At 69.5% G+C, this 103690-nt stretch carries 91 protein-coding genes and 1 pseudogene (1 of these 92 cut by a window edge); 50 read left to right on the top strand and 42 right to left on the bottom strand.

From position 1 onward, the window contains the following. The 18 genes from TY25_RS12980 to ileS all read left to right on the top strand — a co-directional run. Positions 1-1774 (top strand): peptidoglycan D,D-transpeptidase FtsI family protein (locus tag TY25_RS12980; protein ID WP_042256195.1); only part of this gene is annotated, 1774 nt, incomplete at its 5' end. An 85-nt stretch (positions 1775-1859) separates the two neighbouring features. Beyond that, positions 1860-3503 carry a UDP-N-acetylmuramoyl-L-alanyl-D-glutamate--2,6-diaminopimelate ligase gene (locus tag TY25_RS12975; RefSeq protein WP_042256137.1) on the top strand — a complete coding sequence of 548 codons (1644 nt, stop codon included), beginning with the start codon at positions 1860-1862 and terminating at the stop codon, positions 3501-3503. Further along, positions 3500-5005, top strand: coding sequence for a UDP-N-acetylmuramoyl-tripeptide--D-alanyl-D-alanine ligase (locus tag TY25_RS12970; RefSeq protein WP_042256136.1), 1506 nt, complete (start codon positions 3500-3502; stop codon positions 5003-5005). Before TY25_RS12975 ends, TY25_RS12970 begins: the two co-directional genes overlap by 4 nt. A gap of 76 nt (positions 5006-5081) precedes the next feature. Then, entirely contained in the window at positions 5082-6158 is a 1077-nt protein-coding gene (gene mraY, locus TY25_RS12965; protein ID WP_029893591.1) for a phospho-N-acetylmuramoyl-pentapeptide-transferase, read from the top strand. 49 nt (positions 6159-6207) lie between these two features. Beyond that, on the top strand, positions 6208-7650 hold the full coding sequence (gene murD, locus TY25_RS12960; protein ID WP_042256135.1) for a UDP-N-acetylmuramoyl-L-alanine--D-glutamate ligase: 1443 nt from the start codon (positions 6208-6210) through the stop codon (positions 7648-7650). Positions 7651-7708: 58 nt separating this feature from the next. Further along, positions 7709-9172 carry a putative lipid II flippase FtsW gene (ftsW, locus tag TY25_RS12955; RefSeq protein WP_370466230.1) on the top strand — a complete coding sequence of 488 codons (1464 nt, stop codon included), beginning with the start codon at positions 7709-7711 and terminating at the stop codon, positions 9170-9172. Continuing rightward, positions 9169-10266, top strand: coding sequence for an undecaprenyldiphospho-muramoylpentapeptide beta-N-acetylglucosaminyltransferase (gene murG / locus TY25_RS12950; protein ID WP_042256134.1), 1098 nt, complete (start codon positions 9169-9171; stop codon positions 10264-10266). The genes ftsW and murG overlap by 4 nt, the downstream gene beginning before the upstream one ends. Continuing rightward, positions 10263-11753 carry a UDP-N-acetylmuramate--L-alanine ligase gene (murC, locus tag TY25_RS12945; protein ID WP_042256133.1) on the top strand — a complete coding sequence of 497 codons (1491 nt, stop codon included), beginning with the start codon at positions 10263-10265 and terminating at the stop codon, positions 11751-11753. Before murG ends, murC begins: the two co-directional genes overlap by 4 nt. A gap of 55 nt (positions 11754-11808) precedes the next feature. Further along, a complete protein-coding gene (locus TY25_RS12940; RefSeq protein WP_081868840.1) occupies positions 11809-12555 on the top strand; it encodes a cell division protein FtsQ/DivIB in 747 nt (248 codons plus the stop codon). Positions 12556-12966: 411 nt separating this feature from the next. Continuing rightward, positions 12967-14193 carry a cell division protein FtsZ gene (gene ftsZ, locus TY25_RS12935; RefSeq protein WP_042256132.1) on the top strand — a complete coding sequence of 409 codons (1227 nt, stop codon included), beginning with the start codon at positions 12967-12969 and terminating at the stop codon, positions 14191-14193. A 320-nt stretch (positions 14194-14513) separates the two neighbouring features. Further along, the gene (gene pgeF / locus TY25_RS12930; RefSeq protein ID WP_042256131.1) at positions 14514-15239 is read left to right on the top strand and encodes a peptidoglycan editing factor PgeF; all 726 of its coding nucleotides are present in this window, start codon (positions 14514-14516) and stop codon (positions 15237-15239) included. Continuing rightward, the gene (locus TY25_RS12925; protein WP_042256130.1) at positions 15239-16003 is read left to right on the top strand and encodes a YggS family pyridoxal phosphate-dependent enzyme; all 765 of its coding nucleotides are present in this window, start codon (positions 15239-15241) and stop codon (positions 16001-16003) included. Before pgeF ends, TY25_RS12925 begins: the two co-directional genes overlap by 1 nt. 106 nt (positions 16004-16109) lie before the next feature. Then, positions 16110-16268: a hypothetical protein gene (locus tag TY25_RS42595; RefSeq protein ID WP_156055084.1), complete on the top strand. Its 159-nt coding sequence runs from the start codon at positions 16110-16112 to the stop codon at positions 16266-16268. After that, a complete protein-coding gene (locus TY25_RS12920) occupies positions 16265-17074 on the top strand; it encodes a cell division protein SepF (RefSeq protein ID WP_014983167.1) in 810 nt (269 codons plus the stop codon). The genes TY25_RS42595 and TY25_RS12920 overlap by 4 nt, the downstream gene beginning before the upstream one ends. Before the next feature lie 89 nt (positions 17075-17163). After that, positions 17164-17466 carry a YggT family protein gene (locus tag TY25_RS12915; protein WP_014983168.1) on the top strand — a complete coding sequence of 101 codons (303 nt, stop codon included), beginning with the start codon at positions 17164-17166 and terminating at the stop codon, positions 17464-17466. A gap of 68 nt (positions 17467-17534) precedes the next feature. After that, positions 17535-18389: a DivIVA-like cell division protein Wag31 gene (gene wag31, locus TY25_RS12910; protein WP_014983169.1), complete on the top strand. Its 855-nt coding sequence runs from the start codon at positions 17535-17537 to the stop codon at positions 18387-18389. 47 nt (positions 18390-18436) lie between these two features. After that, complete coding sequence (locus tag TY25_RS12905; protein ID WP_014983170.1) at positions 18437-18637, top strand: hypothetical protein; 201 nt, start codon at positions 18437-18439, stop codon at positions 18635-18637. A gap of 270 nt (positions 18638-18907) precedes the next feature. Further along, a complete protein-coding gene (ileS, locus tag TY25_RS12900; RefSeq protein WP_042256129.1) occupies positions 18908-22063 on the top strand; it encodes an isoleucine--tRNA ligase in 3156 nt (1051 codons plus the stop codon). A 51-nt stretch (positions 22064-22114) separates the two neighbouring features. On the opposite strand, the gene TY25_RS42590 is transcribed toward ileS, so the two are convergent. Further along, on the bottom strand, positions 22115-22276 hold the full coding sequence (locus tag TY25_RS42590) for a hypothetical protein (protein WP_156055083.1): 162 nt from the start codon (positions 22274-22276) through the stop codon (positions 22115-22117). Continuing rightward, complete coding sequence (locus TY25_RS12895) at positions 22276-22692, bottom strand: ester cyclase (protein WP_042256128.1); 417 nt, start codon at positions 22690-22692, stop codon at positions 22276-22278. The genes TY25_RS42590 and TY25_RS12895 overlap by 1 nt, the downstream gene beginning before the upstream one ends. Positions 22693-22734: 42 nt before the next feature. Here TY25_RS12895 and TY25_RS12890 point away from each other — a divergent pair, with 42 nt between their 5' ends. Together TY25_RS12890 and TY25_RS12885 are read left to right on the top strand one after the other, a co-directional pair. After that, a complete protein-coding gene (locus TY25_RS12890; RefSeq protein ID WP_042256127.1) occupies positions 22735-23385 on the top strand; it encodes a TetR/AcrR family transcriptional regulator in 651 nt (216 codons plus the stop codon). A gap of 291 nt (positions 23386-23676) precedes the next feature. After that, positions 23677-24165, top strand: a complete 489-nt coding sequence (locus tag TY25_RS12885) for an NlpC/P60 family protein (protein WP_042256192.1) — start codon at positions 23677-23679, stop codon at positions 24163-24165. Between the two features lie 61 nt (positions 24166-24226). On the opposite strand, the gene TY25_RS12880 is transcribed toward TY25_RS12885, so the two are convergent. Then, a complete protein-coding gene (locus TY25_RS12880) occupies positions 24227-25114 on the bottom strand; it encodes a UTP--glucose-1-phosphate uridylyltransferase (protein ID WP_081593965.1) in 888 nt (295 codons plus the stop codon). Positions 25115-25370: 256 nt separating this feature from the next. Here TY25_RS12880 and TY25_RS42585 point away from each other — a divergent pair, with 256 nt between their 5' ends. From TY25_RS42585 to TY25_RS12865, 4 genes are all read left to right on the top strand, one after another. Further along, entirely contained in the window at positions 25371-25508 is a 138-nt protein-coding gene (locus TY25_RS42585) for a hypothetical protein (RefSeq protein WP_156055080.1), read from the top strand. Between the two features lie 68 nt (positions 25509-25576). After that, positions 25577-26938, top strand: coding sequence for a DNA polymerase IV (locus TY25_RS12875; protein WP_236639112.1), 1362 nt, complete (start codon positions 25577-25579; stop codon positions 26936-26938). A gap of 197 nt (positions 26939-27135) precedes the next feature. Continuing rightward, positions 27136-27633 carry a WKL family lipoprotein gene (locus TY25_RS12870; protein ID WP_042256190.1) on the top strand — a complete coding sequence of 166 codons (498 nt, stop codon included), beginning with the start codon at positions 27136-27138 and terminating at the stop codon, positions 27631-27633. 133 nt (positions 27634-27766) lie between these two features. Next, the gene (locus tag TY25_RS12865) at positions 27767-31072 is read left to right on the top strand and encodes an arabinosyltransferase domain-containing protein (RefSeq protein ID WP_226887436.1); all 3306 of its coding nucleotides are present in this window, start codon (positions 27767-27769) and stop codon (positions 31070-31072) included. A 48-nt stretch (positions 31073-31120) separates the two neighbouring features. Here TY25_RS12865 and rarD read toward each other — a convergent pair whose 3' ends face one another. Beyond that, entirely contained in the window at positions 31121-32053 is a 933-nt protein-coding gene (gene rarD / locus TY25_RS12860; protein WP_042256124.1) for an EamA family transporter RarD, read from the bottom strand. Positions 32054-32088: 35 nt separating this feature from the next. Between rarD and TY25_RS12855 the strand changes: the two genes are divergently transcribed. Together TY25_RS12855 and TY25_RS12850 are read left to right on the top strand one after the other, a co-directional pair. Beyond that, on the top strand, positions 32089-34512 hold the full coding sequence (locus tag TY25_RS12855) for an HAD-IC family P-type ATPase (RefSeq protein ID WP_042256123.1): 2424 nt from the start codon (positions 32089-32091) through the stop codon (positions 34510-34512). A gap of 80 nt (positions 34513-34592) precedes the next feature. Next, positions 34593-35411 carry a PhzF family phenazine biosynthesis protein gene (locus TY25_RS12850; RefSeq protein WP_042256122.1) on the top strand — a complete coding sequence of 273 codons (819 nt, stop codon included), beginning with the start codon at positions 34593-34595 and terminating at the stop codon, positions 35409-35411. Positions 35412-35569: 158 nt separating this feature from the next. Here the strand turns inward: TY25_RS12850 and TY25_RS12845 are convergent, their stop codons facing one another. Then, positions 35570-36109: a helix-turn-helix domain-containing protein gene (locus TY25_RS12845; RefSeq protein ID WP_042256121.1), complete on the bottom strand. Its 540-nt coding sequence runs from the start codon at positions 36107-36109 to the stop codon at positions 35570-35572. A gap of 37 nt (positions 36110-36146) precedes the next feature. Between TY25_RS12845 and TY25_RS12840 the strand changes: the two genes are divergently transcribed. After that, on the top strand, positions 36147-37103 hold the full coding sequence (locus TY25_RS12840) for an alpha/beta hydrolase family protein (RefSeq protein ID WP_052382946.1): 957 nt from the start codon (positions 36147-36149) through the stop codon (positions 37101-37103). A gap of 12 nt (positions 37104-37115) precedes the next feature. Here the strand turns inward: TY25_RS12840 and TY25_RS12835 are convergent, their stop codons facing one another. The 3 genes from TY25_RS12835 to lspA all read right to left on the bottom strand — a co-directional run bounded on the left by TY25_RS12835 (position 37116) and on the right by lspA (position 39461). After that, positions 37116-37763 carry a hypothetical protein gene (locus TY25_RS12835; protein ID WP_042256188.1) on the bottom strand — a complete coding sequence of 216 codons (648 nt, stop codon included), beginning with the start codon at positions 37761-37763 and terminating at the stop codon, positions 37116-37118. Between the two features lie 91 nt (positions 37764-37854). Beyond that, positions 37855-38781, bottom strand: a complete 927-nt coding sequence (locus TY25_RS12830) for an RluA family pseudouridine synthase (protein ID WP_029903332.1) — start codon at positions 38779-38781, stop codon at positions 37855-37857. Beyond that, positions 38778-39461, bottom strand: a complete 684-nt coding sequence (gene lspA, locus TY25_RS12825; protein ID WP_081868848.1) for a signal peptidase II — start codon at positions 39459-39461, stop codon at positions 38778-38780. The genes TY25_RS12830 and lspA overlap by 4 nt, the downstream gene beginning before the upstream one ends. An 88-nt stretch (positions 39462-39549) precedes the next feature. Between lspA and TY25_RS12820 the strand changes: the two genes are divergently transcribed. The 3 genes from TY25_RS12820 (at position 39550) to TY25_RS12810 (ending at position 41762) form a co-directional block, all read left to right on the top strand. Beyond that, positions 39550-40503 carry a hypothetical protein gene (locus TY25_RS12820; protein WP_014983187.1) on the top strand — a complete coding sequence of 318 codons (954 nt, stop codon included), beginning with the start codon at positions 39550-39552 and terminating at the stop codon, positions 40501-40503. Further along, on the top strand, positions 40500-41219 hold the full coding sequence (locus tag TY25_RS12815; protein ID WP_042256119.1) for a hypothetical protein: 720 nt from the start codon (positions 40500-40502) through the stop codon (positions 41217-41219). The genes TY25_RS12820 and TY25_RS12815 overlap by 4 nt, the downstream gene beginning before the upstream one ends. Before the next feature lie 81 nt (positions 41220-41300). Then, on the top strand, positions 41301-41762 hold the full coding sequence (locus TY25_RS12810) for a VOC family protein (protein ID WP_042256118.1): 462 nt from the start codon (positions 41301-41303) through the stop codon (positions 41760-41762). Here the strand turns inward: TY25_RS12810 and TY25_RS12805 are convergent. The 5 genes from TY25_RS12805 to TY25_RS12785 form a co-directional block, all read right to left on the bottom strand. Beyond that, entirely contained in the window at positions 41759-42193 is a 435-nt protein-coding gene (locus tag TY25_RS12805) for a QcrA and Rieske domain-containing protein (RefSeq protein WP_042256117.1), read from the bottom strand. The two genes, TY25_RS12810 and TY25_RS12805, sit on opposite strands and share 4 nt — an antisense overlap. Before the next feature lie 15 nt (positions 42194-42208). Next, positions 42209-42778 (bottom strand): DUF6529 family protein, encoded by a 570-nt coding sequence (locus TY25_RS12800; RefSeq protein WP_042256116.1) that lies wholly within the window; start codon positions 42776-42778, stop codon positions 42209-42211. Further along, the gene (locus TY25_RS12795) at positions 42768-43388 is read right to left on the bottom strand and encodes a hypothetical protein (protein WP_342448141.1); all 621 of its coding nucleotides are present in this window, start codon (positions 43386-43388) and stop codon (positions 42768-42770) included. Before TY25_RS12795 ends, TY25_RS12800 begins: the two co-directional genes overlap by 11 nt. Before the next feature lie 354 nt (positions 43389-43742). Further along, on the bottom strand, positions 43743-44342 hold the full coding sequence (locus tag TY25_RS12790) for an NADPH-dependent FMN reductase (protein WP_042256114.1): 600 nt from the start codon (positions 44340-44342) through the stop codon (positions 43743-43745). After that, positions 44339-45238 carry an alpha/beta fold hydrolase gene (locus TY25_RS12785; protein ID WP_042256113.1) on the bottom strand — a complete coding sequence of 300 codons (900 nt, stop codon included), beginning with the start codon at positions 45236-45238 and terminating at the stop codon, positions 44339-44341. The genes TY25_RS12790 and TY25_RS12785 overlap by 4 nt, the downstream gene beginning before the upstream one ends. Positions 45239-45354: 116 nt before the next feature. Here TY25_RS12785 and TY25_RS12780 point away from each other — a divergent pair, with 116 nt between their 5' ends. Further along, on the top strand, positions 45355-48642 hold the full coding sequence (locus tag TY25_RS12780) for an AfsR/SARP family transcriptional regulator (RefSeq protein WP_042256112.1): 3288 nt from the start codon (positions 45355-45357) through the stop codon (positions 48640-48642). A 160-nt stretch (positions 48643-48802) separates the two neighbouring features. Here the strand turns inward: TY25_RS12780 and acs are convergent, their stop codons facing one another. The 11 genes and pseudogenes from acs to TY25_RS12725 form a co-directional block, all read right to left on the bottom strand. Then, positions 48803-50740, bottom strand: a complete 1938-nt coding sequence (gene acs, locus TY25_RS12775; RefSeq protein ID WP_042256111.1) for an acetate--CoA ligase — start codon at positions 50738-50740, stop codon at positions 48803-48805. 52 nt (positions 50741-50792) lie between these two features. Next, entirely contained in the window at positions 50793-52430 is a 1638-nt protein-coding gene (locus TY25_RS12770) for a monocarboxylic acid transporter (RefSeq protein WP_042256110.1), read from the bottom strand. Then, complete coding sequence (locus TY25_RS12765; protein WP_029892250.1) at positions 52427-52783, bottom strand: DUF485 domain-containing protein; 357 nt, start codon at positions 52781-52783, stop codon at positions 52427-52429. Before TY25_RS12765 ends, TY25_RS12770 begins: the two co-directional genes overlap by 4 nt. A gap of 145 nt (positions 52784-52928) precedes the next feature. Next, a pseudogene (locus TY25_RS12760) lies at positions 52929-54684 on the bottom strand (sodium/solute symporter). Positions 54685-54781: 97 nt separating this feature from the next. Then, positions 54782-55159 carry a hypothetical protein gene (locus tag TY25_RS12755; RefSeq protein ID WP_029892252.1) on the bottom strand — a complete coding sequence of 126 codons (378 nt, stop codon included), beginning with the start codon at positions 55157-55159 and terminating at the stop codon, positions 54782-54784. Then, complete coding sequence (locus TY25_RS12750) at positions 55144-55941, bottom strand: LytR/AlgR family response regulator transcription factor (RefSeq protein WP_042256109.1); 798 nt, start codon at positions 55939-55941, stop codon at positions 55144-55146. Before TY25_RS12750 ends, TY25_RS12755 begins: the two co-directional genes overlap by 16 nt. Beyond that, on the bottom strand, positions 55925-57889 hold the full coding sequence (locus tag TY25_RS12745; protein ID WP_042256108.1) for a glycosyltransferase: 1965 nt from the start codon (positions 57887-57889) through the stop codon (positions 55925-55927). Before TY25_RS12745 ends, TY25_RS12750 begins: the two co-directional genes overlap by 17 nt. 1 nt (position 57890) lies before the next feature. Then, positions 57891-60932: a trypsin-like peptidase domain-containing protein gene (locus TY25_RS40475; protein ID WP_052382945.1), complete on the bottom strand. Its 3042-nt coding sequence runs from the start codon at positions 60930-60932 to the stop codon at positions 57891-57893. Next, a complete protein-coding gene (locus TY25_RS12735) occupies positions 60929-61945 on the bottom strand; it encodes a glycosyltransferase family protein (protein ID WP_042256107.1) in 1017 nt (338 codons plus the stop codon). The genes TY25_RS40475 and TY25_RS12735 overlap by 4 nt, the downstream gene beginning before the upstream one ends. 47 nt (positions 61946-61992) lie before the next feature. Continuing rightward, the gene (locus TY25_RS12730) at positions 61993-63192 is read right to left on the bottom strand and encodes a sensor histidine kinase (protein ID WP_042256186.1); all 1200 of its coding nucleotides are present in this window, start codon (positions 63190-63192) and stop codon (positions 61993-61995) included. Positions 63193-63318: 126 nt separating this feature from the next. Continuing rightward, on the bottom strand, positions 63319-63759 hold the full coding sequence (locus TY25_RS12725) for a hypothetical protein (protein ID WP_042256106.1): 441 nt from the start codon (positions 63757-63759) through the stop codon (positions 63319-63321). A 358-nt stretch (positions 63760-64117) separates the two neighbouring features. On the opposite strand from TY25_RS12725, the gene dnaE reads away from it, so the two are divergent. Beyond that, positions 64118-67666 (top strand): DNA polymerase III subunit alpha, encoded by a 3549-nt coding sequence (gene dnaE / locus TY25_RS12720; RefSeq protein ID WP_081868838.1) that lies wholly within the window; start codon positions 64118-64120, stop codon positions 67664-67666. A gap of 488 nt (positions 67667-68154) precedes the next feature. Here the strand turns inward: dnaE and TY25_RS12715 are convergent, their stop codons facing one another. The 3 genes from TY25_RS12715 to TY25_RS12705 all read right to left on the bottom strand — a co-directional run bounded on the left by TY25_RS12715 (position 68155) and on the right by TY25_RS12705 (position 70690). Beyond that, positions 68155-69345, bottom strand: a complete 1191-nt coding sequence (locus TY25_RS12715; protein WP_042256105.1) for a Cmx/CmrA family chloramphenicol efflux MFS transporter — start codon at positions 69343-69345, stop codon at positions 68155-68157. A gap of 76 nt (positions 69346-69421) precedes the next feature. Continuing rightward, a complete protein-coding gene (locus TY25_RS12710) occupies positions 69422-69994 on the bottom strand; it encodes a TetR/AcrR family transcriptional regulator (RefSeq protein ID WP_042256184.1) in 573 nt (190 codons plus the stop codon). A gap of 78 nt (positions 69995-70072) precedes the next feature. Then, positions 70073-70690, bottom strand: a complete 618-nt coding sequence (locus tag TY25_RS12705) for a class I SAM-dependent methyltransferase (RefSeq protein WP_042256104.1) — start codon at positions 70688-70690, stop codon at positions 70073-70075. A 271-nt stretch (positions 70691-70961) separates the two neighbouring features. Between TY25_RS12705 and TY25_RS12700 the strand changes: the two genes are divergently transcribed. After that, a complete protein-coding gene (locus TY25_RS12700; protein ID WP_052382944.1) occupies positions 70962-72212 on the top strand; it encodes a serine hydrolase domain-containing protein in 1251 nt (416 codons plus the stop codon). 45 nt (positions 72213-72257) lie between these two features. On the opposite strand, the gene ilvA is transcribed toward TY25_RS12700, so the two are convergent. Together ilvA and TY25_RS12690 are read right to left on the bottom strand one after the other, a co-directional pair. Then, positions 72258-73613: a threonine ammonia-lyase IlvA gene (ilvA, locus tag TY25_RS12695; protein WP_042256103.1), complete on the bottom strand. Its 1356-nt coding sequence runs from the start codon at positions 73611-73613 to the stop codon at positions 72258-72260. A 78-nt stretch (positions 73614-73691) separates the two neighbouring features. Next, positions 73692-74126, bottom strand: coding sequence for a nitroreductase family deazaflavin-dependent oxidoreductase (locus TY25_RS12690; protein WP_042256102.1), 435 nt, complete (start codon positions 74124-74126; stop codon positions 73692-73694). A gap of 108 nt (positions 74127-74234) precedes the next feature. Between TY25_RS12690 and TY25_RS12685 the strand changes: the two genes are divergently transcribed. Then, positions 74235-74477 carry a hypothetical protein gene (locus TY25_RS12685; RefSeq protein WP_042256101.1) on the top strand — a complete coding sequence of 81 codons (243 nt, stop codon included), beginning with the start codon at positions 74235-74237 and terminating at the stop codon, positions 74475-74477. On the opposite strand, the gene TY25_RS12680 is transcribed toward TY25_RS12685, so the two are convergent. Then, positions 74457-77144 (bottom strand): helix-turn-helix transcriptional regulator, encoded by a 2688-nt coding sequence (locus tag TY25_RS12680; protein ID WP_042256100.1) that lies wholly within the window; start codon positions 77142-77144, stop codon positions 74457-74459. The two genes, TY25_RS12685 and TY25_RS12680, sit on opposite strands and share 21 nt — an antisense overlap. Before the next feature lie 121 nt (positions 77145-77265). Between TY25_RS12680 and TY25_RS12675 the strand changes: the two genes are divergently transcribed. Both TY25_RS12675 and TY25_RS12670 read left to right on the top strand, forming a co-directional pair. Next, entirely contained in the window at positions 77266-77877 is a 612-nt protein-coding gene (locus tag TY25_RS12675) for an MspA family porin (RefSeq protein WP_226887434.1), read from the top strand. A gap of 125 nt (positions 77878-78002) precedes the next feature. Then, a complete protein-coding gene (locus tag TY25_RS12670) occupies positions 78003-79187 on the top strand; it encodes a T6SS phospholipase effector Tle1-like catalytic domain-containing protein (protein ID WP_042256099.1) in 1185 nt (394 codons plus the stop codon). On the opposite strand, the gene treY is transcribed toward TY25_RS12670, so the two are convergent. From treY to TY25_RS12655, 3 genes are read right to left on the bottom strand one after another with little or no spacing between them, the layout of a single operon-like run. Next, positions 79184-81616 carry a malto-oligosyltrehalose synthase gene (gene treY / locus TY25_RS12665; RefSeq protein ID WP_226887433.1) on the bottom strand — a complete coding sequence of 811 codons (2433 nt, stop codon included), beginning with the start codon at positions 81614-81616 and terminating at the stop codon, positions 79184-79186. The two genes, TY25_RS12670 and treY, sit on opposite strands and share 4 nt — an antisense overlap. Before the next feature lie 11 nt (positions 81617-81627). Further along, positions 81628-83748, bottom strand: a complete 2121-nt coding sequence (gene glgX / locus TY25_RS12660; RefSeq protein WP_042256098.1) for a glycogen debranching protein GlgX — start codon at positions 83746-83748, stop codon at positions 81628-81630. A gap of 58 nt (positions 83749-83806) precedes the next feature. Next, a complete protein-coding gene (locus TY25_RS12655) occupies positions 83807-84355 on the bottom strand; it encodes a cupin domain-containing protein (RefSeq protein WP_042256097.1) in 549 nt (182 codons plus the stop codon). Positions 84356-84385: 30 nt separating this feature from the next. Between TY25_RS12655 and TY25_RS12650 the strand changes: the two genes are divergently transcribed. Next, on the top strand, positions 84386-84844 hold the full coding sequence (locus tag TY25_RS12650) for a MarR family winged helix-turn-helix transcriptional regulator (protein ID WP_042256096.1): 459 nt from the start codon (positions 84386-84388) through the stop codon (positions 84842-84844). Positions 84845-84860: 16 nt separating this feature from the next. Here the strand turns inward: TY25_RS12650 and TY25_RS12645 are convergent, their stop codons facing one another. After that, entirely contained in the window at positions 84861-85805 is a 945-nt protein-coding gene (locus tag TY25_RS12645; RefSeq protein ID WP_042256095.1) for a bifunctional helix-turn-helix transcriptional regulator/GNAT family N-acetyltransferase, read from the bottom strand. Between the two features lie 178 nt (positions 85806-85983). On the opposite strand from TY25_RS12645, the gene TY25_RS12640 reads away from it, so the two are divergent. The 3 genes from TY25_RS12640 (at position 85984) to bioD (ending at position 89491) form a co-directional block, all read left to right on the top strand. Next, the gene (locus tag TY25_RS12640; RefSeq protein WP_042256094.1) at positions 85984-87261 is read left to right on the top strand and encodes an adenosylmethionine--8-amino-7-oxononanoate transaminase; all 1278 of its coding nucleotides are present in this window, start codon (positions 85984-85986) and stop codon (positions 87259-87261) included. 40 nt (positions 87262-87301) lie between these two features. Next, positions 87302-88456, top strand: coding sequence for an 8-amino-7-oxononanoate synthase (locus tag TY25_RS12635; RefSeq protein ID WP_042256093.1), 1155 nt, complete (start codon positions 87302-87304; stop codon positions 88454-88456). Positions 88457-88816: 360 nt separating this feature from the next. Continuing rightward, positions 88817-89491: a dethiobiotin synthase gene (gene bioD, locus TY25_RS12630; RefSeq protein WP_042256092.1), complete on the top strand. Its 675-nt coding sequence runs from the start codon at positions 88817-88819 to the stop codon at positions 89489-89491. A 105-nt stretch (positions 89492-89596) separates the two neighbouring features. Here the strand turns inward: bioD and TY25_RS12625 are convergent, their stop codons facing one another. The 4 genes from TY25_RS12625 to TY25_RS12610 form a co-directional block, all read right to left on the bottom strand. Further along, positions 89597-90622, bottom strand: coding sequence for an ABC transporter substrate-binding protein (locus tag TY25_RS12625; RefSeq protein WP_042256091.1), 1026 nt, complete (start codon positions 90620-90622; stop codon positions 89597-89599). Between the two features lie 136 nt (positions 90623-90758). Then, a complete protein-coding gene (locus TY25_RS12620) occupies positions 90759-91634 on the bottom strand; it encodes an ABC transporter ATP-binding protein (protein ID WP_201773661.1) in 876 nt (291 codons plus the stop codon). Beyond that, on the bottom strand, positions 91631-91969 hold the full coding sequence (locus TY25_RS12615) for a hypothetical protein (protein WP_042256090.1): 339 nt from the start codon (positions 91967-91969) through the stop codon (positions 91631-91633). Before TY25_RS12615 ends, TY25_RS12620 begins: the two co-directional genes overlap by 4 nt. Then, complete coding sequence (locus TY25_RS12610) at positions 91966-92997, bottom strand: FecCD family ABC transporter permease (RefSeq protein WP_042256089.1); 1032 nt, start codon at positions 92995-92997, stop codon at positions 91966-91968. Before TY25_RS12610 ends, TY25_RS12615 begins: the two co-directional genes overlap by 4 nt. A 227-nt stretch (positions 92998-93224) precedes the next feature. Here TY25_RS12610 and TY25_RS12605 point away from each other — a divergent pair, with 227 nt between their 5' ends. Beyond that, positions 93225-94394 (top strand): alpha/beta fold hydrolase, encoded by a 1170-nt coding sequence (locus TY25_RS12605; protein WP_042256088.1) that lies wholly within the window; start codon positions 93225-93227, stop codon positions 94392-94394. Positions 94395-94484: 90 nt separating this feature from the next. Here TY25_RS12605 and TY25_RS12600 read toward each other — a convergent pair whose 3' ends face one another. Continuing rightward, complete coding sequence (locus TY25_RS12600) at positions 94485-95069, bottom strand: TetR/AcrR family transcriptional regulator C-terminal domain-containing protein (RefSeq protein ID WP_042256087.1); 585 nt, start codon at positions 95067-95069, stop codon at positions 94485-94487. Between the two features lie 192 nt (positions 95070-95261). On the opposite strand from TY25_RS12600, the gene bioB reads away from it, so the two are divergent. The 5 genes from bioB to TY25_RS12575 all read left to right on the top strand — a co-directional run bounded on the left by bioB (position 95262) and on the right by TY25_RS12575 (position 98383). Continuing rightward, on the top strand, positions 95262-96302 hold the full coding sequence (bioB, locus tag TY25_RS12595) for a biotin synthase BioB (RefSeq protein WP_081868835.1): 1041 nt from the start codon (positions 95262-95264) through the stop codon (positions 96300-96302). Positions 96303-96328: 26 nt separating this feature from the next. After that, entirely contained in the window at positions 96329-96538 is a 210-nt protein-coding gene (bsaP, locus tag TY25_RS12590; RefSeq protein ID WP_088607237.1) for a biotin synthase auxiliary protein BsaP, read from the top strand. Beyond that, the gene (locus TY25_RS12585) at positions 96538-97215 is read left to right on the top strand and encodes a DUF2567 domain-containing protein (RefSeq protein ID WP_042256085.1); all 678 of its coding nucleotides are present in this window, start codon (positions 96538-96540) and stop codon (positions 97213-97215) included. Before bsaP ends, TY25_RS12585 begins: the two co-directional genes overlap by 1 nt. A 95-nt stretch (positions 97216-97310) precedes the next feature. Next, positions 97311-97844 carry a DUF1353 domain-containing protein gene (locus TY25_RS12580; RefSeq protein WP_042256084.1) on the top strand — a complete coding sequence of 178 codons (534 nt, stop codon included), beginning with the start codon at positions 97311-97313 and terminating at the stop codon, positions 97842-97844. An 8-nt stretch (positions 97845-97852) separates the two neighbouring features. Further along, on the top strand, positions 97853-98383 hold the full coding sequence (locus TY25_RS12575; RefSeq protein ID WP_042256083.1) for a P-loop nucleotide/nucleoside kinase family protein: 531 nt from the start codon (positions 97853-97855) through the stop codon (positions 98381-98383). On the opposite strand, the gene TY25_RS12570 is transcribed toward TY25_RS12575, so the two are convergent. Further along, positions 98338-98760, bottom strand: coding sequence for a TetR/AcrR family transcriptional regulator C-terminal domain-containing protein (locus tag TY25_RS12570; protein WP_146154028.1), 423 nt, complete (start codon positions 98758-98760; stop codon positions 98338-98340). The two genes, TY25_RS12575 and TY25_RS12570, sit on opposite strands and share 46 nt — an antisense overlap. 205 nt (positions 98761-98965) lie before the next feature. On the opposite strand from TY25_RS12570, the gene TY25_RS43390 reads away from it, so the two are divergent. After that, a complete protein-coding gene (locus tag TY25_RS43390; RefSeq protein WP_169744338.1) occupies positions 98966-99142 on the top strand; it encodes a hypothetical protein in 177 nt (58 codons plus the stop codon). A 53-nt stretch (positions 99143-99195) separates the two neighbouring features. Here the strand turns inward: TY25_RS43390 and TY25_RS40470 are convergent, their stop codons facing one another. Then, positions 99196-99807 (bottom strand): DUF6506 family protein, encoded by a 612-nt coding sequence (locus TY25_RS40470; protein WP_052382942.1) that lies wholly within the window; start codon positions 99805-99807, stop codon positions 99196-99198. Between the two features lie 82 nt (positions 99808-99889). Next, entirely contained in the window at positions 99890-100648 is a 759-nt protein-coding gene (locus tag TY25_RS12560) for an NUDIX hydrolase (protein WP_042256082.1), read from the bottom strand. 76 nt (positions 100649-100724) lie between these two features. Here TY25_RS12560 and nadA point away from each other — a divergent pair, with 76 nt between their 5' ends. From nadA to nadC, 3 genes are all read left to right on the top strand, one after another. Beyond that, positions 100725-101789 (top strand): quinolinate synthase NadA, encoded by a 1065-nt coding sequence (gene nadA, locus TY25_RS12555; RefSeq protein ID WP_042256081.1) that lies wholly within the window; start codon positions 100725-100727, stop codon positions 101787-101789. After that, positions 101786-103387 (top strand): L-aspartate oxidase, encoded by a 1602-nt coding sequence (locus TY25_RS12550; RefSeq protein WP_042256080.1) that lies wholly within the window; start codon positions 101786-101788, stop codon positions 103385-103387. Before nadA ends, TY25_RS12550 begins: the two co-directional genes overlap by 4 nt. 81 nt (positions 103388-103468) lie before the next feature. Then, a protein-coding gene (nadC, locus tag TY25_RS12545) for a carboxylating nicotinate-nucleotide diphosphorylase (RefSeq protein WP_042256079.1) crosses the window boundary here: on the top strand, positions 103469-103690 show its 5' end (the start). Its footprint extends 639 nt past the window's final position; 222 of the gene's 861 nt are visible here — the first part of the coding sequence; its start codon is at positions 103469-103471; the stop codon falls past the right edge of the window.

Here is a 103690-nt window from a genome sequence, read left to right as displayed (position 1 = left end):
CCGGATCGCGATGCTGCTCGCCCTCGGCGTAGTCGCGTTGCAGCTCCTGCAGATCCAAACCATCAAGGCCCCGGGCCTTTCCGCGCAGGCGTCGAATCAGCGCGTCATGCACGAACTCGATTACGCGGTGCGCGGCCCGATCACCGATCGCAACGGCAAATCGCTCGCCTTCACCGTCGCGGCGAAACAGCTGAGCTTCCGGCCGGTTCCGGTGCGCAAGCAGCTGGCCGACGCGAAAGCCAAGAGCGACAAGGCTCCTGACCCGGACGAGCGGTTGAAGGCGATCGCCAAGACGGTGCACGAGAAGCTCGGCAAGGCCGGGCCATCGGAGGCGGATCTGCTGGCCAAGCTGCGCAGTGACGAGAATTTCGTCTACCTGGCGCGCGGGGTGGACCCGCGGATCGCCGCGGATATCCGCACCCAATTCCCCGAGGTGGGCGCGGACGCGCAGTATCCGCGCGAGTATCCCGGTGGGTCGTTGGCGGCCAACGTGATCGGCGCCACCGGCTGGGACGGACACGGTCAAATCGGCCTCGAATCGTCGCTGGACTCGGTGCTCGCGGGCACCGACGGTTCGCACACCTACGACCGCGGTTCCGACGGCGCGGTCATTCCGGGCAGCTGGCGTGACGAGCAGAATGCCGTGAACGGCAACGGCGTCGAGCTGACCATCGACTCGGATCTGCAGTACTACGTGCAGCAGCAGGTGCAGCAGGCCAGGGACATGTCCGGCGCGCAGGGCGCCTCCGCGGTGGTGCTCGACGCCAAGACGGGTCAGGTGCTCGCCATGGCCAACGACAACACCTTCAATCCGCAATTGCCGGCCTCCACCTGGGATTCGGCCGGGATGAGCAATCCCTCGGTCACCGCCCCGTTCGAGCCCGGCTCGGTGAACAAGATCGTCACCGCGTCCGCCGCGATCGAGTACGGGTTGACCACTCCCGATGAGGTGCACCAGGTTCCGGGCAGCATCCGGATGGCCGGTGTCACCGTCAACGACGCGTGGGAGCACGGGGTCGCGCCGTACACCACCACCGGCATCTTCGGCCGCTCGTCCAACGTGGGCACGCTGATGCTGGCCCAGCGGGTCGGCGAGGACCGGTACGCGGACATGCTCAGCCGCTTCGGCCTCGGCCAGCGCACCGGTGTCGGCCTGCCCGGCGAGAGCAGCGGGCGGGTGCCCGCCCGGGACCAGTGGTCCGGCGGCACCTTCGCGAACCTGCCCATCGGGCAGGGACTTTCGATGACCACGCTGCAGATGACCGGCATGTACCAGACCATCGCGAACGACGGCGTGCGGATTCCGCCGCGCATCGTCAAGGCCAAGATCGGGCCGGACGGCAAACGCAGCGACGAGCCGCAGCCCGACGGCGTCCGGGTGGTGAGCCCGCAGACCGCGGCGACGCTGCGCACCATGTTCCAGGCCGTGACCCAGCGTGACCCGATGAACGCCAACCAGAACGGCACCGGCGCGTCGGCGGCGGTCGAGGGCTACCAGATCGCGGGCAAGACCGGCACGGCGCAGAAGACGGACCCGCGCTGCCACTGCTATTCCAGCGACAGCTACTACATCACCTTCGCGGGCATCGCCCCGGCGGACAATCCGCGCTACGTCGTCGGCCTCATGCTCGACGACCCGGTGCGCAGTTCGGACGGCAGCGGCGGGCAGTCGGCGGCGCCGCTGTTCCACAGCATCGCCTCCTGGGCGTTGCAGCGCGACCGCATTCCGCCGTCGCCGGAACCGTCCAAGAAGTTTGTCCTGCAAGCCGGGTAATGCCTCCGGTAAAGACCGTGCTTGTCGCGCTGTGATCGGTCGCCGGTAACCTGACACGTCGATCGTCGCCGCCGAGAGGAGCCTGATTTCTGTGCAGTCCGGTGAACCGCGTACGTTGCGGCCCGCCCAGCCCCCTGTGACGCCGCTGGCCGCGTTGGCATCCGCCGCCGGGGCACAGCCGAGCGGCGCGGGGCCGGTGGACGCGGTGTCTGTGACCGGCATCGAACAGCGCTCCGGGGCGGTGCTGCCCGGTGACCTGTTCGTCGCGTTACCGGGAGCACGGGCGCACGGCGCCCGGTTCGCCCGCGACGCGGTCGAGCGGGGCGCGGTGGCGGTGTTCACCGACGCGGCAGGCGCCGAGCTGGCCGGGGCGCTGGAGGTGCCCGTGCTGGTGCGCGAGAACCCGCGCGCGGTGCTCGGCGAGTTGTCCGCGGCCGTCTACGGCAATCCGTGCGAGCGGCTGCGCATCGTCGGCATCACCGGTACCTCGGGCAAGACGACCACCTCGTATCTGGTGGAGGCGGGCTTGGCCGCCGCGGGCTGGTCCACCGCGCTGATCGGTACCATCGAGACCCGGATCGGCGGCCGGCGCGTGCCGAGCGCGTTGACCACGCCCGAGGCGCCGCAGCTGCACGCGATGTTCGCGCTGATGGTGGAGCAGGGCGTGGACGCGGTGGTGATGGAGGTGTCCAGCCACGCGCTCGCGCTGGGCCGGGTGGACGGCGTGCGGTTCGCCGTGGGCGCGTTCACCAATCTGTCCCAGGATCATCTGGACTTCCACGCCGATTTCGAGGACTACTTCGCGGCCAAGCGCAGGCTGTTCGAGCCGAGTTCGCCGATCGCCGCGCGCACCGCGGTGGTCTGCGTCGACGACCAGTGGGGGCGCCGGCTCGCGGACGGACTCGACGCGCCGATCACGGTGTCCACCATCGAGCTGCGCGCGTCCGGTCCGGACGCGCCCGCCGAGCCGGAGCACGTCGCGGCCAGCGATTGGTCGCTCGACGGTGCGATCAACGCGCACGGCGGCGAGCAGGAGTTCACCGCGGCCGGGCCGGACGGCACCGTCGATGTGCGGCTGCGCCTGCCCGGCCGCTACAACGTGGCCAACGGCCTGCTCGCGGTGGCGATCTGCGCGGCGGCGGGTGTGGACGCCGCGGTGGCCGCGCCCGCGCTGGCGACCGTCGACGTGCCGGGCCGGATGCAGCGGGTGGAGCGCGGCCAGGACTTCCTCGCGATCGTCGACTACGCGCACAAGCCCGCCGCGCTGGAATCGGTGATCGCCACGCTGCGTGGTTATCTCGCGGACGACGCGCCCGACGCGCCGGGGCGGCTCGCCGTGGTGGTCGGCGCCGGCGGCGACCGCGACGCGGGCAAGCGCGCGATGATGGGCGCGGTGGGCGCACACGCCGACCTGCTGATCATCACCGACGACAACCCGCGCAGCGAGGACCCGGCGAGCATCCGCGCGGCGCTGCGGGCGGGTGCGCTGGAACTGCCCGAAGCCGCGCGCGGTACCGTGCTCGAGCTCGGTGATCGCGCCGAAGCCATTGCGGCGGCAGTGAATTGGGCGCAGCCCGGCGACGTGGTGCTGGTCGCGGGCAAGGGTCACGAGACAGGGCAGGAGATCCAGGGCGTGAAGTACCCCTTCGACGATCGCGACGTGCTCGCGGCCGCACTGGACAGGCGAAGTCCGCAGCACGCGGACGCGGAGGACTTGACGGTTTCATGATCGAGATGACACTGCGGGAGATCGCGGAGGTCGTGGGCGGCACGCTGCACGACGTACCCGACCCGGAGGTGCGGGTGACCGGTTCGGTCGAATTCGATTCGCGCCGAATCGGTTCCGGCGATCTGTTCCTGGCCCTGCCGGGGGAGCACGTGGACGGGCACGACTACGCGGCCGTGGCGATCGCCGCGGGCGCGACCGCCGTGCTCGCCGCGCGCCCGGTGGGGGTGCCCGCCATCGTGGTCGCGCCGAACCCCGGCTCGGTGCCGTCGAGTTCGGTTGCGCTGAGCGGTGATTCCGACGGATCGGGCGCCGCGGTGCTGGCCGCGCTGGCCGACCTGGCGCGCGCGAGCGTGCAACGCCTCACCGCGGCAGGCAGTCTCACGGTGATCGGGGTGACCGGGTCGTCCGGCAAGACCTCCACCAAGGATCTGCTCGCGGCGGTGCTCGCGCCGCTCGGCCCCGTGGTCGCCCCGCCCGGATCGTTCAACAACGAGCTGGGGCATCCGTGGACGGCGTTGCGCGCCAACGCCGAGACCCGGTTCCTGGTGCTCGAGCTGTCGGCCCGCGGACCGGGGCATATCGCCGCGCTCGCCGAGGTCGCGCCGCCGCAGATCGGCGTCGTGCTCAACGTCGGCACCGCCCATCTCGGGGAATTCGGCAGCCGCGAGGCCATCGCCAAGACCAAAGGCGAACTGGTGCAGGCGCTTCCGCCGACCGGCCTGGCCGTGCTCAACGCCGACGACCCGCAGGTCGCCGCCATGGCCACGCGCACGACCGCGCGTGTGGTGACGGTCGGGCTCTCCGAGGGGGCCGATATCCGGGCCACCGACGTTCGCCTCGACGACGAAGCGCGCGCCGGTTTCACCCTGCACACCGCCGCGGGCAGCGCGGCGGTCCGATTGGCGGTGCACGGCGAACATCAGGTCGGCAACGCGCTTTCCGCGACCGCGGTCGCGCTGGAATGCGGTGCGGAGCTGGATGCGATCGCCGCCGCCCTGTCCGGTGCGCACGCCGCGTCGGCCCGGCGCATGGACGTGCGCACCACCACCGACGGGGTCACCGTCGTCAACGACTCCTACAACGCCAACCCCGACTCGGTGCGTGCCGCGCTCAAGGCGCTGGTCACCATGTCGCGGTCCGGCGAAACCCCGCGGCGCAGCTGGGCGGTGCTCGGCGAAATGGGTGAGCTGGGCGAGGAATCCGTGCTCGAGCACGACCGGATCGGGCGGCTCGCGGTGCGCCTGGACGTGGACCGGCTCGTCGTCGTCGGGTCCGGAAGGCCGTCCCGCGCGATGCACCAGGGAGCCGTGATGGAAGGCTCATGGGGTGAGGAGTCGATCCTGGTGCCCGACATCGGTGCCGCCATCGCGTTGCTCGACGACGAAATCGAGCCCGGCGACGTGGTGCTCGTGAAAGCGTCGAAGTCGGTGGGCCTCTGGGAGGTCGCCGAACACCTGATCAACACCGAGCGCGACCACAATAAGGCGGAGGCGTTGGAGTGAGGGAGCGTAGCGAGCGAACCATGGGCGCAGCGACCCTTTGTCTGACGACGGAGCCGAGCGTCAGCGAGGCACAGTCGTGAGACAGATATTGTTCGCGGCGGCGATCGCGCTCGCCGTCTCGATTCTGCTGACCCCACTGCTGATCAAGATGTTCGCCAAGCAGGGTTTCGGCCAGGAGATCCGGGTCGACGGCCCGGCCAGTCATCAGGCGAAGCGGGGCACGCCCACGATGGGCGGTGTCGCGATCATCGTCGGCATGTGGGCCGGTTATCTGGGCTCGCACCTGATCGGTATCGGCTACAACGCCGACGGCCCGTCGGCGTCCGGTCTGCTGGTGCTCGGCTTGGCCACCGCGCTGGGCGGCGTCGGCTTCGTCGACGATTTCATCAAGATTCGTAAGCAGCGCAATCTCGGTCTCACCGCCGCGGGCAAGTATCTCGGTCAGTTGACCTCCGCCGTCGTCTTCGGCGTGCTGGCGTTGCAGTTCCGCGGGGCGAGCGGGCTCACCCCGGCCAGCAGGCACCTGTCCTATGTGCGCGACATCAGCACGGTGACCATGGGTGTCGTCGTGTTCCTGGTGTTCGTCTGCCTGGTCGTGGTCGCCTGGTCCAACGCGGTGAATCTCACCGACGGACTGGACGGCCTCGCGGCCGGCTCGATGAGCCTGGTACTCGGCGGCTACGTGGTGATCACGTTCTGGCAGTACTACCACGCGTGCGAGACCAAGCCCGAGACCGGTTGCTACAACGTGCGCGACCCGCTCGATCTGGCGCTGGTGTGCGCCGCGGGCGCCGCGGCCTGCGTCGGCTTCCTGTGGTGGAATGCCGCGCCCGCCAAGATCTTCATGGGCGACACCGGTTCGCTGGCGCTCGGCGGCCTGCTGGCCGGGCTGTCCATCACCACCCGCACCGAACTGCTGATGATCGTGATCGGCGCGCTGTTCGTCGCCGAGACGCTGTCGGTGGTGCTGCAGGTGGCGGTGTACCGCACCACGCGCAACCGGTTGTTCAAGATGGCGCCGTTCCATCATCACTTCGAACTCAGTAAATGGGCCGAGACTACGGTGATCATCAGGTTCTGGCTATTGGCCGCGATAGCTTCCGCGGTCGGACTCGGTTTGTTCTACAGCGAATATCTCTCTGCGGTCGGGTGAACTAGCGATGGTCGAACATTCTCCTCGGGCCCTGCGTACACCAGGGCCCATGCTCGAATTCCTGCGTGGCCGGGACGTTCTCGTCGCGGGCTGGGGTGTGTCGGGGCGCTCGCTGGTCGAGCCGCTGCGCGATATCGGCGCGCGCCCGGTGGTCACCGACGGCGGCGCCGCGGCGCTGGCCGAGGCGGCCGGACTCGGCCTGGACATCGCCACCTGCGTCGAACTCGAATCCACCGACTGGAGCCGGTTCGCGCTGGTGATCACCAGTCCGGGCTGGCGGCCCGATTCGCCGGTGCTGGCCGCGGCGGTCGCCGAGGGCACGCCGGTCTGGGGTGACGTCGAATTCGCCTGGTGGGTAGATCAAGCCAGGATCTACGGGCCGGTGCGCAAGTGGCTGGTGATCACCGGGACCAACGGCAAGACCACCACCACGCAGATGACGCACGCCATCCTGCGCGCCGCGGGCATCCCCAGCGTCGCGTGCGGGAATATCGGCCTGCCGATCCTGGATGCCTTGCGGCGCAACCCTGGTCCGCAGGTGCTCGCCGTCGAGCTGTCCTCGTTCCAGCTGCACTGGGCGCCCTCGGTGCGCCCGGAGGCGGGCGTGGTGCTCAATGTGGCCGAGGATCATCTGGATTGGCACGGCGGCCTCGACGCCTACGCCGCGGCCAAGGCACGCGCGCTGTTCGGCCGGGTCGGCGTGGTCGGGCTCGACGACCCGGTGGCAGCCTCGCTGGCCCGGCGCAGCAAGGCACGCCGGACCGTCGGCTTCCGCATCGGCGTACCCGCGGACGGTGAGCTCGGCGTGGTCGACGGCAAGCTGCTGGACCGCGCGTTCACCAAGGCCGCGATCCTGGCCGAGGTCGGCGACATCAGCCCGCCGGGACCGGCGGGCGTCGCGGACGCGCTCGCGGCCGCCGCGCTCACCCGTGCCATCGATGTTGCCCCGCAGTTCATCCGGGAAGGTCTGATCGAGCACAAGGTCGGCCCGCATCGCTCGGCGTTCGTCGCCGAGGTGGGCGGCGTCGACTTCATCGATGACTCCAAGGCCACCAACCCGCATGCCGCGCGCACCGCGATCCTGGCGCACCCGCAGGTGGTCTGGCTCGCGGGCGGGCAGCTCAAGGGCGCCCAGATCGAGGATCTCGTGGAGGAGGTCGCCGATCGGCTGGTCGCCGTGGTGCTGATCGGGGCCGACGCGCCGGTTTTCGCCGCCGCATTGGCGCGACACGCGCCCGAGGTCCCGGTCGTCGAGCTGATCGCGGGAGACGATGCAGGGATGGGTGCGGACGCGTCGAGAACCGATAAGGCCGACGCCGTGATGGCGCGGGCGGTACGGGCCGCGGCCGGGTACGCCCGTCGCGGGGACACCGTGCTGCTCGCCCCCGCCGCGGCGTCGTTGGACATGTTCACCGACTACACGCATCGGGGCCGCAGTTTCGCGGCGTCGGTGCACGCACTGGAAGACGGTGACGTCGGGCGGCAACTATGACCTCGCGCCGTGCGCTCCGGCCCCGGAGACGGCAGGGCGGCGAAACCGTGGAGGGCTCGTGAGCGGCGCAGATCAGACGCACACCGCACGGCGGGTCGACCCGCGGGCCGGTGCCCGGTTCGTGGCCTGGCTCGCGCGGCCGCTCGCGTCCTTCCATCTGGTGGTCACCATCGCCACGCTGCTCACGGTGCTGGGCCTAGTGATGGTGCTCTCGGCGTCGAGCGTCGAGGCGTATGTCGATGGGGGCTCGGCGTATTCGCTGTTCATCCAGCAGGCGATGTTCGCGGCGATCGGTGCCGTGCTGTTCTATCTGGCGCTGCGGATTCCGTTGCGCAGGCTGCGCCAGTGGTCGTTCCCGCTGTTCGTGGTGTCGGTGCTCGGACTGGTGCTGGTACTGGTCCCCGGCATCGGTTCCAAGGTGCAGGGCGCCCGGCGCTGGATCGACCTCGGCTTCTTCTCGGTGCAGCCGTCGGAGATCGTGAAGGTCACGCTGGTCGTCTGGGGTGCGCACCTGCTGGCGTCGCGGCGTTCGGAGCACGCGTCGCTCAAGGACATCCTGATGCCGCTGGTGCCCGCGGGCCTGCTGGTGTGCCTGCTCGTCGTGGTGGAACCGAACCTGTCCACCACGATCGCGCTCGGCATCGTGCTGGCGGCGCTGCTCTGGTTCGGCGGGCTGCCGCTGCGCTTGTTCGTCACGATCGCGGTGTCCGGCATGATCGCCGCCGCGGTGCTCGCGCTCTCGGCCGGCTACCGCTCCGATCGGATGCGCGCGTTCTTCAATCCCGGTGACGACCCGCAGGGCATCAATTACCAAGCGCGCCAAGCGCTGTACTCGCTGGCCGACGGCGGTATCTGGGGCAGGGGCCTCGGGCAGAGCCGGGCCAAGTGGAGCTATCTGCCCAACTCGCACAACGACTTCATCTTCGCCATCATCGGCGAGGAACTCGGCTTCTTCGGCTGTGCCCTGGTGCTCGGACTGTTCGCGCTGTTCGTCTACACCGGGCTGCGCATCGCGAGCCGCTCGGTGGATCCGTTCCTGCGACTGCTCACCGCGACCGCGACGACCTGGATCACCGGCCAGGCCCTGATCAACATCGGTTACGTGGTCGGGCTGCTGCCGGTGACCGGTCTGCAGCTGCCGCTGGTGTCGGCGGGCGGTTCGTCGCTGGCGATCACCCTGTTCATGTTCGGCATCATCGCCAACGCGGCCCGGCACGAGCCCGAGGCGGTTTCGGCGCTGCACGCCGGGCAGGACGGTAGATTCAGCAGGCTGCTACGTCTGCCCAAACCCGAGGTGTACTCGCCGGCCCGGGCCAGTGCCGCCAGAGCGAAGTCGGCACAGCGGGGCAAGGCGCCGCGGTCGGGCAGACAGGCGGCGTTGCCGCCCGGTCGTCGCGGCCAGAGCGAACTGGGCAGGCGCCGCTCGCCGGAGAGCCGCGGCACCAGCTCGCTGCGGGCCACCAGGGCATGGGAACCCAGCTATCCGGTCAACCACGCAAGAGAACGGGGAAGATCTAGGTGATCTCGGTAATCGTCGCCGGCGGCGGCACGGCGGGCCACATCGAGCCGGCGCTGGCGGTGGCGGACGCGCTGCGACGGCTCGACGATTCGATCCGGGTGACGGCGCTCGGTACCGAACGCGGCCTGGAAACCCGCCTGATCCCCGAACGCGGTTATCCGCTCGAGCTGATCCCGCCGGTTCCGTTGCCCCGCAAGCCGACCACCGATCTGCTGCGGTTGCCCGGCCGGGTGCGCGCCTCGGTGGCGCAGGCCCGAGCGGTGATCGATCGGGTCGAGGCGGATGTGATCGTCGGGTTCGGCGGCTACGTCGCGCTGCCCGCGTACCTGGCCGCCGGACCGGGGCTGTTGCGCCGCCGGCGTGCGGTGCCGGTGGTGGTGCACGAGGCCAACGCCAAGGCCGGTATCGCGAACAAGGTCGGCGCGCGGCGCGCGCGCCGCGTGCTCGCGGCCGTGCCGGATTCCGGGCTGGCCGGGGCACAGGTCGTCGGCATCCCGGTGCGCGCGGCCATCACCACGCTGGATCGCGCCGCGTTGCGCGCCGAGGCCCGGGCGCATTTCGGGCTGCCCGCCGAGGGACCGGTGCTGCTGGTGTTCGGCGGCTCGCAGGGCGCGGTGAGCCTGAACGACGCGGTGTCCGGCGCCGCGACGCAACTGGCCGCGGCCGGTATCTCGGTACTGCACGCGCACGGCCCCAAGAACACGCTCGAGGTCGCGGCCGGCGACGGTGCGGCGCGCTATGTCGCGGTGCCGTATCTTTCCCGGATGGACCTCGCCTACGCCGCCGCCGACGCGGTGGTCTGCCGGTCGGGCGCGATGACCGTCGCCGAGGTGTCGGCGGTCGGGCTGCCCGCGTTCTATGTGCCACTGCCGCACGGCAACGGTGAGCAGGAGCTCAACGCCGGACCGGTGGTCCGGCAGGGCGGTGGCAGAGTTGTCCCCGATTCGGAGCTGACGCCGAAATACGTGATCGACGAGGTGATTCCGCTGCTCATGGACCCCGCACGGCTGATCGAGATGGGCCGTGCCGCCGCCGGTGCCGGGCACCGCGACGCCGCCGACGAGGTGGCGCGCATCGTGCTGGGGGTCGCCGGATGACCGACGAGGACCTTTCGGCCTTGCCGCCCGCGCTCGAACGGGTGCACATGGTCGGCATCGGCGGTGCCGGGATGTCCGGTATCGCGCGGATCCTGTTGTCCCGCGGCGGCGCGGTGTCCGGGTCGGACGCCAAGGAGAGCCGCGGGGTGCTCGCGCTGCGGGCACGCGGCGCGCAGGTGCGCATCGGGCACGACGCCAGCGCGCTGGACCTGCTGCCCGGCGGCCCGACCGTGGTGGTCACCACCTATGCGGCCATCCCGAAGACCAATCCCGAATTGGTGGAAGCCAATCGGCGCGAGATCCCGGTGCTGCTGCGCCCGGCCGTGCTCGCCTCGCTGATGCAGGGGCATCGCACGCTGCTGGTGTCGGGTACCCACGGCAAGACCTCCACCACCTCGATGCTCATCGTGTCGCTGCAGCACTGCGGCTTCGATCCGTCCTTCGCGGTGGGCGGGGAGTTGAACGAGGCGGGCACCAACGCCCACCACGGCACCGGGGACATCTTCGTCGCCGAGGCCGACGAGAGCGACGGGTCGCTGCTGCAATACGAGCCGGACGTCGCGGTGGTCACCAACATCGAATCCGATCACCTGGACTTCTTCGGCACCGACGAGGCCTACGTACAGGTCTTCGACGACTTCGCCGACCGGCTGAGCGCGGGCGGGTTGCTCGTCGTCTGCCTGGACGATCCCGGTTCGTTCGCGCTGGCCGAGCGGGTCGGCGCGCGCCTGGCCGAGAAGAACGTGCAGGTACTCGGTTACGGCTCCGGCGAACTCGCCGACGCGCCGGTGCCGGTCGGGGTGCGGCTGCACAGCTGGGAGCCGCGCGACGTCGGCGGTATCGCCCAGTTCCAGCTCGCCGACGAGGCCGCGCCGCGCACCCTGCGGTTGTCGGTGCCGGGCAGGCATATGGCCTTGAACGCGCTCGCCGCGCTGCTCGCGGCCCGCGCCGCGGGGGCCGACGTGGACGAGATCGTCCAGGGCCTGGAGGGTTTCGGCGGTGTGCACCGGCGATTCCAGTTCGCGGGCCGGGAGAACGGCGTGCGCGTCTTCGACGATTACGCCCACCACCCGACCGAGGTGCGCGCGGTGCTCGGCGCCGCCGCCGAACTGGTCCAGCAGGAGGCCCGCGACGGCGCCCGGTCGCGGCAGGGGCGCGTCATCGTGGTGTTCCAGCCGCATCTGTACAGCCGCACCGCGACGTTCGCCGCGGAGTTCGGCACCGCGCTCAGCCTCGCCGACGAGGTGGTCGTGCTCGATGTGTACGGCGCGCGCGAGAAACCGCTGCCCGGGGTGAACGGCGCGCTGGTGGCCCAGTCGGTCACCAAACCCGTGCACTACCAACCCGATATGTCGCGGGTGGGCAGGCAGGTCGCCCGGCTCGCGCTGCCCGGCGACGTGGTGATCACCATGGGCGCGGGTGATGTGACGATGCTCGGCAGTCAGATCCTGGACGGTTTACGGGCGCGGCCCCAGTACGGGCGATGAGCGCCGAGACGAAGCGGCCGCGCACGCACCGGCGGCCCGGCGGAGCGGAGTCGTGATGGCCAGGCGTGGTAGCAGGCGCGACGGCGAGCCCCGGCGCGGATTCGCCGCGGCGCGTTCGGCCGGTGCGCTGTTCGGTGCGGACGGGGTCCGGCGCTTGTGGTGGTGGGGATTGCTGGGCGTGTGCGTCCTTGCGATCGTCGCGGCCGTCGCGTGGTTCACCCCGGTGCTCTCGGTGCGCACCGTCAAGATCGACGGCGCGGTCGCGGTGCCCGAACAACAGGTGCGCGAACTTCTCGAAATTCCGTCGGGGCGCTCGATGTTGCGCATCGATACCACCGAGATCGCGCGGCGGGTGGCCGGTATTCCCAAGGTGCGCACGGCCCGGGTGCAGCGGGTTTTTCCGTCGACGGTGAAAGTGACCGTCGTCGAGCGGGTTCCGGTGTTGTTTTTCGAGAGTCCGCAGGGCGCGCACCTGTTGGACGCGGAGAGCGTGGAATTCGCGATCGAACCGGCGCCGATCGGGGTGCCCGAGTTGATCACCGATCATCCCGCGAGCGACGACCCGGTCACCGAGGCCGCGGTCGCGGTACTCACCGTGTTGCCGCCTGCGCTGGGCATTCAGGTGGACCAGGTTGTGGCACGGTCCATTTCAGATATTTCCCTGAATCTGAAGGATGGGCGCACGGTACTCTGGGGCGGGATGAACGACGCCGAGCGCAAGTCGGCGGTCGTACTGCCGCTGCTGACCCGCCCCGGAACGGTGTTCGATGTTTCGAGTCCTAATCTGGTCACGGTAAAGTGATCGATACCCATTGCGCCCGCGTCGAATTGCCGTATTCGACGGGCGGCGCTCGCGGTCCCCTGGTGGATCTGCGAGCTGCTGCCTCCGGGCCGGGCGCTCACGCCGCCGCGCTTGTACAGGCCGGCGGGCGGGGCGCCGGGGGGCAACCGTTCACCATACTTCGTGTGGGTCGGCGAAACGAGAGGGATCACACAAGATTCTGTGTCTCGTTTCGGCGCGCCTGCGCGCGGTTTGCGGCGGCGGCGAATAGCGTTCCGCAGCAGTCGGATACTTGACATAACGCTAACCCTATGGTTCAGCTTTAGGGTTTGCCCGAGCGGCGGTTCGCGGAGTACAGCCGCTCAGGCGAAACCGGCGGAGTGTCTCGAATCCGAAAACGACAGGCTTTAGATCGAAGGAAGGCGAGAGCCCATGACGCCCCCGCACAACTACCTTGCCGTGATCAAGGTCGTCGGTATCGGCGGCGGCGGTGTGAATGCCGTCAACCGGATGATCGAACAGGGTCTCAAAGGTGTCGAGTTCATCGCGGTCAATACCGACGCGCAGGCTCTGCTGATGAGTGATGCCGACGTCAAGCTCGACGTCGGCCGGGAACTCACCCGCGGTCTCGGGGCAGGCGCCGACCCCGAGGTCGGTCGCAAGGCGGCCGAGGACCACAAGGACGAGATCGAAGAGGTGCTCAAGGGCGCCGACATGGTCTTCGTGACGGCGGGTGAGGGCGGTGGCACCGGCACCGGCGGTGCGCCGGTCGTCGCCCAGATCGCCCGCAAGCTCGGCGCGCTGACCATCGGCGTGGTCACCCGCCCGTTCTCGTTCGAGGGCAAGCGGCGCGGCAACCAGGCCGAGGTCGGCATCAACCAGCTGCGCGAATCCTGCGACACGCTCATCGTGATCCCGAACGACCGGCTGCTCCAGCTCGGCGACGCCGCGGTCAGCCTGATGGACGCGTTCCGCTCGGCCGACGAGGTGCTGCTCAACGGTGTGCAGGGCATCACCGACCTGATCACCACGCCGGGCCTGATCAACGTCGACTTCGCCGACGTCAAGAGCGTGATGTCGGGGGCGGGCAGCGCACTGATGGGCATCGGCTCCGCCCGCGGTGAGGGCCGTTCGGTGAAAGCGGCCGAGTCCGCGATCAATTCGCCGCTGCTCGAGGCGTCGATGGACGGCGCGCACGGCGTGCTGCTGTCGATCGCGGGCGGCTCGGACCTCGGCCTGTTCGAGATCAACGAGGCGGCCTCGCTGGTGCAGGAAGCCGCGCACATCGAGGCCAACATCATCTTCGGCACGGTGATCGACGATTCGCTCGGCGACGAGGTGCGCGTCACCGTGATCGCCGCGGGCTTCGACGGCGGCGGACCGGCCCGGCGGACCTTCGACACCACCGGACGCAGCACCATCGGCTCGGCCCGCTCCGGCGAGATCGGCCAGAACCGCAGCACCGAGGTCGCCGCCCGCAGCACCGACACCGCGGCCGCCGGCGCGAGCGCCTCGACCCGCGGCGCCGTGCCGAGCTACCGCGACTCCGAACGCGCCCGGCTGGCCGAACCCACGGTCGCCAACAACCCGCGCGCGCACATCGAGCCCCCCGACGATGACGACGACGATGTCGACGTCCCGTCCTTCATGCGCCGCTAGCCCAACCGCTTACGCCACCGCGCGGCACAGAGCGTCCGCACATCGCATAACAGACACCCTGTGCGATGTGCGGACGCTCTGTGGTTCGCGCGACCGCAGCCTGATCGGCGCGCGCGTGTTCGCGCGATGCGCGCGTGTTCGCGGGATGCGCGCCTTTTCGCGGGCCGCGCGCCTTCTCTTGTGATGCGCGCGTGTTCGTCGGCGATTTCGCGCGCGGCGTGGCGGTCTGCGCGCGGCGTGCGGGTTCGGGCGTGACAGTGGGCCTGCTCCCTTAGAAAGCATTCGGGAGTCGTTAAGGGGTGACGACTAGGCTCGAGTGCATGACTTCTGCGCCGACACTGACTGTTCGACGGGTGACCACGACTCGGGCCGGTGGCTTTTCCGCGCCGCCGTACGAGTCGTTCAATCTCGGCGATCACGTCGGGGACGATCCGGCGACGGTGCGGCGGAACCGGGATCGGCTCGCCGCGGGCATCGGGCTCACGCCGGATCGGCTGGTCTGGATGGAGCAGATCCACAGCCGCAATGTCGAAATCATCGATGGCCCACGGGCCGAGCCGGTGCCCGCGACCGACGCGCTCGTGACGAACGTGCCCGGGCTCGCCCTGGTGGTGCTCACCGCCGACTGCGTGCCCATCCTGCTGTCCGACGACGAGGCCGGTGTGCTCGCTGCCGTGCACGCGGGGCGGATCGGCGCGCGGATCGGCATCGTGCCGAGGGTGCTCGACGCAATGCTGTCACTGGGTGCGCAGGTGGAGCGGATCGGCGCGTTCCTGGGGCCGGCGGCCTCGGGGCGGCAGTACGAGGTGCCCGCCGCGATGCGCGCCGATGTCGAGGCGCATCTGCCCGGCAGCGCCACCACCACGGTGCGCGGCACGCCGGCGCTCGACCTGCGCGCCGGAATCCGCAGGCAGCTCACCGAAGCCGGGGTCGGCGCGGTCGCGGTCGACCCGCGCTGCACCATCGAGGACCACACCCTGTTCAGCCACCGGCGCGGCGCCCCCACCGGGCGGCTGGGCAGCGTGATCTGGTCGGAGGTGCACTGATGTCCGCGGAATCCGTTGCGGCGCAAGTGGACGAGCGCACCGCGGAACTGGCGACGAACCTGGCCGGGCTGCTGCAGCGCATCGACGCCGCCTGTCTCGCGACGGGGCGCGCGCCGGACTCGGTGCGTCTACTCCCCGTGACGAAATTCTTTCCGGTCGCCGATATCGCGATCCTGCACCGGCTCGGCCGCCGCGAGTTCGGCGAGTCGCGCGAACAGGAGGCCACCGCCAAGGTTTCGGCACTCCGCGAGCACATAGGTGACGAAGACCTCTCGGATGTGCAGTGGCACATGATAGGACGCCTGCAACGCAACAAGGCGCGGGTCGTGGCGCGCTGGGCACATACCGTGCACTCGGTGGACAGCGAACGCCTGGCAACCGCTCTGGATACCGGCGCGCGGGCCGCGCTGGACGCGGGGGAGCGCAGCGCGCCGGTACGCGTCCTACTGCAGGTGAGCCTGGACGAAGACCCGTCGCGCGGTGGTGTCGCGCCGGCGGAATTGACCCGCCTGGCCGCGCACATCGCGGCCTCTCCCGGATTACGACTGTCCGGTCTGATGGCCATTCCGCCATTGGGGGCGGAGTCTGATGCGGCATTTGCACGCCTTGCGACTTTGCACACCCTGCTACTCGCCGAGCATCCCGGCGCGACAGAACTTTCCGCCGGAATGTCCGGCGATCTGGAATCCGCTATCGAACACGGCTCGACGGTTGTGCGTGTCGGTACCGCCTTGATGGGCGCTCGACCGATAACCTCGGCGTAGCAAAGAAACCTCATCAGTCACATTCGACACATATGCTGGGACCGACGAGGGCTGAGCAAGACTTCAACACCCGGCCGCCACCGGGGCCGAAGGAAGGTCGACCAAAATGAGCGAGCGCAGCGAGCGAGTAATCGACGCAGCCATCGTGGTCACGACGCCGCCGCGCCTGCGCGGGGACGTCCTGCGGGAGCGCAGCGAGCGCTCGATGACCGCAGCCACGAGCGTGCTCGTGACGGAGCCGAGCGTCAGCGAGGCGCAGTCATGAGCACGCTGCACAAGTTCAAGGCTTACTTCGGCATGGTTCCACTCGAGGATTACGAAGACGACTATGTCGACGATCGTGCTCCCCGGGTCGCCGACGACCGCGGTGCGCGCAGGCCCCGGCCCCGTGACTACGCCGACCGCGGTGCCTACGGCGCTGATCGCTATGCCGAAGACCGTTACGGCGCAGAGCATTACGGTGCCGACGGATTCGATCGGGACGAGCCCGGCTATCCGGAGCCCGCCTACAAGTCGCCGTACAAGGCCGGATACCCGGTATCCCGGCGCGACGACTACGCCGACGAGCCCTACGGCGAGGACCGTTACGAGGCGCCGCGGCGTCCCACCCGGATCGAGACCGCGCCGTCGTCCGGCCGGTTCCGCGCGGGCGGTAGCGCGCCGTCGCTGCGCGGTGCCACCCGTGGTGCGCTCGCCGTCGATCCCGAGGCCGAAGAGCGGCGGCTGGAGGAGCGCGTGCGCCCCGAGCCGGCTCCCGCGCGCAGGCCGGGGATCTTCGAGGACGGAGGTCCCTTGTCCAAGATCACGACGCTGCGCCCGCGCGACTACAGCGAGGCCCGCATCATCGGTGAGCGCTTCCGTGAGGGCAACCCGGTGATCATGGACCTGGTGGACCTCAGCAACGCCGACGCCAAGCGACTGGTGGACTTCGCCGCCGGACTCGCGTTCGCGCTGCGTGGCTCATTCGACAAGGTCGCGACCAAGGTGTTCCTCCTCTCACCGGCGGACGTGGACGTATCAGCCGAAGAACGCCGTCGCATCGCCGAAACCGGCTTCTACAACCAGAAATAAGGTCGTGATCTGGGGGGTGATGCAGACCGGTCGCATGCGGTGCGGCGCGGTCATTTTGCGCAAAGCGGATTTTGCGGCAGAGTGAAGTCGTGGCCTTGTTCGCGGTGCTGTACTTCGTACTGTTCATCTTCTGGCTGTTGCTGATCAGCCGGGTGATCGTGGAGTTCATCCGTAGCTTCGCTCGGGACTGGCGTCCGACCGGTGTCGTGGTCATCATCCTCGAGGTGATCTTCACGATCACCGACCCTCCGGTGAAACTCCTGAGGCGGTTGATACCACCGGTGTCACTGGGAGGAATTCGCCTGGATCTGTCGATTATGGTCCTGCTTTTCATCGTCTTCATCTTGATGTCGATCGTGGGCAGGCTCGGGCAACCGGTAGCCCCGGTGTGACAGAATGGGCCGTGAAGTAGCTTGCTAGATCTGCTAGATCTCCAAAAGACGCGTGAAGGGATCCTTCCATGCCGCTGACTCCAGCCGATGTGCACAACGTCGCGTTCAGCAAACCGCCGATCGGGAAGCGCGGCTACAACGAGGATGAGGTCGACGCCTTCCTGGATCTCGTCGAGCAGGAACTCTCGCGTCTGATCGAGGAGAACGCCGATCTGCGCCAGCGGGTCGCCGAACTCGACGCAGAACTGGCTGATGCCAAGAAGAATCGCGGCCCCGCGGTTCCGGCCAACGTGAAAGCGCCTGTGCAGCAGGCCCCGCCGCCGCCCGAGCCGATCAAACCGCCGGTGCAGGTGGCGCCGCCCGCGCCGATGCCCGCGCCCGCCCCGCCGAAGGACGCGCCCGGTGCGGACGCGAACCTGCAGGCCGCCAAGGTGCTCAGCCTCGCGCAGGAAATGGCCGACCGGCTCACCAGTGACGCCAAGGTGGAGGCGGAGAACCTCCTGTCGAACGCCCGGGCAAACTCCGAGCGTCTCGTCGGTGACGCCCGCACCCGCTCCGAGGGCATGATCGCCGATGCCCGCCAGAAGGCCGACGCGATGCTGTCGGACGCGCAGTCGCGCTCGGACAACCAGCTGCGCCAGGCCAAGGAGAAGGCCGACGCCCTGCAGGCCGACGCCGAGCGCAAGCACACCGAGATCATGGCGACCATCACCCAGCAGCGCAGCGTGCTGGAGAGCCGGATCGAACAGCTCAAGACCTTCGAGCGGGAGTACCGGGTGCGGCTGAAGTCCTACCTGGAATCGCAGCTCGAGGAGCTGGAGAACCGCGGTTCGGCGGTGCCGGTCGACGGTGGTGAGGCGTTCGCGGACGCCAACACCGCCAACAACCTGCAGCCGGCCACGTTTGCCAAGGGTGGCAAGTAAGCCGCTCATACTGAGCACGCGCCACCCGGCATGCCTTGGGGGTCACCATGCTCGTCTTGACGCTTGTCCTTGCCGCTGTCGGATTCGCACTACTGGTCACCGCGCTGACCACCGGATCGGTGATCTGGGCGTGGGGCTGCATCCTGGTGTGTGTACTCGGCGCGGTGCTGCTGCTGGTCAGTGCCCTGTCTATGCGGCGGCCGGACGGAGATTCGCCTCCGCCTCCCGGGCGCCACGCCAAACGGTGAGGGAGCGCCGTCCAAGGGTTTGACCGTACTGGCTAGAATCAAACATGAATATGGTGTGGATCCGGTCATCACCGGGGAGCCTTCGGAAGAACAGCGCACGCCGCCGCGGCAGCCGCGCTCAGTAGAACCGAACGGGTGAGCCCGTCACAGCTCACAACGAGAGGTCCGGCAGTTCGCCGCCGGGCAAGCGGGGTGGTACCGCGGTATCGACGCACCTGGCGTCGGCATCGTCCCCGTGCCAACGACAAGGCACGAGGAGACGTATCCGCGATGGCGGACCAAACTTCCAGCAACAGTGCGTACCCCCGCGTCGACCTCGGTGTCGCCGGGTCTTCGTTCCCCGAGATGGAACGCCGCGTGCTAGACGCATGGGCGGCCGCCGACACCTTCCGCGCGAGCATCGAAAACCGTTCCGGGGCAGCGACTTCGGGTTCCGCGCCGGCCGCGGAGTTCGTCTTCTACGATGGCCCGCCCTTTGCCAACGGTCTGCCACATTACGGGCATTTGCTCACCGGATACGTCAAAGACTTGATCCCGCGTTTCCAGACGATGCGCGGCAAGCGCGTCGATCGCCGTTTCGGCTGGGACTGTCACGGATTGCCCGCGGAAATCGAGGCGGAAAAGCAGCTCGGTATCACGGACAAATCACAGATCGACGCAATGAGTCTGGCCGAATTCAACGCCGCCTGCAAATCGTCGGTGCTGCGCTACACCGGTGAATGGCGCGACTACGTCACCCGCCAGGCGCGCTGGGTCGACTTCGACAACGACTACAAGACCCTCGATCTCGACTTCATGGAGTCGGTCATGTGGGCGTTCCGGTCATTGCACGAGAAGGGCCTGATCTACCAGGGCTTCCGGGTGCTGCCCTACAGCTGGTACGAGCAGACGCCGCTGTCGAATCAGGAGACCCGCCTCGACGACGCGTACAAGATGCGCCAGGATCCGGCGGTCACCGTCGACATGGTGCTGCGCGTGCCCGCCGACCATCCGCTGCACGCGCTCGACGGCGTGAACGCGTTGATCTGGACCACGACGCCGTGGACGCTGCCGTCGAACCTCGCGATCGCGGTGCACCCCGACGTCCGCTACGTGCACCTGCGCGCCGCCGACGGCAAGCGCTATCTGCTGGCGGCCGAACGCGTGTCGCACTACAGCCGCGAATTCGGCGATGCGCCCGAGGTACTCGGCGAGTACGACGGCGCCGCGCTGGTCGGCCTGTCCTACGCGCCGCCGTTCGACTTCTTCCTCGGCCACCCGCACGCGCACCGGGTGCTCAGCGCGGACTACGTGACCACCGACTCCGGCACCGGAATCGTGCACCTCGCACCGGCTTTCGGTGAGGAGGACATGGATGTCGCCACCGCCAACGGCATCGAGATCGTGCAACCGCTCGACCCGGGCGGCAAGTTCACCTCGATGGTGCCGCCGTACGAGGGCCTGATGGTGTTCGACGCCAACCCGGTGATCATCAAGGACCTCAAGGCCGCCGGAAAGCTGTTGCGGCACGAGACCATCGAGCACTCCTACCCGCACAGCTGGCGCTCCGGGCAGCCGCTGATCTACATGGCGGTGCCGTCCTGGTTCGTCGCGGTCACCAAGTTCCGTGACCGGATGGTCGAGCTGAACAAGCAGATCACCTGGGTGCCCGAGCACATCAGGGACGGCCAGTTCGGTAAGTGGCTCGAGGGCGCGCGGGACTGGAACATCAGCCGCAATCGCTACTGGGGCAGCCCGATTCCGGTCTGGATGTCCGACGACCCGGCCTATCCGCGGATGGACGTCTACGGCTCGCTGGACGAGCTGGAGCGCGACTTCGGCGTGCGCCCGGCCGACCTGCACCGGCCGATGATCGACGAGCTCACCCGGCCGAATCCCGATGACCCGACCGGTAAGTCGACCATGCGCCGGGTGCCGGAGGTACTCGACTGCTGGTTCGAGTCGGGCTCGATGCCGTTCGCCCAGGTGCACTATCCGTTCGAGAACAAGGAGTGGTTCGACAGCCACTTCCCGGGTGACTTCATCGTCGAGTACAACGGGCAGACCCGCGGCTGGTTCTACACGCTGCACGTGCTCGCCACCGCGCTCTTCGACAGCCACGCCTTCAAAACCGTTGCCGCGCACGGCATCGTGCTCGGTGACGACGGCTTGAAGATGAGCAAGTCGAAGGGCAACTACCCGAACGTCAACGAGGTGTTCGACCGCGACGGCTCGGACGCGATGCGCTGGTTCCTGATGAGCTCGCCGATCCTGCGCGGCGGCAACCTCATCGTCACCGAACGCGGCATCCGCGAGGGCGTCAGCCATGCGCTGCGGCCGCTGTGGAACGCGTGGACCTTCCTGCAGCTCTACGCCTCGAAGCCGGGCATGTGGCGCACCGATTCCCCGCATGTGCTGGATCGCTACATCCTGGCGAAGCTGGCACAGACCCGCGACGTGATGACCGAGGCGCTCGAGGCCTACGACATCGCGGGCGCCTGCGAGGAGTTGCGCGGCTTTGCCGACGCGCTCACCAATTGGTATGTGCGCCGGTCGCGTTCGCGGTTCTGGAGCGAGGACGCGGATGCGGTGGACACCCTGCACACGGTGCTGGAGGTGGTCACCCGGCTGGCCGCGCCGCTGCTGCCGCTGATCAGCGAGGTGATCTGGCGTGGGCTCACCGGCGGCGAGTCGGTGCACCTGGCGGACTGGCCGAAGGAAGGCGAGCTGGCGAGCGACCCCGAGCTGGTCGCCGCGATGGACGAGGTGCGGGTGGTGTGCTCCACCGTGCTGAGTCTGCGCAAGGCGCAGAACCTGCGGGTGCGGCTGCCGCTGGCCGAGGTGACCATCGCGGCCGCCGACGCCGAGCGGCTGACGCCGTACGCGGACATCATCGCCGACGAGGTCAACGTGAAGAAGGTGGATCTGACCACCGACGTCGCTGTGCACGGTCGCTTCGAACTGGTCGTGAACGCCCGGGCCGCGGGCCCGCGGCTGGGCAAGGACGTGCAGACGGTGATCAAGGCGGTGAAGGCGGGCGAATGGTCCGAGTCCGCCGACGGTGTCGTCACCGCCGCCGGAATCGCGCTGCTCCCGGAGGAATACACGCAACGACTGGTCGCCGCCGAGCCCGAGTCCACCGCCGCGCTGCCCGGCAACGCGGGCCTGGTGGTGCTGAACTCGGTGGTCACCGAGGAGCTGGAGGCCGAGGGCTGGGCCCGCGACCTCATCCGCGACCTGCAGGAGACCAGGAAGTCGGCCGGCCTGGACGTGTACGACCGGATCACGGTGGTGCTCGAGGTCCCGGCCGAGCGCAAGGCCTGGGCGCAAACCCATCGCGACCTGATCGCCGGTGAAATCCTTGCCACCACACTGGCTTTCGGTGACGCGGGCGCCACGGCCGCCGACCTCGTCGGCGGCGTACGCGCTCAGGTCGCCAAGGCCTGAGCCGGTCATCGCGGCAGGACAGGACCGGCACCGTCCTGTCCTGCCGTGCAGTCAGCTCGTCCGGTGCTGTCCGGCGCGGCCCTTCGCGCCGCGGCCCGGGCGGCGCAGTGGCACGGGGGCGTGGTTGTCGAGCGGGGAGACCGGGTAGGTCTGCTCGTCGTGGCGCTCGTCGCGACGTTCGTAGTGGGTCGTGACCGCCTTGTACGCGCCCATCAGGCGGGCGCCATCAGCTGCTGCATGATCGCGGCCATGTCCAGCCAGACGTTCTCCCGGCTGATCTTGTCGCCGCGGATCTCGCAGACGTGCAGGATCCGGAAATCGATGGCCCGGTTGCCGCCGGGGATGCCCATGAACTCACCGGTGGCCCTGCCGTACCAATGGGATTCGTCGACGAAGAAGTCCTCGCCGTAGTAGCGGTGGACGCTTTCCATCTTGTCTTCCTTGATCGCGGCGAACAGCGCCCGGTAGCGCTCGGCGATCGCCGCCGGTTCGCGCAGGATGCCCTGCGGATCGCCGACCGCGTCGTGCTCGACGTCCGCGGCGAGCGTGTCCATGATCGCGTCGACGTCGTTCGCGGCCTCGGCCGCGCAATGCCGCTCGAACAGCTCATCCATCTCTTCACGTGTCATGCCCGTGCCCTCCAGAAAGTGAGAATCTGCTATCGTAGTGAGATGACTTTCTCACGGCGAGATGAGATTCTCAAGAGCGACCGCGCGAAGAATCAGAAGATGCGCACCCGCGAGGCGCTGCTCGAGGCCGCGCTGGAACTCGCGCGCAACGGCCACTCGCCCTCGATCGCCGAGGTCGCCGAGGCGGCGAAGGTATCGACCGCGACTGCGTATCGGTATTTCCCGAATCCGCAGTCGCTGTGGTCGGACATGGCCACCCGGCAGGCCGGCTTCCTCGGGCGCTACCCGGACTTCTTCGAGGAGCTGCCCGACGACGCCGAGGCCCGCATCGAGCGGGTGGTGCGCGAGGTCAGCGGGTTCCAGTTCGAGAACGAGGTGGTGTGGCGCGGGGTGCTGCGCGCGACCCTGGATCGCTGGTTCAACCAGGTGGATGTGCCTGAGGCGGAACGGGTTCCGGTCCGCGGCGTGACCCGGCTGGAGATGGCGCGCACGGCATTGGCCCCGCTGTCGGACCGGCTCTCGCCCGAGCGGATGGAGCGGCTGGTGCACGCGGTGACGCTGGTGTTCGGTGTCGAGGCGCTCGTCTCCACCCGCGACACCTGTGGCCTGGATCCGGCAGCGGCCACCGAGACGATGTGCTGGGCGGCGACGGGGTTGGTGCGGGCGGCTCTGGCCGAGTCGGAGGACCGGTAAGGCGTGTCGCTACAGCGTGATGTAGATCACATACTGTAGATTTGCTGAACTGTCATCGCAGGTCCAGGCCTCGCGGCAGAATCGATGATGGTGCTGCTGTTGCGGAGAGCTACTTCTGGGACGGCAGTGAGTTCGTGGATTGTCCTACCTGAAACGCGCTGCGCCGGGGTCCGGTGCGGCGGCTGCGGCTCCTGCTGGATGGCGCTGCTCGACCTGGCGTCGACCGGGACCGCCGGATGGTGGCCCGCCCGCCGGGTCGCCGGAAGGGACGAGCACGTGAACAGAAAACCCTTGCGCCGCATCGCTGTCGGATTTCTCCTGGCGACCGCCGCGACCCTGATCCTGGCCGGCCCCGGCTGGTCGGACACCGGTAGCGCCACCGGTAGCGCCGAATCCCTCTCGGCTTCCGGCTCCGCGGCGATCCCGCTGCCCAGCTCGCACGGGGTAGGTGCGCTGGCCGCCGCGGTCTCGCAGACCGGCAAGCCCTACGAATGGGGTGGCACCGGCCCGTTCACCTGGGACTGCTCCGGCCTCGTGCAGTGGGCGTTCCGCCAGGTCGGCGTCAACATCCCCCGGACCACCTGGGAGCAGGCCCGAGCCGGCGCACCCGTCCCGTTCTTCGCCCTCTCGCCGGGCGACGTGGTCGTCCTCAACACCGACGGCTCCCACGTCGGCATCTACGCCGGCTTCGGCCAGATCTTCAACGCCTACGACTGGGGCGTGCCCGTAGGCCTCAGCCCGCTGCGCCAATTCGACATCTACGCCATCCGCCGCTTCTGACCCGGCTCGGCGCTGCCCGGTGTGCGCATCCGCGAACCGCGGATGCGCACGGCCGCGGGGACTAGCTCGCGGTGTCCTCGGCGAGGGTGCGCAGTAGGGGTCCGTACTGGGGGTTGGCCAGTGCGGAGGCGAACTGGGCGACGAGATAGTCGGCCGGGTTGCCGGTGTCGTACCAGCGGCCGCGGATGACCTGGCCGTAGACGGGGTTGTCGGCGGCGTGCACGTTGATCGCGTCGGTGAGATAGACCTCGCCGGTGCGGTGTTCGTACCAGGCGCGGGTCTGGGTGCGCAGTTCCTCGATGACGCCGGGGGTCACCACGTAGCCGCCGATCGCGGCGTAGTTGGACGGCGCGTCCTCGGGCTTGGGCTTCTCGCGCAGGCCGGTGATGCGCAGCAACCCGTGACCCTGGTCGTCGGCGACCACCGGGACGCCGTAGCGCTGCGATTCGGTCGGGTCCATCGGCATCAGGGCGAGCACCGGCGCGCCGGTCTGCTCGTAGGCGTTGATCAGCTGCTGGGCGCGCGGCACATCGGCGACGAACACGTCGTCCGGCCACAGCACCAGCATCGGCTCGTCGCCGAGATTGCGGGCCGCGTTGAGCACCGGGGTGCCGTTGCCGTACGGACCGTGCTGATCCAGGTAGGTGATATGGCCGAGCCGGGACAGCTCGCCGACCTCTTCGACCGCGTCCGCGTAGGCGGTCTTGCCGTCCGCGCGTAGCTGCGCCACCAGGGCCGGGTTCGGCCGGAAGTGGTCCTGGATCAGCGACTTTCCGCTGCTGACCACGATGGTGATGTCGGTGATGCCGGAGGAGACCAGCTCGCGGACCGTGTGCTCGATGACCGGCTTGTCGCCGACCGGCAGCATCTCCTTCGGGATGGCCTTGGTCAGCGGGAGGAGCCGGGAACCGATACCGGCGGCCGGGATGACGGCCTTGCGGATCTTCATGGGTCCGATCATCACACATCACGCGGTGTGGCAACGGCGGTCCCCGCGCTTCGCCGAATGTTCACCGAGACCGTGTAGTGCCCCGAACTCGGCGGCATATGTGCAGGTCACAGGCTCGAGAATCGGTTGCCGCGCGTCCGGGAGCGGTCCGGGTCCGCACACGGATCTCTACAGGAAACTAATGGCTAGCGCACAGTGACCCCACAGCGTCGGCGCCTGCCCGGAGTTGTCGGTGGGCGCGCGTAGATTCCGAGTCGTGAGTACGGACAAGGCGACGGCCACACAGATTCCCGAGCAACTCGAGCCGCTGGCCCTGCGCGCCAGGGCGATGTGCGCGGCGGTGCTGGCCGCCGGGATACCCGAGGCGAGGAAACCTTCGGCGAAACCCCGGTGAGCGCACAGCATCCGCCCGAGCGCGCCGACGCGCTCAGTACCGCTCGGCGGTGGGTGCTGCACATCGATATGGACGCGTTCTTCGCCTCGGTCGAGCAGCTGACCCGTCCCACGTTGCGCGGCAGGCCGGTGCTCGTCGGCGGCACGGGCGGGCGCGGCGTGGTCGCGGGCGCCAGCTACGAGGCACGGGTCTACGGCGCGCGCTCCGCGATGCCGATGCATCAGGCGCGCAGGCTGGTCGGCGTCACCGCGGTGGTGGTGCCGCCGCGCGGCGCGGTGTACGGCGTGCTGAGCGGGCAGGTGTTCGACACCCTGCGCAGTCGCATCCCGGTGCTGGAGACGCTCTCGTTCGACGAGGCCTTCGGGGAGCCCGCCGAACTGACCGGCGCCACGGTGGCGCAGGTGCACGAGTTCTGCGAGCAGTTGCGCGCGGCGGTGCGCGAACGCACCGGGCTCACCGCGTCGGTGGGCGCGGGCACCGGCAAACAGCTCGCCAAGATCGCCTCCGGCCTCGCCAAACCCGATGGGATCCGGGTGGTTTCGCCGGACGAGCAGCAGCAGATGCTGGCCGCGCTGCCGGTCCGCAAACTGTGGGGGATCGGCCCGGTCGCCGAGCACAAGCTGCGTTCGCTCGGTATCGAGACGGTCGGCGCGTTCGCCGCGCTGCCGGAATCGGAGGCGGTGTCGATCCTCGGCGGCAGCGTCGGCGCGGCGCTGCACCGGCTGGCCCGCGGGGTCGACGACCGGCCGGTCGCGGAGCGGGCCGAGGCCAAACAGATCAGCGCCGAGACCACCTACGAGACCGATATCGTCACGCTCGCCCAGCTGCGCCCCGCGATCGAGGCGATGGCGGCGGCCGCGCACCGCAGGCTGGGCAAGGACGGGCGGGCGGCCCGCACCGTGGTGCTCAAGCTGAAGAAGTCCGATATGAGCATCGTGACCCGCTCGTTCACCCTGCCGTATGCCACCGAGGATCTCACCACGCTGTCCACCGCGGCACAGCGCTCGGCGATCGATCCGGCCGAACTCGGCCCGATCCGGCTGGTCGGGGTGGGCTACGGCGGGCTGTCCACGGTGCGGCAGGAATCGTTGTTCCCCGAACTGGATCAGGCGCCCATCGCCGAGCACAGCACGGCCGCCGAGGACGAGGGCTGGACCGCGGACGGCCCGGCGCCCGCGGCGACCGGACTCGTCCCGGCGCAGCTGCTGCCCGATATCGCGACCGCCGAGCCCACGCTGTCGGTGCCGATCTGGCATCGCGGCATGGACGTCGAGCATCCCGAGTACGGTCACGGCTGGGTGCAGGGCGGCGGCTACGGCGTGGTGACCGTGCGGTTCGAGACCCGGTCCACCGGTCCCGGTCCGGCCCGCACCTTCGCCGCGGATGACGCGGATCTGACCAGAGCCGATCCGTTGCGCAGTCTGCAGTGAGATCGGCGGTGAACGGCTCGACATCGCCGAGCGTGACGCGTACGTTCGCTGCCGACGACATCAGTCCGTCCCGTGTGGATCCACGCGGTGCTCCGCGGTGCCGGTAGCCTGGGAGCTCGTGCAGCGCCGCCGGTTCGGGTGGAGGCTGCCATCGGTGGAACATGACACGGACCTACTCGAACGCAAAGGACGAGCAGTTGAAGCTTCGTAAGACTGGACGCATCGCGATCGCCGGTTTGGCTGTCGTCGCGGCGCTCGGCATGACCGCGTGCAGCGACGACAAGGACAGCAAGCCGGCCGCCAAGACCTCGACCAGCGCCAAGGCGTCGGCGACGGCGAGCGCGAACCTGCCGCCGGTCCCGACGCCAGTCGAGTTGAACGCCCAGTTGCAGCGGGCGCTCGACCCGTCGGTGCCGAACGCGGAGAAGCTGGACGGCGTGCAGGGCGCGGAGGCCGACCCGGAACTGCCGAACCGTCTCGCCGAGGCGGCCAAGGGCGCCAATGTCAATGTCGAGGTAACCGATGTGACAGCCTTCGGCGACAGCGTCAACGCCAAGGCCAAGGTCGTCCTCAATGGCCAGGAGAATATTGTCGACGTGCCATTTGTCGCGGAGAACGGCAAGTGGAAAATCCAGAAGGCGTGGGCCTGCGCCATGCTGACCAACCTCGGTCAGCAGTCCGTGGCCTGCAGCTAGTACCGCGGCCGTCGCGGTCGGCTCCGCATGGCCGGCCGCGGCGCGGTGGGATGCCAACCGCCGCGCACGCGATTCGGACGCATGTACCTGGCACTCTGTGTCGTCCGATGTTTTCGCGCTAGCATGCACCGTCGTGACTGTCTCTGACGCTGTGCGCGAATCTCCTCGACCCCCGGCACAGCATGGAGACCAGCAAGAACCGCGCAGCACGAACGGCGCCCGGCGCCTGCGGTTGCTCGCGATCGTCAGCGGTCTCATCGCGGTGCTCGCCGCGGTGTCGCTGCCTTTTCTTCCGGTGCAACAGGATCAGGCGAGTGTGTCGTGGCCGCAGGCCGCGGCGGTGACCTCGGTGACCGCGCCGCTGATCACCTACGCGCCGATGGACCTGTCCGCCGAGATCCCGTGCGCCGCCTTCGACGCGCTCGCCGACACGGGCGGCGTTGTGCTGTCGACGATTCCGCGGCAGTCCCCGGATCTGGAACGCTACGGCTTCGTCGTCAAGGTCGTCGCGGACACCGCGGACCGGCCGGGCCGGGTGGACGTGGTCTCGCGCAACATGCTGCTGTGGTCGTCGTCGCTGAGCGCGGTCCGCAACGGGTCCTGTGCGCTCGCGATCGAGATGAACACGCAGCGGACCACCGTGTCGGTGCAGGGCCTCGCCGATGCGGGCAAGGAGTTCGGCGGCGATATCCGCCCGCAGGTGGTGGGCGTGTTCAGCGAGCTGACCGGTGCGGCGCCGGCCGGCCTGCACGTGAATGTCCAAGTGGATTCCCGGTTTTCGTCCTCGCCGACCGTCGTGAAGCGCATCGCGATCGGGCTGGCGGCGTTGGCCACGGTGGTTGCCCTGATCGCGCTGTACCGCTTGGACAGCAACGACGGCCGCGCGTCGCGACGCTTCCTGCCCACCCGGTGGTGGCGGCTGCGGCCGCCGGACTACCTGGTGTTCGCCACGCTGCTGGTGTGGCACTTCATCGGCGCCAACACTTCCGACGACGGCTACATCCTCGGCATGGCCCGCGCCTCGCAGAGTTCGGGCTTCATGTCGAACTACTACCGCTGGTTCAGCGTCGACGAGGGGCCGTTCTATACGCCCTACACCGACATGATCTCGCTGCTGGCCCGGGTGTCGTCGGTGAGTCCCTGGGTTCGGTTGCCCACCTTGCTCGTCGGTGTCCTCGCCTGGTGGGTGATCAGCCGCGAGATCCTGCCGCGCCTGGGCGTCGCGCTGCGCGACAACCGAATCGTGGTCTGGACCAGCGCGCTGGTGTTCCTCGCGTTCTGGATGCCCTACAACAACGGCTTGCGCGCGGAACCCTTTGTGGCCCTTGGCGTGATCCTCACCTGGGCGTCGGTCGAGCGGGCCGTCGCGACCCGCAGGCTGCTGCCGTACGCCCTGGCGATCATCGTCGCGGCGTTCACCCTGACCGCCGCGCCGTCCGGATTGATCTGCCTCGGCGCGCTCGCGGCCGGCGCGCGCACGATGACCGCGGTGCTGGTGCAGCGGGCGAAGAAGTCCGGTTATCTCGCGCTGCTGCTGCCCGGGCTGGCGGCCGGCGTGGTGGTGCTGACCGTCGTCTTCGCGGACCGGACACTGGCCGGTGCCCGCGAGATGTTCTACGTGCACGGCCGGATCGGCCCCGGCGAGTCCTGGTTCTTCGAGTTCCTGCGCTACCAGTACCTGCTGCAGATCAATGCCGACGGCTGGCTGACCCGGCGGTTCGGCATGTTCGTGCTGCTGCTCGGTCTGGTCGCGTGCGTGGTCACGATGCTGCGCCGGGGCGGGCACATCCCGGGCACCGCGGTCGGTCCGTCGCGCAGGCTCATCGGCATCACCTTCGCGGCGATGGTGTTCCTGATGTTCTCGCCGACGAAGTGGACCCACCAGTTCGGCGTCTTCGCCGGCCTGGCCGCCTGCGTCGCGGCGCTCACCGCGGTCGCGATCAGCCCGCGGGTCATGCGTCCGCTACGGAACCGGGCGCTGTTCGCCGCCGCGATCTTCTTCGCGCTGGCGCTGACTTTCGTCGGTGCGAACGGCTATTGGTATGTCTCGGCGTGGGGCATCCCGTGGTGGGACAAGCCGCCGACTCTCGCGGGCTTCGGCCTGTCGAGCTTTGCCGCGGGGCTTTCGGTGCTCGCGCTGGTGCTCGCGGCGTGGTTCCACATTCGCCCGGAAACCGCGCCGCGCCCGGGCTCGCTGCCCGGGCGGATCGCACGCGTGCCCCTGCTCGCCGTGATCGCGGCGGCCATGGTGCTGTTCGAGGTGCTGTCGTTCGCGAAAGCCGCTGTTGCGCAATATCCGTCGTATTCGCTCGCGCAATCGAACCTGTCCTCGGCGGTTTCCGGCGGCTGCGGCCTGGCCGATCAGGTGCTGATCGAGACCGATCCCAACGCATCGGTGCTCAGCCCGCTGACCGGTTCGGCCGCGACGGCGCTGGCCAGCCCGCAGACCACCGGTTTCACCCCGAACGGGGTGGCGACCGACCTCACCTCCGACGAGGTCGAATCCACCACGGGCAAAGCGAATTCCGTCACCAGCGCCGATTCCGGCGATACCGCCGATCCGAAGGCGGGGTCGAAATCGCCGGGCTCGGAGACCGGTACCTCGGGCGCCGGGATCAACGGCAGCAATGTCCCGCTGCCGTTCGGTCTGGATCCGGCGGCCATTCCGGTGCTGGGCAGCTACCGCGACGGCGCGCAGGTGCCCGCCGAGCTGACCAGCGGCTGGTATCGACTTCCGCAGGACAGCAGCGGAAGTCGCGGTCCGATCATCGCGATCTCGGTGGCGGGCCGGATCCGGCACGTGGACAGCGACGGCATCGTGCACCCCGGTCAGGAGCTGCGCGTCGAGTACGGGCGGTCCGCGGCCGACGGCACGGCGGTCACCCTGGGCAGTGTCGATCCGATCGATATCGGGCCGTCCCCGTCGTGGCGCAATGTGCGGGTCCCGTTCGACCGGCTGCCCGCGGACGCCGACGTCGTCCGGATCGTCGCCAGTGACAAGGATCTCGGCAAGGACCAGTGGCTGGCGGTGACCCCGCCGCGGGTGCCGCAGCTGAAAACCATGACGGCCGTGGTGGGTTCGCAGACGCCGGTCCTGCTGGACTGGGAGGTCGGCATGAACTTCCCCTGCCAGAACCTGGCGCCCACCTATGCGGGCGTCGCCGAACTCCCGGTGTATCGGATCCTGCCGGACCGCAACGGCGCCACCATCACCAACCTCTGGCAGGCGCACGACGGTGGCGGTCCGCTCGGCTGGACCCAGCTCCTCTTCTCCGCCCGCGCCCTGCCCACCTACCTGAACAACGACTGGGATCGTGACTGGGGCTCGATCGAGCAGTACCTCCCCTTGGACGCCAACGCCCAGCCCGCGAAGGTGACGGTCGACGAGACCCGCCGCTGGGGCACCTGGACCCCAGGCCACATCAACACCGCCTGGTAACCGGCGGTCAGGACGTCTTCGTCACCCACCGGGACGTGGATTCACGCCTCAGGCTTCGGAGTCGGCCTTGCTGCTGGGGGCAGGGTCGTCTCGGCGGGCGGCGTGCCGGGTGCGGCGGGCGCGGAGCAGGGCGTGGGTGGTGAAGACGGCCAGGGCGGTCCAGATGAGGGCGAAACCGGCCCAGCGGGAGGCGGGCATCGGCTCGTGCGCGACGGCGACGCCCCAGGCCATCTGCAGGGCGGGCGTGAGGTATTGGAGCAGGCCCATGGTGGACAGCGGAACTCGCTGCGCGGCAACCGAAAACAGCAGTAGCGGCACCAGGGTGACCGGTCCGGTGGCCAGCATCAGTGCGGTATGCCCGGGGCCGGAGGCGAATTCGCTGCGGCCGAGCATCGCGAGCACGATCACGAAGGCCAGCGCGAACGGCGCGGCCACCACCCCCTCGGCGGCGATCCCGCGTAGCGCGTCCAACGGGATCACCTTCTTGACCAGACCGTACGTCGCGAACGAACAGGCCAGGATGAGCGCGATCACCGGCGGCCTGCCGTAGTCGACGGTCAGCACGGCCACCGCTGTGGCCCCGAGCCCGAGCGCGACCCACTGTGCGGGCGCCAGCCGCTCGCGGAAGATCACCACGCCGAACGCGACGGTGACCAGAGGGTTGATGAAGTAGCCCAGCGCGCACTCCACGACGTGCCCGGAGATCACCCCGTAGACGTACACGCCCCAGTTCACCGCGATCGCCGCCGAGGCCAGGGCGGCCAGCCGCCAGGTCCGCCCGTCGATCCCGCGCAGCTGCCCGAGCCGCCCGGTCGCCGCCAGTACCGCGAGCACCACCACCAGCGTCCACAGAATGCGCTGCGCGACCACCTCCGCGGCACCGGCGAACGCCAGCAACCCGAAGAACGCGGGGAACAGACCCCAGAGGAAAAAGGCGCTCGTACCGAACGCAACACCAGGGATAGACCGGTTCCGCTGCACGCTTGCGACGCTACTTCTCACGTAGCCTTGCGGTCATGTCGACTACCGTGCAGGCATCGCGTGCCACCGGACTGACCGCGGCGGAGGTCGAGCAACGTCGCCGCGACGGGCTCACCAACGACGTGCCCGATCGGGCCAGTCGTTCGGTGCGCGACATCATCCGGGCCAATGTCTTCACCCGGATCAACGCCATCCTCGGCGTGCTGTTCATTCTGGTGCTGTCCACCGGCTCGATCATCGACGGCATGTTCGGCCTGTTGATCGTCGCGAACAGCGCGGTCGGCATCATCCAGGAGGTCCGCGCCAAGCGCACCCTGGATCAGTTGGCCATCGTCAGCCAGGCCAAGCCGACCGTGCGCCGCGACGGCAAGGCGGTCGAGGTGGCCCCGCGCGAGGTGGTGCTCGACGATCTGATCGAGCTGGGTCCCGGCGACCAGATCGTGGTGGACGGCGAGGTGGCCGAGACCTCGCTGCTGGAGGTCGATGAATCGCTGCTCACCGGCGAGGCGGACCCGATCGACAAGCAGATCGGCGACCAGGTGATGTCCGGCAGCTACGTGGTGTCCGGCTCCGGCTGCTACCGCGCGACGAAGGTCGGCAAGGACGCGTACGCGGCGAAGCTGGCCGACGAGGCCAGCAAGTTCACCCTGGTGAAGTCGGAGCTGCGCAGCGGTATCGACACGATCCTCAAGGTGATCACCTACCTGCTGATCCCGGCGGGCGCGCTCAGCATCTACAACCAGCTGGTCTCCAGCAAGGAATCGTGGCGGCCCGCGGTGACCGGCATGGTCGCGGCGCTGGTGCCGATGGTGCCCGAGGGGCTGGTGCTGATGACCTCGGTCGCGTTCGCGGTCGGCGTGGTGCGGCTGGGCCGGCGCAAATGCCTGGTGCAGGAGCTGCCCGCGATCGAGGGTCTGGCCCGGGTGGACGTGGTGTGCGCGGACAAGACCGGCACACTGACCGAGAACGGCATGCGCCTGTCGGAGATCAAGACGCTGGACTCGTTCGCGGACAACGACGTCCGGCAGGCGCTGGCCGCGCTGGCGGCCGACGATCCGCGCCCGAACGCGAGCGTGCAGGCCATCGCGGAGGCGCTGCCGGACGGGCCGGGTTGGCAGCGCACCGCCGTCGCCCCGTTCTCCTCGGCCAAGAAGTGGAGCGGCTGCTCCTACGGCGAACACGGCGACTGGCTGCTCGGCGCGCCCGACGTACTGCTCGACCCGGCCTCCGAAGACGCCAGGGTGGCAGAGGAACTCGGGTCTTCGGGGTTGCGCATCCTGCTGCTCGCGCGCAGCGACCGTCCGGTGGACGCCCCGGACGCGCCGGGCACCGTGCGGCCCGCGGCGCTGGTCGTGCTGGAGCAGCGGGTCCGGCCCGACGCCAAGGAAACGCTCGAATACTTCGCCGACCAGAACGTGTCGATCAAGGTGATCTCCGGCGACAACGCCGTCTCGGTCGGCGCGGTCGCCTCCTCGCTCGATCTGCCCGGCGGCGATCACGCCGTGGACGCGCGCGAATTGCCCGACGACCGTGACCAACTCGCCGACGTGCTGGAGGACAAGACCACCTTCGGCCGGGTCCGCCCGGACCAGAAGCGCGCCATGGTGGCTGCGTTGCAGTCGCGCGGGCACACCGTCGCGATGACCGGCGACGGCGTGAACGATGTGCTCGCGCTGAAGGATTCCGATATCGGCGTGGCGATGGGCGCGGGCAGCCCGGCCACCCGTGCGGTGGCGCAGATCGTCTTGCTGGACAACAAGTTCGCCACCCTGCCGTACGTGGTGGGCGAGGGCCGCCGGGTGATCGGCAATATCGAGCGGGTCTCGAACCTGTTCCTCACCAAGACCGTCTACTCGGTGCTGCTCGCGTTCCTGATCGGCCTCGCGGGCGTCGGTTCGCAGATCTTCGGTTACGACCCGATCGGCTATCCGTTCCTGCCACGCCACGTCACCATCGCGGCCTGGTTCACCATCGGCATCCCGGCCTTCATCCTCTCGCTGGCACCGAACAACGAGCGCGCCCGCAGCGGATTCGTCCGGCGCGTCATGCGATTGGCCATCCCGTCGGGCGTGGTGATCGGTGTGGCCACCTTCGTGGCCTACCTGATCGCCTATGCGGGCCCGGAGGCCACCGAGCAGCAGAAGGAGCAGGCGGGTACCACCGCGTTGATCACGCTGATCATGATCGCGGTGTGGGTGCTGGCCATTGTGGCCCGGCCGTACGTGTGGTGGAAGGTGGTGCTGATCGGCGCCTCGATCGCGGCGTATGTGTTCTTGTTCACGGTGCCGTTCACCCGGGACTTCTTCAAGCTCGACCCGTCGAACGTCGCGCTCACCACGGCCGCATTCATTTGCGGCGCCGTCGGAATCGTGCTCGTCGAGGTGGCCTGGTGGGTGAGCGCGGCGCTGCTCGGCGACAAACGGGAACTGTTTCCGACCGCAAATAGTGCAGGAGCCTGACAAACTGGACATCTGACCCGGCGCGCCGCGAGAAGCCTTGTGCGAGGCGCGTATTCAGTGTTGGAGTACCTTCTCCCATTATGGAGGTACTGCTGCACCAGATCGACGCGTTCGCGGACGCACCGTTCTCGGGCAACCCAGCCGCGGTGATGCCGCTCCCGTCATGGCTCCCGGACACGTTGCTGCAACACCTGGCCGAGGAGAACAACCTCGCCGAAACCGCCTTCTACACCGCGGAATTACCGCCCGACGCGGGCGGCCCGCCGGGGGAGTGGCCCGCGTTCCACCTGCGCTGGTTCACCCCGGCGGTGGAGGTGGACATGTGCGGGCACGCCACGGTGGCCAGTGCCGCACAGATTTTGGAGGATATGCATCCGGGCGCCGATCGGGTGAGCTTCTTCACCCGCAGCGGCTGGCTGCATGTAGACCGCACCGACGACGACGAATTCGTGCTCGATCTGCCCGCCGTGCCCGCGGCCGAGGTGCAACCCGACGTCGTGCTCGTCGCCGCGCTCGGCGTGCGCCCGGTGCGCGCGTTCACCGGCGCGGACGAGGTGATCGTGGTGGCCACCGAACAGGAAGTCCGCGACGCCGAACCGATTTTCACCGCGTTCCCGCCGTTGGCGCGCGGCGCGATCGTCACCGCGCGCGGCGCGGACACCGACTTCGTCTCGCGTTTCTTCGCACCCGGTGTCGGCGTGTCCGAGGACCCGGTCACCGGATCGGCGCACGCGCAACTGGTTCCGCTGTGGGCGACCGAACTCGGCCGCACCGAGCTCACCGCCCGCCAGCTGTCCCGGCGCGGCGGCAGCCTGCGCTGCGAGCTCGTCGGCGACCGCGTGCTGCTGACCGGCCGCTGCCGCCGTTACCTGGACGGCGTTGTGCGCCTACCGGACTGACCGAATCCGCGCGACTCCGGCCCGCGCCGGAGTCGCACCGAGCCACCGCGGTGCCCCATGGCCGCACCGCGGTGAAATCAGGCCTCTGCCGGGATGACACGGGGTTGACTCATCCCGGCAGAGGCCTGCCCGAGTGTCGGCGGCACGCGCCGATCGAGTCACTCCCGCGGCGGCTCCTCGACGGGGAAGAGGATGGGGCTCAAGAGATATCGCGCACGCTGCGGGGAGGGCTCGTTGCCCAGGACCGGCACGATGGCGGTGCGCAGCGCACCGATGAGGTCTCGGACTTCGTTGTCGCTCAACCAGATCGCGTGCTGGCGGTAGCCCACGAGGTCGCCGGCGGGATCGGCGTCGTCGCGGTCGAGATAGGCGTTGAACTCGGCGAGCAGGGTGGTCATGGCGATCGCGAAGACACGGCGGTGGTCCGCGGTGGACAGGGCCGCGGCGGCGTCTTCGTCGATCACCGCGCGATCGCCGCGCAGCCGGTAGTGCCGCTCGAGCACGCCCCGAATCCGTTGCGTCTCGGCGACTTCCAGGATTCCGCCACCGGCGAGTAGATCGACGTGCCGGTACACCGTCGCCTTGGAGACATCGGGCAGCCGCTCGCACAACTGTGCGGTCGTCAGCACCCGCTCGCCGCGCAGGGCGTGCACGATACGCAGACGGACGGGGTGAGCCAGCAGTTCGGCGGAATCCATGGACTCGATGTTCTCATATCTGATAACGTTCTCAAACATGAGAACGGAAGAAGAAGTCGTCTGGTCCGCACCCGAATACGCCGACCCCGGCCGGTTCGATGAGCACGACATCACGGTCGGCGGGGGTGAGTACGCGGTGCCCGGCACGATGACCGTGCCCTCGGGTCCAGGACCGTGCGCCGGGGTCGTGCTGCTCGGCGGTGGTGGTCCGTTCGATCGTGACTGCACATTCGGGCCGAACAAGCCGCTCAAGGATCTCGCCTGGGGGTTGGCGAGCCGCGGCGTCGCGGTGGCGCGGTTCGACAAGGTCACCCACACCCACCCGGAGGTGACCTCGGACCCCGGTTTCACCGCGGCCGACGAGTACGTGCCACACGCCGTGGCCGCGATGGATCTGTTGCGTGCGACGGCGAAGGTCGACCCCTCGCGGGTTTTCGTGGTCGGGCACAGCATGGGCGGCAAGCTCGCACCGCGCGTCGCGGCCGCCGCGCCCGCCGTCGCGGGCCTGGTGCTACTCGCGGCCGATGCCGAACCGATGCATCGTGCTTCGGTGCGGGTGGTTCGGCATCTGGCCGCTGCCGCGCCGAGTGCGGCGGCCGAGGCGCTGGTCGAAACCTTCACGCGCGCTGCCGCAGTGGTGGACGGACCCGACCTGTCCCCGGCGACACCTGCCGCGACGCTGCCGTTCGGTATGGGCGGGGCCTACTGGCTGGACATGCGCGAGTACGACCAGGTCGGCGCGGCGGCCGCGCTGTCCCTGCCGATGCTCCTCCTGCAGGGCGAACGCGACTATCAGGTCACGATCGACGACGATCTGGCCCGCTGGCGCGCGGGTCTCGGTGCGCGCACCGACGTCACGATTCGTACCTACCCTGCCGACAACCACATGTTCTTCCCCGGCGTGGGACCTTCCACGCCCGCCGACTACGAACCGCCCCAGCATGTCGACCCCACCGTCATCGCGGATATCGCCGACTGGCTCTCTCGGCACTGAAAGGCAGTGCGACTAGCGGTCCGGCACCGGGCCGTCGTCGGGGCCGGGGAGGGCGGTGTCGAGTTGGTCGGGGAGCAGGGGGACGACGGCGAAGCGGCCGGCCACGGCGTCGGCGGGGAGGGCTTGCACGGCGCGGATGCCGTTCTGGACGGCCAGGTTTCGAAGGCGGTCGAGGGGGCCGCGGAGTATCAGGCCGACGGTGCAGGGGCAGCCGGCGCGGAGGCGGGCGGCCGAGAGGGCGATGATCCGAGTGGATCGTTCATCGGGTCCGGGGCGCGGGAGCAGCCAGGCCGCGGCCTCGGCGGAAGTGACCGCCGCCGCGTCGCCCGCGGGCACCGGGACGGCCACGAGCGGGGTCTGCACGCGTGGTATCTGCACCTGGTACAGCACCTGGGCGATGCGGAGGCCGCCGCTGTGCGGCGGGATCTGCTCGGGGGCAATGGCTTCGGTGAACGACACCAGGGCCCAGTGCTCGCCGTCGTCCGTGCCGTGCAGTGAATCCCGCGCCCGGGCAAGGTAATCGGCGACCTGTTCGCCACGCTCTGGTCCGAGCCGATCGGTGAAGACGCCCGCCTCGCGTGGCGGGTTCAGCACACCCAGCAGCACGACGAGACCGACGACGACAACGACCACGGCACCGAAGAGCAGGCCCCGGCGCAGCGAGCCGCGCCGCGTACCGGTTCGCGCCGCCGGAGCGGAATCGGCTTGCGCCCCACTGGAGTCCGACGGCTGTGAGTCCGGCGACCGCCGGTCACGCATTGCGCAGGACGTCCACGGCGTTCTTCAGATCGTCGGGGTATTCGCTGGTGATCTCCAGCCAGCGGCCGTCGGCCGGATGGTGGAAGCCGAGCGAACGGGCATGCAGCCATTGCCGTTCCAGGCCGAGCCGTTCGGCCAGGCGCGGGTCCGCCCCGTAGGTGAGGTCACCGCAGCAGGGGTGCCGGATCGCCGAGAAATGCACCCGGATCTGGTGGGTGCGACCGGTTTCCAGATGGATGTCGAGCAGGCTGGCGGCCTGGAAGGCCTCGATGGTGTCGTAGTGCGTGATGCTGGGGCGGCCGTCGGCGGTGACCGCGAACTTCCAGTCGTTGCCCCGGGCGCGGCCGATCGGCGCGTCGATGGTGCCGCTGCTCGGGTCCGGATGTCCCTGCACCAGTGCGTGATACCGCTTCTCGATGGTGCGCTGCTTGAACGCCCGCTTGAGCACCGTGTACGCGTGCTCGGACTGCGCGACCACCATCACCCCGGAGGTGCCGACGTCGAGCCGGTGCACGATGCCCTGCCGTTCGTGCGCGCCGGAGGTGGAGATGCGATAGCCCGCCGCGGCGAGGCCGCCGATCACGGTCGGCCCGGTCCAGCCGACGCCGGTGTGCGCCGCGACGCCGACCGGCTTGTCCACCGCGACGATGTCGTCGTCCGCGTAGAGGATGCGCATGCCTTCGACCGGCGCGGCCTCGATCTTCAGTTCCCGCTTGGGTTCCGGGAACACCACCTCGAGCCAGGCGCCCGCGGCGAGCCGATCGGACTTGCCGGCCGCGATCCCGTCGAGCTGCACGCTGCCTTCTTCGGCGAGCGCGGCGACCGCGGTGCGGGACAGGCCGAGCAGCCGGGACAGTCCCGCGTCGACCCGCATCCCGTCGAGCCCGTCGGGCACGGGCATGGTGCGTGTTTCCCTCATGCCGTGTTCCCTTCGGTGCCGGTCTTGCTCGGTGCCGCGGGCTCGACGGCACTGTCCTCGGTGGTGTCGCGTCCGGTCCGGGTGCCGTTCGGCTCGAATCCGAACACGGTCAGCACCACCAGCAGGATCGCGCCGCACACGATCGAGGAGTCCGCCACGTTGAACACCGGCCACCAGCCGATCGCGATGAAGTCGACCACGTGTCCCTGCAACGGTCCCGGCGCCCGGAACAACCGGTCCACCAGGTTGCCGAGCGCGCCGCCCAGCACCATGCCGAGACCGATGGCCCACCACAGCGAGCGCAGTGTGCGCCCGATCCGGATCACGCCGATCACCACGGCCGTCGCGACCAGGGTGAGCAGCCAGGTCATGCCCGTCGCCATGGAGAACGCCGCGCCGGGATTGCGGACCAGGCTGAACCTGGCGAAATCGCCGATGATCGAGACCGGCTCGCCCGGCTTCAGGTTCGCCACCACGATGCTCTTGGTGAGCAGATCCAGGGCGAGCAGTACCGCGGCGATGATCAGCAGAGTGCGTAACCGCTGCGGTGGGCGCGCCGGTGTGTCCGGTGGTGTTCCGCCCGGGCCAGGGGGTGTCGTGGACGGTGCGGATGGCGTGGCAGCCGCCGCTCCCTCAGCGGTCGGTGCGGGGTTCTCCTCGGGCGGCCGGTCATCACTCACACCCACCATCATCGCTCGAGCGACGCGACACCTTGTGCGGTGGTCACCCGCAAGTCCCAGCTGACACTCAGGAAGCGGTCGTACCCTGATGCTCGTGACGGTGTTGTCTTCCCCCCACATTCCCAGGCGTGCGCGCTCGGGTGTGCTGCTCATAGTGCTCGCGGTCGGCCTGACCACGTTCGGAACCGGCTGCAGCGACGGGGCTCAGTCGCGCTCGGAGGCCGACAGCACCGAGCCGCTCGGCTACGGAAAAGAAGTGACCGTGCCCATTCCGGCCGCGATCACCACCGTCGTGTCGCCCGGCGCGGAGCCGCGCTCGCTGCTGCGTCCCGACTATCCGGCGGGCACCGTGCAGCAGGTGACACTGCATACCTCGCACCGGATCGAGCAACAGATCAACGATCAGGACGCGCGGGACTTCTCCACGCCCGCGTTGTCGATCCCGATGACCGCGAAAACCGACGCGGACGGCATCGATCTCACGCTCGGCGCCGTCACCACCCCCGATCCGACGCTGGCCAAGGCGTTGACGAAGACCGACGGGTCGCACGCCGGTTTCGATCTGAGCGATCTCGGCGCGATCACCGCGCTGCGGCTCGAGCCCGCGCCGGAAACCTCGAACCCGGCCAGGGCCGCGCTGGAACAGGCCTTCTATCAAGCGGTCTACCGTTCGATCGCGTTCCCCGATCAGCCGGTCGGTGAGGGTGCGGTGTGGACGGTGCGCCAAGAGGTGACCGGTGGGGTCATCCTCGAACAGATCACCACCGCCACGCTGACCAAACGCGAAGGCGACCGGCTGACCATCGAATTGGACGTCACCCAGCAGCCGAAGTCGAAGGTGTGGAACCTGCCCAACGACGCGGGCAAGCTCGACATCCAGGACTACGTCATGCAGGGCACCGGCACCATCACCGTCGATCTCGGCTTGCCGCTGCCGGTGGCCGGGTCGATCACGGTCGGCGGGCACCAGGCCTATCACGATCCGCGCAGCGAAAGCGTGCTGCAGCAGACGATCGACACGCAGGTGTCGTGGACGGAATGACCCGTGGCCGCGGCCTGATGCTGGCCGCGGCGACCACCGCGTTCGTCTCCGCGTGCGGGTCCTCGTCCTCGTCCGCGCCGCCGGCTGGACCGGATCTGCCGCCGCTCGGCCCGGCCGCGACCGCCGCGCCGGTACAGAGTCCACCGGCCACCGACGCCGATCGGCTCTATCGGCAGCTGCTCACCGGCACCGATCTGCCCCGCGATTTCACCGCGTTGCCCCCGCGGGCCGACGCGCCGACCGGCGCGCAGACCACCCCGACCGATCCGGCCGACTGCGCGAAGGTGCTCACGCCACTGGGGGAGCAGCGGCCGGGCGCGCTCGCGCAGGCCGCGATCCAGTACGCGGGGCCGAACTTCTCCAGCATCGATATCGACGCGGCCAGCTATCGGAACGACGCGGTCGCGCCCGCGTTCGCGCAGGTGCAGGCGACGCTGCGGCAGTGCGTCCACTACTCCGGCGCCGACGCCACCGATATCCCGATCGACTACCGCGTCGGCGGCCTCACCCCGCCCCGCGCCGGTGACGCCGCCACCGCCTTCCAGGTGCGGACCAGCAGCGAAGGGCTCACCTTGCATTCCGCGGTGGCGATCGTGCAGGTCGGGGCCACGTTGGCGCAGATCGCGGTGACCGCGCCGGAAGCGGTGGACGAACGGGTGCTCAGCGAACTCACCGCGGCGCAGGTGCGCAAACTCCAGGGTGTCCCCGGCCCTTGATTCGACGGGATCGGCCCTGCTCGCGCGGTATCCGGGCATAGGCTCGGGGGAACAGCCAGTTCGCCTCAGCCGGAGGTTGCCATGTCCGAGGTCAAACCTGTTCCCGAGGGATACCCGGTGGTCTCGCCGGGGCTAGCGATCGACGGTGCGGCCGCCGCGATCGATTTCTACAAGCACGTTTTCGGCGCATCGGAGCGGATGCGCATGTCGGGGCCGGACGGCAAGGTCGCGCACTGCGAGCTGATGTTCGGCAATTCGCTGGTGATGGTCGGTGACCCGGCCGAAGAACTCGACTTCCGGGACCCGAAGCGGGTCGGCGGCACGCCGGTGAACCTCTACGTCTATGTCGAGGACGCGGACGCCGCCTTCGCCGCGGCCATCGGTGCGGGCGCGCGCGAGCTGACGCCGATGACCACGCAGTTCTACGGCGACCGCAGCGGGGCCTTCGAAGACCCGTGGGGTCACCGGTGGACGGTGGCCACGCATGTCGAGGACGTTTCACCGGAGGAGATGGACCGCCGGATGGCCGAGCAGTTCGGCTAGCCCGGCACCACCGAATCACCCACCACCCGAATAGTTTTCGCGGCCAATGGTCGCGGGGCCGGGCCGCCGGCCACCGTGCCGTCCAGCGCGTATCTGCTGCCGTGGCAGGCGCAATTGATGGTGCCGCCGGAGACGGTCGCGACCTTGCAGCCCGCGTGCGTGCACACCGCGGACAGGCCGACGAACGATCCCGCGCTCGGCTGGGTGATCACGGTGTCGCCGACGATCACCCCGCCGCCGACCGGGATATCGGCTGTCTTGGCGATCGCCTCGACAGCCGCGTTGCCGGGCGGCTCGGCCTGCACCGGTTTCGGCGCGGGCGCAGCGTCTTCCTTGCCGTAGGTGGTGCACGCGGTGAGTGCCGCGGCGGCGGCAACGGTGCTCGCCGCGACCACGGTGCGGCGAGTGAGCAGCGTTTCGTCGTGCGTCATGGGGTCGATCTCCGATCAGAAGGTGAGGCCGTTGTGCTGGAAGAACCACAGCGACGAGGTGAGCCAGAGTCCGGTGAGCCCGGTCAGCACCAGCCCACCCGCCGCCGGAATCACCCAGCCGGGCAACCCCTTTCGAGTGAGCAACAGCATCTTGGCGACGAACGCGCCATAGAAGAAGCAGCCGAGCAGCGAATGCCAGAGCACCCGGGCGTCGTAGTGCTGAAAACCCAAGGCGTACAGACAGTGCACCGCGACCGGCACACTCACCAGCACGGCCAGCCTGCCCGACCACACGTGCGCGGACCCGATCCACGACGGCGTCCGCCCAGGCAGCTTGCCGTACATCGCCAGCGCCGAACCGAACTGGCCGAGCGCGAGCACGAAAGCGAGGGTGGCCAGCCAAGTCTTCACCGCTTGCGGACCGGAGAAGCCGGCGACATTGACCGAGAAAGCCGACGGTTCATGCGTTTTCCCGTACACGCCGAGCAACACCGCCACCGCGGCACCGATCAGCAGTGCGACGGCGAGGGCCGCCGTACCGGATTGCGACCGTCCGGGGGATGCGGTCTCGCGCTCAGCCGACACTGTCGCCACCGCTCACCTTGTTCGCAATGATTTTCTTGCCGTCGACGATCGCGGTCGCGTCCGCGGCCAGGCCAGGGGCGGGCGAGGTGCTGCCATCGGCGGCCCGCTGGACGCCGGTGACCGCGCCGTTGCCGTCGACGATCCAGCTCTGCCGCACGCCGCCCTCGGTGTAGACATAGAGTCCGGCGGGCGATTGCACTGCCGCAGTGCCGAATTCCCACTTCCGCGCGCCGAGGGTGAGCGTGCCGGTGACGGTCTTGCCGTCGTAGCGCCCGTCCAGCCTGGCCTCGTTCCTACCGGTCAGCTTCAGCGTTCCGTCCACGGCAATGCCCTGCAACCAGGACTCGACCGAAGCCCCGTCGCAGGCATAGGCGATCGCCTTACCCCCTTCGACGGTGATCGACAGCGTGATCGGCGCACCCGTCGCCGGTGCAACGGTGCCCACATAGTCCGCTTTCGCCGGAAACTGCACCGGCACAGCCACATCGGTGGGCGGCGTTACCGGGACAACCGCACTCGTCGGCCCCACCGCCGTATTCTTTTCCGCCGCAGCGGGTTCGCTCTCTTTCGACATATTGACAACAACCAGCGCGATGCCGAGCACCGCCACCGCCGCCAGGGTGAGCCAAGGCCCGAGACGTCTCATAAGATCTCCTCGAAACACGGCCGCCAGACCACGCGCACCGCTTCCCCTATCTACGGCCCACCCACCCCACCGGTTCAACCCCGCCCGACATGCTCCCTCCAGCGTGCGTTCGCTCGTGCAAACGCCCGGCGCCCCCGTAGCGAGCGAACCGAGCATCGCGCGCGAAGGTAGGCGGACCAGCGCGAAGTTCGCCGCGGGCGAGCAGGCGACGCCACTGGACAGATGATCACCAGGTAATGGTGGCGGCAGCTACTCGAACGATGCCGCCACCAATACCTGGTGATCGCCTGTCCAGCAATACATCTGAATGGTGCTGGGTCAGGGGATGAAGGGGGCGGTGGTGCGGGCGGTGCGGAGGGCGGTGGCCCACCAGAGGAGTTGGTCGACGGTGGCGGTGGTGGCGGCTTCCAGGTCGGGGTCGCGGCGGGGCCAGGAACCGTTGGGGGCGAAGCGTTGCCAGGCTTTGGTGATGGTGAGGGTGCGGCGGATGGGGACGGCGTTGAGTTCGCCGAAGATCTGGCGGAGCTGGGTGGCGGCGTGCCCACCGTCGGAGTCGGTGCCGTAGCCGACGACGGTGACCGGCTTGGCGGCCCATTCGGTGTCGAACCAGTCGATCGCGTTCTTCAGGGCGGCGGGGAAGCTGCGGTTGTATTCGGGGGTGACCACGACGAACGCGTCGGCGGCGGCGAGCCGATCGCCGAACTGCCGCACCGTGATCGGCGCCGGTTCGTCGTGGCCGGCCAGCTGGTCGGGGAGCCCGGCCGTCGCGAGGTCGAGCCGATCCACCTGCAGGTCGCGGCGGCGCAGCTGCCGGGCGAACCAGTCGGCCACGGTCGGCCCGAACCGCCCGGTGCGGGTGCTGCTCTGGATCAGCACCACCCGCAACCGGTCCGGGTCGCTCCCGCGCTGCTGTGTCACAGCGTGTCCTTGACGGGGGCGTCGAGGAAGGCCGGGATTATCGGCAGCAGCAGGTCGGGCCGGTGCACCAGCGTGACGTGCGTGGTGCCGGGCAGGATGGCCAGCTGTGCGTTCGGCAGCCCGGCCGGGGTGTCGCCCATGATGCCGCCGCCGAAGAGCCGGAACATCTCGACCGCGTGCTCGGGCCGGACGATATCGGAATCGCCGATCACGGTCAGAGTCGGCGCCTTGATCTTGCGGGCGTCGTCGGGCGCGACCTCCGGGATGCCGTTCATGTCCTGCTCGCGCACCCGCTCGACCAGCTTCGGGAAGTCCTCGGGGCGCGGCGCGTTCTTCAGGTAGTCCTCGTGGAACGGTGAACCGTGCAGCATCTCGGGCTTCAGGTCGGCGAGCCCTTCGAGCAGTCCGGGATGCATGCCGCCCGCACCCAGCGACCCCGCCGCCAGGATCTGCTTGCGCACCAACTCCGGATTCTTCAGCGTGATCTCCAGTGCCACACCGGCACCCATGCTGTAGCCGAGAATGTCCGCCCGCTGCACGCCGATCTGCTTCAGTAGCGCCACGGTGTCGGCCGCCATCTGCGGGGTCCGCAGCAGGCGATCGATATCGGCGGTGCGGCCGTGCGCCTGCTGTTCCACCGCGATGACCTGGCGGGTCTTGGACAGTTCGGGGATCAGCTGGCCGAAGTCGGTGTCGATGCCCGAGAGCGCGCCGTGCAGCAGCACCAGCGGCGGCTGGTCGGTCGGGGCGCCGTGCACCTCGTAGTACATGTGCAGGCCGTTGACGTCGGCGTAGGCGCCGGGCGTGGACTTCTCGGGCTGGTCGGTGGTCGTGCAACCGGTCAGCAGCGCGGTGGCGGCGAGGGCGGTGGCGGCGAAGACGGTGGTGATTTTCATCGGAAGCTCTTTTCTGTGGGGTGTTCGTCCTGCGTTGTCACCAACTCTGCGCGGCCTGCCTTCCGGTTTGTTTACGGTGCGATTCCGCCGCTCGAGGGCATGGTTAAGCTGCCCGTATGCGGTTTGGTGTGCTCGGTCCGTTGACGGTCTGGACGGACGGCGGCACCGTCGTGCCGATTCCTGGGACAAAGGTGCGGGCGTTGCTGGCCGACCTGCTGGTGCAGCCGGGGCAACCGGTATCGAGTGACCGTTTGATCGACGACATCTGGGCCGACGATCCGCCCGGCAACCCGGCGGGCACCCTCGCTGCGAAGGCCTCGCAGTTGCGCCGGGCGCTGGAGGACGCCGAGTCCGGCGCCCGCGAGCTGGTGGTCTCGCCGCCACCCGGCTACCGGCTCGCCACCACGGCGGTGGACGCGTTGCGTTTTCGTGAGTTGGTGGCAACCGCGCGGGCGTCCACCGAACTGCGCGAGCGGGCGCGCACCCTCGCCGAGGCGCTCGCGTTGTGGCGCGGCCCCGCGTTCGCCGACTTCCGGGACGCCACATTCGCCCAGCCCGCCATCGCGCAGCTGACCGAGCAGCGCCTGGTCGCGGTGGAGGAACTGGCCGAGGCGCGGCTGGCTCTCGGCGAATACCGGGACGTCGCAGGGGAGCTCGCCGCCATCGTCGCCGAATACCCACTGCGGGAACGTCTTCGCGCGGCACAGCTGAAGGCGCTCTACGGCGCGGGCAGGCAGGCCGAAGCGCTGGACAGCTACGCGGATCTGCGCAGGCAGCTCGCCGACGAACTGGGTCTGGACCCCAGCCCGGAGCTGGTCGCGCTGCACGGCTCGATCCTGGGCCAGGATCTGCTGCTCACCGCCGCGCCGCCGGCGCCGGTGCTGCGGCGGCGCACCTCGAACATCCCCGCCCAGCGCACCGAACTCATCGGACGGGCAAGCGATCTCGCCGAGGTGCGGCGCGCGGTGGACGAGGCCAGGCTGGTCACGCTGACCGGTCCGGGCGGTGTCGGCAAGACCCGGCTGGCCCTGGCCGCGGCCGCCGCGCTCACCGACCGTTTCGCGCAGGGCACCTGGCTGGTCGAATTGGCGCCGCTGCAACCCACCGCCGCCGACGGCCCCTGTTTCCTCGTCGACGCGGTCGCGCAGGTGCTCGACATCCGTACCGACGACGGCGGCGATCCCGTCGAGTTGGTCCGCGCCGCGCTGGCCGAGCAGGAACTGCTGCTCGTTCTCGACAACTGTGAGCATGTCGTCGATTACGCCGCCGAGCTGGCGGAACTGCTGCTCGGCGCCGCGCCGAACCTGCACATCCTGGCGACGAGTCAGGAGCAGCTGCGTCTGCCCGGCGAAGAGGTCGTCACGGTCGAACCGCTCGCTGTGCCGAGTTCCGACACCGACCTGGCCGCCCTCGAAAATGCCGGTGCGGTCCAGCTTTTCGTGACCCGTGCGCGGGCGAGCGACCGTAATTTCGTGCTGGACGCGGACACCGCGGCCGCGGTCGCCACCCTCTGCCGCCGACTCGACGGCATCCCGCTCGCCCTGGAACTGGCGGCGACCCGGGTCCGCGCGCTCGGCGTGCACGAGATGGTCGCCCGGCTCGACGACCGCTTCCGCCTGCTGGCCACCGGTCACCGTGGTGCGCCGCCGCGCCAGCAGACGCTGACCGCGATGATCGACTGGAGCTGGGGGCTGCTGGACGAGACGGAGCAGACGGTGCTGCGCCGCCTGGCCGTCCACGCGGGCGGTTGCACCCTGGAGGCGGCCGAGATCGTCTGCGCCACAGGGGAATCGCTCGGCGACCCGCCTGCCGGACCGCTATCCGGCAACAGCGCGACCGCGTCCGGCCCCGGTATCGTGCTCGATCCGTCGACGGTCGCCGACGTGGTAGGGCGACTGGTGGATCGATCGCTGGTGCAAGCCGTCGGCCGGCGGTACCGACTGCTCGAGTCGGTGGCCGCGTTCAGCATGGATCGCTTGGCCGAAGCGAAGGAGTTCGATACGGCCTTCGAGGCGCACCACCGGTACTACCTGGAACTGGCCGAGCGGGCGGCCCCCGAGTTGACCGGCGCCGACCAACGCCGGTGGCTGCTGCGGTTGGACGCCGAGGTGGCGAATCTGCGGGTGGTACTGGATGGTTACCTGCGCGCGGGCGCGGCCGAGCACGCATTGCGGTTGGTGAACGCGCTCGCCTGGTACTGGTTCCTGCGCGGCCGGCTGGCCGAGGCGCGGCGCTGGTTCGAGGCCGCGCTGGCGCTAGGCGGCGCACCCGAACAGCGCGCGCCCGCGCTGGCCTGGCGGGCCGGATTCGCCTTTCAGCAGGCGGAATTCACCGGCGGCGCGGCCAAGCGGGCCGAGGTGTTCGCGGTGTTCGACACCATCGACGACCCGGCGGGGCGGGCCAGGGCCGAACTGTTCCTCGCCGTCTCCGCCCTCGATTCGGGCGACCTGCCCGAGCTGGAAGGCCTGGTGCGCCGGGCACTTCCGGTCTGCGAGCGGCTCGGCGATCGATGGGGCGTGGCCACCGGGCATGTGGCGCTGGCGCAGGCCGCGCACAGCCGCGCGGATCTGACGGCGCTGGCGCACCACGCGCGCTCGGCGGCGCGCCTGTTCGCCGAGATCGATGATCGCTGGGGCAGGCTCCAGGCCGCCGAATGGCTCGGTGGTCTGGCCGAATTGACCGGCGACCTGGCCGGCGCCGCCGACATCCACACCGAGGCTTTGGGTTTGGCGCAGGAGCTGGAGCTGTGGGGTCAGGTGTGCACCCATCTGTGCTGGCTCGGCTGGATCGCCATGCAGCACACCGAATTCGAGCGCGCCCGCGGCATGGGCGAGCAGGCGTTGCGGCTGGCCGCCGAGCACGGTTACGGCCCGAGCCGGGTGTTCGCCTCGATCGTGCTGGCGTTCACCGCGCGCCGGGTCGGGGAATCCGAAGTGGCCGAACGCATGCTGCGCGAGCTGCTGGCCATGACGCCGACGGAAGGCGAGGAGACGCCGCTGTTCCTGCCCATGTTGCAGGTCGAACTCGGCTACCTGCACGAGGAACGTGGCGAGTTCGCCGCGGCCCTCGCCATGCACCTCGACGCCCTCGACGGCGCCCAGCGCATCGAAGCGCCGCGCGACACCGCCTTCGCGCTGGCCGGTCTCGCGGCCGCCGCCGGCGCGCTCGGCGAATTCGACACCGCGGCGCAGCTTTTCGGGGCCGCGGAAACCGTCCGTGCAGCGAACGGCATGCCTCTGCTCCCGGCCGAACGCCCGGACATCGAGCGGCCTGCCGCGGCCGTGCGTGCCGCCCTCGGTGCGCCCGCGTTCACCGAGGCGCACACGGCGGGCGCGAAATTGACGGTGGCCGAGGCCAGGCAGCTCGCGGCGGCGTGCGCAACTGGGCCGACACCCCCGAGCTGAGCTGCATACGCAGGGGCGGACCCGATCCCCCTCATCGGTGGGTAACCGGGTCCGCCGTCAGCGGGTTACCCCGCAGCGATCGGGTCGAAAACCTCGGATCCTGGTCGCGAGGGACCCGGCCCGCCCCTCGTCAGTCGGCCGGGTCCGTCGCGGTGCGGGTTCACCCGCGGGCGATGGCCTCGAAGACCTTGGGGTCGACCAGGGTCGAGGTGTCGCCGAGTTCGCGGCCTTCGGCCACGTCACGCAGCAGCCGGCGCATGATCTTGCCGCTGCGGGTCTTCGGGAGCTCCGGCACGAGGTGGATCTCGCGGGGTCGGGCGATCGGGCTGATGTCGTGCGAGACCGCCGCTTTCAGTTCTGTGATGAGGGTCTCGCCGGTGTTCGCCGCGCCCGCGGCGAGGATGACGAAGGCGACGATGGCCTGTCCGGTGGTCTCGTCGCTGGCCCCGACCACCGCGGCCTCGGCGACCCCGGAGTGCCCGACCAGCGCCGATTCCACCTCGGCGGTGGAGATCCGGTGCCCGGACACGTTCATCACGTCGTCGACCCGGCCGAGCACCCAGAGATCGCCGTCGGCGTCGAGCTTCGCGCCGTCACCGGCGAAATACCAACCGGCGGTGGCGAATCGGGCCCAGTAGGTGTCGCGGAACCGGTCCATGTCGCCCCAGATGCCGCGCAGCATCGACGGCCACGGCTGGTCGAGCACGAGCAATCCGGCTGCGCCGCGGCCGAGTTCGACGCCGTCGTCATCGACGACCTTGGCCGAGATGCCCGGCAGCGGTGTCATCGCCGCTCCGGGCTTGGCGGCGGTGACACCGGGCAGCGGCGAGATCATGATCGAACCGGTCTCGGTCTGCCACCAGGTGTCCACGATCGGGGTGCGATTGCCGCCGATGACCTCGCGATACCAGCGCCACGCTTCCGGGTTGATCGGCTCGCCGACGCTGCCGAGCAGCCGCAGTGAGGACAGGTCGTGCGCGTCGGGGATCTCACGACCCCATTTCATGAAGGTGCGGACCAGCGTCGGCGCCGTGTAATAAATGCTGACGCCGTACTTTTCGATGATCCGGAAATGCCGGTGCTCGTCGGGCGCGTTCGGGGTGCCCTCGTAGACGACCTGAGTGGCGCGGTTGGCCAGTGGTCCGTAGACGATGTAGCTGTGGCCGGTGACCCAGCCGATGTCGGCGGTGCACCAGTAGATGTCTTGTCCGGCTTTGTGGTCGAAGACGTTGTGGTGGGTGTAGGCGGTCTGGGTGAGGTAGCCGCCGCTGGTGTGCAGGATGCCCTTGGGTTTTCCGGTGGTGCCTGAGGTGTAGAGGATGAACAGGGGGTGCTCGGCGTCGAAGGCCTGCGCCTCGTGCTCCGGCGAGGCATCGGTGACCGTGTCGTGCCACCAGAGGTCGCGGCCGTCGGTCCACGGCACCTCGATTCCGGTGCGCCGCACCACCAATACGTGCTCCACCGTGGCGGGCGCCCCGCCGAGCGCCTCGTCCACCGCCGCCTTCAGCGGCGCGGCCGTCCCACGCCGCCATTGCCCGTCGGTGGTGACGACCAGTCTGGCCTCGGCGTCGTCGACGCGTTGGCGCAGCGCGGTGGGGGAGAAGCCCGCGAACACCACCGAGTGGGTGAGGCCGAGCCGGGCGCAGGCCAACATCGAGACGATGGCCTCGGGCACCATCGGCATGTAGATGGCGACCCGATCACCCGCCCGCAGCCCCAGCTCGGTGAAATAGTTAGCGGCCCTGCATACTTCGTCGCGCAGTTCCCCGTAGGTGATATCGCGGGAGTCGCCGGGCTCGCCCTCCCAGTGGATGGCGACCTGGTCGCCGTACCCGGCGAGCACGTGCCGGTCGACGCAGTTGTAGGCGACGTTCAGCTTGCCGCCGACGAACCACTTGGCGACCGGCGCGTCACTCCAGTCCAGCACCTGCGACCACGGCTGCGCCCAGTCGAGCTTGCGCGCCTGCTCGGCCCAGAACGCCTGCCGATCCTCGGCGGCCCAGCTGTACAGGGACGCATCGGCATTCGCCAGGGCGGCGAACTCGGTGCCGGGCGGGTAGCCGGTGGTGTCGCGGGAATCAGTGGTGGCGCTGGACAACGCGATATCTCCTAACGGGAAAGCACGGGGGACAACGAGGATCGAGCAGCGGTCAGTGCGCGACCGCCTTCTCCGCGCCGACCCCGGTCAGCGAGCGGACCTCCATCTCCGCCGCCTTGGCCGGGTCCTCGTCGGGCTTGCCGATCAGGGTGCCGACGATGCCGAGCACGAAAGCCAAGGGGATGGAGACGATTCCGGGATTGGACAGCGGGAACCAGTCGAAATCGGACCCGGGCAGCATCGCGGTCTTGTTGCCGGACACCGCGGGGGAGAAGACGATCAGCACGATGGTCGAGATCAGGCCGCCGTACATGCTGAACAGCGCGCCGGTGGTGTTGAACCGCCGCCAGAACAGCGAGTACAGGATGGTCGGCAGGTTCGCCGCGGCCGCCACCGCGAACGCCAGCGCCACCAGGAAGGCGATGTTCTGCCCGTTCGCCAGGATGCCGAGACCGATCGCGATCACGCCGATCACCACCGCGGTGATCCGGGATACCTTGACCTGCTTGGCATCGTCGACCTTGCCGCGCTTGACGACGCCGGCGTAGATGTCGTGCGCGAACGAGGTGGCCGCCGTGATGGTGAGGCCCGCGACCACCGCGAGGATGGTGGCGAACGCGACCGCGGAGATGATGCCGAGCAGGATCACGCCGCCGAGTTCGAACGCGAGCAGCGGGGCCGCCGAGTTCTGTCCGCCCGCGGCGGCCAGGATCCGGTCCGGGCCGACGATGGCGGCGGCGCCGTAGCCGAGCACCAGGGTGAACAGGTAGAACGCGCCGATCAGCCCGATCGCCCACACGACTGATCGGCGCGCCTCCTTCGCGGTCGGCACGGTGTAGAAGCGCATCAGCACATGCGGCAGACCCGCGGTGCCGAGCACCAGCGCCAAACCGAGAGACAGGAAGTTCAGTTTCGAGGTGGCGCTGCCGCCGTACTGCGCGCCGGGCGCGAGCACGTCCCGGGCGGCCACGGCCTTGTTCGTCGAATCGGCGACGTGCTCCTGCGCCGAGCCGAGGATGTCGGACAGGTTGAAGCCGAACTTGGCGAACACCATGATCGTCATCAGCGCCGCGCCGGTGATCAGCAGCACGGCCTTGATGATCTGCACCCATGTGGTGCCCTTCATGCCGCCGACCAGCACGTACACGATCATCAGCACGCCGACCACGGCGATCACGACCGATTGCCCGGTCTTGTCGGAGATGTCGAGCAGCAGCGCGACCAGACCGCCGGCGCCGGCCATCTGGGCCAGCAGATAGAACAGCGAGACCGCCAGCGTGGTCAACGCCGCGGCGGTGCGCACCGGACCCTGCTTCAACCGGAAGCTGAGCACATCGGCCATGGTGAATTTGCCGGTGTTCCGCAGCATTTCGGCGACCAGCAGCAGCGCGACCAACCAGGCGACCAGGAAGCCGATGGAGTACAGGAAGCCGTCGTAGCCGTACACCGCGATGGCGCCGGCGATGCCGAGAAAGCTTGCGGCGGAAAGATAGTCACCGGCGATGGCGATGCCGTTCTGCGGGCCGGAGAAGCCGCGGCCACCGGTGAAGAAGTCGGCGGCGGTGGCATTGCTGCGGCTGGCGCGAATCACCACAACCATGGTGATCGCGACGAACACGCCGAAGATGGCGATGTTCGCCACGGGCTCGCCGACGGTGGCCGCGGCGGCGTAGGTGCTGAGGTGGTTCACGCCCGGTCCCCTTCGAGGTGGTTACGGATGGCCTCGGCGCGCGGATCCAGTTCCCGGTTGGCGAACCGGACGTACAGCGCGGTGATGACGAAGGTGGACACGAACTGCCCGAGCCCGAGCAGCAATCCGACATTGATGTTGCCGAAGAGCTTGTGCGCCATGAAGTCGTGCGCGTACGCGCCGAGCAACACGTAGCTGAGGTACCACAGCAGGAACAGGGCGGTCATCGGAAACACGAAGCGGCGTAAGCGCATTCGTAGCTCTTGGAACTGCGGGCTGGCCTGCACTGCGATGAACTCGGCTGCACTCGGGGTGCGCCGGGCGGCGTCGCCGTCGAGTTCGGTACTGGTCATGATGGTCCTAGCGTGTGACATGGCTTACTTGCTCTGCACCGTAGCCAGGCCCGCGTGCGGAAATGGTGATGTGGTGTGGGTCACTCCGGGAAGGCGGCCGATTGTGCGGTGAGCGGTCGCTGGGCCGCGACGAGCGGTCGGCGGTTCAGTCCGAGCGCAGGCTGCGTTCGCGGTCGGCGCCCATGCCCAATCGTTCGGGCGCGTGCATGCGCACGAAGATCCGCCCCACCCGCCGCGTGCCCGGTCCGCGAGTCCGCTTGCTGACCAGCATCATCGTCGCGAACGCCAGCGGGACGCTGATCGCCGCGGGATAGCCGAGCAGGGCCGCGGGCCAGCCGTTGCCGAAGTCGTCGGACAGCCCGCCGGTCACCGAAACCACGGTCGCACCACCGGATACCAGCCCGCCCGCGATCAGCCCGGCCGCGGCGCCGCGCGCGGTCAGTCCCCGCCACCAGATACCGAGCACCAGCAGCGGGCACAGCGTCGACGCGGCCACCGAGAAGGCCAGCCCGACCGTGCGGGACAGGTCCAAGGACGCCACGGTCAGCGAAAGGGCAAGCGGGACAACGCCCGCCACCAGCGCGGCGGCGCGGAAGTCGCGGATCCGCCCGCGCAGCATATCGGTGCTGAGCACGCCCGCGATGCTGACCAGCAGCCCGGAGGACGTGGACAGGAACGCCGCGATGGCGCCGGCGGCCACCAGTGCGGCGAGCAATTGGCCGGGCAGCCCGGCGACCACCGAACTCGGCATCAGCACCACCGCGGCGTCGGAGGTGCCGGTGATCAGCAGTTGCGGCACATACAGTCGCGCGAAAACCCCGAGCAGGATCGGGAACAGATAGAACAGGCCGACCAGGCCGATCACCGCGAGCGCCGTGGCACGCGCGGCCCGGCCGTCCGGGTTGGTGTAGAACCGCACCAGCACGTGCGGTAATCCCATGGTGCCGAGGAAGGTCGCGATGATCAGCGAATAGACCTGGTAGGTCGGGTGTTTGCCGCCGAAGCCGCCGCCGGGTTCCAGCCAGGCCGCGCCGTCCGCGGGCGCACCGGCCACCACGGGCACCTCGGTGCCCGCTGCCAGCACCAGTTCGGTGCCCGCCGCCAGTTCGTGGGTCGCCCGGCGCGAGCGCCACCTCGCCGTCCACCGTCCGGTCGTCGAGCCGCCCGGTGATCGAAACCTGTTGTGTCGCATCGACCTGTACCACCACGTCGGTGCGCACATCGACCACGGTCCGCTCGGTCACCACCGGGGGAGCGGGCGCGCCGAGCGGCCGATCCTCGCCGAGAAAATGGCCGAGTAGCACCAGGGCCGGGATCGCCACCGCGGTCAGCTTGAGCCAGTACTGGAAGGCCTGCACCAGCGTGATCGATCGCATGCCGCCGCCCGCCACATTGGCGATCACGATGGCGCCCACCGCGGCCGCACCCACCCAGTCGGGCAAACCGAGCAGCGTGTGCAGGGTCAACCCGGCGCCCTGGAACTGCGGGATCAGATACACCCCGCACACCAGCACCACGACCAGCGCGGCCAACCTGCGCAATCGCAAGGAACCCAAACGGAATTCGGCGAAATCCGGCACCGTGTACGCGCCCGAGCGGCGCAGCGGCGCGGCGACGAACAGCAGCAGGGCCAGATATCCGGCGGTGAAACCCACGGGGTACCACAGCGCGTCGGCGCCGTACTTCGCGATGAGCCCGGCCACGCCGAGAAACGAAGCGGCCGAGAGATACTCACCGGAGATCGCGGCGGCGTTCCAGCCGGAGCGCACACTGCGGGACGCGACCAGAAAGTCGGAGGTGGTGCGCGCCAGGCGAACTCCGTAGGCGCCGATCGCGACCGTCGCCAGCGCCGCGAACAGCAGCGCGAGCACGGTGAGTACCGGCACCGAGCCCGCGTTCACGGGCGGACTCCGATGCCCGCACTCTTTTCGCGCTCGCGCACCCGTTGTGGCAGGCCGCAGCGGGTGCGGGAGGTCGAAAGGGGTGCGGCCGTGTGCATCAGTCCTCGGCCAGGTCCAGGAAGTCCTGCTCGTTGTGTTCGGCGAGGCGGACGTACAGGCGGCCGATCAGATACAGCAGCGGATAGACCGCGACGCCGAGCAGCAGCCAGGGCAGCCGGATCCCCAGCACCACCACCGAACCCACCTGGCCGATCCCGAAAAGCACCGGCAGCGCGCACAATACGACGACGGTGACCAGTCCGAGCCGCAACGCCAACCCGAGCTGGGCGCGGATCAGCCCGCCGATCAGCGCCTCGCCGATCTCGGTCTGCTCGGCCACCTCCACCCGGGTGCGCACCCGGCGCGCGCCGCGCCGTTCCGACAGCACGACGCGCTGCCGGACCGGGCGCTGCGGCCCGGTCACTGGCCGGTCCATTGCTGCCGGGGCCGGCGCACCAGACGCTGTTTCAGCTCCCGGACCTGCCTGCGGCTGACCGGTAGTTCGACCGCCCCGGCGCTGCCCTCGGCACGCAGGCACACCACGGTGCCGGTGCCGACGGTGCGCAGGCCGGTGACCAATCGCAAGGCCACCAGGTAGGAGCGGTGCACCCGTAGGAATCCGGCGTCCTGCCAGCGAGACTCCAACGCGGACAACGGGATCCGGACCAGATGCGAACCACCGCTGGTGTGCAGCCTGGCGTAGTCGCCGTCCGCCTCCACCCAGCTCACGCTGGACCGGGGCACCAGCGTGGTCACGCCGCCGAGCTCGACCGGGATCACTTCGCTCGGGTCGGCCCGCGGCGCGTCGGCGACCGGTATTGCGGTCGCCCGGGCGCTGACGATCCGGCGCACCGCCTCGGCGAGCCGCTCCTCCCGCAGTGGTTTGAGCAGATAGTCCACCGCCCCGAGATCGAACGCGGCCACCGCACGGTCGTCGTGCGCGGTCACGAAGACCACCGCGGGCGGGTTCGCGAACTCCGAGAGAATGCCTGCCAGCTCCATGCCGTCCAGCCCGGGCATGTTGATATCGAGGAACACGGCGTCCACCGAATGCGCCCGCAACACGCGCAACGCGGTGGTCGCGTCGGCGGCGGCGTGGATCTCGCCGACGCCCGGCTGGGCGCGCAGCAAATAGACCAGCTCGTCGAGAGCCGGCTTCTCGTCGTCGACGGCGAGTACGCGCACTACGCCGCCGCTCCCCTCAGCGCTCCTGGCCACAATCGCTCCATCGTAAAGGCAGTGCCGGGTCGCACCGCGCGGAACGCTGCAGCAGCACCGAGGTGCTCGGCTCGTAGCCGGTCTTCCACAGGTCGACCAGGACGAGCAGCAGACGCACCAGCCGGGCGTGGCCCAGCGCGCCCGCGTGCTTGCGGACCAGATACTGGACCAGTTCGTCGCGCATGCCGTTGCTGTGCCGGAACGACATCGAGTCGGCGTGGCGCCGATAGAGCTGGCCGACGATCGGCAGCACGTCGGAGTCGTAGCCGGCCAGCGCCAGGCGCAATTGGAGCTCCCAGTCCTCGAAGGCGGGCAGCTGTTCGTCGTAGCCGCCGAGCCGGTCCACCGCGGTCCGGCGATACAGGACCATCGACTTCAGGTGGGTGTGCAGCACGAGGTTGAGGTCGGTGGGCATGCCCGCGGGGACGTACACCAGCTCGAGCAGTTCGAAGTAGCGCACGTAGCCGCCGACGAACCCCAGGGTGGCGTCGCGGCGCATGGCCGCGACGGCGGCGGGCAGGAAGCCGGGCCGGATGCGATCGTCGGCGTCCAATACCAGGACCAGCTCGCCTTCGGCGTGCCGCAGGCCCGCGTTGCGCGCGGCCGAGAGCCCGCGGTGGGGCTGCCGGACGAGCGTGACATCGGTCAACGTGTCCAGGAGGGCGACGGTCCCGGGATCGGTCGATCCGTCGTCCACGATCACGATGTCCAGGTCGGCAAGTCCGCAGCGGCGCACGGACTCCAGTGCGCCGGGCAGGAACCGGCCGTAGTCGTGCACCGGAATCACGATCGAAACCAGTTCTGCCGCCCGAGGTTCGGCGGGCGGCGGCAACGGAACCGACGGGTAGACGGCCGCAAGTCTCGCGGCCACCTGCTCGGGCGTGTGGCCTACCGCGGTGGGTAGCCGCGACTTGCCTTCCGGCGCAGTGAGACCGGCGACCAGCGCAGCCGCCATCGCCGCCACACCGGGCGCGACGGTACCGCCGTCGCCGACGAGGTCGGCACCGACGCTGCCCGCAGGCGCGAGCACCAGGCAGCCGGAGGCCATGGCCCACAACGTTTCCGTGGGTGTGCCCGCGGTACCCGCGGCCACCACACACAGGGACCCAGGGGGCGGACGGTCGGTGTCGAGCGGCCCTTCGTAGGTCACCAGCTCGCGCAGTTCTTCGGAAAGCCCTTGGCGGACATACTGCCAATACGATCGGCCGACCGGGTTGGTCGCGGTGTCCTCGCCGCGGACGACCACTCGGATCGCCGGTAGTGCCGCGTGGGCGAGTTCGACGGCGCGCAGCACGGTATCGAGTCCTGCGGCGGGACAGAGGGTACCCAGCCACAGGACGGTCTCTGGCAGTATTCCGCGGGGCTGTACCGAATCCGGCCGGTGCAGCCCGGGAAGGTAACGGCGCGTAGGGAACTCGACTGTGCGCGCCACAGCGTCGCCGCAGGCCAGCACGGCGTCTGCGTGCCGTCGCGCGTACTGCTCGGCGAAGGCGGTGAGTTCGCGGGCGAAGGTGGCGGGCCGATCCCGCTGCGGCCCTTCGGTCGCGGTCGCCCAGGGATGCAGCGACACCACCAGGCGGGTATCGGCGAAATCGCCGAGCAGCCGCCGGGCCCGCAGCAGGGTCAGGGCGGCCCCGCCCGCGTCTACCAGATCTATGACGTCGAGCTGTGCCCGTTCGTGCACGAGGCGCAGTGTGTCGTACACCCGGTCGGCATAGCACTGCTCGTCGGTGAAGTAGCGATGCCGGGGCCGCGCGGGCAGGGTCGGCTGCCAGCGCAGCCGATCGGTCGCGGACACCGCATGCCGCACCGGGGCGGAAAGGTTTTCGCTGACCAGGTGGATCTCGTGGCCGTGTGCCGCCAACGCCGTCGCGGCGGCCAGCACCAGTGCGCCGCTCCCGGTTGTCGAGTCCGTCCCCAGGTCGCGGCACACGTAGGCAATGCGCACTTCAGGCCCCCTTCGCGACCGCCTCGTCCAGGATCGGACGCAACCAGGCCGGATAGAAGCCCGGCCCGGCTCGGTCGATCAACTGCTCGGCGCGGGAACGGACCTCCGGCCAGCCGCCCGGCCGATCCGGCCGCAAGGTGACCAGCCTGCGCCGCGTGCGCAGCAACCAGGGCTGATCATCGAGTTCGGTGAAAAGCTCGTCGGCCGTGGTGAATCCGGTCAGGGCGGTCGCCGGGTCGCCCGATCGCAGGTGGGTCAGCGCGGTGCCGTAGTGCAGTTTGGCCTTCATCCGGTCTTCGCCGGTCGCGTCGTAGACCGCTGCGGCGCGGGCATATTCGCGCAGCGCGCCGGGATAGTCGCCGAGCGCGCGGCGGGCTGCGCCGAACGTGCGCCACACCTGCGCACGGCCCAGATCGTCGTCGCTGTCGTCGAAATTCCGTTCACACGCGGGCAATGCGGCGAGCAGCTCGGTCCAGCGGCCGTACCGGCCGAGCAAGCGCGCACGGAACAGGTCGACGATGCCGGTCCACCGGGCGTCACCCGCTTGCACGCACAGCGGCCGGGCGGTGGCGAGGTCGGCGTCGGCGTCGGCGAAGCGACCGAGGTAGAGGTGCAGCACCGCGCGGCTGTGCAAGCCGCGTCCGCAGGCCGAATTGTCCCCGTGCGCAAGGAAGACCGGCAGGCAGCGGTCGAGATCGGCCGCGGCCTCGGCCAGGTAGCCTTGGTCACGCCGCACCACGGCGTAGTTCTGGCGGGTGGAGGCGAGGATCAGTTCGTCCTCACCCGCGCTGAACAGTTGGATGCACTGTTCGAGCAGCGGACCGGAGACCGCGAGCCGCCCGCGGTCGCGCTCGACCACGGCCAGGCTCAGCATGGTGCGTGCCCAGCGGTCGGCCATACCCAGTGCACGATAACGCTCGATCACCTCGTGCAGCCCCGCGACCGCCTCGGCGTAGGCGCCCTTGCCCATGAAATATCCGGTGTAGGAATACAACACGCCCGCTTCGGCCACCGGATCGGCGGCAGCGCGGCTCGCCGCGAGTGCGAGATCCTTGAGCTCGCGGGACTCCGCGCCGTGCCGCTGCGCGACGAAGAGTCCGTTCAACACGTCGACGATGCCCCATACGTAAGGCCACAGGCCGTCCTCGTAGGCCTGCCGCGCGGCGGCGACCAGGCCCGGCCGATCGTCCGCGAACCACTGGGCGGTCCCGGCTTCCCTTGCGGCGGAGACGATTTCGGGAGGCGGTTGCCACACAATCGGCACCGACTCCGCGAGGAACAGATCCTTGCCCGGCCCGAGCGCCGCCATCGCGTCGAGCAACAGCATGAGGTAGCCGCTGAAGAGGCGGGCGCGACCCTGCGACCGCTCGGTGTTCGAAAAGCGTTCGGCCGCCTGCTCCGCCGCGTACACGCGCAGCAGGTCGTGGCAGCGAAACCGGTGACCGCCGGTGATGTCCCGGCGGGCGAAGGCGACCAGCTGGGCGTCGACCAGCGCGTCGAGCAGGTCTTCGGCCTCGTACAGCGGAATGTCCAGCAGGGCGGCCAGGGTCCAGGCCGGAAAGTCCGGACCGCGCAGCGCGCCGAGCGCCGCGAAGGCGGTGGCCAGTGCCGGGGCGAGCGCGAGATAGCTGCTGTCGAAACTGGTGCGCACCGCGAGATCGTCGACGGAGAGCACCGAGAGCCTGCGGCGTTCGTCGGACAGCCGCCCGGCCAGGTGCGCCATCGTCCAGTGCGGGCGAGAACGTAACTGGGCGGCCGCGATTCGAATCGCCAGCGGTAGGTGGCCGCACAACCGGGCGACCGCGGCGAGCGCGTCCCGGTCGGTGGCGCGTGCGTCGTCGTCGAGCACCGCCGTGAGCAGGGCCGCGGATTCGTCCGCGGTGAGCGCGTCCAGCGCGACGGTGAGCGCGTGGTCGAGCGCGGCCATCGGACGGCGTGCGGTCACCAGCACGGCGCACCCGGGCGCTTGCGGCAGCAGGGCCCGTACCTGCGCGGCCGAACTCGCGTTGTCGAGCACGATCAGTGCGCGCAGACCGGCGAGTAAACGCCGGTACTGAGCGGACCGTTCCTCGGGGGTCGCGGCCAGCGCGTCGGCGGGCAGACCGAGCGCGATCAGCAGGCGTTCCAGCGCGTCCGCGACCGAGACGGGGCGCTGGTCCGCGCCGCGCAGATCGATGTGCAGGCGCGCGTCGGGGAACGCGGCGCTCACCCGATGCGCGACGTGCACGGCGAGGGCGGACTTGCCGACTCCGGGTTGTCCGTGGATGGCCACGATCGCCGGGCCGTCCGCAGAAGTCAATGCGGCAACGAGCTTTTCGGTCGCGTCCGCCCGTCCGGTGAACTCCGCGCGATCGGGCGGCAGCGTCGCCTGACCGCCCGCGGCCGACGCGCCCACCGCGAGGCCGGGCACCGCGACCTGGCTGGCGTCCATGACCGGCACCACGCCGACCCGGTCCAGCAGGGCGGTGATCGCGGCGACGGGGCAGGCGAAGACGATGCCGCCGATGCCACGGTCCGGCGCGTCGGGGGCGGGCGGGTTGTAGCGGATCAGCCCGACGACTCCCGGTGCGCTGCCGGCGAATACCGGTGCGCCGGAGAAACCGCCGAGCGCCAGCCCGCCCACCGCCTGCTCGGCGTAGAGCTGCACCGCGGGCACACCGCGCAGCTGACCGTCCACCGCGGTGATCGTCCCGGAGATCGACATCCGTCCCAACTCGGCCAGGCTTGCCGGAAACCCGGTCGCCCGCCAGAACCGGGCGGTGATCCGGGTGGCGAGCGGAAGTGGGCTCAGCACATCGGGTCTGGGCTCGTCCAAGCGCAGCACGGCGCAGTCGGCGACCGGATCGCCCGCGGCATAACGCACCCGCACCTGGGTGCCCGCGAAATCGACGGCCGCCTCGGGGTATCGGACCGCGCCGGTGTGCCGATCGCCGACACAGTGGAACGCCGTCACCACGGTCGAGTCGTCCACCGCGAAGGCGGTACCGAGCAGCCGGGCGCGGACACCCGCGGTGACCAGCCGGCCGATCGACGCGTCGGTCATGTCGCGAGCCCCGCGAGTGTCCGGAAGTGTTGCGCGGGATCGAATCTGGCCAGCCCTACCGCCTGTACCGCCGCGGCGTCCAGCGTGGCGGCGGCCTCGATCGCGGTGGCCAGCGCGGCCGCGGCGCACTCGTCGGACGCGTCCGGTTCGACCCGGGCGATCCGCCCGGACGCGGCGCACAGGGCCGCCTCGGCGCAGGTGCCCGCGCGCCAGGCCAGCGCGGCGACCGGCGTGCCCGCCCGCAGCGCCTCGCCGAACACCGCGGCGCCCGCTTCGACGTAGTCCCTGGCACAGGTGTAGACGAAGACTTCGCCGCCGTGGAAGGCCGCGGTCTTCGCGGGACCGCCGAGTTCGCCGGCGAACCGAACGTGGTCCGCGCCGAACAGATCTCGGTGCGCGCGCACATAGTCGTCGTCGAAGACCGGGCCCACCAAGGTGATTCGCCGACCCAGCAGCCGGGCCGCCAGCACCGCGAGATGCGGGGCCTTGTCGGCGACGATGCGGCCCACCCACACCAGACCCGTGCCGTCGGTGGCGGGCGGCTCGTCCTCGCCGAGGCCGAGATGCACCGCCAGTTCCGCGCGCGGCCGGTGCGCGGTGTAGCGCGTCATCATTTCCGTTGAGTAGCAGTACAACCGGGCGCATGCACCGTCGAAGGTGCCCGCGGGCTGCATCCGGTTCGTGCCGTGCTGGAAACTCGCCACCGCGCAGTCCAGGGCCTGCCAGGCCTGCCGCCACGCGGGCAGCGCGGGATATTCGTGCCACGCCACGAGCAGGTCGTAGCGGGCAGTGCGCAATTCGGCCAGCTCCGCGGCGGTCAGCGCTTCCAGCCGCACCGGCCGTACGGTCCATGCCCCGGCCAGCTCGCCGCGCCACTGGGGTCCGAGCAGATGCACGCCGGCCCCCGCGCGGCGCGCGCCGACGGCCACCGCCCACAGCCAGCGCTCGATCCCGGCGTAACCGGTCGGTGGGAAGGCGTATCTGCCCGGAAAGTCGCAGACGCCGACCAGCATGGCTCAACAGTAGGGCAGCACGCCGGACACCGGCCCGGTTTCCCTGATCACGCCTGGATGCCCGCGCGGAACTTCGGCACGCGCAGCGAGACCTTGGTGCCCGCGCCGGGTGCGGTCTCGACGGTCAGGCCGTAGTCGTTGCCGAAAGCGGCGCGCAGCCGGTCGTCCACATTGGCCAGGCCGACATGCGCGGACTCACCGGAACCGGCCGGGCCCTTGCCGGTTTCGACGGCGTCGAGCGCGCCCGAGCGGAGCAGTTCCGGATCCATGCCGACACCGTCGTCCTCGACACTGATCAGGCAGTCGGTGCCCGCGTCGGCCGCGGTGATGTGCACCGTGCCGCCGCGCGCCGCGCCCGCCAGGCCGTGCCGGACCGCGTTCTCCACCAGCGGTTGCAGCGCGAGGAAGGGCAGCACCACGCCGAGCACCTCCGGCGCGATCTGCAACCGGACGTCGAGTGCGTCGCCGAAGCGGGCGCGCTCGAGCGCGAGATAGCGCTCGATATTGCGCAGTTCGTCGGCCAGCACGGTGAATTCGCCCGCGGCGCGAAAGGAATAGCGGGTGAAGTCGGCGAATTCCAGGATCAGTTCGCGGGCTCGATTCGGGTCGGTGCGCACGAACGAGGCGATCGTGTTCAGCGCGTTGTAGATGAAGTGCGGGCTGATCTGGGCGCGCAGCGCGCGCACCTCGGCGCGGTCGAGCCGGGCCCGGGACGCGTCCAGCTCGGCCAATTCCAGTTGGCCGCAGGCGTATCGAGCGACCTCGGCCACCGCGCCGAGCCAGCCCGGCCCCGGCCGGCCGGTGGTGACGACGCCGATCGCCCCCGCCACCCCGGTGCTCTCGATCAGCAGCGGCTGCGCGAGCAGCGTGCGACCGGCGTGCTCGCTGTGACCCGGCCCGGCCACGAGCACCGGCCGTTCGCCGGTGACGGCACGCTTGGCCGCCTCGGTGAAATGCTCGGCGAGTTCGGCGTGCGGTCCGTCCCAGGCGAGCAGGGTGCCGTCCGGGTCGGCGATGCCGAGCGCTTCGGCGCCGGTCAGCACCCGCAGGTGCGGCGCGGACTCGCGCGCCGACTGTTCGGTGAGCCCGCGGCGCAGCGGGATCGCCGCCAGCGACGCGGTGTGCAGCGCCGTGTGCACCGCGCGCTCGGCCGGCGTGGTGACCACCCGGCGGGTGCGCGGCCAGATCACCAGCGCCCCGGCGATCATGGCGGCCGAGACCACCAGGGCGACGATCGTCGCCGTCACCGCGCGCCCCACGGCGCCGGAACTCCGTTCATGCGCCGATTATCGCGCCCGGCACCGTCCGTATGCCGGTGCCGCGCATGTGCTGTCCCCGGACCCGGGCGTGCGGACGCGACTTTGTGCGCGGCGTCAGCCCTGGTACTTGTCGACCCGGAACTCGACCTCGCCGGGCTCCGGGATATGCGCGGCGCCGACCGTCAGCGTCGCGGTGAACTTGCCCAGGCCGGGATGGAACAGCGCGGAGCGGCCGCTGTTGCTCCAATATCCGGGGCCCTGCGCGGTCACCGTGAACGTGCCGGTCTCGCCGGTGTCCACGTTGCGCCAGTTGAGCGTGAGCGGCAGGGCGCAGCCGCCCACGCCGTACATCGTGGTCGCCACGTAGAACCCGGCGTGTTCCGGATAGGCGTTGCCGGTGACACCGGAACTGACCGACGCGACGCACAGTCCCTGGCTGAACGAGTAGACGGTCGCGAACGAGTCGTGCAGTTGGGCGGTGGCCGGGGCGGCGGTCGCGACCAGGGTCGCGACGGCGACGGCGGGAACGGCGAACAGTGCTTTGAGCGAAATCATCAATACCTCGGCAGGATTGGGAACACCCGTGTCTGTCGGTAGTGACTATGCCCCCGATGCCGCGCTGTCATCCCCGATTCGCTGCCCTCGATTCCGGGGGCAGCACCGTGCGGTCCGGCGGTGACCGACCCGACCGGTCGCGTCGAGTAGGGTCGGTCGTTCCGCGCTGGACGTCGCTCGCGGAAATCGGACGCCCCCGAGGGGGTCTCGCCGGACGCGCCGGTGATCTTCGACACCGACACGCCGGGGGCTCCTGGGATGTCTCGATGCGCCGCGCGCGCCTCGAAAAAAATGTCGTACCGACGTGCCTAGAATCGCTAGGCCAACCCCCGTCGAGACCTTGGGAGGAAGGACCGTCTTGGCCGCCTCGTCCGGATCGTTCGTTCACCTGCACAACCACACCGAGTACTCCATGCTCGATGGTGCGGCAAAGATTTCGCCCCTGTTCGCGGAGGCGAAACGGCTGGGAATGAACGCGGTCGGGATGACCGACCACGGCAACATGTACGGCGCCTCCGAGTTCTACAACTCGGCGAAGAAAGCCGACATCAAGCCGATCATCGGTATCGAGGCCTACATCGCGCCCGCCTCCCGCTTCGACACCAAGCGCGTGCTGTGGGGCGATCCGAGCCAGAAGGGCGACGACGTCTCCGGCTCCGGCGCCTACACCCACATGACCATGGTCGCCGAGACCGCGACCGGCCTGCGCAACCTGTTCAAGCTCTCCTCGCTGGCCTCGCTCGAGGGCCAGCTCGGCAAGTGGGCGCGGATGGACGAGGAGATCATCGCCCAGTACGCCGAGGGCATCATCGCGACCACCGGCTGCCCCTCGGGTGAAGTGCAGACCAGGCTGCGCCTCGGCCACGACCGCGAGGCCCTGGAAGCGGCGGCCAAGTGGCAGGAGATCTTCGGCAAGGACAATTTCTTTCTCGAGATCATGGACCACGGGCTGTCCATCGAACGCCGGGTCCGCGAGGGCCTGCTCGAGGTCGGCCGCAAGCTCGGCATCCCGCCGCTGGCCACCAACGACTGCCACTACGTCACCAAGGACCAGTCCACCAACCACGAAGCGCTGCTGTGCATTCAGACCGGCAAGACGCTCTCCGACCCGACCAGGTTCAAGTTCGACGGTGACGGCTACTTCCTGAAGTCCGCCGAGGAGATGCGCGCGCTGTGGGACGCCGAGGTCCCCGGCGCCTGCGACAACACCGTGCTCATCGGTGAGCGGGTGCAGTCCTACGACGACGTGTGGGCCTTCAAGGACCGGATGCCGGTGTTCCCGGTGCCCGAAGGCGAGGACCAGGATTCGTGGCTGCGCAAAGAGGTCGACCGCGGCCTCGAGCGCCGGTTCCCCGGCGGTGTGCCCGAGGAGTATTACAGCCGCGCCTACTTCGAGCTCGACGTCATCAAGCAGAAGGGCTTCCCGGCCTACTTCCTCGTCGTCGGTGACCTCGTCTCGCACGCGAAAGAGGTCGGCATCCGGGTCGGTCCCGGCCGTGGTTCGGCGGCCGGTTCGCTGGTCGCCTACGCGCTGGGCATCACCAATATCGACCCGATCCCGCACGGCCTGCTGTTCGAGCGGTTCCTGAACCCGGAACGCCCGTCCGCGCCCGATATCGATATCGACTTCGACGATCGCCGCCGCGGTGAAATGGTCCGCTACGCCACCGAGAAGTGGGGCAGCGACCGGGTCGCCCAGGTGATCACCTTCGGCACCATCAAGACCAAGGCCGCGATCAAGGACTCCGCGCGAGTCCTGTTCGGCCAGCCCGGTTTCGCCATCGCCGACCAGATCTCCAAGGCGCTGCCGCCGCCGATCATGGCCAAGGACATCTCGGTGGCCGGCATCACCGATCCCGATCACGAGCGGTACAAGGAAGCCGCCGAGGTCCGCGAACTGATCAGCACCAACCCCGATGTCGCGAAGATCTACGAGACCGCCCGCGGTCTCGAGGGCCTGATCCGCAACGCCGGCGTGCACGCCTGCGCGGTCATCATGTCCTCCGAGCCGCTGACCGACGCGATCCCGGTGTGGAAGCGAGCCCAGGACGGCGCCATCATCACCGGCTGGGACTACCCGTCCTGCGAGGCCATCGGCCTGCTGAAGATGGACTTCCTCGGCCTGCGCAACCTCACCGTCATCGGTGACGCGCTGGACAACATCAAGGCCAACCGCGGCGTCGACCTCGACATGGACAACCTGCCGCTGGACGATCCCGCGACCTACGAATTGCTGTCCCGCGGTGACACGCTCGGCGTCTTCCAGCTCGACGGCGGCCCGATGCGCGACCTGCTGCGGCGCATGCAGCCGACCGGCTTCAACGACATCGTCGCCGTGCTCGCGCTGTACCGCCCCGGCCCGATGGGCATGAACGCGCACAACGACTACGCCGACCGCAAGAACGGGCGGCAGGAGATCAAACCGATCCATCCGGAGCTCGAAGAGCCGCTGAAGGACATTCTCGCCGAGACCTACGGCCTGATCGTCTACCAAGAGCAGATCATGTTCATCGCCCAGAAGGTCGCCAGCTACACCATGGGCAAGGCCGACGCGCTGCGTAAGGCCATGGGTAAGAAGAAGCTGGAGGTGCTCGAGGCCGAGTACAAGGGCTTCCACGAGGGCATGACGAACAACGGGTTCTCCGAGGCTGCGGTGAAGGCCCTGTGGGACACCATCCTTCCGTTCGCCGGCTACGCGTTCAACAAGTCGCACGCCGCGGGCTACGGCCTGGTCTCGTTCTGGACCGCCTACCTCAAGGCCAACTACCCGGCCGAATACATGGCCGGGCTGCTCACCTCCGTCGGTGACGACAAGGACAAGGCCGCGGTCTACCTCTCGGACTGCCGCCGCCTGGGCATCACCGTGCTGCCGCCGGATGTCAACGAGTCCGAGCTGAACTTCGCCTCGGTCGGCAAGGACATCCGGTTCGGCCTCGGCGCGGTGCGCAACGTCGGCGCCAACGTGGTGTCCTCGATCATCGCCGCGCGCAAGGAGAAGTCGAAGTTCACCGACTTCTCCGACTACCTGAACAAGATCGACGCGATCGCCTGCACCAAGAAGGTCACCGAATCCCTCATCAAGGCAGGCGGATTCGACTCGCTCGGGCACCCGCGCAAGGGTCTGCTGCTGGTGCACTCCGATGCCATCGACGCGGTGATGTCCACCAAGAAGGCCGAGGCGATCGGGCAGTTCGACCTCTTCGGCGGCGTCGACGCGGACGAGTCGGTGGCCTCGGTGTTCAACGTGAAGGTGCCCGACGACGAGTGGGAGTCCAAGCACAAGCTGGCCCTCGAGCGCGAGATGCTCGGCCTGTACGTGTCCGGGCATCCGCTCAACGGCGTCGAGCATGTGCTCGCGGCGCAGGCGGATACGCAGATCCCCGCCATCCTCGAAGGCGATATCAAGGACGGCGCGCAGGTGACCCTCGGCGGCATCCTCGCCTCGGTCAACCGGCGCATCAACAAGAACGGTCTCGCCTGGGCGTCCGCGCAGCTCGAAGACCTCTCCGGTGGTATCGAGGTGCTGTTCTTCCCGCAGGCCTATTCGGTCTACGGCATGGACGTGGTCGAGGACGCGGTGGTGCTGGTGAAGGCGCGGGTCTCGGTCCGCGACGACCGCATCTCGCTCATCGCCAACGATCTCGCCGTCCCCGACCTGTCCTCCATCGGCGTGGCCAAACCGCTCGCCGTCACCCTCTCCACCCGCCTGTGCACCCCCGACAAGATCGGCGAGCTCAAGCGCGTCCTGTCCCGCCACCCCGGCACCTCCGACGTGCACATCCGCCACGTCGGCGCCCGCGACAAAACCACCCTCCTGAAACTCGACGACAGCCTGCGCGTCTCCCCGTCCTCGGCGTTGATGGGCGACTTGAAAGCGCTGCTCGGGCCGGGGTGTTTGGCCGTCTGAGCCCGGCCCTCCGCCGTCCGCCGTCCGCCGTCCGCCGGGAGGGGTGTGCCCCCACCGCCGCACCCGTTTTGATGTGTCGCACGGGTTTTGACGTGTCGCACCTGCTGTGGCAGGCCACAGCGGGTGCGGGAAGGCAGAAAGGGTGCGGGAAGGCCACCGCGTGGCCATCGTTGGCCCACGCGCGTGCTGCTCCGCCTCGCAGGCAGCGTGCCGCACGGGTTTTGATGTGTCGCACCGGTTTTGACGTGTCGCATCTGCTGTGGCAGGCCACAGCGGGTGCGGGAAGTCGGAAAGGGTGCGGGCAGGCCACCGCGTGGCCATCGTTGGTCCACGCGCGTGCTGCTCCGTCCCGCAGGCGGCGTGTCGCACGGGTTTTGATGTGTCGCACGGGTTCTGACGTGTCGCACCCGCTGTGGCAGGCCACAGCGGGTGCGACACGTCAGAAGGGGTGCGGGTGGGGGCTCGTTGCCGCCCGCATCTCTGCTGGGTCAGTGGGTGAGGGCAGGGGTTGGGTGGTCGGTGACGGTGGAGGCCTCAATCGGCTTGGGGAGCAGCTGTTCCCAGGTGATGGTGCCCAGTGCGGCCAGGCCTATGGCGGCGCCGATCCAGGCGACGCTGGCATAGCCGAGTCCGGCGCCGATGGCGAGTCCGCCGAGCCAGGGGCCGACGGTGATGCCGATGTTGAAGGACGAGACGTTGAAGGCGGGGGCCAGGGTGGGGCCGTCGGCGGCGAGGTTGAAGACGCGGCTGTTGAGCGTGGGGTTGGTGCCGAAACCGAAGGCGCCCAACAGGAAGGCGAGCACCACGACGGGCACCGGGTATTCGGCGGTGAGGGCCAGCAGAACCGAGGTGATGATCAGGCCGGTGACGCCGATGTAGAGGGTGCGCACGGGATGCGCGTCGGCGGTGCGCCCGCCGACGACGATGCCGAGGAAGCTGCCGACGCCGTACACGGCCAGCACGAGCGGGATCCAGAACCCGCGCAGGCCGGTGGTTTCGGCGAGCAGCGCGCCGAGGTAGGCGAAGCTGGCGAGCAGCGCGGCGGTGGCGAGGGCGGTGGTGGCGTAGGAGAGCCAGAGCCGCGGATTCACCATGCTGCGCAGTTCTTTTCGCAGATCCGGTGTGGTCTCGGCGCGTCCGGCGGGGATCTTGGTGAGCACGCCGAGCATCGCCAGGACAGACATGATCGCGACGGTCCAGAACGCGGCGCGCCAGCCGAGGTGCTGGCCGATCACGGTGCCCGCGGGCAGGCCGACGACGGTGGCGATGGTGAGCCCGCCCGCGACGACGCTCATCGCTTTACCGCGGGCGCCGGCGGGCACCAATCCGATGGCGGTGGTCGCCGCGACCGACCAGAAACCGGCGTAGACGAAGGCGCCGACCGCCCTGGTCGCGAACAGGACCCAGTAGTCCGAGGTCAGCGCCGCGACCACATGGGTGGCGACGAAGACGGCGAGAAAGGCGAGCAGCGCGTTGCGGCGCGGCAGGCGCAGCGTCGCCACCGCCAGCACCGGCGCGCCGACCAGCATGCCGAGCGCGAAGGCCGAAATAAGCAGTCCCGCTTGCGGAATGGTCACCCCCAGGTCGGCGGAGAGCTCGGTGAGCAGTCCTGAGAGCATCAGCTCCGAGGTGCCCTGGGCGAAGATGGACAGCCCGAGGATGTAGACGGCTAGGGGCATCGGAGACCTCTCCTATTTTAGATCGTTCGGTTCAAAACTGGGGCAGAAGGTAAGGGGTCGACCTGTTTTCGGTCGATCAGAAGGCGTCGAGCGCGGTGGTGGCGATGGCCGCCAGTGCGTCGCGGCCGGCGCCGCCGCGGGCGGCGACGCGCATGCCCGCGATGGTCGCGTTCATGAAGTGCGCCAGTTCTTCGGCGCTCTTGCTGTCGTCGATTTCGCCTGCGCGCCTGCCGCTTTCGAGTGCGTCGCGGAGCGCGGCGAGGCGCCGGCGCTGGTCCTCGCGCAGCGTGGCCGCCACCTCGGGGTCGTGCGGTGCGAGTTCGACCATCGAGTTGACGACGAGGCAGCCGAGCGGATCGGCCGCCGGCGCGTCGACCACCTGCCACAGCAGCGCGCGCATCTTCGCCTTCGCGTCCAGGCCGCTGTCCAGTAGGTCGAAGGTGGTGGCGTTCTTGGTGGTCATGTATCGCCGCAGGGCCCGTTCGAACAGGTCGTGTTTGCTGGTGAAGGTGTTGTAGATGCTGCTGCGGCCCAGGCCGGTCGCCTCGCACAGCGCCTGTGTCGAGGTGGCCTCGTAGCCCGCGATCCAGAACGCGCGCATCGCGGCATCCACCGCGCGCTCCTCGTCGAACTGTTTCGGTCGTGCCATGCCGGTCACGCTAGCACATTTTGAACCGATCATTTCAAAATAGCAGTGCGGGACGCTGAGCTGCGCTTTCGGCAGCGGCTAGGCGGCGACCGCCACGCCGAGCGACTGCGCGGCGAGGAACCGAGGGGCGTCTTCGCCGTAGAACACGTCGATATCGCGGATCTCGAACCCCGCGTCGGTGAGCAGGCCGCGGATATCGCGGTTCAGATGGCAGCCGCCGGCGAAGGTCTTCTGGATCGGATTGAGCCGGTGCTGCCACACCTGCACGCGCTGGTCCGGCGCGAGGCCGTGCTCGACGAAGTGCAGGGTGCCGCCCGGTGCGAGCACCCGGCGCACCTCCGCCAGCGCGGTCGCGACATCGGGGATGGTGCACAGCGTCCAGGTGGACAGGGCGCTGTCGAAGCTGTTGTCGCCGAACGGCAGTGACTGTCCGTCCAGTCCGGACCGTTCGATCGGCACCCGCGCCGCCGCGACCCGCTCGCTCGCGAGCCGCCAGCCGAGGTCGGCGGGTTCGACCGCGCTGACCAGCTCGACGGTCTCCGGATAGAACGGCACGTTCAGCCCCGACCCGAACCCGATCTCCACCACTCGGCCGCTGAGGCCCGCGCACACCCGCTCGCGCAGCGGTTCGTTGAACCGCATCCCGCAGGCCGCGTCCACGATCCGCGGCACCACTCGATCTCGATAGAAACCCACACGCCCACTCTTCCAGCACCCGGGCGATACCGCCACGTCTGTTTCTGAGACGGCGGCTACCGGCCCGCAATCGCGGCGTGGGTTCGAACCCGCTGGTCCGTGACTTTTCGGGCGTCGCGGCGGACCTCGATAAGCGTCGCCAACGGGCTGTCCAGCGCCTGCGGGCCACAGCCGCACACCCGTTCGCGCGCCGCTTGCAGGAAGGTCACGAATGGCAACTGTCCGAGACAGACCCATTGCCCGGTGTGACCGTCGCCATTACCGTGGAAAGATGAGCAATGATGCTGCGGGGGGTCTAGCGCCGATCCCCGATGGGACGAGTGGCCGCGCCACCGCCGAATTCGCCCCCCTGGTGCGCGCTTTCGCCAGGACCTTCGGACGCCGTCGCGGGGCGGGCGGCGCACTGTCGGTGCACCTGCACGGCGAACCCCTGCTCGATATCTGGACCGGCTTCGCGGGCGGCACGTCCGCGTGGACCCAGGACACCGGGTCGATCATCTTCTCCGCCACCAAAGGGGTCACCGCCACCGTCATCCACCGGCTCGCCGACCGCGGCCTGATCGATTACGCCGCACCGGTCGCCGAGTACTGGCCGGAGTTCGGCGCGAACGGCAAGGACAAGATCACGGTGCGGCAGACGATGACGCACAGTGCGGGTCTGTCCGCGCTCGCCCCGCTCGCCACCGGCCTCGACGACGTGCTCGATCACGAACTGATGGAACAGCGTCTCGCGGCCGCGAAACCCGATCGGCTGCTGGGTGTTCCGGCCTATCACGCGCTCACCTACGGCTGGCTGATGGCCGGTCTCGCCCGCGCGGTCACCGGCCACAGCATGGGCGAGCTGTTCCGCTCGGAGGTGGCCGAACCGCTCGGCCTCGAGGGTATCCACCTCGGCCTGCCGCCCGAACACGCGCGGACCACGTACGCGCCGCTGGTGGGAACGCACCTGAAGGCGATCGGAAACCCGCTCGGCGCACTGGTATTGGGCCGCAGCCACCGGATCCCCGGCGCGCTCGGCGCGGCGACGCGCTGCCTGTTCCTGCCGGGATTGGAATCCATCCTGGAGGGTGAGGCGCCGCCGATCCTGCGCACCGAACTCGGTGCGGGCAACGGCGTGTGCACCGCGTCCGCCCTCGCCGGGATGTACGGCGCGCTGGCCAATGACGGTGTCGCGGACGGGAAGCAGTACCTCGGTGCGCGAACCATCAAGGCGATCCGGCGAATTCAGACCTACCGGCTCGACAACGCGCTGTTCTACGCTCCGATGCTCTGGCGCCTCGGCTACCATTCGCTGCCGATGCCGGGCGCGCGGGCCGGGTTCGGGCACATCGGTCTGGGCGGGTCGTTCGGCTGGGCCGAACCGCGCCTGGGACTTTCGGTCGGCTTCGTGCACAACCGATTGTCGGCGGCGCAGCTGTCCTACGACCAGTCCGCCGCCTTCTGGCTGCTGCCGCTCGTGCTCAACTGCCTGCGGGCCACCCGCCGTATTCCGGTCGAGGTGCCGCAGGAGAAGGCCGCCTAATACTACGGCCGCCGCGCGGAAAGCGGTGCGGCCGTAGCCTTTCGGTCAGGTGAGATAGCGGTACGCGGGCGAGCCCGGTTCCAGTCGTTCGCACTGGATCGGCGACTCGTCCATGCGCTCCAGCAGCGGTCCCAGCCCCTCCGGCGTGCCGAGCTCGATGCCGACCAGCGCCGAGCCCGTCTCACGGTTGTTCCGCTTGACGTACTCGAACGTGGTGATGTCGTCGTCGGGCCCGAGCACCTCGTCGAGGAAGCGCCGCAACGCGCCCGGTTCCTGCGGAAAGTCCACCAGGAAATAGTGTTTCAGGCCGCGGTGCACCAGCGAACGCTCGATGATCTCGCCGTAGCGCGACACGTCGTTGTTGCCGCCGGAGACCAGGCACACCACCGTCGACCCCGGCTGCATGGTCAGCTCGGCCAGTGCGGAAACCGCCAGTGCCCCTGCGGGTTCGGCGATGATGCCCTCGTTCTGATAGAGGTCGAGCATCGCGGTGCAGATCGCGCCCTCGTCGACCTGCATCATCCGGAACGAACTGGCCCCGGTGGGGGATTCGGTGGTGGTCAGTAACGGCAACGAGGCGTGCGAGACCACCCGCCCGCCGAAGCCGGAGACGGCTGCGAACGGCACCGCGCCGATCCGGCGTACCGCGGCACCGTCCACGAACGGGTCGATCTCCGGCAGCGTCACCGGGCCGCCTGCGACCAGTGCCGCGGTCATCGAGGCCGCTCCGGCGGGCTCGACTCCGAGGATCGCGGTGCTCGGCGCACGGTCGCGCAGGTAGGTGCCGATGCCGGCCAGGCAGCCGCCGCCGCCCACCGGCACCACGACCAGGTCCGGTGCGGTGCCGAGTTGCTCCAGGATCTCCGGCGCGATGGTGCCCTGCCCGGCGGCGGTGCGGGCGTCGTCGAACGGCGGCACCATGGTCGCGCCGGTGCGGGCCACATCGTCGGCGGCGGCCGCGGCGGCCGCGTCGTAGGTCTCGCCGATGGCGATCAGCTCCACGAATTCGCCGCCGTGCACGCGGATGCGGTCGCGCTTCTGCTTCGGGGTGGTGGTCGGCACGTAGATGCGGCCCTTGATGCCCATCGCGTGGCACGCGAACGCCACGCCCTGGGCGTGATTGCCCGCGCTCGCGGCGACCACGCCGGCCGCGCGCTCGGTCTCGGTCAGCTGCATGACCAGGTTGTACGCGCCGCGCAGCTTGTAGGAGCGGACCGCGGAGAGGTCTTCGCGCTTGAGGTAGACGTTGGCCCCGGTGAGGCGGGAAAGCCGCTCGCTGCGCTGCAGCGGAGTCGGCTCGATGATCTCGGCAATGCGCTTGGCGGCAGCGTCGATCTCGTCCGCGCTCAGCGCGGGACGAGAACTGGACAGTGCGTCGATGACATCAAGCGGATTGGACACCCGAAATATGCTGCCACCCGCCGCGACGGGCGGGTGCGGCGGGTGGCAGTGCCGCGGCCGATTGCCGCGGGTTCGCGATTACCGCGGGGTGAGCACGAAGACCGGAATCACGCGGTCGGTCTTCTTCGTGTACTCGATGTAGTCCGGCCATACTTCGGTGGCCCGGTCCCACCACAGCTGCCGCTCCTCGCCGAACACCTCGCGGGCGGTGTAGTCCTTGTTCACCTCGCCGTCGCGCAGTTCGACGTGCGGCTCGGCCTTGATGTTGTAGTACCAGACGGGGTTCTTCGGCGCGCCGCCCAGCGAGGCCACGACCGCGTATTCGCCGTTGTGCTCGACCCGCATCAGCGGTGTCTTGCGCAGCTTTCCGGTCTTCGCGCCTTTGGTGGTGAGCAGGATGACCGGCCGGCCTTGAAGGGTGGTGGCTGTGGTGCCGCCGGAGTTCTCGTACTTCTCGGCCTGCTCGCGGGCCCAATCCGAGGTACTCGGTGCGTAATCTCCAGTCAGAGGCATATCGGGGACAACACGACGTGGGCCGGCGGTGTTCCCGGCCCATGTGCTGTGTCCCCGGCAACATGAAGTTCGGTGGACCGAACTTCGCTGTGCGTATATCCTTACTGGATGGCAGTTGTTCACCCATCGGCCCGCTCCGCGACGGTTGACATCGCGGGCAGCGCATGGCCTGTCTACAAGCTCGAGGCCCTCGCCCTCGGGCTGGTGACCTGCTTGATCCTGGCCCTGATCACCGGCTCGCCGCAGGTGGCCGTGCTGGTCGCGGCCGCGGTCGGTGCGGCCCGCTGGATCGCCGGACAGGTCGTGACCCGGCGGGCGAGCGCCGCGGAGCTACGCCGCGTCGAGCGGTAACCGCGCGAGTTCGCCGCGCGACAGCACACCCAATTTCGGATACGCCTTGTAGAGGTGATGCCCGACCGTGCGCGGGCTGAGAAACAATTGCGCCGCGATATCCCGATTCGACATGCCCTGCGCGGCCAGCCGCACGATCTGTAGTTCCTGCGGAGTAAGCCGCCCGAGCACACCTCCCGCGGGCTTCGCGGCGGTGCCGACGCCGAGCGCACCGAGTTCGGTCCGCGTCCGCTCCGCCCACGGGACGGCGGCCAGCCGCTCGAATGTCTCCAGCGCGGGTTGCAACTGGAGACGCGCGTCGGCTTTGCGGCGTTGGCGGCGCAGCCATTCCCCGTACAGCAGTTGGGTTCTGGCCTGTTCGAACGGGCGCCCGCCCAGTTCGAGCGCGGCGCGATAGTGCTGCTCGGCGTGCGCGTCGTCGACCAGCGCCCGGCAGCGGTGGGCGAGGGCCCCGATCCAATCCTGTTGTGCGCGTGCGGTCCAGGTCTCCAGGCGGGCGAGGGCGTCACCGGCCCGTTCCGGTGTGCCGAGGCGCACGGCCGATTCGATCAGATCCGGGATGGCGCGCAGCCCGATGACCTGGTGCCGTCCGGGCTCGCGGGTCAGCGGTTCCAGCCTGGACAACGCGCTGTCGACCTGGCCGAGTCCGAGTTCGAGCAGTCCGAGCGCCCAGTACGTCCACTGTGTGCCCGCCGCCGCGGACCCGCCGAATTCCTCCGACCGGGCCCGCTGGACCAGGTCCCGGCAGTCCTGTGCGCGACCCTCGAGCGCGGCGAGGCAGGCGAGGAAGCTCGCCAACTGGCTGATCCACTGACCCTGCCCGATGTCTTCGGCGATCCGCAGCCCTTCGGTCGCCGCGACCCGGGCCTCCTGCGGCCTGCCGAGGAACAGCTCGGCTTCGGACCGGAAGAACAGCAGGGTGGGCAGCCCGGCGATGCGGCCCTGATCCCGGCATTCGGCGATGAGCAGCTGCGCCAGTTCGGTGACCTGCTCGTCCTGGCCGACCACCAGGCCGATGCCGCACATCTGGACCAGATCGCGCGGGGAGTCGGCGCCTCGCGCGCGGGCTGTCGCCGCGGCCGTGCGCAGGTCGACGGTGAACCGGCCGTGGATGCCCGCGACCGCGTACTCGATGATCGGCGTCAGCGGCTCGGCCGGCGGCAGTGCGAGCGCGGTCAACGTGTCGGCGACCTGCGCGAGTTCCGCGGTCCCGAGGTACCAGGCGGTGTGGATCGCTTGACCGAGGATGCGCGCGGCCCGGACCGGCTCGCTTGCCCGGACCAGGTCCGCGGCGTCCAGCAGCAGTTCGTGTGCGGTGCGCGGTTTGCCCGCGCCGAACTCCGCGGTGGCCAGCACCAGGCGCAGCCGGGCGGTGTAGCCGGGGTCGGCGGTCTGGCCCGCCGCTCGCTCGGCCAGTGTCCGAGCGCGCTCCAATTGTCCGGCCTCGCCCGCGGTTTCGGCGGCGAGGACGAGGCGCCGGAGTCGGGCGGCGGTATCCACGCTCAACCCGGCGGCTCGTTCGTACGCGGCGACCGCACCGGAATAGCCGGAGCGGCCCCGGGCGCGGTCGGCGGTGTCCTCCAGCGCCGCGGCGGTGGCCTCGTCGGGTCCGGTCGCGGCCGAGGCCAGGTGCCAGGCGCGCAGGTCGGCGTGTTCGGGTGCGGTCGACACCTCGGCGAGGGCGCGATGCGCGGCCAGCCGTTGGGTCAGCGGCGCGCCCTGGTACACCGCCGAGCGCAGCAGCGGATGCCGGAAGGCGAAGGTCCGTCCGTCGCTGTGCAGCAGCCCCGCGTCCTCGGCGGGTTGCAGGTCGGCCAGCTGCGCGCCCAGCACCCCGGCGGCCGCCAAGACCGGTTCGAGTTCGGCGCTGCCCGCCGCGGCGGCGACGAGCAGCAGGGTCCTGGTCGGCAGCGGGAGCCTGTTCACCCGGCCGTGGAAAGCGACCTGCAGGCGCTGCGTCAGCGGCAACGGATTGAACCCCGCGCCGGGCGCCTCGGCCGCCAGCACCTCCGGAAGTTCCAGCAGCGCAAGCGGATTGCCCGCCGCCTCGGCGAGCAGGCGGTAGCGCACCGCCGGGTTCAGCGCGGTGCCGAGACCGTCCACCAGTGCCGCCGCCGCATCCTGCGCGAGGCCGGAGACCCGTAGTTCGGGTAGCCCCGGCGCGTGGAATTCGGCGTCTCCGGTGCGCGCGGCGAAGATCATCACGACGCCCTCGGCATCGAGTCGGCGGGCCGCGAACAACAGCGTCTCGGCGGTCGCCTGATCGAGCCAGTGCGCGTCGTCGATCAGGCAGAGCAGCGGGGTGTCGACGGCCTCCTCAGCCAGCAGTGACAGCACCGCCAAGCCGATGAGCATGCGGTCGGCCGGATTCTGGGCGGCCAGGCCGAACGCGCCGCGCAGCGCGTCGCGCTGCCGGCCGGGCAGCGTGTCCACCAGCGCCATACCCGGGCGAACCAGCAGATGCAGTCCGGCGAAAGGCAATTCGGCCTCGGATTCGATGCCCGCGCTGCGCACGGTCGGGACTCCCTGGGCGGCGGCGTAGTCCAGTAGCGCGGTCTTGCCGATGCCGGGCTCGCCGCGGATCACCAGCGCGCCGCTGCGACCGTCGCGGGCCGCCGCGAGCAACCGATCGATCCGCGCTTGTTCGGCCTGGCGTCCCCGGAGCATGTGCCCACCGTATCCGTCTGCTGGACGCTCGATCAGGCATCATCTGACCTCGGGAATTCGCGTGCGGTTCGGTCGTGTCATACGCATGGGAAATAGCGAACGGCTACTAAAGTGCGGGACTATGGCGTCGAACGTGAAAAGTGCTGTCCGGGCGGTGGCCGGAACGGTCATGGCCTGTGCGTCCGTGGCGACCTTCGCGCCATCGGCGGGCGCCGAGGTGCTGAGCATGCCGCCGCACGAGAAGACCTACGTCGCGCCCGGTGATTCCGCGATGAAGTTCACCGTGGGCAGCAGGGAAGAGAAGATCCACCGGATTCCGCCGCTGAATTTCATGGGCACCACCCGTGAGGCGCTCGTCAGCACCATCGCCTACGGCAAGCTCGACGGCGCGACCGCGGGCAAGCTCCGGATGGGGTATCACGTGGGCTGCGCGGTGACGATCGGCGCGGGCACGCTCGGCGCGACGCCCGACGTGATCATCGCTCAGAACCCCGCGTTCAATCCGAATCCGGTCGCCACGCTGAACATCAGCCCGGGGGAGGTCGGCGAGATCGCGATCGCGGAGAAGGAGATGATCCCCGGCAAGCTGATCCAGCTCAGCGTCCGGGATTTCCACATCAAGGTGAACTCCTGCACCGGGCCGGTCACCCTGCGCCAGTACGCCTACGTGGATTCCAAATCGCCCGAGGTCGATGATTCCGGGGCCGTCTTCGGCGATCCCACCTGGCTCTGACCGGGCAGTTCCGCCGGACGGCGTTGGAAACACGCGTCTTTCATTAACATCCCCGCAGTGTCACTCGATGATTCGAGTAGTCGAGTACGCAGGTTTCCAATGGATCCCAGCGGGAGGATGAGTCCATGAAACGCCTGGTCGTATGTTGTGACGGCACCTGGAAAGCCGAATCGAGCAGCACGGTATCGAACATCATCAAGATCGCGCAGACGATCCGGTTCGACGCGCCCGGCCCGACGGGGGAGAAGATCCAGCAGTGGGTCACCTATGTGTCCGGGCCCGGTGCCCGGGGCTTCCTCGCCGACCGGCTGATGGGGGGCGCGTTCGGCCTCGGTCTCGAAGCGAACCTGTCGTCCGCGTACTGGCACCTGGCGCTGAACTGGGAGCCGGGCGATGAGATCTACATCTTCGGTTTCAGCCGCGGCGCGTTCACCGCGCGTAGTCTGTCCGGATTGATCGATCGGATCGGCATCCTCACGCCCGAGGCGATGATCAGCGGCAAATACCCGAAGGCGCTCGAGATCCACCAGCAGGTACCGCCCAAGGACGGCAGCATTCCGGCGGCGTGGACGAAATTCCGCAAGGACAATTGCCATGTCGAACAGCCCAAGGTGAACTTCCTCGGCGTCTTCGACACCGTGGGCGCGCTCGGGGTGCCCGGGCTCACCTCGCTGCGGTACCGGTTCCACAACGTCAAACTCGCGCCGAGCGTGCACTGCGCGCGGCAGGCGCTGGCCATCGACGAGCGCCGGCGTAACTTCGAGCCGTGCCTCTGGGAGGTGCCGGTCGAGCCGAATATCAAATACCGCAGGGGTTTCCAGCGGGTGAAGCAGGTGTGGTTCGAGGGCGCGCACAGTGATGTCGGGGGCGGCCACAAGGAGTGCGGGCTGTCCGATGTCACGCTGCGCTGGATGGTGCGCGAGGCCGAATCCGTCGGGCTCGCTTTCGATCACGATCGGCTGGCGGCACTGTCCAAAGGCTGCCTGGCCTCGGGTGGAAACCACATGAAGTTGCATCCCTCGCTCGGCGTCGGCTACCGCGTGCTGAATGTGCTGCGCACCCTTCGGCATCCGCGCAGCCCGCGCTTCTACCTCGATTCCTGGCGTCGCCTCGCCAACGGCCACGAGCAGGGCATCCGGCTGGCCTCACTGGTCAACGAGGCCGACGACTACCTGCCGCCCAACCTGCGCCGCTGGCGCGCCCGCTTCGGCGGCATGTTCCCCGAAGAACTGCTGGAGAAGGTCACCCCGGTTTCGGTGCACCTGCTCGACGAAACCGTCGAGCCGGACCCGGCCTTGACCGCCGTCTAACGGACGAGCAAGGCCACCGGGAGGCGGGCGAACAGGCGCTCGATGCGGATGCGGCCCTGGAAGGTATGGCCGGTCAGGCGATCGATCCAGGTGCCCTCCGGTAGTTCGAGAGCGGTGTCGCCCCAGCCGGTTTCGGCGAGACCGACGCTGTGCCGGGTGGCCGCGACGATGATCTCGGGCGCTTCGGCGGGCCGGCCGCGGGTGTAGGCGATCAACCGCTGGGCCTCGCCGCCGGTGCCGAAGAGCGGAGCGTAGGTGCCGCCGACGAAACAGTCGGGCCGTTCCCGTCGCAGCCACAGCGCGTAGGCCACGATCCACATCTTGACCGCGCCGGTGACATCGAGTTCCGGTGTGCCGGTGAGCGATTGCAGCATGCCCGCGCGCAGGGCGAAATCGACCGGTCGCCGGTTGTCCGGGTCGACCAGCGAGTCCTCCCACAGTTCGCAGCCCTGATACAGATCGGGGATGCCGGGGCCGCACAGCTGCAACAGCTTCTGCGCCAGCGCGTCCGACCACGCGTGCGGTGCGAGCCGATGCACGAGATCGCCGAGTTCGGTGCCCACCGGCCCGTCGATCACCGTGTCCACCCAGGTGTGCACCTCGTCCTCGAAGGCAGCGTCCGGTTCCTCCCAAGAGGTCTTGGTGCCCGCCTCGCGAATCGCCTTCTCCGCGAACTGGTGCAGACGCTCCCGGAAGCCGGGAATCGCCGCCGCCGGCCTGCCGTCCGGCGGCCACACACCGAACATGTTCTGCAGCAGGAACAATGTGGTGGCGCCATCGGGACCGGGCGCGGTCTCCTGCCACGCGGTGACGCTGCGCGCCCAGTCCTTCGCGGCCTGCGAGAGCACGCCGATCCGCGCCCGCACGTCCTCGCCGCGCTTGGTGTCATGGGTGGACAGCGTGGTCATGGTGGCGGGCCAGCGTTGCGCGCGTTCGATATTGGCGAGATGGAACTCGATCAGCGAGCGCCCGAAGCGGGCCGGGTTACCGCCCATCTCCTGCAGCGACACCAGCCGGGCCGCCTGGTAGAACATGGTGTCCTCGACCGCCTTGGCCAGGATCGCGCCGCCGACCTGATGGAAGCGGGTCACCGCCTCGCCGCCCATGGCCAGCGCCGCCGTCAGCACCGCGAGCGGGTTGGTCAGCTCGCTGTTGCGCCGTTCCACCTCGGTGATCACGGCCGCGGTCATCCCGGCCAGCGGTGCGTAATCGGTGCGATAGACCGGCATGAACGCCAGCACCTCGATGGTGGCGTTGGTCAGCGCCATGGTGTCCACCGACTCGGCGCGCGCGTCGCGTTTGATGGCCGCGACCAACCGCCGGACATCGGCGGTGAGCACGGTTTCGGCGACGGCCCGCTTGATCCGGTGCTCGGTCTCGGAGATCCAGGCGCGGTCGCTGCCATGTCCGGCGAAGCGGCAGGACAATTCGGTGAGCGCGGGTTCGCCCTCCGGATCGATCAGCACCCCGCCCACGTCGGCGAGCGCGTCGTAACCGGTGGTGCCGTCGATCGGCAGAGTCGCGTCCAGCGGCTCCCGATTGGACAGCACCTTCTCCACGAGCAGCAGCCGGTTCGGCCCGATGATCTGGCGCAGGCGGATGAGATACGCACCGGGGTCGGCCAATCCGTCCGGGTGATCGATCCGCACGCCGTCGATGATGTCGTGCGCGCACCACGCCGCGAGCTCGCGATGGGTGATCTCGAAGACCTCCGGGTCCTCCTGCCGGATGGCGGCGAGCCCGCCCACGGTGAAGTACCGGCGGTAGGTGCACACTCCGGCTTTCCAGCTCACCAGGCGGTAGTGCTGCTTGTCGTGGATGCGCAGGGCGTTGTCGCCGTCGGTGCCGGGCGCGATCGGGAACCGCAGATCATGCAGTGCCAGCATGGGTTCGGCACCCGAACGGTCGACAGTTAGTGCGGCAGGGTCGTTCTCGCTCTGCAGCACGGGCAGGGCGAGGCGCCCGCCCGCGCCGTTGCCCGCGCTCCAATCGATGTCGAAGTAGTGCGCGAAGGGCGACTCGCGGCCGTTGCGCAGCACATCCCACCACCACGGGTTCTGCCGCGGGTCGGCCACCCCGACATGGTTGGGCACCAGGTCGACGAGCAAACCCATACCGCGACTGCGTACTTCGTCCGAGAGTGCCTTCAGCCCGGCGGGGCCGCCGAGCGCGGCGGAGACCGTGGTCGGGTCGGTGACGTCGTAGCCGTGCGTCGAACCCTTCGTCGCGGTGAGGATCGGCGACAGGTACAGGTGCGAGATGCCCAGCTGCTGTAGGTATTCCGCGATCGCGCGGGCGTCGGCGAAAGTCAGTGCGTCAGGGCGCAGTTGCAGCCGGTAGGTGCTGCGGATCGTGGTCGGGCGGGCCTGGGTCCGGCGCAGCGAAAGTGGGTCGGTCACGTGGGTCTCTGTCGCATCCGAGGGGGTCATGGGCGGTGGGGTCATCCCGCGTGCCGCAGCACGAGCAGACAGCGGGATTCGACGGCGACCGTGGCCGCCGCCGGGTAGTGCGCGTCGGCGATACCGGTCGGCGTCGCGCAGTCCAGCGCGACCGTCCAGGACATGCCGTAGCCGGAGTCCGGCAAGGTGAAATCCATCGCTTCGTCGTGGGCGTTGAAGCACAGCAGGAACGAGTCGTCGGTGATGCGTTCGCCGCGCGGATCCGGCTCGTGGATGCCCATGCCGTTGAGGAACACGGTCAGCGATTTGCCGAACCCGCTGTCCCAGTCCGCGGTGGTCATCTCCGAGCCCTCCGGGGTGAACCAGGCGACGTCGCGCGCGTGATCGCGCGAACGCACCGGCCTGCCGTCGAGGAAGCGGCGGCGCCGGAAAATGGGGTGCTCGGTGCGCAACGCGATCACGTTGCGGGTGAATTCGAGCAGGTCCGAATTCTGCTGCAGCAGTGACCAATCCATCCAGGCGAGCGGGGAGTCCTGGCAGTACACGTTGTTGTTGCCGTGCTGGGTGCGGCCCATCTCGTCACCGTGCGCGAGCATCGGCACGCCCTGGCTGAGCACCAGCGTGGCCAGCAGATTGCGGCTCTGCCTGGCGCGCAACGCGAGAATGTCCGGGTCGTCGGTGGGGCCTTCGACACCGCAGTTCCAGGATCGGTTCCAGCTCTCGCCGTCGCGGTTGTCCTCGCCGTTCGCCTCGTTGTGTTTCTCGTTGTAGGACACCAGGTCTCGCAGCGTGAAACCGTCGTGCGCGGTGACGAAGTTGATGCTCGCGCTGGGCCTGCGGCCGGTGGCCTCGTACAGGTCGGAGGAGCCGGTGAGCCGGGAAGCGAACTCGCCCAACGTGGCCGGTTCGCCGCGCCAGTAGTCGCGCACCGTGTCGCGGTATTTGCCGTTCCATTCGGTCCACAGCCCGGGAAAATTGCCGACCTGGTATCCGCCCTCGCCGACGTCCCACGGTTCGGCGATCAGCTTCACCTGGCTCACCACCGGATCCTGTTGCACCAGATCGAAGAACGTGGACAGCCGGTCGACATCGTGCAGTTCGCGCGCCAGGGTGGCGGCCAGGTCGAAGCGGAAGCCGTCGACGTGCATGTCCAGGATCCAGTAGCGCAGCGAGTCCATGATCAGCTGCAAGGTGTGCGGGTGGCGCACGTTCAGGCTGTTGCCGGTGCCGGTGTAATCCATGTAGAGCGAGGGGTCGTCGTCGACGAGCCGGTAGTACGCGGCGTTGTCGATGCCGCGGAAGCCGATGGTCGGGCCGAGGTGGTTGCCCTCGGCGGTGTGGTTGTAGACCACGTCGAGGATCACCTCGATGCCCTCGGCGTGCAGCGCGCGCACCATCGCCTTGAACTCGGTCACCGCCGAGTCGGCGCGTTTGATCGCGGCGTACTCGTTGTGCGGGGCGAGGTAGCCGAAACTGTTGTAACCCCAGTAGTTTCGCAGGCCCTGGTGCAGCAGCACCCGGTCCTGCAGGAACTGGTGCACCGGCATCAGCTCGATCGCGGTGACGCCCAAGCCTTTCAGGTGCTCGATGATCGCCGGGTGCGCGATGCCGGAGTAGGTGCCGCGCAACTCTTCCGGGACGTCGGGGTGCGTCGCGGTCATGCCCTTGACGTGTGCCTCGTAGATCACCGTCTCGTGGTACGGCCGGTTCGGCGCGCGATCGGTGCCCCAGTCGAAGTACGGGTTGATCACCACGCCCGCCATGGTGTGGCCGAGCGAATCCAGCCCGTGCGTGTACAGCGACGGGTGGTCGTCGAACGCGCCGTCGAACGCCTTGCCGTACGGGTCGAGCAGCAGTTTGCTCGGATCGCAGCGCAGGCCGTTCTCCGGGTCGTAGGGGCCGTGCACGCGGAATCCGTAGCGCTGACCCGGTCCGACAGCAGGCAGGTAGGCGTGCCACACGTAGCCGTCGACCTCGTCGAGCGGTACGCGGGACTCGGTGCCGTCGCGGGCGATCAGGCTCAACTCGACGGCGTCGGCAACCTCCGAGAACACCGAGAAGTTGGTGCCCGCGCCGTCATAGGTCGCGCCGAGTGGGTAGGCGGTGCCGGGCCACACACCGAGTGGTGTCGCGTCACCGGACGCTGCGTCGGGCTGAGCCATAGGAACGACACTAGCGGCAGCGGTGATTCGGGTGCTGCGGGTGGTTGGGACCTGGCGCTCAGCGGGCGTCGGCGGGGGTGGGCAACCAGCGCCGCCGGTAGCCGAATCGAACGGCAAGCCGAGCCAGTCCGCCCAGCACCGCGCGTTGCGCCCACGCGGGGAGGCCGGCCAGGTAGCCGTCTTGGTAATCCCACAGCAATGCCAGCGCGAGCGGGTCACGCGGCACCCGGCCCCGGGTTGTTTTGCCCGCGATGTCCAGGTTGTGCCAGAGCTGGAACATCTCCCAGTGCCGCAGGGGTGGCCGGATCTCGTGGTCGAACACGGTGTCGGCGGTCTCGCTCCAGAACTCGTGCACCGTGCCCGCCGGCGCTGTCACCGTGTCGCCGGGATTCGCGATCACCTCGACCCCGTCGATGCGGTACCGGTTGCGGCCTTGCCGGATGGTCCACTGCTCGGCCAGAACGGGGTGCCAGTGCGGGCCGGCCTGGCGCCCGGCGTGCGGCAATGTGTGACGCAACCGCAGGTAGGGGCCCTGTTCGTCGGTTCCCTCCGCGACGAACGTGACGCGGTGCCCGTTGCGGAAGGTGAGGGTCGTACTGTCTCGCATACTTCAAGATATAAAGGTAACCTTCGTAATGTGTCAACTGCCGATGCGAATGCCACCCTGCTGAAACTGCTGAGTCAAGCCACTGCCGCTTACGAACGCGCACTCAATCGGGAGTTGCGTGCGCGCCTCGACGACCGGCTCCGGCCTGCGCACTATGTGGTGTTCCGGCACCTCGACCCGGCGGGATCCCGGATCACGACCCTGGCCGAGGCGGCCGGGATGACGCAGCAGTCGATGGGGGAGTTGGTGATTCACCTCGAGCGCTGCGGGCTGGTCGAGCGGCGGGTCGATCCGGCCGATCGGCGGGCCCGGCTCGTGGTGCTCACCGCGGCCGGCGAGACGGCGCTCGGCGTTGCGGCACAGCAGATCCGGCGGATCGAACTCGCGCTCGCCGACGGGCTCGGCGCTCGCCGGTCGGCCGAGTTGCGCCGGGCGCTGGCTGCGGTGCGGGATGCGCTGGACGTCGAATTCGCCGATCCTGCCGGATGATTCGTGCGGGGGCGGCTCAGCGTGCGGGACCGAGTGACCGGCGCCAGGTTTGGCCGATCAGGTCGGCGCCCCAGCTGTGATGCGGGCTCTCCTCGGCGAGTTCGAAACCCGCGCGCTGATAGATGTGCCGGGCCGCGGTGAGCACGTCGTTGGTCCACAGCACGATCTCGCGGTACCCGGCCGCGGTCGCGAAGCGCAAGCATTCCTCGACCAGCGCCGAACCGACGCCGAGGCCGCGGGCGGTGGGCTCGACGAGCAGCAGGCGCAACCGCGCGGTGGTTTCGTTCTCGGCGACACAGAAGATGCTGCCGACCGGCGCGCCACCGGATTCGGCGATCCAGGCGCGCTCGCGCTGCTCGTCGTGCGAGTGCAGGTAGTCGGCGACGATGCGGACGATCAGCTCCTCATACGTGCCGTCCCAGCCGTATTCGTCGGTGTAGAGCCGGGCGTGCCGCTCGATGACCCAGCCGAAATCGCCCGGCGCGGGCGGGCGGAGGGCGAACGGGGGCGCGGCGGCGGCATTGGCCGGATGATCGAGGATCTGCTGGATGGTCCGCATCGCGGTGACCAGCCGGGCGCGGGTGGCGGGCGGTTTGGCGTTGAGCAGGTAGCCGATCTCGTCGCTGGAGCGTTGATCGAGCACGGCGAAGATCTCCTTGCCCTTCGCGGTCAGCCGCACCTCCTGGCGGCGGCCGTCGCTGTCGGAACGGTTGCGCAGCACCAGGCCCTCGCGTTCGAAGCGGGTCAGGATGCGGCTGAGGTATCCGGCGTCGAGATCCAGTGTCTGCCGCAGGGTTACCACCTCGGTGATCCCGGAGTTGGCGAGCTCGAACAGGATTCGCACCTCGGTCAGCGAATACTCGCTGTCCAGCAACCCTTCCCGAAGCACGCCGATGACTCGGGTGTAGCGGCGGTTGAACTCCCGGACTGCGGCGATATCGGTGGCGGCGACGGTGGTCACGACGGCTCCGTTCCTCGGTGACGTCAAATAGATCGTTGACTGAGTCAAAGAATACGCCGCACAGGCTGGTGGCGCCGGAAAATGCCGTCGTCGGATGTTCCGGCGCAGCTCGGGTGGTAACTTGAACGCCGTTCAAGCCCGTGCGCGAGGCCGGGCAGTCGCGACCGCGAGGATTCCTGTGGCACTGACACCTGACGAGATCACCGCTATCGACGCCAAACATGTCTGGCACCCCTACGGCGGATTTCCGGCCACCACCGAACCGCTGGTGGTGGCCGAAGCGGCCGGCGCCCGGCTGACCCTGGCCGACGGCCGGATACTGGTCGACGGGATGAGTTCGTGGTGGGCCGTCATCCACGGCTACCGGCACCCCGTGCTCGATGCCGCGCTCGTCGCCCAGTCGCAGCGGATGAGCCACGTCATGTTCGGCGGGCTCACCCACGAACCGGCCGCGCGCCTGGCCGAACTGCTCGTCGAGATCACCCCCGCCGGCCTGGACAAGGTGTTCCTCTGCGATTCCGGCTCGGTGTCGGTCGAGGTCGCGGTCAAGATGTGCCTGCAATATTGGCGCAGTCGGGACCTGCCCGCGAAACGGCGGCTGCTGACCTGGCGGGGCGGGTACCACGGGGACACCTTCACGCCGATGAGCGTCTGCGACCCGGCGGGCGGCATGCATGCGCTGTGGACCGACGTGCTGGTCGACCAGCTTTTCGCGCCGCTGCCGCCGCGTGACTACGAACCCGGCTATGTAGCGGAGCTGGCGCGGATGATCAGCGAGCACGCCGACGAACTCGCCGCGGTCATCGTGGAACCGATCGTGCAGGGCGCGGGCGGTATGCGCTGGCATCATCCGCGGTATCTGACCGAGCTGCGCAGGCTGTGCGACGAACACGGGGTGCTGCTCGTCTTCGACGAGATCGCGACCGGATTCGGCCGTACCGGAACACTTTTCGCGGCCGACCAGGTCGGCGTGAGCCCGGACGTGCTGTGCGTGGGCAAATCGCTGACCGGTGGGTACCTCACGCTGGCCGCCGCGCTGTGCACATCGCAGATCGCCGAGACGATCAGCGCCGGGCACGGCGGACTGATGCACGGACCCACCTTCATGGGCAACCCGCTGGCGTGCGCCGTCGCGGTCGCCTCGATCGAACTGCTGCGCGCGCGGGATTGGCGCGGGGAAGTGGCGCGGATCGCGGCCGAGCTCGAAACCGGCCTCGCCCCGATACGGGAACTCCCCGGCGTCGTGGACGTGCGCGTGCTCGGTGCGATCGGCGTGATCGAACTGGACCGTCCCGTGGACATGCGCACCGCGACCGATGCCGCGGTCGCGGCCGGCGTCTGGCTGCGGCCCTTCCGCAACCTGATCTACACGATGCCGCCGTTCATCAGCACGACCGAAGAGGTCGCGACGATCACCGCGGGGATGCGGGCGGCGGTCGAGGCGCAGGGGAGCTGAAGGGTGCGACTTGAACGGTGTTCAAGTATGCTGCGGAGCTGTGACTATCGATCCGTTGAGCTGGTTGGACGAGCGTGCTGCGGCACGGGTGGCCGCGGGGTTGCGCCGTGAGTTGCGGCCGCGGGCGGCGCAGACGCCGTCGATCGACCTCGCCTCGAACGACTATCTGGGGTTGGTGCGCCATCCCGAGGTGATCGAGGGGGCGATCGACGCGGTGCGACGCTGGGGCGCCGGGGCCACCGGCTCCCGGCTCGTCACCGGTACCACCGCCGCGCACGCGGAACTGGAAGCCGACTTGGCCGAATTCGTCGGCGCCGAAGCGGGACTCGTGTTCGCCTCCGGTTACGCCGCCAACCTCGGTGTGGTCACCGCGCTGGCCGGGCGTGGGGCCCTTGTGGTTTCGGACGCGGGCAGTCACGCGTCACTGGTGGACGCGTGCCGGCTGTCGCGGGCGCGGGTGGCGGTCGCCGAACACCGCGATGTCGACGCCGTCGACCGGCTGCTGGCCGAGCGCACCGAGGAGCGGGCGCTGGTGCTCACCGACTCGGTGTTCAGCGCCGACGGTGACCTCGCGCCGCTGGTCGAGTTGCACCGGGTCACCCGGGCGCGTGGTGCGGTGCTGGTCGTGGACGAGGCGCACGGGCTCGGGGTGCGCGGCGCCGGTGGACGCGGTCTGGTGCACGAGCTGGGGCTGGCCGGTCAGCCGGATCTGGTGATCACCGCGACGCTGTCGAAAGCCCTTGCCGCGCAAGGCGGAGTCGTCCTCGCCGCGGAACGGGTCCGCGCCCACCTCGTCGACGCGGCCCGCACCTTCATCTTCGACACCGGACTGGCTCCCGCCGCCGTCGGCGCGGCGCACGCCGCGCTCCGCGTACTGCGCCGCGAACCGGACCTGGCTGCCCGTGTGCTCGACCGCGCCGCCGACATCGCCCGCATCGCGGGGGTGCCCACCCCCGAATCAGCGGTCGTCTCAGTGGTACTCGGCAAGGCCCAGGTCGCCTTCGACGCGGCCCAGCGCTGCCGGGCCCGCGGCCTCGACGTCGGCTGCTTCCGCCCACCCTCGGTCCCGGAAGGCACCTCCCGCCTCCGCCTCACCGCCCGCGCCAACCTCACCCCCGCCGAGATCACCACCATCGCAACAATTCTCGGCGCAGTATTGGCCGACGCCCGCGCCCCAGAAATGGTGCACACCTGAACCCGGGCAGTGCCCGAAGCCCCCAGGCGTGCGCAGGCACACAATTCCCGCACCCCTTCCGTCTTCCTGCACCCCCTCTGCCCCACGAAAGCGAGTGCGGGAGAACAGAAGGAGTGCGCGAGCGGCGGCGAGTCCTCGGGGCGAACAGCAGGCGGGGCATGAGCAAGCGTGGGGTGGAACGGGTTGCGGGCGAACTCGCCCGGGTACCGGAGGCAGGGTGTGGCGCATTTTCCGCACCCCTTCTGTGTTGTCGCACCCGCTTTGGCATGCGGGAGCGGGTGCGCGAACACGGAGGGGGTGCGGGGAGTCGGGGAGGGCGTGGGGTGAGCAGGATCGTCTATTCGAGAGTGAGGTGTGGGTGTGGGTGTTCTGTTGATCACCGGGACGTCTACTGATGTGGGCAAGACGGTGGTGACGGCGGCGGTTGCGGCGGTGGCGCTGGCGCAAGGGAGGTCGGTGGCGGTGTGTAAGCCGGGGCAAACCGGGGTGGCAACGGGCGAACCCGGTGATCTGGCGGCCATCGAGCGGCTCAGCGGTGTCACGCGGACCGCCGAATTCGCGCGATATCCCGATCCGCTGGCGCCGGATACCGCGGCCCGGCGAGCCGGACTGCCGGAGCTGACGCTGGCCGAAACCGTCGCGGGCATAGCCGAACTCGGTGACGCGGACCTGGTACTGGTGGAGGGTGCGGGCGGGCTGCTCGTGCGGCTCGGTGATTTCACCCTGCTCGACCTGGCCGAAAAGCTCGCCGCTCCGGTGCTGGTGGTGTCCGCGGCCGGGCTCGGCACCCTCAACCACACCGAATTGACCACTCGCGCAATGCAAGCCGCGGGCGTGCGTTGCGCGGGCGTCGTGATCGGTTCCTGGCCCGCCGAACCCGACCTCGCCATGCAGTGCAACCGGGTCGACCTGCCGCGCCTCACCGGCGTGGACCTGGTCGGCTCGATCCCCGCGGGCGCAGGCTCCTGGCCGCGCGTGAGCTTCACCAGCGCGGCCCCGTCCTGGTTCGACCCGTCCTGGTCGCCGTTCGCCTGAACTCGCGCACCCCTTCTGCGCTCACGCACCCGCTGTGCCGTGCCACAGCGGGTGCGAAGACCCAGAACGGGTGCGATGATTCAGCAGGGGTGCGGGGGCAGGTGCTCAGCGGAGGGCGTCGTCGGCGCGGGGTTCGATGGTGGAAACGGGGACCAGGTTCCAGCGCTCGAGTTGCTTGCGGATCTGTTCGGCGGCGTCGATGTTGAGCGGCCCGCTGGTCCACATGGCGTAGGGGAGATTGAGGAAGCGGCCCTCGGTGACGGCGCGGAGCTGATTGATCCCGGGCTTGCTGCGCAGCGCGTCCAGTTTCTGCGCGAAGGTCTGCGGCGGATAGTCGACGAACATGATGGCGTCGGGGTCGGCGGCGGCGAGCCGTTCCCAGGACACCCGTGTCCAGGTGTCGGGCACGTCGCTGAGTGCGTTGCGTCCGCCCGCGGCGTCCAGGATCGCTTGGGGCGCACCGAAACTGCCGCTCGACATGAGTGAGTCGGTGGCGCTGTCGAACAGGAAGATGGTCGGTTTGCGCTCGGCCTGCGGTGCGGTATTCAACGCGGCGAGGCGCTGGTCCAGGTCCGCGGTGACCTCGGCGGCGCGCTCGGTGCGTCCGGTGATCGCACCGAGGTTGGTGAGATCGGTGCGCAGCGCCGTCCACGGCTCGACGATGCCGCGCGGCTTCTCGCCGTTGCGCTGGCGGCAGCTCTCGGTGAGCGTGTAGGCCGCGATACCGGCCTTCTGCAACGAATCCGGGGTGAGGTTCTTCGCTTCGTCGTACCCGTAGCTCCAGCCGGCCACCATCACGTCGGGGCCCTGCGCCAGCACCGTTTCCCTGGACGGATACTCCGGCGCAACGGATTTCAGCTGATCGACGACCGGACCGTAGTGCCTGCGCAGCGTATCGGCATCGCGCTGCACACTCGACACCGCGACCGTCTGATCTTGCGCGCCCAGCGCCAGCACCATCGAGATCAGGTTGCCGTCGTTGACGAACAACCGCTGGGCAGGCGTCGGAAAGCGCACGTCCACATCGCAATTCCGCACGGTCAGATCCCCGCCTGCCGACTTCTCGGCACTGCATCCGGCCACCGCGGCGGCCAAGGCCACCGCCATCAGCACCCGCAACCCGTGTCTCATCCATCCACCTCTCGTTGATATTTCGAAAGCACAGTCGAGCCGCCGGATCCCGCGCGACCAGGCCTGATGCGTTGCCGGCCGGCTGGATAGGCCGTCTCCGCCCTGTTCGACCACCGATCGGAGCCGCGTACCCCGCTCATGGCAGGCGCGGGGTGATGAGCAGGTGCGGGTGGCCGGTCGTCGGGTGCGGCACCCGCAGGGCTTGCACCGCGAAGACGGCCTCGACGATGTCGGGGGCCAGCGCGGTTGCCGGTGGTGCGAGCGGATGTGCGGTGCCGTTGTGCAACACCAGGATCCGGTCGCAGTAGCGGTCGGCCAGGGTGAGGTCGTGCAGCGCCATGACGACGGTGCGGTGCAAGGTGCGGGCCAGCGCTAGCAGTTCCAGCCGGTGGGTGATGTCCAGGTGGTTGGTGGGTTCGTCCAGCAGCAGCACCGGGGTGTCCTGCACCAGTGCCCGCGCCAGCAGCACCCGCTGGCGTTCGCCGCCGGAGAGGTGATGCACCGGACGGCCGGCGAACCCGGCCAGATCGACGGTGGCCAAAGCCTGTTCGATCACCTGCTGTTCGCGCGGTGATCCGGCGCCCCACGGCGGCAGATACGGGGTGCGGCCGAGCGCGACGACCTCACCGGCGCGCAGATCGGCGGGCGGTCGCTCGTCCTGCGCCACCGACGCCACGGTCCGCGCCCGCCGCCGTGCGGACAACCCGTGCAGTACTAGGCCGTCCACGAGTACCCGTCCACGCACGGGCTCACGTACTCCCGCGAGCACCTGCAGCAGGGTCGTCTTCCCGGTCCCGTTCGGCCCGACGATCCCGATCGTCTCTCCGGCCCGCACCGTGAAACTCACGTCGGACACCACCGTCCGCCGCCCCGCCGCACAAGCCAAGCCTTCGGCCACCAGGACGCCGCTTTGTTCCCGGTCGGCTCGTTGCGCGAATCCGCCGGTGTCCGCGCCGATATCGTCGCGACGGACCGAGTCGGCTGCCTCCGCTGCTCTGCTACGCCGGTTCATGTCCTGCGGCCGTTCGCGCCGATGCTGCCGCAGCGCAGCAGATCTGCCGCGCCGGCGCAGTGGACCGACAGCTCCGCTCGGCTCGTGCGCTCCGCGTCGGCCGTGTTCGCTCGCATGACCCGCGTGATGTGGGCGCCGCGGCACCGGGGCCAACCCGTACCGATGAGTCCGTTGCGCCGGTGCATATCCCGCTGTCGTTCGCGGCGGATCAGATCGCCCAGCGCCGGTACGGCACCGTCGTGGCGAGGCGCGGCCGAGTGCGCGGTGCTCGGCAGTTCGGCGGCACTGGCGGGCCGAAGCGAATTCCCGTCGGCGGGACTGTTGCGCCGGTTCATGATTCACCGAAGCGGTAGCGGCGGCGGCCCATCAGGATGAGGAAGGCGGGGGCGCCGATGAGGCCGGTGAGGACGCCGACGGGGATTTCGGTGGGGCGCACGACGATGCGGGTGAAGGCGTCGGCGACGACGAGGAACAGGGCACCGCAGAGCGCACACGCGGGTAGCAGGCTGCGGTGGCGCGGGCCGACCAGCAGGCGGGTGGCGTGCGGCACGACCAGGCCGACGAAGCCGATGCCGCCGGAGACCGCGACGAGTACGCCGACGAGCACCGCGAGCAATACGAACAATCCGATACGGAGTTCCTTCACCGGAACACCCAGCGAGGCGGCGGTATCGGCGCCGACGGTCAGCGCGTCCAGCCAGCCGCCGGTGGCCAGCAGCACGACGCTCGCCAGGGCGACCACACTGAGCGGCAACGCGATTCGCGTCCAGTCGGCTCCGGCGAGACTGCCGAGCAACCAGAACAGCACGGATTGGGCGGCGGCCGGATCGGGCCGCCGGAAGATCAGGTAGCTGCTCAGCGCGGCGAAGGCGGAGCCGAGGACGGTGCCGGTGAGCACCAGTCGCAGCGGCGTGAGCCCGCCCTGGGCCACCGCGATCAGGAACACCAGCGCCGCCGCGACGAACGCACCGACCAGCGCGCCGCCGGAGAGCGCCCACACGCCCGCCCCGGCGAACAGCCCCGAGGTGATGACCGCGGCCGCGCCGACGCCGGCTCCCGAGGACACGCCGAGCAGGTACGGGTCGGCGAGCGGATTGCGCACCAGCGTCTGCATCGCGGTCCCGGCCAGCGCGAGCCCGGCCCCGACGATCGCGGCGAGCAGGGTGCGCGGCACGCGCAGCTGCCACACGATGGTGTCCAGCCCGAAATCGGTGGGCGGTTGCCCGGTGAGCCGGTGCCGCAGCACCTCGACTACCGCGGAGACCGGCAGGTTCTCCGCCCCGAAACCGGTGGCGACGAGCATGGCGCAGCCGAGTAGCGCCCCGAGTACGGGTAGCGCGATCGCCGTGCGGGCACGGATCATCGGCGTTGCTCCACAGGCAAGTCGCGGCCTCTCCAGAGTTGCTCGGCAGGGGAGGTCTGACTCTCGCCGTGGTGGCGATCACAGTGGCGCGACCGTACCGGATTCTCACCGGTTTCCCGCACCTGCCAGGTAGGACGGGAGAACTCTACCGGTCGGTCGGGTTAACACTCGCGCGGGGCCGCGTGGGACATGGCGACGGCTCGGTTCTGTTACCTACAGTGGGGAAGATGTCGCCGTTCGAAGATCGGCACCCGTCCACTGTCGCGGACTGGGACGACGCGCGACGCAGAGCCCGGCTACGGGAAACGAACCTGTGGCACGAGTGGAAGTCGTTGCGGCGGACCAAGTCGGCCATGGTGCGGGTGCTCGTACTGCTCGTCGCCGTACTCATCTGCTATGCGCAATATCTGACCTTCGATGTGCAGCCGGAAGCGGCGCGCCTGGCGCGCACCGACCCTGCGATCCTGCCCGTCGCGGCACCGGCCGACCCGCGCGACTGGGACACCGTGGTGGTGGACATGGTCGGTCTGGGCAACGTGGACGCCAGCGCGACCGCCGCGGCCCTGCCCTCGCTGCGCCGGATGGGCATGGTGTGGGCGATCCGCTACGACAACGAAGGTATCGACACCAAGGTCATCGCCGAACTGATCGTGCGCGCCGCCGAGCTGTCCGGGTTGAAGAACGTCGTCCTGGTCGGGCACAGCATGGGCGGGGTGATCGCACTGGAGGTGGCCAAGCACATCCATCTCGACAGCGATCGCCGGCTGGTGGGGGTGATCCTGGACTGCACGCCGGTGGACCTGAACGCGGTCCGCCCGGAGAGCCGCGGTCGCGGCGAGGACATGGTGCGCTGGATGCGCTGGCTGCCCGGCGCGCGGGAGAGCAGGTTGTTGCGCCTGGCCGTGGAAACCTATGCGCGGCGGGATCGTTTCGTCTCGCACGGCGGGGGCGGTACGCCGCCGGGCATCCGCTTCGCCCAGTTGCGTGACGTGCTCGACGAGGTGTTGCGGGAGAAGATCTTCTCCCGCAACGCGGCCAGCAACGGTTTGATCGAGTCGCAGTTCACCGCGATCGTCGCGGGCGGCGCAACGAGCGATCTGCGTGCCCTGGCCGCGCCCGTGGACGGAAAAGCCCGTCCCGCTGTCGTTTTCATCCGGCCCCGGGACGCGAGCCGGGACCGGGTGGTCGATGTGGAGTACTCGCACCGGGTGCTGATCGAGCAGGCCGGTGGGGTCGACGGCACCCTCTCGGTGGTGCAGGCCCGAAACACCGGGCACGCCAACCCGATGCAGCGTCCGGTGGAATACAACACGGTGATCGAGCAGCAGATCGTCCCCTTCATCCAGCGCTATCAGCAGCAGGTCCGCACGACGATCAGTTCGGCCGCACCGCGCTGAGGCAGTTCGAACCAGCCTGAGACAAACGGTGTTCGGGCCGGATTGTCTTGTGCTCGGCCGCTATGGCCGCACCACCGCCGCGTTGCGGAATCAGCGCACGCGGGTGCCGAGCAGGTGCCGTACGCCCGCGACGAACAGTTGCAGGCCGAAGTCGAAACGCGCCGTGGGGTCCGGGATCTCGTCGAACGGGGTGTCGTCCTCGGGTAGTGCGCCCGCGGAATCCATCTGCATCCTGGACTGTTCGTCGACGGTCTGGCCGAGCACGTAGTACAGCAGCGTGAAGGAGCTGAGCTCGGCCTCGGAGCGGGGCATGCCCGCCCGGATGGCGGCGCTCACCATGCGTTCGCGGCCTTTGCTCGTGGTGAGCCGGGAAGCGTAAGTGGCCGAGACCAATTCGGCGCCGTCCCGGTAGGCGAGCAGGCAGTCGCGCAGCCGGTGCGCCAATTCGATGACCTGGCCGGACCATTCGGTCGCGACGATCGGATCGTCCATCGGCGCGAGGATCTTGTCCGCGACCGCGCCGAGCAGCGCCTGCTTGTTCGGGAAGTGCCAGTACAGCGCGCCCGGCTGCACCTGGAGCGAGCCGGCCAGCCTGCGCATGGTCAGATCGGCGAGGCCGTACTGGTCGAGAATCGCGATGGCGCCGTCGACCACGTCCGCTCTGTGCAGCTGCACCCGATTTCCTCCGTCTATCCCTGGCAGTACCTGTCTGTGCACGCACGCTACCGCCTCGGGACGCTCGGTTGTGCCGCCGCGTCCGAGTCACGCCTCGGGTGCCGCAGTGTTTTGACTCACTGCCCGCGCTACCCTAACCTGAACGCCGTTCAAGTTGCACGGCCACCTCGGCCGGACGAAGGGATTCGTGCAGTGACCCAGGCCCCCGTTGATACCTATTCGCCCACCCCGCCGGCTGCCGCCGCGATCCTGTCCGTCGCCCGGGCGCAGGTGCTCGAGCGCGGTGTCGGGCTCACCCAAGAGCAGACCCTCGAGGTGCTGCGCCTCGGCGACGATCAGCTCGAGGAGCTGCTCGCCCTGGCCCACGACGTGCGGATGAAGTGGTGCGGCCCGGAGGTCGAGGTCGAGGGCATCATCAGTCTCAAGACCGGCGGCTGCCCCGAGGACTGCCATTTCTGCTCCCAGTCCGGCCTGTTCCAGTCGCCGGTGCGGGCCGCCTGGCTCGACATCCCGAGCCTGGTCGAAGCCGCCAAGCAGACCGCCAAGACCGGCGCCACCGAATTCTGCATCGTGGCCGCGGTGCGCGGCCCGGACGCGCGCCTGATGGCGCAGGTCGCCGCGGGCGTCGAAGCGATCCGCAACGAGGTCGACATCCAGGTCGCCTGCTCGCTGGGCATGCTCACCCAGGAACAGGTCGACCAGCTCGCCGCGATGGGCGTGCACCGCTACAACCACAACCTGGAGACCTCGCGCTCCTACTTCCCGAACGTGGTCACCACGCACACCTGGGAGGAGCGCTGGGACACCCTGCGCATGGTGCGCGCGGCGGGCATGGAGGTGTGCTGCGGCGGCATCCTCGGCATGGGCGAAACCCTGGAGCAGCGTGCGGAATTCGCGGCTAACCTGGCCGAGCTGGAACCGGACGAGGTCCCGCTGAACTTCCTCAACCCGCGCCCCGGCACCCCGTTCGGTGATCTCGAGGTACTGCCCGCCGCGGACGCGCTGCGCGCGGTCGCCGCGTTCCGGCTCGCCTTGCCGCGCACCATCCTTCGTTTCGCGGGCGGTCGCGAGATCACCCTCGGCGACCTCGGCGCCAAGCAGGGCATCCTCGGCGGCATCAACGCCGTCATCGTCGGCAACTACCTCACCACGCTCGGCCGGCCCGCCGAGGCCGATCTGGATCTGCTGGGCGAGTTGAAGATGCCGATCAAGGCGCTCAACGAAACCCTCTGACCCGGCCCATGAGTAGTGTCATGCCCATGGACGAGCGCTACAACCCGTTCACCGGCAAACGGATCGTGCCCGGTCTCGACGACGCCGTACCCGCGGCCGCCGCACTGGGTCTGGAACCGCCACGGTTCTGCGAGCAGTGCGGTCGCCGGATGATCGTGCAGGTGAGTCCGGACGGCTGGTGGGCAAATTGCTCCCGGCACGGTGTGATCGACGCCGCCAGTCTGGAACTGCGCTAGTGCCGGGGACGCCGACCGCCGCGCCGCACGAGGTGCGCGGCGCCGCCGTGCTCGCGCTGCTCGTGGTGCTGACCAGTGCGCTCGTCGGGGTGCTGTGGGGCGTGGTCGCGCCGACCGAGCAGCTGTTCGTGGTGGAGCAGGGCCGCGGCGCCGTGCTGACCGGAGAGAGCGCGCATCAATTCGACGCGGTCGCGATGTTCGTCTGCTTCGGCGCGGTCACCGGTCTGCTCACCGCGATCGCGGCGTGGCGCCGGCGTGCGCTGCGCGGACCGCTGCTGCAGATCGGGCTGCTGGTCGGCTCGCTCATCGGGGCCGTCGTGATGGCGAAGCTCGGCGAGCAGGTCGCCGCATGGGCGCATCCGCGGCCGCATGATCCGCCGATCGGGCAGATCGTCGAGCTGCCCAGCGAAATGGGCAGCTGGCTGGCGCTGATCGTGCAGCCGTTGGTCGCCTCGCTCATCGTGCTGTTCTGTGCGGCGCTGAGCCCGTCGGAAGATCTGGGCACCGGTACCGATCCCGTCCGTGCGATAGCGCCGTTCGGGTCGCTCGGCGCCCCGGCCTATCCCGCGGGCGACGCGTCGTACCCGGCGGGTGGACCGGCCGTGCCCTACGGTGGTTACGAGCCCGCCGGGGAGACCGGCTCCGGATCGCCGCCGCAGACCCGGCCCAGCCACTGACGGCGTTGTCCGAACCGTTGCCCGGCCGACAGCTCAGCTGTACCGCAGGCTCCTAGAATTGGGGGACACGCTGTGCGTTCGGAGAGGAACGGGTTGTGGCGTTCGTCGGTAGCGGGCTGGTCGTCGAGGAGCTCGACGCGAAGTTCTGGCGGGTGGTCGAACCGCTCGTATATCAAGGTGATTCCCAGGAATTCGTGATTCCGGCCGGGTTCCGCACCGACTTCGCGTCGGTGCCGCGGGCGCTGGTGTGGCTGGTGCCGCGCTACGGCGCCTACACCCGCGCTGCCATCCTGCACGACTTCCTGCGCAGTACCGGGACGGTGAGCGTCGCCGACGCGGACGGTCTGTTCCGCCGCTGCCTGCGCGAGCTGAACGTGACGGTACCGCGCCGCTGGATGATGTGGGCGGCAGTGCGTTTGGCCAGCGGCCTGCGCGGCGCGAGCCTCGGCGCCGTCGCGATCTGGGTGCTGATCGCCGTCCCGTCCGTGCTGTTCCTGGCGGTTCCGGTCATCGTCGTCCAGCTGTTCCTGGTGCTGTTCTGGTTCGTGGAGTTGTTCTGCTGGGCCGTCTCGCGCCTCTTCACCCGTACCGCCGCGCCGCCGCCCGAACCGCAGATGAAGACGGCCTGACCGCGCGCATGAGCCTGCCCACACTGGTGGTGGTCAGTGGACCGCCGGGCGTCGGCAAGACCACCCTCGCGCACGGCCTGGCGCGGCGGCTCGGCTGCCCCGCCGTGTGCCGCGACGAGATCAAAGAGGGTATGGTGCACGCCACCCCGGGATTCGTTGCCGGGGTGGATAATTCACTCGACCTGCGGACGTTGTCGGTGTTCTTCGAGACCCTGGAGCTGCTCCTGCGCGCGGGGGTAACGACGGTGGCGGAGGCGGCTTTCCAAGACCGCCTGTGGCGGCCGGGCTTGACTCCGCTGCTGGGTCTGGCGCAGGTGCGCGTCGTGCACTGCGTGGCCGTACCCGAGGTCGCCGCTGAGCGAATCCAGCAGCGCCGCAACGAGAATCGGCTCCGTCGCGCGCATTCGGCGCCCGGGTCGGCGGTGCCGATCGGCAGGCCGTTCGACCGGGTCGCCCTGGACGTGCCCTACCTCGAGGTCGACACCGCCGCCGGCTACGTCCCGTCGCTCGACGAGGTGGTCGCCTTCGTCAACCGGTAGTGCTCGGTCACTGCGGTCCCGGATGCCACCGAGCGCGGCGTCGAGCATCCGGTCGAATTCCGCTGCGGAGCCGAAGTCGTCCATCCGGGAAGCGAGAGCAGCCATGGTCGGGTAGCGCGTGCGGTCGATCGCGGGTAGCTCGCCGGCCTGCCGGCGCCGGTCACGGCGAGCAGGTATCCGTTGCGGAAGGCGAAGAGCAGCATCGGTGCGTCCGCGACCACCTGTTCGGGCAGTCCGGCCGCGCGCATGGCGGTGACCAGCCGCTCCAAGGCGACGAGGGCGGCTGGTGAGGTCTGTGGCCGTGCGGCCAGGAGCGGCACGACATGGGGATGCCGGTAGGCCGTCACCACCAGCGTCGCGCTGGCCGCGCTGCCCACCGAGGACACTTCCGGTGCCGTCGGCCTGGCGCCGCTGCTCGGCTGGATCGAAATACTGCCCTGTCTGGCAGGACTTTTGGCGATCCTGCTGCTGTGGAAACAACCGCGCTGAGACGGATGGCCGCACGATGCGTCGCGCGTGGAAAATGGGTGGAGGGGTGTCAGCGGCACGCGTAGGGTCGCGGAGCGGAAAGGAGGTCCGGTGATGAATGGAAAGAGTGGGGCGGCGGCGGAACCGGCTTCCGCGCCGAGCGGCGAGCGAGCAGATCTGGTGGCTTGGCGGCGTCGAGATGCGTTGCGGCGCAGTAGTGCCGCGCAGCCGCTGCCGAACAAGCGGCGGTACCGGCGGGTCACCAAGCATCGCAAGGCAATAGCCGACTAGGCCCGCTCGACGGGGGAAGCGGTCGCGCCGATCGATAAGCGCGCCATAATGTCTCATCGATCAACGCCGCGGCGGCGAATAGCTCGACGCCGCGGCGGCGGGTAACCGGGCAGCCCCACCGGGACCTGCCCGCCGACCCGCTCGAGCACGGCCGCCGCCCAGTCCGGCCCGACGCCGCCGTACAGTTCGATCAGGTGCAGGCCCTCCGGTTCCGCTGCCAGTTCCGCGGCGATATCGGCCGCTTCGGTTGCGGAGCGGGCGGCCGCGAACACGGTGGTCAGCATCCCGTCGCGGCGCGTGACGCGATCGGTCGCCGGATCGGCCTCGGGGGACAGGTAGAGGAAAGCGCCGCGCAGCGTCGCACCCCGCTCGTAGCGTTTCTTGAATTCGTTGGCGGCGGTGAGCGATTCGATCCCGTACAGCACGGCGGACACCGGTGTGTCAGCACCGACGGCGGCCAGCGCCGCGGTATGCCCCGGCAGCCCGAACCCGCCGCACAGCTCGATCAGCCCGACCCCGTCCTTCGCCAGCGACACCGCCAACTCGATCCCGGCTGCCGGGCCTGGCACCGCGAGGAACATGATCTCCCCGCCCGTCCACCGGGTCACCACGCGATCCGTGGCCTCTGCGGCCTCGTAGATGACCGCCGTCGTCTTACCGTTCATCGTTGCCCCCGAGATGATTCCGTCCGGCTACGTCCCCACTGAATCACCACGGCCCGGCCACCGCGAGCCCCCAATGCGGTCGTCAGGTACGAGGGCGCAGGGCGGCGAACTCGTCGGTGACGCGGATGCCGGAGTCGGTGTAGCGGTAGACGGCGGCGGGGCGGCCGCCGGCCCGGCCCGGGGCTCTGGTCTGCCCGGTGGGGGTGATCACCTTGCGGCGGGTGAGGACTCGTTGCAGGTTAGTCGTATCGACGTCGTAACCTAGTGCGGCGCAGTAGATTTCGCGAAGGGTGGACATGGTGAAATCGGCGGGGGCGAGGGCGAACGCGATATTGGTGTAGGAGAGTTTGGCGGCCAGCCGGGTACGCGCGTGATCGACGACCGTGCCGTGATCGAAGGACATCGGCGGCAGCGCGGAGACGGGGTGCCAAGCCGTGTCCGAGGGCAGCTGGGGGTCGGCGGTGAGCGGGACCAGTCCCAGATAGGCCGACGCGATCCGGCGCGGCGCGGGCACCCGGTCGGGCGCGCTGAACACCGAAAGCTGCTCGAGGTGGGCCAGCTCGCGCACGTCGACCTTCTCGGCGAGCTGCCTGCCCGCCGAGGTGTCGAGGTCCTCGTCGTCGCGCAGGCGCCCGCCGGGCAGCGACCAGGTGCCCTTCTGTGGGTCGAGCGCGCGCTCCCAGAGCAACACGGCCAATTCGGTCCGCTGTCCGGGCGGGCATCGCCCGATGATCTCCTTTCCGGCCTCTGCGGGGCCGGGACCTGCGGCGATGTTGGCGGGGAAGCGGCGAACCTGGAACACCGCGGTGAGCGTTTCGTGGATGGTGCTACTATGGGCCACGTTTTCGATTATAAGTCGAAAACCTGGTTAGGTGCGAATCGGTGGTGTAACTGGTCGCACGACGAAGGGAGCCATCATGGCGACGATGGGTGCGAAACTGGCGCCTCCGCTGATGGAGCAGGTGTTCGACGGACCGTCGGGGTTCACCGGTGTCGAGGCGACGCCGCAGTGGGCTCAGGAAGTCAAGCGGCTGGCCCGCGAGCGAAACGCGACGATTCTCGCGCACAACTATCAGCTGCCGGAGATCCAGGACGTGGCCGATCACGTCGGTGATTCGCTGGCCCTGTCGCGGATCGCCGCCGAGGCGCCCGAGGACACGATCGTGTTCTGCGGGGTGCACTTCATGGCGGAGACCGCGAAGATCCTGTCTCCGGAGAAAACCGTGCTGATCCCGGATCAGCGGGCGGGTTGTTCGCTGGCCGATTCCATCACCGCGGACGAGTTGCGCGCCTGGAAGGCCGAATTCCCGGACGCGCTGGTGGTGTCGTATGTGAACACCACCGCCGAGGTGAAGGCGCTCACCGATATCTGCTGCACCTCGTCGAACGCGGTCGATGTGGTCGCCTCGATCGACCCGGACCGGGAGGTGCTGTTCCTGCCGGACCAGTTCCTCGGCGCGCACGTCAAGCGGGTCACCGGCCGGGCGAATATGCACATCTGGGCGGGGGAATGCCACGTGCACGCGGGCATCAACGGCGACGAGCTGACCGAACAGGCGCGCACCCACCCGGATGCAGAGCTGTTCGTGCATCCCGAATGTGGTTGCGCCACTTCGGCGTTGTACCTGGCGGGTGAGGGCGCATTTCCGTCCGAGCGGGTGCACATCCTGTCCACCGGCGGCATGATCGATGCCGCACGCGAGGTGCGTGAGCGGCGCGGGTCCGGTCAGTCGACGCAGGTGCTGGTCGCCACCGAGGTCGGCATGCTGCATCAGCTGCGAAAGGCCGCGCCCGGCATCGACTTCCAAGCCGTGAACGACCGGGCCTCGTGCAAGTACATGAAGATGATCACCCCCGCCGCGCTGCTGCGCTGCCTGGTGGAGAACCGCGACGAGGTGCACGTCGACCTGGAAACCGCGGCCCGCGGCCGTAGTTCGGTGCAGCGGATGATCGAGATCGGCAATCCGGGCGGTGGTGAATGACGCCGACCCCTGCCCGCGCGGCAGTGGTCGGGCAGTCGTTCGAGTGGGAGGCCGAGGCCGATCTCGTGGTGATCGGCGGCGGCGTCGCCGGCCTGACAGCGGCGCGCACCGCGTCGCTGCGCGGGCTGCGGGTGCTCACGCTCAGCAAGGGTGGAGCGACCGACACGTCCACGCAATACGCCCAGGGCGGCATCGCTGTCGTTGCGCCGGAAGGTGATTCGGTCGAATCCCACGTGCAGGACACGGTGGAGGCCGGTGCCGGGCTGTGCCGGGTCGAGGCGGTGCGCTCGATCGTCGAAGGCGGTCAGGACGCTGTCGCGGCCTTGACCGACCTCGGCGCGGTGTTCGATCTCGGCCGGGACGGGCAGATCTCGCGCACGCGGGAGGGTGGGCACAGCACGCGGCGCATCATCCACGCCGGCGGGGACGCGACCGGGGCGGAGGTGCAGCGCGCGCTCAACGCGGCCGGACTGCCGGTGCTGTTCGGCGCGGCGGCCGGGGACATCGTCACCGGACCGAACGGCGTGCAGGGCGTTGTCGTGGTGTCCGACAAGGGTTTCGGTGTCGTGCACACCCCCGCGGTGCTGCTCGCCACCGGCGGGCTCGGCCAGCTCTACGCGCTGAGCACCAACCCGCCGGGCGCGACCGCCGACGGCGTCGCGCTGGCGCTGTGGGCCGGTGCGGCCGTCGCCGACCTCGAGTTCGTGCAGTTCCATCCGACCGTGCTCTACACCCCGGGCGGGCTCGGCCGCCGCCCGCTGATCAGCGAGGCGGTGCGCGGCGAGGGCGGGATCCTGGTGGATTCCGAGGGTGATTCGGTGACCGCCGGACTACATCCGCGTGGCGACCTGGCACCGCGTGATGTGGTCTCGCGCGCGATCGCGGCCCGCATGCGCGCGCTGGGCACCGATCACGTCTACCTCGACGCCCGCGCCATCGACGGCTTCGCGCAACGGTTCCCGACGATCACCGCCTCCTGCCACGCCGCGGGGCTCGATCCCGCGAGCGACCTGATCCCGGTCGCTCCGGCCGCGCACTACCAGTGCGGCGGCGTGGTCACCGACCCGCACGGGCGCACCGCGGTGCCCGGTCTCTACGCCGCGGGGGAGGTCGCGCGCACCGGGCTGCACGGCGCGAATCGCTTGGCCTCCAACAGCTTGCTGGAAGGTCTCGTGGTCGGCGAGCGGGTCGGTGTGGCCGCCGCCGAACGCCGCGGCGTGCCCGCCACCGTGGCCGAGATCCCGGTCCGGTCTGCCGAGACGGCCGATCGCCGGGTGCTCCAGCAGCTGATGACCGAGCACGCCTCGGTGGTCCGCGACCGGGCCGGGCTGGACGAGGCGATCAAACGGATGGAAGACGCTGTGACACAGCGCCGCACGCTCAGCGCCGACGGCACGTTCGACGAACGAGTCGCCGGTCTCGAGGACGCGGCGCTGACCCTGGCGGCGCGCACGCTGCTGCTCACCGCCGCGACCCGCACCGAAAGCCGGGGCTGTCACACCCGATCCGATCATCCGCACCCCGACGACCGGTTGCGCCTGAGCTTCTCGGTCCGACTCGACGGCGCCGGCCGGCCGCAACTGGGCCCACCCGCCTGACCCGAACGTCGCGCGGCACACCTGGCACATCGGCCGTGGTGTGCTACGCGGCGAAACACAGACAACTGGAGGAGTGCGTCGATGGCTCTGGACACCGCGTTGGACTGCGATGAGGTGCTCACCCTCATCCGGACCGCGCTCGACGAGGACCTGCGCTACGGACCCGATATCACCACCGCCGCAACGGTTCCGGCCGACGCGGTGGTGAAGGCGTCGGTGGTGCCGCGGCAACCCGGCACGGTCGCCGGACTCGACGTCGGGCTGCTGGTGCTCGACGAGGTGCTCGGCGCGGGCAGCTACGAG

It is taken from the genome of Nocardia brasiliensis NBRC 14402, assembly GCF_000308475.2.
Lineage (GTDB): Bacteria > Actinomycetota > Actinomycetes > Mycobacteriales > Mycobacteriaceae > Nocardia > Nocardia brasiliensis.
Note: the sequence above shows the minus strand (reverse complement) of the source record. Positions and strands in the feature narration are given on the sequence as shown.

Coding starts and splice junctions, on each gene's coding strand:
- TY25_RS12970 (WP_042256136.1), top strand. CDS start 3,500: ATGATCGAGATGACACTGCGGGAGATCGCGGAGGTCGTGGGCGGCACG.
- murD (WP_042256135.1), top strand. CDS start 6,208: ATGCTCGAATTCCTGCGTGGCCGGGACGTTCTCGTCGCGGGCTGGGGT.
- murC (WP_042256133.1), top strand. CDS start 10,263: ATGACCGACGAGGACCTTTCGGCCTTGCCGCCCGCGCTCGAACGGGTG.
- TY25_RS12940 (WP_081868840.1), top strand. CDS start 11,809: ATGGCCAGGCGTGGTAGCAGGCGCGACGGCGAGCCCCGGCGCGGATTC.
- ftsZ (WP_042256132.1), top strand. CDS start 12,967: ATGACGCCCCCGCACAACTACCTTGCCGTGATCAAGGTCGTCGGTATC.
- pgeF (WP_042256131.1), top strand. CDS start 14,514: ATGACTTCTGCGCCGACACTGACTGTTCGACGGGTGACCACGACTCGG.
- TY25_RS12925 (WP_042256130.1), top strand. CDS start 15,239: ATGTCCGCGGAATCCGTTGCGGCGCAAGTGGACGAGCGCACCGCGGAA.
- TY25_RS42595 (WP_156055084.1), top strand. CDS start 16,110: ATGAGCGAGCGCAGCGAGCGAGTAATCGACGCAGCCATCGTGGTCACG.
- TY25_RS12920 (WP_014983167.1), top strand. CDS start 16,265: ATGAGCACGCTGCACAAGTTCAAGGCTTACTTCGGCATGGTTCCACTC.
- wag31 (WP_014983169.1), top strand. CDS start 17,535: ATGCCGCTGACTCCAGCCGATGTGCACAACGTCGCGTTCAGCAAACCG.
- TY25_RS12905 (WP_014983170.1), top strand. CDS start 18,437: ATGCTCGTCTTGACGCTTGTCCTTGCCGCTGTCGGATTCGCACTACTG.
- ileS (WP_042256129.1), top strand. CDS start 18,908: ATGGCGGACCAAACTTCCAGCAACAGTGCGTACCCCCGCGTCGACCTC.
- TY25_RS42590 (WP_156055083.1), bottom strand. CDS start 22,276: ATGGGCGCGTACAAGGCGGTCACGACCCACTACGAACGTCGCGACGAG.
- TY25_RS12895 (WP_042256128.1), bottom strand. CDS start 22,692: ATGACACGTGAAGAGATGGATGAGCTGTTCGAGCGGCATTGCGCGGCC.
- TY25_RS12890 (WP_042256127.1), top strand. CDS start 22,735: ATGACTTTCTCACGGCGAGATGAGATTCTCAAGAGCGACCGCGCGAAG.
- TY25_RS12880 (WP_081593965.1), bottom strand. CDS start 25,114: ATGAAGATCCGCAAGGCCGTCATCCCGGCCGCCGGTATCGGTTCCCGG.
- TY25_RS12875 (WP_236639112.1), top strand. CDS start 25,577: ATGGACGCGTTCTTCGCCTCGGTCGAGCAGCTGACCCGTCCCACGTTG.
- TY25_RS12855 (WP_042256123.1), top strand. CDS start 32,089: ATGTCGACTACCGTGCAGGCATCGCGTGCCACCGGACTGACCGCGGCG.
- TY25_RS12850 (WP_042256122.1), top strand. CDS start 34,593: ATGGAGGTACTGCTGCACCAGATCGACGCGTTCGCGGACGCACCGTTC.
- TY25_RS12845 (WP_042256121.1), bottom strand. CDS start 36,109: ATGGATTCCGCCGAACTGCTGGCTCACCCCGTCCGTCTGCGTATCGTG.
- TY25_RS12840 (WP_052382946.1), top strand. CDS start 36,147: ATGAGAACGGAAGAAGAAGTCGTCTGGTCCGCACCCGAATACGCCGAC.
- TY25_RS12830 (WP_029903332.1), bottom strand. CDS start 38,781: ATGAGGGAAACACGCACCATGCCCGTGCCCGACGGGCTCGACGGGATG.
- TY25_RS12820 (WP_014983187.1), top strand. CDS start 39,550: ATGCTCGTGACGGTGTTGTCTTCCCCCCACATTCCCAGGCGTGCGCGC.
- TY25_RS12815 (WP_042256119.1), top strand. CDS start 40,500: ATGACCCGTGGCCGCGGCCTGATGCTGGCCGCGGCGACCACCGCGTTC.
- TY25_RS12810 (WP_042256118.1), top strand. CDS start 41,301: ATGTCCGAGGTCAAACCTGTTCCCGAGGGATACCCGGTGGTCTCGCCG.
- TY25_RS12805 (WP_042256117.1), bottom strand. CDS start 42,193: ATGACGCACGACGAAACGCTGCTCACTCGCCGCACCGTGGTCGCGGCG.
- TY25_RS12785 (WP_042256113.1), bottom strand. CDS start 45,238: ATGAAAATCACCACCGTCTTCGCCGCCACCGCCCTCGCCGCCACCGCG.
- TY25_RS12780 (WP_042256112.1), top strand. CDS start 45,355: ATGCGGTTTGGTGTGCTCGGTCCGTTGACGGTCTGGACGGACGGCGGC.
- TY25_RS12765 (WP_029892250.1), bottom strand. CDS start 52,783: ATGACCAGTACCGAACTCGACGGCGACGCCGCCCGGCGCACCCCGAGT.
- TY25_RS12755 (WP_029892252.1), bottom strand. CDS start 55,159: ATGGACCGGCCAGTGACCGGGCCGCAGCGCCCGGTCCGGCAGCGCGTC.
- TY25_RS40475 (WP_052382945.1), bottom strand. CDS start 60,932: ATGACCGACGCGTCGATCGGCCGGCTGGTCACCGCGGGTGTCCGCGCC.
- TY25_RS12735 (WP_042256107.1), bottom strand. CDS start 61,945: ATGCTGGTCGGCGTCTGCGACTTTCCGGGCAGATACGCCTTCCCACCG.
- TY25_RS12725 (WP_042256106.1), bottom strand. CDS start 63,759: ATGATTTCGCTCAAAGCACTGTTCGCCGTTCCCGCCGTCGCCGTCGCG.
- TY25_RS12715 (WP_042256105.1), bottom strand. CDS start 69,345: ATGCCCCTAGCCGTCTACATCCTCGGGCTGTCCATCTTCGCCCAGGGC.
- TY25_RS12710 (WP_042256184.1), bottom strand. CDS start 69,994: ATGGCACGACCGAAACAGTTCGACGAGGAGCGCGCGGTGGATGCCGCG.
- TY25_RS12700 (WP_052382944.1), top strand. CDS start 70,962: ATGAGCAATGATGCTGCGGGGGGTCTAGCGCCGATCCCCGATGGGACG.
- TY25_RS12690 (WP_042256102.1), bottom strand. CDS start 74,126: ATGCCTCTGACTGGAGATTACGCACCGAGTACCTCGGATTGGGCCCGC.
- TY25_RS12685 (WP_042256101.1), top strand. CDS start 74,235: ATGGCAGTTGTTCACCCATCGGCCCGCTCCGCGACGGTTGACATCGCG.
- TY25_RS12680 (WP_042256100.1), bottom strand. CDS start 77,144: ATGCTCCGGGGACGCCAGGCCGAACAAGCGCGGATCGATCGGTTGCTC.
- TY25_RS12675 (WP_226887434.1), top strand. CDS start 77,266: ATGGCGTCGAACGTGAAAAGTGCTGTCCGGGCGGTGGCCGGAACGGTC.
- TY25_RS12670 (WP_042256099.1), top strand. CDS start 78,003: ATGAAACGCCTGGTCGTATGTTGTGACGGCACCTGGAAAGCCGAATCG.
- treY (WP_226887433.1), bottom strand. CDS start 81,616: ATGACCCCCTCGGATGCGACAGAGACCCACGTGACCGACCCACTTTCG.
- glgX (WP_042256098.1), bottom strand. CDS start 83,748: ATGGCTCAGCCCGACGCAGCGTCCGGTGACGCGACACCACTCGGTGTG.
- TY25_RS12655 (WP_042256097.1), bottom strand. CDS start 84,355: ATGCGAGACAGTACGACCCTCACCTTCCGCAACGGGCACCGCGTCACG.
- TY25_RS12625 (WP_042256091.1), bottom strand. CDS start 90,622: ATGAGACACGGGTTGCGGGTGCTGATGGCGGTGGCCTTGGCCGCCGCG.
- TY25_RS12620 (WP_201773661.1), bottom strand. CDS start 91,634: ATGAACCGGCGTAGCAGAGCAGCGGAGGCAGCCGACTCGGTCCGTCGC.
- TY25_RS12615 (WP_042256090.1), bottom strand. CDS start 91,969: ATGAACCGGCGCAACAGTCCCGCCGACGGGAATTCGCTTCGGCCCGCC.
- TY25_RS12610 (WP_042256089.1), bottom strand. CDS start 92,997: ATGATCCGTGCCCGCACGGCGATCGCGCTACCCGTACTCGGGGCGCTA.
- TY25_RS12605 (WP_042256088.1), top strand. CDS start 93,225: ATGTCGCCGTTCGAAGATCGGCACCCGTCCACTGTCGCGGACTGGGAC.
- bsaP (WP_088607237.1), top strand. CDS start 96,329: ATGGACGAGCGCTACAACCCGTTCACCGGCAAACGGATCGTGCCCGGT.
- TY25_RS12575 (WP_042256083.1), top strand. CDS start 97,853: ATGAGCCTGCCCACACTGGTGGTGGTCAGTGGACCGCCGGGCGTCGGC.
- TY25_RS43390 (WP_169744338.1), top strand. CDS start 98,966: ATGAATGGAAAGAGTGGGGCGGCGGCGGAACCGGCTTCCGCGCCGAGC.
- TY25_RS40470 (WP_052382942.1), bottom strand. CDS start 99,807: ATGAACGGTAAGACGACGGCGGTCATCTACGAGGCCGCAGAGGCCACG.
- nadA (WP_042256081.1), top strand. CDS start 100,725: ATGGCGACGATGGGTGCGAAACTGGCGCCTCCGCTGATGGAGCAGGTG.
- TY25_RS12550 (WP_042256080.1), top strand. CDS start 101,786: ATGACGCCGACCCCTGCCCGCGCGGCAGTGGTCGGGCAGTCGTTCGAG.